This window comes from Carboxydocella sp. ULO1, from assembly GCF_002049255.1.
Taxonomy (GTDB): domain Bacteria; phylum Bacillota.
Genome location: NZ_BDLQ01000058.1, coordinates 57,672 through 144,366, shown reverse-complemented (window position 1 = coordinate 144,366; position 86,695 = coordinate 57,672). Strand labels below are relative to the sequence as shown.

Sequence of the window (86,695 nt, the reverse complement as noted above, 5' to 3'; positions counted from 1 at the left end):
ACTGTTTGGTGTCCCGGCTGTGGTCAAGTCTGAATACCGGCTAGGGGTAATTAAAGAAGATATGGTTAATATTTCCGTAAACGGCCATATACCCATGCTTTCTGAAAAAATAGTGGAATGGGCGGAAAAACTGGAAAATGAGGCCAGGGCGGTTGGAGCAAAAGGGATTAATATTTTCGGGGTCTGCTGTACAGGAAATGAAATATTGATGCGCCGGGGTGTGCCTGTGGCAACCAACTTCTCCAGTCAAGAAATGCCGATTGTTACAGGTGCGGTAGAAGCCATGGTGGTAGATATTCAGTGTATTATGCCCAGCTTACCCAGGGTGGCAAAATGTTATCATACAGAAATTATTACTACTTTACCCAGTGTTAAAATCCCGGGGGCTACTCATGTAGAATTTACCCCGGAAAATGCTGATGAGGCAGCACAAACGATTATTCGCAAAGCCATAGCTAACTTCACCAAACGGGACCCCGCGAAAATAAAAATACCTCAGGATAAAGTAGAGGCTTATGCCGGATTTTCGACGGAGCAGATTTTAGAGGCGCTGAAAAAGGTGAACCAGGAAGACCCTCTGCAACCTCTGGTGGAAAACATCAAATCTGGAAACATTCTGGGCGTAGTGGCCCTGGTAGGTTGTACCAATCCTCGAATCAAGCAGGACTGGGCCAATGTCGAAGTAGCCAAAGAGCTGTTGAAACATAATGTGCTGATTGTAGCAACAGGTTGTTCGGCCCACTCCCTGGCCAAATTTTCCTTGATGTCACCCCGGGGGCTGGAGTATTGCGGTGAAGGATTACAGCAGGTGTTAAAGGTTATTGGAAAGGCCAACGGCCTGGAAACTCTGCCGCCCGTTCTGCATATGGGTAGTTGTGTTGATAATTCCCGGGTAGATGACCTGGTAATGACGCTGGCCAACTATCTTGGAGTTGAAGCAAGGGATCTGCCTGTTGCCGGATCAAGCCCGGAAGTGCAAAGCCCCAAAGCTTTAGCCATTGGCTCCTATTTCCTGGCCCAGGGAATTGATGTGCATGTAGGGATTCAGCCTCCCATTGCCGGATCAGAGCTGGTCAGCAATATTTTGATGGGAGACAAAGACCGGCATGCTCTGACTATGGATGGTCTCTTCGGGGGAAAACTAATCTATGAAGAGGATCCGATCAAGGCCGCACACCTAATTTTAGAGAGAATCATACAAAAACGCAAAGCCTTAGGGTTACCCTGCCCGGATATAACTTAAATGTCAGGAGTTGATACCGGTGTCTGAAAAAGGGCTTAAAATTGCTATTTCCGGTAAGGGCGGGGTGGGGAAAACCACCCTGTCCGCCCTTCTCTGTCATATTTTTGCCCGCGAGGAGAAGCGGGTACTGGCTGTGGATGCGGACCCTGATGCTAATTTAGGCACAGCTTTAGGATTTCCGCCAGAGATTTTAAAAAATTTGACTGCAATCTCTGAGGATAAAGAGCTAATCAAGGAGCGTACCGGAGCCGAACCGGGCACATCGGGTCAGTTTTTTACCCTTAATCCCCGGGTTGAGGATATTCCTGAAAAATATATAGTAGAGTATGACGGCATACGGTTAATGCAAATGGGTAAAGTAGCTAAAGGGGGTTCAGGGTGTGCCTGTCCGGAGAGTGTTTTGCTTAAACATCTTCTACGTCATTTGGTATTAAAGGCTGAGGATACTGTAGTAGTTGATATGGAAGCCGGTTTGGAGCATTTAGGACGTGGTACGGCTGCGGGGGTAGATGCTTTTATTGTTGTAGTTGAACCTGGTAAACGAAGTTTCCAGACAGCACAAGCAATAGTAGCTCTGGCTCGGGACCTGGGAGTCACCAGGGTTTTTGCAGTGGCCAACAAGGTACGTCCGGAAGATGAGGCAATAATTCGGCGAGATTTGGATTTTATGCCGATTTTAGGATTTATACCTTATGACCAGGCAGTAATTGCTGCTGATTTGTCTGGTTTAAGTGTAGTGAAGCAAGCTCCCGAAATCGTGGCAAAAGCATATGAAATTAAAAATCGCTTGTTGGAAGAGCTGGGAAGAGTGTAACTTTACGCGGCCCTAAAGTGCTGATGTAATGGTCGTTAAAAGCCGACCATTCAGACGCCTTTAGAGCCTTTTTTTCTTTGTGTCATCTTAGCGACAGAAATAATGGGGTGACATTGATATACTGAAAGTGAAAAACCACACGATTTTAAGTAAAGGCTTTGGGAAGGAGGCAGAAGATGTGAATTTTGGTTCTCTATTCAGTGAGTCATCTGTGCTAGCTTTGTTTGGTGCAATCGTTATTCTGGCTGGCGAACTGATTGCGCTGAAGCAGATGAAAAACTTAATCCGATTACTGACTATCTCCAGTATTGCAGAAATCGGATATGTTCTGCTGGGACTTGGTCTTGGTACTTATGAAGGTACATCGGGAGCTCTGTTGCATCTGGAATATCAAATAGTAATGCGGGCATTGGTCTTTGTTGCTGCGGCAGCGCTAATTGCACGAGAACGATCTGACAGTATTGAAAAGCTCAAGGGTATAGGTAAGGCCATGCCGGTTACAGCAACCTTGTTCGGTTTTGGCCTGTTCTCGGTCATGGGCTTATCACCCTTTAAAGGTTCTATTAGTAAATTTTTAATAATTTATGCGGCCATTGCAAGCGGTCACTGGTTTTATGCCGCTATCGCCACATTAGGAAGTATCCTTGAGGCAATCTACTTCCTTCTCATCTTTCAGAAACTGTGTTTCGAGCAACCTGCACAGTCAGGGGCCAGTACAGAAAAAGTTAGAGAAGCTTCCCCGGTTTTGCTGGCAGCTATGCTGGTCCTGAGTGGGCTCACCGCTTTAATGGGCTTGTTACCGGAGCCTTTTATTCATAGTGTTGAGTATATGACTGCTGTATTATTAGGGAAATCAGCGCAACTACCTGCCTTTGAATCACCCTGGTCCATTTTGGTGCTCGTTCCCTATGTGGGCGGATTTATTGTTTATCTGGTCGGGCGTTTTTCAGCGGTTTTGCGCAATATCCTGGCGGTCGCCCTTACCGGTACAACGGTATACTTGACCTGGCAGGGTGGCGATTTTGACAGTCTATCCAGATTTTTCGCCCTGATTATGGCTTTTATTGGCTTCTTAGTTACGCTTTACTCTATCGGTTATTTTAAGGATAAGCCGCACACAAATCGCTACTTTTTCTTCTTATTTTTAATGATCGGCACTTTGCTTGGTTTGACAACCAGCAAGCACCTGGGGAATTTTTACGTTTACTGGGAATTAATGACCTGGACTTCTTACTTTTTGGTTATTCAGGAACAAACTGAAAAGGCGCTGCGGGCCGGTTTCAAATATTTTATCATGTGTACTTCCGGTGCTTATATTATGCATTTTGCAATTTTAACTTTGCATGTAAAGCTTGGAACCTTCGATATGGCGGCGATTTCCGCAAACTTACCTGAGTTAACTCCAAGCCTTATGCTTGCAGTTTTGGGAATGTTTATAATCGGTTTTGGTGTCAAAACAGGCCTGGTACCGCTGCATAGCTGGTTGCCTGATGCTCACCCTGTAGCACCTTCGTCTATTTCAGCACCGATGTCAGGGATTTTGACCAAAACCGGTATTTACGGACTGGTACGTATTCTCTTTGTTGTTTTTGGGGCAGGTTTGCTGACTGAGCTGGGCACTACCGGTCAATTTTCTACCATTGGATTTATAATCTCCATGCTTGGGGCCCTGACCCTTTTGTACGGTGAAATTATGGCCCTCCGGCAGACCGACATTAAAAAAATGCTGGCTTATTCCACTATGGCCCAGGTGGGCGAGATAGCAGTCACGCTGGGAATAGGCACTTATTTGAGCCTGGTTGGTGCTCTTTATCACGTTTTGAATCATGCTATTATGAAAAACCTCCTGTTCCTGGCGGTGGGTGCTTTAATTTATCGCTTGAAGAGTCAGGAAATCTCTAAGTTCAAGGGTATCGGCCGGGTAATGCCGGTAACGTCTTTGTGTTTTAGTATTGGCATTTTAGCTATCATGGGCTTGCCACCTTTCAACGGCTTTATCAGTAAATTTTTAATGCTTTACGCCAGTGTACAATCCGGCCATCTGGCAGTGGCGGGTTTAATCCTTCTGGGCAGTATTATTGGCGCTTTTTATTACCTGAAACTGGTTAGGGTTATTTTCTTTGAAAAGTACGAGGGTCCTGCTGTTAAGGAAGCTCCTATTACCATGTTGATTCCAGTTGGGATCCTAACGGGTTTGACTGTGTTTAATGGCTTGTATCCGCAAGCGGGCCTGGCTTTAGTTAAGCCGGTGGTCGATATGATTGCAGCCAAAGGACATATGGCTACAACTGCTATACCTGATGTTACCATCGCCTGGCCCCTGATGGCAGTAATTCCGATGGTAGGCGCTCTGGTTACTTACCTTTTAGGCAGACGTTCGGCCAGGGTCAGCGGCTGGTTAGCAGTTGCGACAATGGTGGCAACATTGATAACAGTTTTAACTGTCTCTTCTGGTCATGACATTTTTTCCCGGAGTTTTGCTTTACTTATCGCTTTTATTGGGGTTGTAAATTTATTCTACTCACTGGGTTATATGGATCACGGACACGCCCAGAATCGCTTTTATGCGTTCTTCCTTTTAATGATTGGCGGCCTTCTGGGTGTGGCGGTGAGCAAAGACCTCTTCAGTTTCTTTGCTTTCTGGGAAATCATGAGCAGCTGGACTCTGTACTTTGTGATTATTCATGAGGAAACCAGGGAGGCATTACAAGAAGGATTCAAATACTTTATTTTTAATTATGCTGGAGCCAGTTTGATGTTTTTGGGACTATTAGTATTAACAGCTAGCACAGGCACCTTTGAGATGAGTGAGCTGGCCGGGCGGTTAAGTGCCTTGCCGACAGGTCTGGTGGCTTTTGGTTTAATCTTGATGTTGATCGGCTTCGCCATGAAAGCTGCTATGTTACCTTTCCGCATCGATTATCAAATGCATCCACCAACAGCACCAACACCGGTCAGTGGCTATATTTCTTCTGTGCTGTTAAAAAGTGCGCCTTTTGGGATGGTTAAATTATTTTATGTATTTGGAGGCATTTCTCTTATAAGCAAGTTAGGCCTGGCAGGCGGGATGCCGAGCCTGATGTATATAGTTGCCTGGGTAAGCGGCTTAACAATCTTAATGGCTGCGGCACTGGCTCTGCTGCAAAGTGGTATGAAACGCCTGCTTATTTATCATACGGTAAGCCAAATGGGTTATATCATCTTAGGAGTCAGCCTGGGCTCTTCTTTAGGTATGGCTGGAGGATTATTGCATTTAGTTAACCATATGCTGTTTAAGAACCTGCTGTTCTTAGTTGCCGGTGCCATTATGGTGAAAACCGGTATTGAAAACCTGGACAAGTTAGGAGGAATTGGCAGGAAAATGCCGGTAACTCTGGGGGCCTTTGCGATTGGGGCATTTTCTATTGCTGGCATTCCGCCTTTTAATGGTTTTACCTCTAAATGGATAATCTATGAAGCTGCCATGGAGAAAGGATATGTGTTTTTAGCGATATTCTCCTTGTTAGCAAGTGTTTTAACCTTAGCTTCTTTTCTTAAATTTTTACATTCTGCCTTTTTCGGACAATTACCGAAGGAGTTAGAGAATGTAACTGAAGCACCGTGGACAATGCAAATTCCTATGGTAATTCTGGCTGTTTTGTGTGTAGTTTTTGGGGTTTTCCCTGGTATACCACTTACTACCATTGCGGCCATCGAAAGCTGGTTGGGTCTAACCCCGGTTTCAGCTTCGCTCTTTGGGATTGATTCCGGGCTGGGGGCGTGGAACGCCGGAGTTATCGCTGCAGTATTGGCAATAGCCTTCATTGCAGGTGTAAGTGTCTACTTTATTGGCAACGGGAAAATCAGATATACAAAAATCTATACTTGTGGAGTAACTGATTTAACAGCCGAAGAAGTGCATGTTAATTCCCATAATCTTTATGAATCGCCCAAAGGCCTGGTTAAACAGTGCATTAAAGTTTTATACCGGATTACCGGTCTGGGTAAGGGGGTGGAATTGTGACGGATGTTGTACAACTAATCTTTAATTTGTTGCTCTTTCCCGGGGGTTTGTTTGCTATAGTCGTTGGCTTGTTCCTTATGGGAATTGACCGTAAGATTGTTGCCCGAATACAGAGGCGGGTTGGCCCCCCTATTTTCCAGCCCTTTATTGACCTGGTCAAACTAACCGGGAAGGAGATAGTTGTGCCGGAGACTGCGCATCTGCAGGCATTCAGGTTAGCGCCATTGCTGGGGTTTGCCGGGATGATGGTGGCCGTTACCTTGATACCTATTGCTGGCGTATACAAGGGTCTTGAGTTTTCGGGAGATTTGCTGGTTGTGCTTTATTTGCTGGCATTACCTGCCATTGCTTTGATGGTCGGTGGCTCTGCTTCCAGCTCACCCTTTGGAGCTGTAGGTTTTTCCAGGGAAATGGTCATGATGATGTCCTATGAACTGCCGTTACTGGTAGTACTGGTAACCGTTGCGTTGAAAGTTGGATTGGCAACAGGTGGAATTGCTACCTTCTCTTTAAGTGAAATTGTAAGGTACCAGCTGGAAAACGGGGCATTACTTTTTGATTACACCATGTTACCGGCTTTACTGGCTTTTCTGGTTTTCATTCCAGGTAACATGGGGGTAGTTCCCTTTGATATCCCCGAAGCAGAAACTGAAATTGTCGAAGGTCCGCTTCTGGAATATTCCGGCACTTCTTTGGCTTTATTTAAACTAACAAGTTCCTTAAAAATGGTTGTGGTACTGGGTTTAGCCATAGCCCTCTTTTTTCCGACACCTCTGGGTGAAAACATGTTGCTTAACCTGTTGTGGTATATCTTAAAATGTTTAATTTTAATGGTAATATCCATTACCGTTGTGCGTGCCATTACAGGAAGGGTTCGAATCGACCAGGCCTTTAAATTTTATCTGAAGTATCCTACCGCACTGGCATTAATCAGCCTGGTATTAACATTGTTACAAAGATGACAGGGAGGTGGCAGGATGAAAGAACTAATGCGAAAAGTTGCCAGAAAATCACCGTGGTTGTACCGCATAAATGCAGGATCCTGTAATGGCTGTGATGTGGAACTGGCAACCACGGCATGCATTCCCCGTTATGATGTTGAGCGCCTGGGCTGTAAGTATTGTGGGAGCCCAAAGCATGCTGACATCGTGTTGATTACCGGACCTCTTACTGCCCGGGTTAAGGAAAAGGTTTTGCGTCTTTACGATGAAATTCCTGACCCTAAAGTGACGGTAGCTATCGGTGTGTGTCCGATATCTGGAGGAGTGTTTAGAGACAGTTATGCTATTGCCGGGCCGATTGACAACTTTATTCCGGTAGATGTAAATGTGCCTGGCTGTCCTCCCAGACCCCAGGCGATTATTGATGGGATAGTTGAAGCCATCAAAATTTGGGAAACCAGGCTGTAAAGGAGAGTCACCCATGGCTTCTTTTTTAAAAATAGCTATTCGCAATTTGTTCAAGAAACCGTCTACTGACCCTTATCCCTTTGGTGAAACTTTTGTTCCCAAGGGACTGAGAGGTAAAGCCCAGTATAATGCCAGGGCCTGTGTGGCCTGTAGAATGTGTGAGTACGTTTGCGCAGGGGGAGCAATCCAAATCAGGGAAGTGGCCGATAAAAGCGGCCTGGAGTTCATACTCTGGCATAATACATGTACCTTTTGCGGCCTTTGCGAACATTACTGCCCTACTAAAGCAATTCGCTTAACTGAAGATTATCATACAACTCACAGGCAAGAGGACAAATACAGATATGTGGAAAAAGGCTTCATTAAATATGTAAATTGTGCCCGGTGTGATACACCGATGGTGCCGATAGCCCCTGAGCTATTTAATGTAGCTTTTGAACAAGTTAACACGGATATTGAAAAATTAAGGCATTTATGCCCCAAATGCCGCCAGGAACGGGCCCTTCGCTGAGAAGAGGAGGAAACAGGATGAAGCGGGATATTCAGGAGGAATTTGCAGAAAAATTAGCCCGGGTAGTGGGTGATGGATTCTCCTTGCGCTGGGAAACAGATTCTAAGGGAGTGGTTACTGGTTGGTGCAGGCTCCGTGACCACCGCCATATTACAAACGTGGCTTTGATAGTGGCAAGCCTGGGCGGCCGGGTAATTACTATTACAGCTTATAAAACTAAAGATGCTCAACAGAGAGATGGGCATGAAATCGCCTACCATTTTGATCTGGATGGTTGTACTTGTACAGTTACGATTGAAATACCCCGTGATAGTGGTAAAGTCAATTCCATTACTCCGATATTAAAAAGTGCTGATTGGACGGAACGCGAATTGCAAGAATTATATGGTATTGAAGTGGTCGGCCATCCCAATCCCAGGAGATTGTTCCTCGATGAAACTATTGATGAAGGAATAATGGATAAATTGATTCCTTTATCAGTTGCTATGAATGGAGCAACCAGTAAAACTTTGTGGGAAAAGGTCCTTGCAGCTATTTCCCAGGAGGGGGATATTAAATGAGCACTTATACAATCCCCGTAGGCCCGCTGCATGTGGCGCTGGAAGAACCGATGTATTTCCGGGTACAGGTTGAAGGAGAGACTATCGTGGGCCTGGATATAACGGCAGGGCATGTGCATCGCGGTATGGAATATTTGGTAATGAAGCGAAATATTTACCAAAATCTAACTTTAATTGAACGTGTTTGTTCCCTCTGTTCCAACAACCATCCCTTTACCTACTGTATGGCCCTTGAAAAAATTGCCGGTATCAAAATTCCGGAAAGAGCTGAATATCTAAGGGTTATTGCTGATGAAATAAAGAGAATAGCTTCTAACTTGTTTAATGCTGCTATGCTGGCTCATATCATAGGCTTTGATTCATTATTTATGCATGTCATGGAGTTACGGGAGATAGTCCAGGATGCTAAAGAGACTGTTTATGGCAATCGGATGGATTTGGCCGCAAATTGCATTGGCGGCGTAAAATATGACCTCTCCGATGAAAAGATTAAATATCTGAAGCAGCAATTAGATAAGTTGAAAAAGCCACTGGAAGAAATTATTGACATCTATATGAACAATAAGTTTGTGCGCGCTCGGACTGAAGGAGTAGGGATTTTACCTAAAGAGGAAGCCATTCGCTATGGCGTGGTTGGTCCTGTAGCCAGAGGGTCCGGGATAGATTATGATGTGCGGGTCAAGAGTCCTTATGCTGCTTATGACAAGATTAAATTTAATGTTGCTGTCGAGAATGGTTGTGATGTTAGAGCAAGAGCCATAGTCAGGTTGAGGGAAATTCAGGAAGCTATCAATATCATGGAACAATGTCTAAAAGAATTGCCTGACGGTCCAACTTGTATAGATTATTTGCCGGAGATACCTGCCGGGGAAGCTGTAGCCAAGTCAGAAGCGCCGCGGGGAGAATTGATTTATTATCTCCGCACAAACGGCTCTGATATGCCGGAACGGATTAAATGGCGGGTGCCTACTTATATGAACTGGGAAGCGCTCAATGTGATGATGCCAGGAAATAAGGTCTCTGACATATCGCTTATTATTTGCAGTATTGATCCCTGTATCTCCTGTACCGAAAGATAATGAAAGGATGCGGCGCCATGCATGAGATGGCGATAGTGGATAGTCTTTTCCAGATTATCAATGTCAAGGTAAAAGAGCATCAAATTAGAAAAGTCTTAAAAGTGAAACTTAAGGTTGGCGAGATGACAGCGGTGGAAGATCTGACTTTAACTGCCTGTTTTGAGGCTTATGCTCAAAACACCGTTGTCGAGGGCGCGGAGCTGGTTATTGAGCGGGTGCCCCTGCAGGGAAAATGTCGGCAGTGTACCAGTGTGTTCCGGGTTTCCAATTACAATTTCCAGTGCCCGCAATGTGAGAGCAGATTTGTAGAGATCGTTGCCGGAAGGGAGTTGTACATTGAGGACCTGGAAGTAGAAAAATAGCTCAAACGGAAAGGAGGTGAACCTCGATGGCGAGAGCTAAAGAGAATTTCTTTATTTACGCCGATCCCCAAAAGTGTCTGGGTTGCAAGAATTGTGAGATTGCCTGTGCTGTGGCTCATGCAGGTTGTGATCTACAAACTGCCGTAACCCAGGGCTTGCAATTACAGCCAAGAAACTCGGTGGTTCAAGTTGAGGACATGGTTATGCCCATTCAATGCAGACAATGTGAAGACGCGCCTTGTGCCCACGCCTGCCCTACCGGAGCAATCTACGAAGAGGATAGGTTTGTTAAAATTAATGAAAGTAATTGTATTGGCTGTAAAGTGTGCACTATGGTTTGCCCCTTTGGAGCTATTATTGTAGCTAAAGACATAACAGATGAAGGTACTCACAGAACCCAAAAAGGTAAAGCCAGGAAATGTGATCTTTGTTTTAGCAGGACGCAGGATAGCGATGAATTTACCTGCGCCTGTGTAGAGGCCTGTCCTACCAAAGCAATCATGCTGGTAGATTACGAAAGTTATCGTAAGAAACTTATTGAAGACAGAGGAAAGGAACTGGTAAGGGCTCATGCTCATTCAAAGAACCATGGCCTAATGCGGAAATAAGCAGGGGGAGAGATTATGAGTAAGATGAAAAATACCATAGATCCTGCTGTCAACTATTTGCTACCTTTAGCAAAAAAGGCGGGAGTTGAAACTGTTTGGGATCGTTTTGCAGTTATGAAGCCCCAATGTGGTTTCGGAGAGCTGGGCGTCTGCTGCCGCATTTGCTGGAAGGGACCGTGTCGTATCGATCCTTTTGGCAATGGTCCCCAGAGAGGTGTTTGTGGGGCTGATGCCCACACCATAGTGGCACGCAACCTGGCTAGAATGATGGCTGCAGGTGCTGCTTCCCATTCCGATCACGGTCGCCACATCGCCTTAACTTTATTAGAAGTTGGCGAAGGCCATGCACCTGCGTACCGGATTAAAGACGAGCAAAAGTTAAGAAATATAGCGGAAAAATTAAACCTGGCACCGGCAGGCAAAGATATACGGCAAATAGCAAAAGAAGTGGCTCAGGCTTCCCTGGATGATTATTCGCGGCAAAAGCGCAGCATACCCTGTAACTGGGCCAAAGTGACCATGACAGCTGAACGGGTGGAAAAACTGGTAGATCTGGAGGTTATGCCCCATAACATTGATGCTGTTATCGCTGAGATTATGGCCCGAACTCATGTGGGTTGTGATGCCGATGCAGCCAACATTTTGCTCGGCGGATTAAAGGGAGCACTGGCTGATTATACCGGTATGTGTTTGTCAACTGAGCTGTCTGATGTCCTATTTGGTACCCCTGAACCGGTAGTTACTCAGGCCAACCTTGGCGTGCTGAAGGAAGATGCTGTTAACATTGCGGTTCACGGTCATAACCCGTTACTTAGTGAAATTATTTGTGATGTCGCGTTGAAAATGAATGAAGAAGCCAAGAAAGCCGGGGCCAAAGACGGTATTAACATAGTGGGTATTTGTTGTACGGGTAATGAGGTGATGATGCGACGGGGGATTCCGCTGGCTACTAACTATCTATCCCAGGAAATGGCCATAGTTACAGGCGCTGTAGATGCGATGGTCGTAGATGTGCAGTGCATTATGCCTGCTCTTACCAGTGTAGCGGAGTGTTTCCATACTGAAGTAATCACCACTATGCCTGTAAATAAAATCACTGGCGCCACTCACATAGAGTTTCGGGAAGAATCGGCTGTGGAAAGCGCCAGGAAAATCGTAGAAGTGGCAATTGAGGCCTTTAAAAGACGGGATAAGCGCAAGGTCAACATTCCTGACTACAAGCAAACAGCCATTGCCGGTTTCAGTGCCGAGGCAATTCTAGCGGCCTTAAGCAAGCTAGATGCCAAAGACCCGTTAAAGCCATTGATAGATAATATCGTTAACGGTAATATTCAAGGAATTGCGTTGTTTGCAGGATGTAACAATCCTAAGGCGATCCAGGACAATAACTTTATCACCATTGCGAAAGAGCTGGCGAAAAATAACGTCCTGATGCTGGCTACTGGTTGTGGAGCCGGTACCTTTGCTAAAACCGGTTTAATGACTCAGGAGGCAACCGAGGCTTATGCCGGTGAATCCTTGAAAGCTGTACTCACTGCTATTGGCAAGGCAGCCGGATTAAACGGACCTTTGCCTTTAGTACTGCATATGGGATCTTGTGTAGATAATTCCAGGGCCGTTAATGTAGCCGTAGCTATAGCTAACAAGCTGGGAGTGGATTTAGATAAACTGCCTCTTGTCGCCTCTGCTCCTGAGTTTATGTCGGAGAAGGCAGTAGCTATTGGGACCTGGGCAGTTACTCTGGGAATACCAACCCATATTGGAATAGTACCCCAGATTATGGGTTCCCCGGTAGTGGCTGAATTTTTAACTGAAAAAGCAAAAGAGTTGCTGGGTGGCTACTTTATAGTAGAAACCGATCCAGAACAAGCCGCTGCTAAACTAGTTGCCGCTATTAAGGAAAGACGTAAGGGTTTAGGGATTTAAATTTTGGTTAATGGGACAGGATTAGGGCTCTTTGGAGCTCTAATCCTGTTCTGATAGAGAGGAAGGTTAACTATGAAAATAGCAGTTACAGGTAAAGGCGGAGTAGGAAAAACTACAATTTCCGGGGTTTTAGCCAGGCTTTTTGCCGATGAAGGTTATCGGGTTTTAGCTGTAGATGCTGACCCGGACGCAAACCTTGCTTCAGCTCTGGGTATACCTGAGTCGCTTTACAAAACAATAACCCCCTTTTCTAAAATGAAAAAGTTAGCGGAAGAACGTACCGGAGCCAATGGGGGCTATGGTTCCTTTTTCATTTTAAACCCCAAAGTGGATGATTTGCCTGAGAAATATTGTCTGGAACATCAGGGTGTTAAATTACTGGTTATGGGCACTGTTGAACAGGGTGGCAGCGGTTGTGTTTGTCCGGAGCATACTTTACTTAAGCGATTAATGAAACATCTCCTGATTGAAAGAGACGAAGTGGTAATTATGGATATGGAAGCCGGAATTGAGCATCTTGGTCGGGGTACGGCTGAGTCGGTAGATGCTTTGTTAGTTGTAGTAGAACCAGGTCGGAGAAGTATTCAGACCGCTAACCAGATCAGGAAATTGGTTGAAGATCTTGGGATCAAAAAGGTCTTTGCTATAGGTAGTAAAATAGCTGATGAGGCGGATATTCGCTTTATTAAAGACAGTTTGGCTGATTTTGAGCTGCTGGGTTTTGTTTCTTTAAGTGAAGATATCAAACAGGCTGATTTGGAAGGAGTTTCTCCTTATGATATCGGTGGCACGATAGTTGAGGAAATCAGGTCAATCAAGGACCAGTTGCTGGCAAGATTGAACAGTTGAAGTCGGCCGTAATACCAGGTGAAAAATATGACCATCATGTCGAAACTTGCTGGAATTTTTGGCAAGGAATTGCTGTAATCGTGCCGAATAAACTTCCCTGTGAGAAAAAGAGAAAAATATCACAGGGGAGGCGGGAGGGTTGACCGGAAGACTGAAGCAACTGCTGGCAGGCTGGCTGGGGCTATTGCTGACCCTGAACAGTCTGCCTTTGCTTTGGGCGGCAGAAATGCCGCGAGATATCAAGGGCCACTGGTCAGAAGCCGTTCTGCTGCGGCAGTGGGAGCGGGGGATACTCACCGGCGAACGGCAAAAGGAAGGCTTTTATCTCCGGCCCAACCGGCCGGTCAGCCGGGCGGAGCTGGTGGTGGTGCTGCTGCGTAACGGCTATGTGCTGGCGCAGCCATTAGCAAAAGAGCCGGTGTTGCCCGGGGACAGCCGGGGCCACTGGGCAGCCCCTTATCTGGCACAGGCGCAGGCTCAGGGGCTGTTAAAAGGCTATCCCGACGGCAGCTTCAAGCCTGACAGACAGGTAACCAGAGCCGAACTGGCCGTCTTGTTGGCCCGGCTGCCGGGCCTGCCAGCAAAGGGGAGCGGTGACGATAAGAAGCTGCCACAGGATGTCCGGGGGCACTGGGCAGAGGAGGAAATCAAGCGTCTGGTGACAGCAGGCATAATCCAGGGCTATCCGGACGGCAGTTTTCAGCCGGAGCGGGCGGCCAGTCGGGCCGAAGTGGCGGTGTTGCTGGATCGCCTTTGGCCGGCCCATACACCTCCTGATCAGGATGGCGATGGCCTTAATGACGGGCTGGAGGCCCGGCTGAACACCAATGCTCAGCTTGTGGACAGTGATTTTGATGGGGTAAGGGATGGAGAAGAGGGGCAACTGGGGCTAGATCCGCTGCGACCAGATAGTGATGACGATGGCCTCAGTGACCAGGAGGAAATTCTGCTGCAGACTGATCCGCGGCGGCGGGATAGTAATGGCAATGGACGCAGTGATGGGGAGGAACTCTACCCGCAGACTTATTACAGGGCGGACAAGCCTCTGCAACCGGCTATTTCAGCCTTGCTGCCGGCGCCCGCGATTTACGCGCTGGCGGTCAGGGAGAAAGGGACCAAAGAGAGTTTGGCCCTGCAAAACAATCCTGCTCTGTTAGGATCGGCCCTGGAGGTTATTGCTGCCCCCAGGCGACAGGGAAGCATCACCTTGCAGGCAGATCTGGCACTGGCAGCAGCTGGAGGGGCGGCCAATTTGCTGGTAGCCCATTACCGGCCAGAACGGGGGCAGATGGAGTATTTTTCACCCCGGATACTGGAAGATGGGCGAATCCGGGTGGAAGCTGTGGAGCTGGCAGGCACCTGGTATCTGGTAGATAGGCGGCGTCTGGGACAGGCGGTTTCCCGGGAGGAACTGAAAGAGAGGGATGTGCTGTTACTGGTGGATGCTTCCGGCTCCATGGGTACAGTGGATAAAGAAGGCTACCGGCTGGAACTGGCTGCTGACCTGGTGCAGAGATTGGGGGCTGCTGATCGAGTGGCAATAATGGCCTTTACCGAAAAAACTGAATTATTAGTACCACTGACCGTGGATAAGGCCAGGATCCGGACTGCCCTGACCGGGATCGGCAGTGATGGGGATACTGATCTGCAGGGGGCAGTGGCAGCGGGGATAGATTACATGCTCAGGGAAGGCCGCCCGCAAGCGGAAAAATCCATTGTCCTTTTTACAGAGGGACACAATACCCGACCGGAGGTATTATGGGAACTGGGCGAGAAGGCAGGTAGCAGTGGGATCAGGATTCACACCCTGGGCCTGGGCGTTGGGGTGCATGGAGTGCTGCGGGACCTGGCGGAAGCCGGTGGTGGTCAGTATCAGGATGACTGGCATGGGGAGGAACTGCTGGCTTTGTATCCCCCCGCTCCGGCAGAGGACAGGGATGGAGATGGTTTGCCTGATGGGGAAGAAAGGCAGGGCCTGTTGACCCAATACGGCCAGGTTATTTTTACCGATCCGGAGCGAGCAGATACGGATGGGGATGGCTTAACTGATGGAGAGGAAATGGGTATCAGCCAGGCCAAACCTTTCGGGTTGACAGCACAGATGGCAGTTCCAGGGTATAATATTCAGTCCAATCCTTTATTCCCGGATACAGATGGAGATGGCTTGCCGGACAAGGAGGATCCCAGGCCCCAGGTACCGGACTGGCCGATTCTGGTATTATTGCATGGTTTATTTTCTGACCGCACTATCTGGGGAATGTATAAAGACAGGGAGCATATCGCTCCTGACAGTTTCCTGGGTTACTGGCGGGAAATGGGCTATAATCTGGAGCAGGTACTTGCCTATCAGTATCCTTCAACAGAACATGTCAGCAGGGTGGCGGCCAGTCTGGCCGCAGCCTTACCAGTTGAAGAAAAAAAGCGACATCCCTATGGCAAAAGCTATTGTTATCTGCTATTAGGCCATAGTAAAGGAGGGCTGGTGGCCCGTTATGTAGTGGAGCACAGTCTGTTCCGGGGGCGACCGGTGCTGGGGCTTTTCACACTGGGAACCCCGCACTGGGGCTGGTCACTGCTGAGCGGTTTTTACAATGACCTGGCCCCGGATAGTGAATTGTTTGTTGTCCAGGAAAGAGAGCCCCTGAAGCGCATTTGTCAGCCATTGACGGGCAAGCCGCTGGGAGTACCATATATTCCGCTGGCAACTGAGTACAATTCCTGGACGGAAAAACTGGTAATAGCTGACGAGGAGGTAGCAGCTTTGAAAAAAGCCGGAGACTGGGTGGTGGGCAATACCAATGCTCTGGCGCAGGGTATTCCGGCCCGCAAGCGTTACCTCCTGCGCACTCCGGAGAAATATTATCACTGGGAAAGTCACCACAATTCTCTGGTCTGGGCCACTGTCTGGCAGGAAACAGAAAAAATTCTGGGCAGCAATTAGCTTCATGCCTGTGCATGAGGCTTCTTTTTTTGCTCATACTAATGCCAGGAGGTGAAAGGCTGTGGAAAATCGCTATCGCATTGCCTTTTTTACACTGCTGGCGGTTGTAATCATCGGGCTCTTATTGACTATTAATTTTGCCTATGGGGACAGGCCCCGCTTTTGTTCCAATTGTCATCTGATGCAGGGGGAATATCGCACCTGGGCAAGTTCGGTCCATCAAGGAGTAGGGTGTAATGACTGTCATGCTCCCCATGAGTGGCCCCGGAAATGGTGGTTTAAAAGCAAGGCTGGCCTGGGGCATATTTATCGCAATACTACGGGACAGTTTCCGGCGGTGCTGCGGGCTACTCCTCAGAGCCAGGAAGTGATTCAGGCCAATTGTATTCGCTGTCATAAAGGGACATTGCAGAAAATCAATACGGAACAGAAATGCTGGAATTGTCACCGGGGAACCCCGCATGGACAAATGCTGGAAAGGGTGAAAGAAGGATGAATTTTTCAATGCGCACTAAAGGAATAATCTTGCTGGTTTTAGCTGGCCTGGTCCTCTGGGCTGCCGGTTGTGCCGGGCCGGAGGGGCCAAAGGGACCGGAAATCAAGAAAGGTGCTATCAAGGAAGAAACCTGTGATCCCTCCGAATGGGGCAAGGTCTATCCCCTGGAATATGAGACCTATCAAAAAAATAAACTGGCGGAGCGCACCAAATATGGCGGATCAGTTAAATACTCAAAATTTACTACAGAGCCGGAAATCAAGGAATTGTTCAAAGGCTATGGTTTCAGTATCGACTATAACGAGGAACGGGGACACGTATATTCACTGGAAGATATTCGTGCCACCAAACGGAAAAAACCCAGTGCCTCTTGCTGGACCTGCAAATCGGCGCAAGTACCCAAGTTAATCCGCGACATGGGGGATAAGTTTTTTACCAGTGATTTTGAGGAAGTAGGGAAGAAGATCAATGTCCCCATCAGCTGTGCTGACTGCCACGACCCGGAAACTATGAACCTGCGCATTACCCGGCCACCATTTGTGGAGGCTATGAAGGAACGGGGGATTGATGTTACCAAAGCCAACCGCCAGGCCATGCGCAATTATGTCTGTGGCCAGTGCCATGTGGAGTATTATTTCCGCAAGGATAACAAGAAAGTGGTATTTCCCTGGAAAAACGGGCTGGAACCGGAGCAAATCGAGAAATATTATGACCAGTATGAGGGGGGCCCTTTCTTCGACTGGGAGCACCCGGATTCCAAAGCCAAATTGCGAAAAGTCCAGCATCCCGAATTCGAAACTCATATGACAGGTATCCACGGTAAAGCGGGAGTGACCTGCGTGGATTGCCACATGCCCTATTTACGGGATAAGAATAAAGTCAAATATTCTTCTCACTGGTGGACCAGTCCCCTGAAAGATGTGGAGCGCTCCTGTGCCGTTTGCCACCGGGCTCAGAAACCGGAATGGTTCAAGGAAATGATTTACCGGATTCAGGACCGGACCTGGGCGTTGCAACAGCGGGCAGCTCAAACCCTGGTGGAGGCTCACCAGGCTGTAGCCGCGGCTGAAAAAGCCGGACGCCCGGCAGCTGACCTGGAAGCCGCCCGGCGCTTGATCGTGCAGGCTCAGTGGCGCTGGGACTGGGTGGCAGCGGAAAACTCCCGCGGTTTCCACAACCCTGACCAGGCGCTAACAGTCCTGGGACAGGCTATTGACCTGGCCAATCAGGCTATCAAAAAAGTTAAGTAAAAGAAGTAGCCCTGACCTGTACAAACATCGGTCAGGGCTTTATAATTTTGATAGCAAGCAAGAGAGAGGTGAAGGGATGTTTAAAGCAGCAATGCTGTTTATTCTGGCCGGTCTGGCGGAAATCGGGGGTGGCTATCTGGTCTGGCTGGCCTTGCGGGAGCAAAAGGGCTGGTTCTATGGAATCGCCGGGGCGACTATCCTCATTCTCTACGGTATTCTCCCCACCCTGCAGGAGTTTCCTTCCTTCGGGCGGGTTTACGCCGCTTACGGTGGTGTATTTATCGCCCTTTCGCTGCTCTGGGGCTGGGGGATTGATGGCAGACAGCCCGATTTCTGGGATGGGCTGGGTGCGGCCATAGCATTGCTAGGAGCTGGTATTATCCTCTATGCACCCCGGGGTTAATCCCCCTTGTCTTTAACTAATTAAAACACTAATATATTGCAGAAGCGATGAGAATGGCGTATAATGGCAGGTGAACAGGCAGTGAAGGAGGGGGACCATGAACTATCGGTCCAAACTGGAACATCCACTGGTTGACCGGCTGTTTGACGCCATTTTGTTATTGCAAAACCGGGAGGAGTGCTATCGGTTTTTTGAGGATATCTGTACGGTGGCGGAAATCCAGGCCCTGGCCCAGCGCCTGGAGGTGGCCAGATTGCTGGAAGCCAATGCCACTTACGGGGAAATTGCGGAACAGACCGGGGCCAGCAGTGCCACTATCAGCCGGGTCAAACGGGCCCTCTATTACGGTGCTGATGGTTATAAGCTGATTTTGCGCCGTCTGGCCGAGGAGAAAGGGGAATAGAGATGGAGAAAGAAAAATTCTGGCGCATACCGGCAGGAGTGCGAGACTGGTTGCCGGGGGAAAGAGCCAGCCGCAGGCAGCTGGAGGAGGTTATGACCCGGACTTTTGCCCTCTGGGGTTATCGGGAGGTGGCCACTCCCACCCTGGAATACTGGGATAGCATCAGCCTGGGCCTAAATGATGAGGGCAGGGAAGTCATCAAGTTAATTGACCGCAATGGCGATATTCTGGCCCTGCGGTCGGACTGGACCACTCCAATTGCCCGGCTGACGGCCAGTCGCCTGGCCCAGTGGCCCTTGCCCCTGCGCCTTTTTTACAGTGGCCAGGTTTTTACCCAGGTAGAACCGCAGGTAGGGCGCTGGCGGGAGTACGGCCAGGCCGGGGTGGAGCTGATCGGCTTGCCGGGAGGCTGGGCTGATGGGGAAGTAGTGGCCCTGGCTGCTGAAAGCCTGCTGGCCGCCGGCTTAAAGGAATTTCAACTGCATCTGGGACACATGGGACTACTGCAGGGTCTGATGGCTGAACAGGGCCTGACTCCTGAACAGGAGAGGGAAGTGAAAGCCGCTGTGTCCAGAAAAGACCTGGTGCGGGCGGAACAGCTGCTGGGTCGGGGAGCGGAACTGCTGACCCTGCGGGGAGGCCGGGAGATGCTGGTGCGGGCAGAGCAGCTGACCAGGGGACCGGAAGCGGCTCAGGCTCTGGCCGAGCTGGGGGAAACCATGGACTACCTGGAGGCTTATGGCCTGGCGGAACGGATTGTCCTGGACTTCAGCCTGCTCAGAGGGCTGGATTATTATACCGGTGTAATTTTTGAAGGCTTTGCCCCCGGCCTGGGCTTCTCCCTTTGCGGAGGCGGCCGTTATGATGGGCTGCTGGCCCGCTTCGGGCAGCCGTTACCTGCTACTGGCTTTGCCATAGGCTATGAACGGCTGCTCCTGGCTCTGGAACGGCAGGGAGTAAATAGACAGGGGATGGATACCGAGGTACGGTTACAGCGGAGGGAAAAGAACTGGACAGAAGTGCTGGCTGAGGCCAGAAGGCGCCGGGCAGCAGGGGAGATAGTGATAGTGGAGGGATAAGCTATGCTCAAGAAAATGGCAGCCTGGTTGGCCACCAGTCAGGGCCTATCGGCAGAGGACGAGGAAGTACTCCTTTACTCCTTGACCATCCTTACCACTACCCTCGGTAATATTCTGGGCCTGGCCCTGCTGGCCTGGCTGCTGGACACCGGGTGGGAAACCCTGGCTGTAACTCTGCCAGCAGTTACCCTGCGCATGTGGGCCGGAGGTGGCCATGCCACTGCCCCCTGGCGCTGCGTTATGGTAGGAACTACCGTAATGGCTCTGCTGGCCTGGCTAACCCGGACGGCCGCAGAGAGACTGGAGCCAGCAGTGCCTGTGCTGATCATGCTGGCTGCCCTTGCCATCTGGCGCTATGCACCGGCGCCGGCCCCCAGCAAGCCGCTGGGCAGCCGGCAACAGGCGGAGAAACTGCGGCGGCGGGCTTTAGTTACCCTGATCTTCTGGGTCAGCACAATTCTGTTATTCTGGCTGCTGGCAGTACCGGCCTGGTTGACTGCCGGGATGGCCTTAGGTATGTTCTGGCAGGGGTTGACGGTAGTGCCCCCTGTTTACCACTGGCTGGGCAAATATTTTTAGATACCAGCAGGATTTTTGCTATATTTTGTCGAAAATCCATTTAGAGAGTATAAATAGCGACAGCCCGGCCCCTGTTCCGAGGAGGCGATGGACCCATGTCGAAGCGGATCTTGAGCGGGTTGGTTAATGTGCTGTTGTTGCTGGCACAGGCTAATGTGGATATAACCAGTAGTCTGTTTGTCTATGAACCCGAAGTGCCGAAAAAATTGAGGAAATAGGGCGAGTTTCTTGGGCTGTCGCTATTTTAAAAATAAACAAGAAGAGGGAGAAAATGCAGTTACAGGTTTTGTTACTATCCTGGTGGCCGGCCATAGCAGCCTATTTGTTATTGTTTACTACCTTGCTGGGCAAGCGGGGAACATTGCTGCAGGTACTGGGCTTGGGCCTGGTGCTGGCCCTGGCAGATGGTGTTGTTGCTGCCCTGATTAAACGCGCGGGCCTTCCTTATGGTTTGCATATTCCTGTTTCTTTGGCCTTGATGGCTTTAGGGGGCAGCATTGTTTGGAGGCGTGTCTGGTTTAGCCTGGTTGTGGCAATATTAAGCTATCTAACCATGATAGTTATTGACATTTTTACCGGAATACTGGTTGTAAAAATCTTAAATCAACAAAATTTTTTACAAAAAGCTTTAAATGATTGGCGTTTAATGATTTTAGTTGGTCAGTTACAAATGATTCCTGTTTATCTGGCTGCCTGGTGGACCGGACGCCGACGGATAGTCTGGTTCGACCTGTACCAGCGCAGGATTCGTGGATAAAAGGATGGGGAGAAATGCCTTCCAGACAAATCAGCCGCAAAGTGGCTTTTTTAATCGCTAATATCCTCTTGCAAGGTTGGCTTTTCTTATTGCTGGTAACTTTACAGCTATTTTGGCGATACGAGACTCGCTGGAGTTCGGTGCTGAGAAGTGATAGCTTGCTCATCACCATCGGACTCCTGGGGGTCTTTTGCGCTATTTTGGGGGTATTCATGGTCAGGGAAATCATTCGTATGGCTGATGTGGAAGAAGAAGCTAGGCTGCAGGCTCTGCAACTGGAAGAGGCCAAAGAGTTTAATGCTACTTTAAGTGCTTATCGTCACGATTTCCTCAATCACCTCCAGGTCATCGGGGGCTTGATTCAACTGGGCAAGCCTCAGGATGCATACGAATACCTGGCGGAAATCACTGCCCAGCTAATCGGGGCCAACAAAAACCGGCTGGTCAGTCAACCGGAAGTGGAAGCTCTTTTATGGAAGAAGAAGGCCCTGGCCGAGGAAAAAGGGATACGTTTACAGTTCAATATCCGCTCCAATCTGGGTCAGGCGGAAATCAGCGGTCTGGATCTGGCCCGCATCCTGGGCAATCTGCTGGATAATGCCATTTATGCTGTCAAGGATTTGTTGCCCCGGGACCGGATAGTTACTGTAAGCATCGAGGAACTGGAAGAAGGCTTTCGCCTGGCGGTACATAACTGGGGGCCCCCTATCCCCGTCAAACTGCAAAGACTAATCTTTGAGCGGGGTTTCACTACCAAAGGGGCTGAAGGCAATGGTCTGGGACTGGATATAGTAGCCACTCTGGTTCAGAAGAATCGCGGAAAAATCAACCTGGTCAGCACCGAAGCGGAGGGAACCACTTTTACTGTCTGGTTGCCCCGCCGGGACGGGAATCTGGCGGTTACCATTTGGGCTGGACCGGGCTTATGGCTCTAGCGCCTGATGCAAATCCGGCGCTTATTTTTTTATTGACTTTTTCTCCATTACCATGATAGTATATTAGTAAATCATCACTTTAACTAACTAAAGAGGAGAAGGGCTATGTTCAGTAAAAATAACGATTTCTTAACCATTGCCCTGCCCAAGGGGGCTTTGTTTGCGGAGGCGGTGGAGTTGCTGGGCCGCTGTGGCTTAAATACAGACCAGTTGCTGGGGGACAGCCGCAAGCTCTTTTTTACTGATGCGGAACAGGAAGTTAATTACCTCATTTGCCGGCCCACGGATATTCCTACCTTTGTGGAATACGGAGCAGCGGATCTGGGGATAGTGGGGAAAGATACCATTGCCGAACAGGGCAAGGATGTTTATGAGTTGCTGGATTTGAAATTCGGTTTTTGCCGTTTTGTGGTAGCGGCTCCTAAGGCGCTCACTCCCATAACCGATTGGTCGCAATGGGCGGCAGCCCGGGTAGCCACCAAGTTTCCCCGGGTGGCGGAACAGTTTTTCCAGAGCAAAGGTTTGCAGATGGAAATTATCAAGCTGCATGGCAATATCGAGCTGGCTCCCCTGGTGGGGCTGGCGGACTTGATTGTGGATCTGGTTTCTACCGGTCGTACTTTGCGGGAAAACAATCTGGCGGAAGTGGAGGAGATTTTTCCGGTTACCGCTCGCCTGATTGCCAACCGGGTCAATCTGCGCATCAAGGATAGGCGGATCGGGCCGTTACTGGAAAAGCTGAAATTCCATACCAGCCAGCGGCACAGTGATTGTTGAGGAGGGACGAAGATGGTGTTCAGGATTTTGCAAGCCGGTTCGGTAGAGGCAGAACGGCTGTTAATGAAGGAATATGGCGATCTGGCCTGTTATGAACAGGCAGTCAGGGAGATACTGGCGGAAGTCAAATGTCGCGGAGATGAGGCGGTACTGGCCTACACGGCCCGCTTTGACGGGGTAGAGCTAACAGCAGCCACCATGCGCGTATCCGAGGCAGAGGTAGCTGAGGCTTATACCCGGGTGGATGAGGAGTTTCTGGCGGCCCTGCGCCTGGCCCGGGATAATATTAGTGCCTTTCACCAGAAACAGCTGCCCAAATCCTGGGCAGAACCAGACCAAAAGGGGAATGTGCTGGGCCAGCTGGTAAGGCCCCTGGAGCGGGTAGGAATTTATGTCCCGGGGGGGACTGCCGATTATCCCTCCTCAGTGCTAATGAATGCCATTCCTGCCCGGGTAGCAGGGGTAAAGGAGATTGTTATGGTGGCTCCACCCAGGCGGGATGGACGTTTGAGTCCCTATACCCTGGTGGCGGCCCGGGAGGCAGGAGTGACGGAAATCTATAAAATCGGGGGAGCGCAGGCTATCGCTGCCCTGGCCTTTGGCACCGAAACCATCCGGAAGGTGGACCTGATTACCGGTCCGGGCAATATCTATGTTACCCTGGCCAAGAAGGAAGTCTATGGCCGGGTCAATATCGACATGCTGGCCGGGCCCAGTGAAATCCTGATTATCGCTGATGAGACTGCCAATCCTCGTTATCTGGCAGCTGACCTTCTATCCCAGGCTGAACATGATGTGCTGGCTTCCTCAGTGTTGCTCACCCCCAGCCGGGAGCTGGCAGAAGCGGTAGCTGGGGAAGTGGAAAAACAGCTGCAGGCCCTGGAGAGACGGGAAATAGCGGCTAAAAGTCTGGTGTCTTACGGTGGGGCAATTATCACTGCTGATCTGGAGGAAGCGGTAGCACTGGCTAACCGCTATGCTCCTGAACACCTGGAATTGCAAGTGCAGGACCCCTGGCAATGGCTGGGCCTTATTCAGCATGCCGGTGCCATTTTTCTCGGACCCTATACACCGGAACCGGTAGGGGACTATCTGGCCGGGCCCAACCATGTGCTGCCGACTGGTGGTACCGCCCGTTTCTATTCCGCCCTTAATGTGGAGACATTTATGAAGAAAACCAGCCTCCTTTCCTATACCGCCCGGGGTTTGAAAGCAGAAGGAGAGGCCATTGTCAAACTGGCTAATACAGAAGGATTGACCGCCCATGCCAGGGCAGTAGCGGTACGCCTGGAAGACCTGACAGAGGAGGGAGAGCAGTGATTGAGGCGCGCGCCTGGCTACAGGCCCTTAAACCTTATGATCCCCACGAATTACCCTGGCGGGTGAAACTGGATGCCAATGAAAACCCCCATCCGTTTCCGGCACCGGTGCTGGCCGAAATGCTGGCGACTTTGTCGACCGGTCTGTTTCAGCGCTATCCTGACGCTACTGCCAGTCAGCTGCGGGTTGAGCTGGCGGCCTACTGTGGGGTAGAAGCTGACCAGATTCTGCTGGGCAATGGCTCGGATGAAATCCTGCATCTGGTCTGCCAGGCTTATGTTGGACCCGGGCGCCAGGCGGTTTATGGTGGACCCAGTTTTGCCATGTATGCCATCAATACTCTGGCTACTGGTGGTACCCCGGTTGAAGTGCCGCTGGATGAGGAATTCAACCTGGAACTGGCGCCTTTACTGGAACAGGCACAGCAGCCAGCTACCGGGGCAGTCTTTATCTGTACCCCTAATAACCCTACCGGCAACCTGGTGGAAAGAGATGAGATCATTCAGGTGCTGGAAAGGACCGAGGCCCTGGTGGTAGTGGATGAGGCCTACTACGAATTCTGCGGGCAAACGGTAGTGGATTTGCTGCCCCGTTACCCCCAGCTCCTGATTCTCCGTACCTTTTCCAAAGCCTTTGGCCTGGCGGGACTGAGGGTGGGCTATGCCCTGGGTAACCGGGAGCTAATCAGGGAACTGCATAAAGTGCGCCAGCCCTATAATCTCAATGCCTTTAGCCAGCTGGCAGCATTGACGGCATTACGCCACCGGGAGCTGTTTGTCCAGCAAATAGAGACTATCTTAAAGGATAAAGAGGAACTGAGCCGGGAGCTGGCAGAGATAGCGGGGGTGAAAAAAGTTTGGCCCAGTGCCGCCAATTTCCTGCTGGTGGAATTTGACCGGCCAGCGCAAGCAGTAGCTGCTGCTTTGGCTGAACGGGGGATACTGGTGCGTTTTCTGGGCCATCCCCGTTTGACTAATTGTCTGCGAATTACTGTGGGTACAATGGAGGAAAACCGCCTGCTGATGGCGAATGTAAAAGAGGTGCTGGCAAAATGAACCGAACCATAGCGGTGGAGAGGACAACCAGGGAAACCAGGGTGAAGGTGGTACTGGAACTGGACCAGATACGTCCGCCCCGGATCGAGACCGGGATCGGGTTTTTCGATCATCTTCTGACCCAGATCGGACAGCATGGGCTCTTCGGGCTGACAGTGGAAGCCAGTGGGGACTTGCAGATTGATGCCCATCATACTGTGGAAGATGTGGGCATCACCCTGGGACAGGCCCTGGTACGCGCACTGGGGGATAAAGCGGGAATTAACCGCTTTGGGGAGGCGACAGTGCCGCTGGATGATGCCCTGGTCCAGGTAGTAGTGGACTTGAGTGGCCGGCCTTACCTCAATTTCGACCTGACCTTTCCCCGGGCCCAGGTAGGCAATTTTGACCTGGAACTGGTGGAGGAATTCTGCCGGGCCCTGGTTAACCACGGGGGCTTGAACCTGCATGTGCGCGGTCTGGCGGGGCACAATTGCCACCACCTGGCCGAGGCCTGTTTCAAGGCTCTGGGGAGGGCTCTGGGTCAGGCGACTATGGTAAATCCCCGCATTCCGGGGGTTTTGTCCAGCAAGGGTGTATTATGATGGGGGTAGGAAAATGACCGTCGGTATAATCGATTACGGTGCCGGCAATTTGCGCAGTGTGGTGCGGGCTTGTCAGGCTGCCGGATTGGAAACGAAAATTCTGGCTGAACCGGGAGAGATGGTGGCCGTCAGGGCCCTGATTTTACCCGGGGTTGGCCACTTTGGCTATGGCATGGAACGGCTCAGCGGGGGTGGCTGGGTGGAGCCCTTAAAGGAACTGGTTGCCATGGGCAAGCCGCTTTTAGGGATCTGCCTGGGTATGCAGCTTCTGTTTGAAAGCAGTGAAGAAAGCCCCGAACAGCCGGGACTAGGTTTGTTGCCCGGACGGGTGGTGCGTTTTCGGGGAGAACTGAAGGTGCCCCATATGGGCTGGAATCAGCTGGAGTTTACCGCTAACCCCTGGGGGCAACTGCTGTTTCAGGGGCTGGCGACAGGGACCTATTGTTATTTTGTCCATTCCTATTATGTGGAAGCAGCACAGGCAGAAACGGTAGCTGCCTGGTCTGAGTATGGTCGTCCTTTTGCGGCGGCGGTGGCAGCTCCCGGATTATGGGGGGTACAATTCCATCCGGAAAAGAGCAGCCGGGATGGATTGCGGATACTAAAAAATTTCGGGGAGTTGATTTACGGTGCTGATTATTCCGGCCATTGATTTGCGGGAAGGCAAGTGTGTCAGGCTAGTGGAGGGAAAGGTGGAAAATGAGACCATCTATTCCCACGATCCCGTGGCAGTTGCTCTGGGCTGGCAGGAGCTGGGGGCTAGAATGCTGCATCTGGTCGATCTGGATGGAGCTTTTACCGGCAAACCCTATAACCGGACCTGTATTGAAGCCATTGTCAGGGAAGTGAAAATCCCTGTTCAGCTGGGTGGTGGTATTCGCAGCCTGGAGACCATCGAGGAGCTGCTGAACCTGGGAGTGAATCGGGTGATCCTGGGTACGGTGGCCATTAACCAGCCTGCCCTGGTGCGGGAAGCCATCCAGCGCTTTGGGGAGGAGGCCATTGTGGTGGGGATAGATGCCAAAGATGGCCTGGTCGCCATTGAAGGCTGGGAAGCAACGGTGGAAAAAACGGTCGGTCAACTGGCCCGGGAGATGGTGGAGATCGGGGTCAAACGGGTGGTCTTTACCGATGTGCGGCGGGACGGCACTCTGAAAGGTCCTAATCTGGACAGCATTGCTGCCCTGGCCCGGGAAAGTGGACTGAGGGTGATCGCTTCCGGTGGGGTGGCCACTCTGGCAGACCTGCAGGCTCTGAAGGAACTGGAAAGTCTGGGGGTTGAAGCGGTTATCGTGGGTAAAGCCCTTTATGCGGGAACGGTCAACCTCAGTGAAGCATTGGAGGTTTGTGGCTGATGTTAGCCAAACGCATTATTCCCTGCCTGGATGTGGATGGGGGACGGGTGGTCAAGGGCACCAATTTTATCAATTTGCGGGATGCCGGTGACCCGGTGGAACTGGCCCGCTTTTATGACCAGGCCGGGGCCGATGAACTGGTTTTTCTGGACATATCTGCCTCCCATGAGGGGCGGCAAACCATGCTGGAGGTAGTGCGGCGAACGGCGGAAGAGGTGTTTATTCCCTTTACTGTCGGGGGAGGTATCCGCACCGTTGATGATATGCGCCAGATGCTGCTGGCCGGAGCGGACAAGGTTTCGGTCAATACGGCTGCCATCAAAAATCCGGCGCTGGTAGCAGAAGGAGCGCGGCAGTTTGGCAGCCAGTGCATTGTAGTGGCCATTGACGCCCGGCGTCGTCAGCATGGGGATGGCTGGGAAGTTTTTATTCATGGTGGTCGCACTCCCACCGGGCTGGATGCAGTGGCCTGGGCCCAGGAGGTAGAGCGTCTGGGGGCAGGCGAAATTTTGCTCACCAGTATGGACCGCGATGGCACCAAGGATGGCTATGACCTGGAGCTGACCCGGGCCATTGCCCGGACAGTGCGCATACCGGTGATTGCCTCCGGGGGGGCCGGGACGTTAGCACACCTTCTGGATGGGGTGACAAAAGGTGAAGCTGACGCTGTACTGGCTGCTTCCATTTTCCACTTTGGCACTTATACTATCAGGGAAGTCAAGGAATATCTGCGGCAGCAAGGGGTGAAGGTGAGGATATGAAACAAAAGGGAATCCAGGACTTGCAGTTTGGCCCCGATGGCCTGCTGCCGGCTATTGTTCAGGATGTGCATACCAGGGAAGTGCTGATGCTGGCTTATATGAACCGGCAGGCTCTGGAACGGACCCTGGCCACAGGGCGTACCTGGTTCTGGAGTCGCAGTCGCCAGCAGTTATGGAATAAAGGGGAAACCTCAGGCCACTACCAGCTGGTACGGGAAATCGCTTATGACTGTGATGCCGATGCCCTTCTTATCAAGGTGGAACAGGTGGGGGTAGCCTGTCATACCGGGGAATATTCCTGTTTTCACAATCGCCTCAGTTTTGGGGAGAGAGAAGAGCAAGAAAGCCTGGCGGGCAGTGAAATTCTGGTGGAACTCTGGCGAGTAATCAAGGAGCGGCAAGAGACCAGGCCGGAGGGCTCTTATACCGCCAAACTTTTCAATCAGGGGCTGGATAAGATCCTGAAAAAAGTGGGAGAAGAGGCGGCCGAGGTAATTATCGCTGCCAAAAACCGTCAGCCCGAGGAAGTGGCCTGGGAAGCTGCTGACCTGATTTATCACCTCTGGGTACTGCTGGCGGAACAGGGCATGGAACCGGCCCGGGTCTACCGGGAGCTGGCCAAACGGAGATGAATTTATCAGGGTGTCTATCAATAGTGTATAAATGATAGACACCCTTTTCGATTTGTCTATAATATACTGACTTAAATCTGATGGCAGGAAATAGACAAAAATTGACGAATATTTGTAATCAAAAATTTAATTGCTTATAAGCGGAGGCGAGAAGATGAAGGCCAGGTTCTGGAATTTTCGTGCTAAATTATTGTTTATGTTTGCGGCTCTGATTATCATTCCGCTGGTAGTGGCCGGGGTACATGCCCGGCAAAATGCCCAGGCGGGTATTGAAAACCAGACGCGCAAGGGGATTAACGCTCTGGTGGATTCCCTGGCCCGGGAGACCGATAACCATATCCGGGCTTCGGAGAAAATCGTGGAAACCCTGGCTGTTCTGCCGGCTTTGGAGAGCAAGGATTTTGCCGCCCAGCGAGCGATTTTTTCCCAGGTGATTAAAAATAATCCCCAGTTTATGTTTATTTATGCCGGATACCTGGATCAGCCTGGTTTGCCCAGTATCACTCCGACTACAAATCTGCCGGCAGACTATGATGCCCGGCAACGCCCCTGGTTTCAGCAAGCCATCAAGAGTGATAAAATCGAAATCACCGACGTTTACAATGATGCTTCTACAGGGTTGCCGATTGTAACTGTAGCGAAAGCCATCAAAGATAAAAACGGTAAAGCTATCGGGGTACTGGCTGCTGACATCGATCTGGGCAGCCTCAGTGACATGGTTTCCAAGATGAAACTGGGCAAGAGCGGTTATGGCTATATTGTGGACAGAAAGGGGATTGTAATTGCCCACCCGGACCGGGAACTGGTCAGAAAACAAACCAATTTGGGAGAGCAATTGCCTTTCATTAAAAAGGCTCTGGCCGGGGAAGAGGGCTTTACCACTTATACCTTCCAGGGGGTAGAAAAAGTCGCCGGTTACAAGCCCCTGCAGCGCCTGGGTTGGGGTATATTTGTACAGGAGCCGACAGCAGAGGCTTTTGTTGAGCTGGAACACCTCAATACAGCTATTCTCTGGACGACTGTTATCGCAATTCTGGTTGCGATGCTGGTGGGCACCATCTTTGCCCATGGGGTAGCCAAACAGGTGCGCCATCTGGCGGCTGTGGCTGATCAGGTCGCCAGAGGAGATCTGACGGCTGCAGTACAGGGCAAAGGATCCGATGAGCTGGGGTTACTGGCCCAGGGCTTTAACGCCATGTTGGAAAATATGCGCCAGGTTATTACTGAGGTCTTCAATACTTCCAACGCTGTGAATGGCGCCAGTCAGGAATTGACTGCCAGTGCTCAGCAGGCTGCGGTGACTACTGAGGAAATCATGAATGCCATTAATGAAACCATCCGGGTGGTGGAAGAAGGCGCCAGACTGCAGAGCAGTTCTGTACAGACCGCGGAAACAGCCATGCGGGAGTTGAGTCAGGCAATTGCCCAAATCGCCGCCGGGGCCCAGGAGCAAGCAGTGAACGTAACCAGAGGTGCAGAAATGGTTAACCGTATGGCCACAGGAATTGCTGAAATCGGAGAGCGCATGCAACTGGTGGAGGAGGCGGCTCGTCTTAACCGGGAAAAGGCGGAAGCCGGTGGCCAGGTAGTAGCGGAAACCGTTCAAGGTATGGAAGAAATTCGCCGGGTAGTATTTGCAGCAGCGGAAGATATTAAGCAGCTGGGGGCGCACTCCAAACAGATTGGGGAAATTGTCCAGGTTATCGATGATATTGCTGAACAGACTAACTTGCTGGCTCTTAATGCGGCTATTGAGGCTGCACGGGCCGGGGAACATGGCAAAGGCTTTGCGGTAGTAGCCGATGAAGTGCGCAAACTGGCAGAACGGTCCAGCCGTTCCACCCAGGAAATCCGGCAATTGATCCAGACTATCCAGAAAGCCACCGAACAGGCGGTTGCGGCGATGGCAACGGGTACCACTCAGGTAGAACAGGGAGTTAGCAAAGCCCATGCGGCCGGTTCCGCTTTACAGGAAATCGTGGAAATCGCCCGCAAGGCAGGGGACGAGCTCCAGGCCATTGCTGCTGCCATTCAAAATGTGCAGCAGCAAAGCCGGGATGTGGTGCAGGCAATTGACAATATCGCTGCTATCACTGAGGAAAATACTGCCGCTACGGAGGAAATGGCTGCTGGCAGTGACAACGTCCTGCTCACTATTGAAAATATCGCCCGGGCTACTGATGATAGCGCCAATGCGGTCAAGAATGTCAGTCACAGTACTCACGAGCTCAAGGCCATTGCCCAGCAGGTAGCAGCTGCGGCCCAAAATCTCTCCGGACTGGCGCAAAACCTGCAGCAGATGGTTAATCGTTTCAGGGTATAAAAACGAAAGGGGGTTAGCCCCTTTTTCTTTTTGTTTAAGATTGTACCCGGCGTTAGGGTTTAATTACTCCTGTGGAAATCGGCCGTAAAGCCAGGTGGAGAAAGCTCTAATTTTAAGCAGAAAACTTATAGCAGGAAACAAACAGATGTTGTAGAATATATATCAGTCTTAGTACAAGCAAAGAAAGGAAGAACAAAATGGCTGATTTGCTGGCCAACCTCAATCCTGTGCAGCGGGAAGCTGTTACCCATATCAATGGCCCCTTGCTGATTCTGGCCGGGGCCGGCAGTGGCAAAACCCGGGTCTTAACCCATCGTATCGCTTATCTGATCAGGCAGGGAGTCAAGCCCTGGCAGATTTTAGCCATCACTTTTACCAACAAAGCGGCCGGTGAGATGAAGGAAAGAGTGGAACAGCTGGTAGGGGAAGTTATCAGCAGAGACATGTGGGTTTCCACTTTCCATTCCGCCTGTCTGCGCATCCTGCGGCGGGAAATCAGCTATCTGGGCTATGATCCCAATTTTGTTATCTACGATACGGCAGACCAGCAGACAGTGCTGAAGGAATGTCTGCGGGAACTGAATCTGGACGAGAAAAAATACTCCCCTCGCCTGATGGCTGCCCTGATCAGTGATGCCAAAAACCGCCTGGAAACCCCGGCCCAAATGCGGCGCCGGGTTTATGGTGACTGGCTGGCGGAAACGGCGTCCCGGGTCTATGAGAGCTATCAGCAAAAACTGATTCGTAACCAGGCCCTGGATTTTGATGACCTGATCATGCTGACTGTGCAGCTGTTTGAGGAGTTTCCGGAAATCCTGGCCTATTATCAGCAGAAATTCCTCTATATCCTGGTGGATGAGTACCAGGATACCAACCATGCCCAGTACCGACTGGTCAATTTGCTGGCTTCGGCCCATCGCAATTTGTGTGTGGTGGGGGATGATGATCAGAGTATTTACCGTTTTCGGGGAGCGGATATTGGCAATATTCTGGATTTTGAACGGGACTATCCTGAGGCTAAAGTAATCAAACTGGAGCAGAATTATCGTTCCACCAGAACTATTCTGGCTGCGGCCAATGCGGTGGTAGCCAATAATGTGGGTCGCAAGGATAAGTCCCTCTGGACGGAAAACCCGGCAGGTGAACCAATCGTCTGTGTGCAGCTGGGGGATGAAAAGGAGGAAGCCCGCTTTATCGTGGGAGAAATCCTGCGTTTAAATAAGAATGGCCGCCCTTACAGCGATTTTGCGGTTTTATACCGCACTAACGCCCAGTCCCGGGCCATTGAAGATGAGCTGATCGGCAATGCCATCCCGTACACAATGGTCGGAGGCCTCAAGTTCTATGAACGCAAGGAAATCAAAGATGTGCTGGCCTACCTGCGGGTACTGGTCAATCCGGCTGATAGTGTCAGTCTGGAGCGCATTATCAATGTGCCCAAACGCAATATCGGGGAAGCTACGGTGAACAAAATCCGCCAGGAAGCGGCCCGGCGCAATCTCAGCCTTTACCAGGTCTTAATGGTAGTGGAGGAAATTCCAGGACTTTCTGCCCGGTCCCAGAAGGCAGTGCGGGACTTCATTAATCTAATGGAGGATTTGCGTCGGCAGGTGGAGATCGCTTCGGTTACGGAAATGCTGGATGCAGTGCTGGAGCGCACCGGCTACCAGGCAGAACTGGAAGCGGAAAAAACGGTGGAGGCCCAGACCCGCCTGGAAAACCTGCGGGAATTCCGGACGGTAACCATGGAATTTGATGCCCGCCAGGAAGAAGAAGGCCTGGAAGGTTTTCTGGCCGGGATTTCCCTCATGAGTGACCTTGATACTTTGGAAAGTGGGGAGCAGGTGACTCTGATGACTCTCCATTCCGCTAAAGGTCTGGAGTTTCCCGTGGTCTTCCTGGCCGGAATGGAAGAGGGGATTTTTCCCCACTCCCGGGCCCTGCTCAGCCTGGAAGAAGCGGAACTGGAAGAAGAGCGTCGCCTTTGCTATGTGGGCATCACCCGGGCCAAAGAGAAGCTCTATCTGACCCATTGCTGGAGCCGCAACCTCTTTGGCCGTATCAGCACTAACCCCCCTTCCCGCTTCCTGAGTGAGATTCCCGCCCATTTGCTGGAACGGGGGACAGGGGCCAGCAGAAGCGGGGTAGACCGCCTGGAGGCGGGAGCTGCCTCCACATCAGCTCAAGGGTCGACAGCAGCTGAACAGGAATGGCAGCTGGGGGACCGGGTAGTGCATAAAAAATATGGACCGGGGGCTATTGTCGGCATTAAGGGCCAGGGAGAAGATACCGAGCTTTCTATTGCTTTTCCGAACCTGGGAATCAAGGTTTTTATAGCAAAATACGCACCAATCAGAAAGGAGCAGTTGTAGAAAAATGTCCAAACCAGTGTATGTAATCGGCCACAAAAACCCTGATACTGATTCCATCTGTTCTGCCATTGCCTATGCCTATCTCAAAAACGCCCTGGGGGGCGGGGAATATCAGGCGGCACGGGCGGGTAAACTCCATCTGGAAACCCAGTTTGTGCTGGACTACTTCGGAGTGGAAGCTCCGCCTCTGCTGACTGATGTCAAAGCCCGGGTGGAGGATATGTTAAACGGGGATACACCGGTAGCAGTGCTGCCGGGCACGCCCCTGCGGGAAGTGGGCATTCTCACCCGCACCCACAACATTAAAACCATTCCCATTGTGGATGAGCAAAACCATTTTCTTGGTCTGGTCACCCTGGGGGATATTGCCCACAAATACATGCAGGAACTGGGGCTGGAAAACCTGGGTAAAATGCATGTTACTCTGGGAAATATTATCCGCACTCTCAATGGTCAACTGCTGAGCGGTCCGGCGGAAAGTACCGAACTGACCGGGAATGTGATTATCGGGGCGATGGCGGCCCAGACCATGGCAGATTACATAAGCCCGGGAGATGTGGTCATCCTGGGCAACCGGGAAGAAGCTCAACTGACGGCGCTGGCCCGGGAAGCGGCCTGCCTGATTATCACCTGTGGCTATACGGTCAGTGACCGGGTCAGGGCGGAGGCGGAAAAGCGGGGAGCAGCCCTGGTTTCCGTACCCCATGATACTTTTGCTGCTGCCCGTTTGATCAATATGAGTGCCCCGGTCAGCAGCTTGATGCGGCCTGCCAGTGACTGCATTGTATTTCAGGCTGATGACCTGGCAGATGAAGCCAAAAAGGTAATGCTGGAAACCCGTTACCGCAATTACCCGGTAGTGGATGAAAATAACCGCTTCCTCGGGGTAGTCTCCCGTTATCATTTGCTGGCCCTGTCCCGCAAGAAAGTGATTTTAGTGGACCATAATGAAAAGAGTCAGGCTGTTGATGGCCTGGAACAGGCGGAAATCCTGGAAGTCGTTGACCACCACCGGGTGGGGGATATCCAGACCGGTCAACCCATCTTTTTCCGCAATGAACCGGTGGGCTGTACTGCGACCATTGTCGCTGGCATGTACCGGGAATCAGGAGTGGAAATCCCCCGGACCATGGCGGGGTTGATGCTGGGAGCTATCCTCTCAGATACTGTGCTGTTCAAATCCCCCACCTGCACCAAACGGGATGAGGAAACCGCCCGCTGGCTGGCGGAGATTGCCGGGGTAGATATAGACCAGTTTGGCTTGGAGATGTATAAAGCCGGTACCAGCCTGGTGGGGCGAACCAATGAGGAAATCATTTATCAGGATTTCAAGGAATTCAAGATGGGTCCCCTTACCCTGGGTATCGGCCAGGTGGAAACCATGGACCTCTCTCAGCTGGCTCAGCTGAAAGCAGGACTGCTGGCGGATATGGAGGCCATTCGCAAGGAGAAAGGCCTGGATTTGGTCTTGCTGATGATTACCGATATCCTGCAAGAAGGGACCGAATTGCTGGTCACCGGCCCGGAAAGCCGGGTGGTGGAGGAAACTTTTGGCCAGCCTCTTGTCGACCAGGCCATGTATCTGCCTGGAGTTATGTCCCGCAAGAAACAGGTTGTGCCGCCATTAACGGCTCATTTGAGTAAATAAACCCTTTAAGGAGGCCAGGCCCATGGAAAGCCGCTTATGGGTGGTGATGATTTTTACCGCCCTCTTGCATCTGATTAGCACCTTAGCCTATTCCGTCCGTCTGGCGGGAGTGAAGACCAAACGGCTGGCCATCGCTTTTTCCCTCTGGAATGTGATTTTCTTGCTGGCCTCAACGGCCAATACCATCCAGGGCCCGCTCTTTGCCAGTCTGGTGGATGATGCCATTCATACCATCACTGCTGGAGTGGGCAAACTGGAACAAACCCAGCTGGAACACCTGGCCATCTATCAATCCACCCTGGCCGGACTGACAGTAAAAGTCAGGCTGGTGCTGCTGGCGGCTTTTGCAGGCACAGTGCTGGGAACCTTACTGGTTCCCAGCTTTGTCCGCATCTTCAGCCGTTTGATACTGCTTTTTGAAAAAGTGGGTTCAGTGCCCAAAATGGTAGTGTTGCTTTTACATCCAGGCAAATTACGTCAGGGTTTGAAGGAAATCAAGCCGCCTTCTTTAAGCCATATTAACAAAGTGCGCCAGGGGGAAAAATTGCCTTTGCCCGGCCAGGTCTTTTTACTGAATGTCCTGGCTACCGGCCTGGCAACTACCGGGGTACTGTCGGCCATGTTTGCCGGAGCCATGAATCCCCGCTTCAGCACGACTGCAGTGACTTTATCTGCCATTGTCAACGGTTTCGCTACCGTGTTCCTGGCCACAGCCGTTGACCCCCAGGTGGCTTCCCTCACTGACCAGGCCTTACGCGGGGTAAGGGAAGAGGAGGAAGTGGCGGTAATGGTAAAATATCTGTCATTCAGCCGTATTGCCGGTACCCTGTTTGCCCAGCTGATTACTGTACCGGCGGCCCAGGTAATTGCCTGGGCGGCCACCTTGCTGAAGGGATAAGAGGTGAGAGTATGGATATGGAACACGCCCGCCGGCGCATTGAGGAATTGCGGCGGGAGATACGCCGCCATAATTATCTCTATTATGTGCTGGACCAGCCCGTATTGACTGACGCTGAATATGACGCCCTCTACCGGGAATTGCTGGAGCTGGAAGAGCAATATCCGGAGCTGATTACGGCTGATTCGCCTACCCGCCGGGTAGGAGGAGAACCTTTAAAAGCCTTTGGCCAGGTCAGGCATCGCATTCCCCTTTTGAGCCTGGATAATGCCTTTAATGCCGAGGAGCTGCGGGCTTTTGACCGCCGGGTTAAACAAAATCTGGGCGGAGAGGACCCGGAATACATGGTGGAAGCCAAAATCGACGGCCTGGCGGTGGCTCTGACCTATGAGCAGGGCCGGTTTGTGCAGGGAGCAACCCGGGGGGATGGGGAAGTAGGGGAGGATATTACCGAAAACCTCAAAACCATTCAAACTCTGCCCCTGGAACTACCCAAGGCTCCCCCCTTGCTGGAGGTGCGGGGAGAGGCTTTCATGCCGAAAAAAGCGTTTGTCCGGTTAAATGCTGAGCGGGAAGCCAATGGTGAACCGGTTTTTGCCAATCCCCGCAATGCTGCGGCCGGTTCTCTGCGCCAGCTGGATCCCAAAGTGACAGCCAAACGCTCTCTGGCGGTTTTCATTTATGCTCTGGCCCAGACGGAAGGGCTGGAAATTTCCACCCATGCCGCTGCCCTAGACTGGCTGGAACAGCTGGGCCTACCGGTCAATCCCCAGCGCCGCCTTTGTCGCGATATAGAAGAGGTAATCGCTCTGGCAGAGGAATGGGCGGTATTACGCCACCAGCTGCCCTATGATATTGATGGCCTGGTGATCAAGGTCAATAAGCTGAGCCAGCAGCAGCGCCTGGGCTTTACCGCCAAAAGTCCCCGCTGGGCTATTGCCTACAAGTTCCCGGCCGAGCAGGCGGAAACAGTGGTAGAAGATATTGAAATCACAGTGGGGCGTACCGGGGTGCTGACACCGACGGCGGTTTTGCGGCCGGTGTTTGTGGCTGGCAGTACTGTCAGCCGGGCCAGTTTGCATAATCAGGACATCATCCGGGAAAAGGATGTACGCATCGGGGACCATGTGCTGATTCATAAAGCCGGGGATATCATTCCTGAAGTAGTCAGAGTGTTGAAGGAAAAGCGCAGCGGTCTGGAACGGGAATTTGTCATGCCCGAACACTGTCCGGCCTGTGGTAGCAAAGTAGTAAGGCCGGAAGGGGAAGTGGCTGTGCGCTGTCCCAATCGTTTCTGCCCGGCACAGAACCGGGAGGCCATCAATCACTTCGTCTCCCGGGATGCCATGAATATCGAGGGCTTAGGTCCGGCGGTGGTCAACCAGTTGCTGGAAGCGGGCCTGATCCGGGATGCTGCCGACCTCTATAATTTGCGAGAAGAGGATTTATTGCCACTGGAGCGCATGGGCAAAAAATCCGCCCAAAACCTGCTGCAAGCTATTGCAGCCAGCAAGGAACGGGGCCTGGGGCCATTGCTCTTTGCCCTGGGCATTCGCCATGTGGGGGCCAAAGCGGCTAAAACCCTGGCCCGCCATTTTGGCTCCATGGAGAAGCTGGCAGCGGCTACACAGGAGGAATTGCAGCAGATCCCGGAAGTTGGGCCGAAAATGGCGGAAGCCATTGTCCAGTTTTTTGCCGATGAACATAACCGCAATTTGCTGAATAAGTTAAAAGCAGCCGGGGTGAAGATGGAAGAAGATGCGGATCCGGTTACTGTGGACAATTTGCCTCTGGCCGGCCAGACGGTGGTCATTACCGGTACCTTAAGCCGGATGGGGAGAAAGGAAGCGGAAGCCCTGGTAGAACAGCTGGGCGGCAAGGCCAGCAGCAGTGTCAGCAAAAAAACCTCTTTTGTGGTAGCAGGGGAAAAACCGGGCAGCAAGCTGGAAAAGGCCCGGGCACTGGGTATACCGGTTTTATCAGAGGAAGAGTTCTGGCAGAAAATTTCGAACTAACCTCTTGTCATTTTGCCCGGGTTGTTGTATAATAATTTTGCAAGATACCATGGAGGTATCACTGGACAGAGTTATTTTCAACAAGCATAATATTGACGGAACGATGACCACGGAGGTCTGTCTCTCCAGCAAGGAGAGGGGCTTTGCCGTGGTTTTTATTTTAAAAGAAAGGGTGAGGGAAATGCATATTCCAGATGGTTTTTTAAGCCCTGGCGTTTGGGTGCCGGCGGCGGCCATTAGTACCGGAGCTTTAGGGTATAGCATCAAGCAGGCTCAGGCTAGTCTCAAGGAGCGGCAAATCCCGGTGCTGGGCATCATGTCAGCCTTTATTTTTGCCGGTCAGATGGTCAATTTCCCGGTGGCCGGCGGAACTTCGGGACACTTGCTGGGGGCGGCTCTGGCTACCTCCTTGCTGGGGCCCTGGAGTGCCAGCTTAATTCTGGCAACAGTCTTAATCATCCAGAGTCTGTTTTTCCAGGATGGTGGCATCACAGCTCTGGGGGCTAATATCCTTAACATGGCGGTGATTGGCGTCGGAGCTGCCTGGTTGATGGAATACAGCTTGAAAAAATTGCGCTTGCCTGCCGGGGTAAGCAATTTCCTGGCCGGCTGGGTTTCGGTTATGGCAGCAGCGGTGGCGGCTTCTCTGGAGCTGGCTATCTCTGGCACCATTCCTCTGGCCAAGGTTTTACCGGCGATGGCCTTCTGGCATGCCTTGATCGGTATCGGTGAAGGAATGCTCACGGCTGTGGCTGTAAACTTCGTCTTTAAAAATCGTCTGGTCTATGAGGTTGAACAGGAGAAAGCGGGGTGGGAAGCATGAAAGGCAAAATTCTGAGCGGACTGGGCCTGGCCCTGGCGATTGCGGCTTTTCTTTCGCCTTTCGCCTCCTCCAGCCCGGATGGCCTGGAACGGGTAGCCGAAGATCATGGCTTTCTGGAAAAGGGAACCTCATTGCTCTCTTCTCCTATCCCTGACTATCTTTTTCCCGGTATTCAAAATGAAAAAATAGCTACGGCTGTGGCAGGAATTGTGGGGACTTGTCTGGTATTTATATTTATGTACGCAGTGGGCAAACTCTTAATCGGTGGCAAGGAAAGGAGGAGCTAGGCTATGTGTGAGGCCAATGCCTATCTACGCCAGGGGGAAAAAGAGGAATTGCTGCTGGAACGGGTAGACAAAATCATCCCCCAGGGTAATGAGTTATATCTGGAGAATATTTTCGGTCAGCGCAAAACCATAAAAGGCCGGATTGTGGAAATGGCCCTGGTGGATCATAAGATCGTTCTGGAAAGGAATGAATAGCTATGTGCCAGGCAGGTTTTCACGGGGACTTCCCAACTGTTGCCGCAGGGCGTTCCCCTCTGCTGCAGCTGGAAACTCGCTTGAAAATTCTCTCCCTCATTTCGATGATTATCATTTTCTCCACCATTAAAAATATTTTACTGCTGGCAGTTGCCGCTCTGGTCTTACTGGGAATAGCGCTGCTGGCGCGAATTAGCCCTGTTGCCTTGCTGAAAAGACTAATCTGGTTCTTGCCTTTTGCCGGAGTGATGGTTTTGCTGGTTCCCTTTATCACTCCAGGGCAGCCGCTCTGGACGGGTAATATACTGGCCTTTAAATTGACCGCAACTGTGGAAGGCGGGCAAAAAGCCCTGTTTCTGGCTTTGCGTGTCTTGAATGCTGTCTTGGCTTTGACCATATTGACGGAAACTACTACCCAATCTCAGTTATTACAGGGCTTACGTCAGCTGGGATTGCCTGATTTGCTGGTCAGTTTGATCGCCTTTACCCTCCGCTATTTCAGTCTGCTGGGCAGTGAACTGGAGAGAATGCAAACTGCCCGCCAGGCCCGGGGTTTTCAAAGAGGCAAAGGGCTTTATCACTGGCGCACCATGAAAACCCTGGGGCAGATGGTGGGGATGCTGTTTTTGCGGGCAACTGAACGGGGAGACCGGATTTATATTGCTATGCTGGCCCGGGGTTACCAGGGAGAAGTAGCCTGCAGTACCCAGATGGCACTGCGCTGGCAGGACTGGGTGACCGGCGCTGCCATCGTGTCGATGGGGATTTTGCTTAAAATCGCTGAAATAAGCGGGGTGGAGAAGTGGCTCTAATTGAAGTTCAGGACCTATTTTACCGTTACAAGGATGGGACAGTGGCCCTGCGCGGTCTTTCCCTGACCATTCCCCGGGGCAAAAAGGTAGCCATTTTAGGCCCGAATGGAGCCGGGAAATCCACTTTGATCCTGCATTTGAATGGGATCCATCTGCCTCAACTCGGGCAGGTATTGTTTGATGGCGAACCGGTTACCGCCCGGAATGCGCGGCTTTTGCGCAGCAAGGTAGGACTGGTCTTTCAGGATCCGGATGATCAGGTTTTTTCCGCCACAGTCTGGGAAGATGTAGCCTTTGGGCCGCTGAACATGGGACTAGAACCGGATGAAATCAGCCGGCGGGTAGCGGCTGCCCTGGCGGCTGTGGGGATGACGGCCTATCAGGATAAAGCTCCCTACCATTTGAGCTACGGGCAGAAAAAACGGGTGGCCATTGCCGGCATTCTGGCCATGGATCCGGAAGTGATTATCCTGGATGAACCCGTAGCCTTTCTGGATCCTCGGGGAAAAGATACTCTGTTTCACATTCTGGATGAATTAAATGCCAGAGGCACTACCATCGTGATTGCTACCCATGATGTGGACCTGGCGGCAGAATGGGCAGATCAGTTAATTGTGATTAAGGATGGAACCTGTCTGGCCCAGGGAGGGCCGGAACTGTTAACTGATAAACAGTTAGTAGAGGCTGCTGCCCTGCGTTTTCCCATCATCACCAGGCTCTTTCAGCAGCTGCCGGAATTGCAGCTGGAACAAATGCCGAAAACTATAGCTGAAGGGGCGGCCATTATCAGGAAGCTTTTACAGACAAAATAACGATGAGAATGAAAAGGTCATGGAGACCTGGTCCTCTGATAAGAGAGGGGTTTCCATGGCCTTTTTCATATATATTCCTCCTTCCAAACCTTCCTTTATGGGCGCAAAGGTTTCGCTCGCCTTTGCGCCTGCTTTTAAAATATGTTATAATCGCCATAGCAAAAATATGAGGAGCGATGGCGATGTGTACAGAACTGACCCCCTGGGAACGAGTGGTACAATTTCATGGTCATGTCTGTCCGGGCATTGCGGCTGGTTATCGGGTGGCCATGCGTATGCTGCAGGAATTAGGACGACAATATCCACCGGGGGATGAGTGCATTATCAGGGCGGGTAAACGTTTTTGCGGTTTGGATGCTCTGCAGCTGTTGCTGGGGGCAACCTATGGCAAAGGAAATTTGCAGGTTGAGGCTGAGGACAGATACCATTTTGAACTATCATTGCCAGGACAGAGTTTAAGGATTGAGCTGGAGCTAACCCCCCGGTTAGCTGTTTATGAGGAACAATGGCAACAATTGTTTCAGGAAAAACTGAGCCCAGTAAAAAATGGAAGAAAGTCAGAAATTATTGCTGAAATGGTGGAACTGGCCCAGCAAGTCATGGATCTGGAGGATGAGGAGTTTTTCCTCAAAGTGGAAACCAGGCAGGAATAACTGCCTGGCTTATTTTTTGTCCGTGAACAGAAGACATGTAAAGAATAGGCACAAAATGAATATCCATTCAATAATTAATATAGACCGTTCAGGGGGAAAATCCGGCCTTTAGGCAAAAGTTGGTGAGAAAATTGGTGGAATTGTTTAGATTTATTGACAGGAGGACAAAGATAGGGGGAGGTTTTAAAATGGGAGAGAAAAAAGTCTATTATGCTCCACTAACTCCACTTAGTTTTTTAAAACGCAGTCTCTATGTATTTCCGGAAAAAACGGCGGTAGTATACAATGACCGGCGCTATACTTACCGGGAATTTGCCGCCAGGGTCAATCGCCTGGCCAGTGCCTTGAAAAGCCTGGGAATTGAGAAAGGGGACCGGGTGGCCTTTCTTTGCCCTAATATTCCGCCCATGCTGGAAGCCCATTATGGTGTACCGCTGGCGGGAGGGGCGTTGCTCAGCCTCAATATCCGTCTGGTTGCCCATGAAATTAAATATATCCTCAATCACTCGGAAGCGAAAGTGCTGTTCTTTGATGCCGGTTTGGCCCATGTGGTTGAGCCGATTATGAAGGAACTGCCGGCAGTACAGCATTTTATCAAAATCTATGATGGCGAAGAAACTGCACAGATTGATGTCATAGAATACGAGGAATTCCTGGCCCGGGGCAGTGAGGAAGAAATCCCCATTCCCGTCGAAGATGAATTGGAAATGATCGCTCTTAATTACACCAGCGGTACTACCGGTTTGCCTAAAGGGGTAATGTATTCCCATCGGGGCGCTTACTTGAATGCCCTGGGAGAAGCGCTGGAGGCCGGGATGAATTCCCGTTCCGTCTATCTCTGGACCCTGCCCATGTTCCACTGCAATGGCTGGTGCTTTACCTGGGCGGTAACAGCGGTAGGTGGTACCCATGTCTGCTTGCGCAAGGTGGAACCGGATCGTATCTTTGAATTGCTGGTCCAGGAGAGGGTAACCCATCTCTGTGCTGCACCTACCGTGCTGGTGATGATGACCAACCATCCCAGAGCACAGGAGCTAAAGCTTGAGCAACATCTGCGCATCCTGACTGCGGGAGCACCACCTTCTCCTACGGTGATCAAGAATGCTGAGGCTATGGGAGCGGAAGTCATCCATGTTTATGGCATGACCGAGACTTATGGTCCTCATACCCTGTGTGAATGGAAAGCGGAATGGGATGAACTGCCGGCAGAGGAAAGGGCCAGATTGAAAGCACGGCAGGGAGTGCCTTATATCACCTCTGTGGAAATGATGGTAGTCAACAAGGATATGCAGCCTGTGCCCAGAGATGGCCAGACCATGGGAGAAATCGTCTTCCGGGGCAATAATGTCAACTGTGGATATTTTAAAGACCCGCAAGCCACCGCTCTGTCTTCCCTGGGCGGCTGGTTCCACAGCGGCGACCTGGCTGTAGTCCATCCCGATGGTTATATCGAGATCAAGGACCGGGGCAAGGATATTATCATTTCCGGTGGGGAAAACATTTCTACAGTGGAAGTAGAAAATGTCATCTACCAGCATCCGGCGGTGATGGAAGTGGCAGTAGTGGCCATTCCGGATGAGAAATGGGGTGAAGTCCCCAAGGCCTTTGTCACCCTGAAGCCCGGGATGACAGCAACAGAGGAAGAGATTATCGTGTTCTGCCGGGAACGGATGGCCCGCTTCAAGTGTCCGAAAAAGGTGGAGTTTGGCGAATTGCCCAAAACCGGTACCGGCAAGATCCTGAAATACATCCTGCGGGAAAAAGAGTGGGCTGGCCGGGAACGCCGGGTAAATTAATCTTTTTAGACAGGCACCGGACAAAAAGCATCTCCATATCCTAGTATTACCCTTGTTGTGGTAAGCGGGATAGGAGGTGCTTTCTATGTCTGGCTGGCTGGTGCTTTCGGTCTTATCCCTGATTAATGGTATTCTCCTGCTGGTATCCTATATTACCAGTAACACTTTTCCTCAGCCTTTAACTCCGGAAGAAGAGGCTTATTATCTGGAGCGGCTGGAAAAAGGGGACCGGGAAGCCCGGAATATTTTAGCGGAGAGAAACTTGCGGCTGGTAGCCCATATTGTGAAAAAGTTTGAGGGTACTGGAGAAGATAATGATGACCTGATTTCCATTGGCACCATTGGTCTGATCAAGGCGATCAATACCTACAGCCGGGATAAGGGGACCAAACTGGCTACTTACGCTGCCCGCTGCATAGAAAATGAAATTTTAATGCATTTACGGGCCACCAAAAACCGGCGCCAGGAAGTTTTTCTGGATGACCCCATTGGCCAGGATAAAGAAGGCAATGAAATTACCCTCAATGATATCCTGGGTACCGATCCGGATGAAATCAGCCTGATGGTGGAAAGGGAATTTGATAATAAACAGCTGCTTCAGAAGGTGAAAGGCCTGTCCAAGCGGGAACTGGCGGTGCTGGATATGCGTTTTGGCCTCTTCGGCGGGGAGGAACGGACCCAGAAATATATTGCCCGTTTGCTGGGAATCAGCCGCTCCTATGTCTCCCGAATAGAAAAGAGAGCCATCAACAAGCTGCTAAAGGAATATCAGCAGGAGCGCAAGTTGAAACATTGACTCTGGAATTTGTGCCTCCGTTATTTTTTTGTTATCATAAAAAGAAAAAACAACGGAGGCGGAGTATGGGACACTGGTTAGTTCCGGATGCGGTTTTTGGCAAGTTGACGGAGATCAGTCCGGAATTTTTTTACGAAAAAGGGATTAAAGCAGTTTTGCTGGATTTGGATAATACCCTGCTGCCCTGGGCAGAGGGGATTTTTCCGGAGGAGAGCTTGCGCTGGATTGAGGAAATGAAGGCGGCGGGGCTTTTGCTCTGCCTGGTTTCCAATAACAAACCGGAACGGGTAGCTCAGCTGGCCGGGGAGCTGGGGATCCCGGGGATTTCTCAGGCGGTTAAACCGCGGCGTAAGGGGTTCCGGCAGGCCCTGCGGCTGCTGGCAGTGAAGCCAGAGGAGACGGCTGTGGTGGGGGACCAGATCATGACTGATGTGCTGGGGGGGAATCGGGCCGGTCTCTTTACGGTGCTGGTCAATCCCCTCAGCCCTGTAGAACATAAGGGGACCTACTTTTTGCGCTGGCTGGAAAGGGTTTTGACTGGCCGGCGGGTTTAAACCTGAATTGAAGCGGGCATAATGGCAAAAGGGAGGTTATGGCAATGGAAACCTTTAGCTGTTATGTCCCTTACCAGGAAATTGATAATGGCTGGGCCCTGCTGGCCCGCATCCGCGCTGAGGTGTCGGAAATACGTCAGCAACACCCGGAACTGGAAGCTTACCAGCTGGTGGACATGGGCATTGTTGACAGGAATACGGGAATTGAAGTAAAATTATATTTTTCTCCGGAAAAGCAGGAATTTTTTATCTAAAGAGCGAAAAAAGGAAGGAGTACCTTCCTTTTTTCTTTTCTGGCCAAAGGGGAGAAGATTATGTGGATTGATGGCAAGACCCGTCTGGTAGGTATAATTGGACAACCGGTGGAACACTCCAGATCGCCCTTGATGCATAATACTGCTTTTCAAGCTTTGGGCCTGAACTGGTGTTATGTTCCACTACCAGTGGCTTCGGACCAGGTGGCAGCGGCGGTAAGGGGATTAGTGGCCCTGGGCTTTGCCGGAGCCAATGTCACTATTCCCCATAAGGAAGCAGTTCTGACTCTGGTGGACGAGCTGGACCAGGCGGCGGCTACAATTGGAGCAGTGAATACACTGGTGATCAAAGAAGGACGAATTTGGGGTTATAACACCGACTGGCTGGGGGTAAAGGCCACTCTGGACCATATCAAGGCTATACCCGCTGGTAGGCGGGTGCTGGTTTTAGGAGCAGGGGGCTCGGCCCGGGCGGTGGTTTATGCCCTTGCACAGGAGGGGGCCGGGGAAATCCTGGTGGCAGCCCGACGGCCGGAGGCAGTAGGGAGTTTACAGACCATCGCGGCAGTAACTTACATACCGTGGCAGGAGCGGGCTTTAGCCCGGGTTGCGGCAGAGGTGGAGATTATTATTAACACCACGCCTTTAGGTATGAGTCCGGAACCCCATTTATGCCCACCTTTGCCGCCAGAGGTTTTTGGCAGACAGCACAAGGTTTTCGACCTGATTTATAATCCGCAGGAGACCCGCTTACTGGCCAGGGCCAGGAGTCGGGGGGCTACTACAGTAAATGGTATCTTGATGCTGGTGGAACAGGGACGGGAGGCTTTCCGGCTCTGGACGGGAATGGAGCCTCCGCTGGAGGTGATGTTGACAGCTCTGGGTATCAGTGAACAAAATTAACAAATTTGTCACATTTGCCATTACAATTATGTGATATAATCTATTTGTATCGGTTTACCTGGAATGGGAGGGGTGTTCCGGTGGCGAAAAGAAACGGCCAATCCCGTTTTGCCTTTCAGCTTTGTCCCCAGTGTGGCAGTAAAAACATTGGCCGCATTGCCAAACAAACCTATTTTTGCCGGGATTGTTTTACGGAAATCGTGGAAAAGAAACAGGGCCAGTTGTCAGAACGGCTGACCCTGCTGGAAATACTGGAAGATGGTTCGGTGCAGGCCATTGGTGAGATTTAAGAGGGCGGGAGCTCTCTTTTTTGTTTATGGCGAAAAATGCTGAATCGAGACGGAAAGTTTTCTGGCACAGGCGCAAGAAATGGCAAATTTTACTGGGCTTAATCTGTTAAAATATTGCAGTAAATAAAGGGTCGGAGGTGAAAATCGGTGGAGGCAGAACTGGAGAAAGAATGGGATGATGCGGAATTATTAGCGGGAGAGGGACAGGCCCTGGAAGCTGAAGGAGAACAGCTATTGACTTTAAAGCAGGTAGCCACCATTTTGCAAGTGGAGTGCAGTACGGTCAGGCACTGGGAAAAGGAATTTGCCGAGTATATGGGGAAGGCGGTGCTGATTAACCAGAAAAAGCATTATACTACCAGACAGCTGGAGGTTCTGACCAAAATCAAGGAGTTGTTGCAAACAGAACAGTATACCATCAAGGGAGCTAAACGCCGACTGGAACTGGATAATGTACTGGCAGCTTCTCTGGGGGTGGAGCATAATTTTAAGACAACGGTATTTATTATGTTCAGTGCCATCATGCAGGAATTGCAGGCTGCCCGCCAGGAGAGCCGGGAACTGGCCCGGGAGGTGGCCCGCTTGCGGGAGGAAAAGAACAGGGTAGAAGAACAGCTGGCCGCAGCGGAAAATCGCGGTCTCCTGGATTATCTCTGGCGACGCTGGCCAAAGGCAAGGACAGCGGAAGAACAGGGACGGGCATAATGCCCTATTTTTTTACGCTATTTCCAGAAAATAATCTGAAATAAAGCAGGATTTTGCCGAAGGTATGTCTAATATAGCATTTAATTGTGACAAATTGTGCAGTTCAGGGAAGTAGGGGTGAAAAATGTATTTTCCTACCCGCAAACGTCTGGGCGATATTTTAAAAGATGCCCATCTTATAAATGAACAACAATTGCAGCTGGCTTTGCAGAAACAAAAGGAAAGCGGAGAAAGGCTGGGGACCCTGCTGGTCAAGATGGGGATGGTCAAGGAGGAGGAATTGATTCAGGCCCTGGAGCAGCAGCTGGGGATTCCTGCGATTCGACTCAGCCGCATGCCACTGGAAGCAGAAGTGGTAAGACTGATTCCGGAAGCCCTGGCCCAGCGCTACAAAGCCATTCCTATCCGCAAGCAAAACAACCGGCTGACCGTTGCCATGGCTGACCCCTTGAATGTTTTTGCCATTGATGATATTCGGCTTTCCACCGGTCTGGAAGTAGAACCGGTGATCGCCCGGGAAAGTGAGATCAATGCGGCGATTAACCAGTATTATGGTTTGACCGATTCCCTGGAAAAAATTATCGAAAACCTGGATGAAGAGGAATTTGCCGAAGAGGAACTGGGCCTGGACCAGCTCAAGGAACTGGTGGAGGATGCACCGGTAGTCAGGCTGGTCAATACCGTCATCCAGCAGGCAGTGCGCAACCGGGCCAGTGATATTCACATAGAGCCCCAGGAGAAACAGCTGCGCATCCGCCAGCGGGTGGATGGAGTTTTGCAGGAAATGATGACCTTACCCAGAAAAATGCAGGCTCCTGTCATCTCCCGGGTCAAGATCATGGCCAACCTGGATATTGCCGAACGGCGCATACCCCAGGATGGTCGGATTCAGCTGACGGTAGAACATAAAGAGATTGACCTTCGCGTTTCCACTTTGCCCACAATTTACGGGGAAAAAGTGGTGCTGCGGATTCTGGACAAATCCCGGGGACTGCTTGGCCTGTCCGATCTGGGTTTGGCCCCGGAAAACCTGCAGCGATTCGAACAAATCCTCAAACATCCCAATGGCATTTTTCTGGTTACAGGGCCTACGGGCAGCGGCAAGACTACGACCCTTTATTCTCTGTTAAAACAAATCAACAGTCCGGAGCGCAATATCGTGACCCTGGAGGACCCGGTGGAATACACCCTGGAAGGGATAAACCAGGTCCAGGTCAATCCTAAAACTGGCTTAACTTTTGCCGGTGGGTTGCGTTCTATTTTGCGTCAGGACCCGGATGTGGTGCTGGTGGGGGAGATTCGGGATACGGAAACCGCCCAGATCGCCATACAGGCAGCCATGACCGGGCATCTGGTTTTCTCTACCTTGCACACCAACAGTGCGGCGGCCACCATCAGCCGCTTGCTGGATATGGGAATCGAGCCCTTTCTGGTAGCCACTGCCTTAACAGGAGTGGCGGCCCAGCGCTTGGTGCGTTCCCTTTGCCCGGAATGCCGCCAGAAACACTGGTTGCCGGTGAAATGGCTGGAAAATCTGGGCCTGTCGGAGGATGTCTGGCAATATGCCCGGCGGGAAGGAGATCGGGTACTGGTCTATAAACCGGGACGCTGTACCCTATGCAACAATACCGGTTACATTGGCCGGATCGGTATCCATGAGGTGCTAATTATGTCTGATAAACTGCGGGAACTGGTGGTGCAGAAAGCGGCCGCCAGCAAGATTGAGCAGCAGGCTGTAGCGGAAGGAATGATCACCCTGCGCCATGATGGGGTAAGAAAGGTCTTAAGTGGCCTTACCAGTCTGGAAGAAGTGATGCGGACAGTATTTGTGGACTAGTCAGGGGGGCAGAAGATGGAGCGAATCGAAGGCAGAGACTGGCAGACAGCCAGCGAACTTTTGCAATTGGCGGTGGAGCTGGGAGCATCGGATGTCCATATCTCCGTTGATGTCCCGCCGGTTTTCCGCATCAATGGCAAACTGGCCGCTATAGGGGAAAGACGCCTGAGCAGGGAGGATACCCTGCGCCTGGTCAAGGAAGTGATGACCGAAGAACAGTTTACCCGCTTCAAGGAGAGCGGTGAACTGGACTTTTCCTATAGTGTTCCCGGCTTTGGCCGCTTTCGGGTCAATACCTATTTCCAGCGGGGTTCGGCCGGGATGGCGGTGCGCGCTATTCCCTTTCAGATCCCCAGCCTGGAACAACTGGGCCTACCCTCAGTGGTAAAGGAACTGGCCATGCGGGAACGGGGACTGGTGATTGTAACTGGTCCTACGGGCAGCGGCAAATCCACTACCCTGGCTTCCATGATTGATTTAATCAATAACACCCGGGACTGCCATATCATGACACTGGAAGACCCCATTGAATATCTGCATCGCCATAAAAAGAGTATTGTCAACCAGCGGGAAGTTGGTTTTGATACCAAATCCTTTGCCAATGGCCTGCGGGCAGCCCTGCGCCAGGACCCGGATGTGATCCTGGTAGGGGAGATGCGGGATCTGGAGACCATATCCACGGCGGTTACAGCGGCTGAAACCGGGCATCTGGTGCTGGCTACCCTGCATACCTCTGATGCTCCTGGCACCATTGACCGGATCATCGATGTCTTTCCGCCTTACCAGCAACAGCAGATTCGCATTCAGCTGGCAGCCACCCTGCAGGGAGTAATTGCCCAGCAACTGGTACCTACCGCTGATGGCCGGAGCCGGGTGGCGGCAGTGGAAGTGCTGATTGTAAACAGCGCCGTGCGCAACCTGATCCGGGAACAGAAAACCCATCAAATTTATTCCATTATGCAGACTAATGCCCGTTTGGGAATGCAAACCATGGACTTTTCCCTGCGGGAGTTGTATTATCAGGGTAAGATCACTCTGGAGGAAGCCATAAAACGGGCCCTGGATCCCGATAACTTCCTTCGGCTGGTGAACGGGATGTGAGGCTAGATGAATTTGCAGTTTGAATACCAGGTACGGGACCGGCAGGGCCGGGTATTAACAGGAGTGGTAGAAGCCGATAGCCGGGAGACGGTGATTCAGCGCCTGCGCCGGGAAGGATATATCGTTACCTCTGTGAAACAAAAAGAGGTTGCTCCTTCGGTGGGGGAACTGCTGGCCAGTTTGCGCCCGTTGCCCATTAAAGAGCTGGCCCTGTTTAGCCGCCAGTTTGCCACCATGATGGCTGCCGGTTTGAGTTTGCTCAAGTGCCTCAGCATCCTGCAGCAGCAAACCAGCAATAAACGGCTGGCGGAAGCGGTGGCCGAAATTCGGCGGGATGTGGAGGGAGGTTCCACCCTCTATGGGGCCATGCAGCGCCATCCCCGGGTTTTTCCCGAGCTTTATGTCACCATGCTGCGGGCCGGGGAGATCGGCGGGGTGCTGGACAAGGTGCTGGAGCGCCTGGCTGATCATTATGAAAAGGAATATGAACTGCGGGAAAAAATCAAGACCGCTACCCGCTATCCCCTGGTGATCATGCTCTTTGCCATTGGAGTAGTCATCCTCTTGCTCACTACAGTGGTACCCACTTTTGTGGCCATGTTCAACAGCTTCAAGGCAGAACTGCCTCTGGCTACCCGGATTTTGCTGGGCATAAGTTCAGCCCTGACCGGTTACTGGTATCTCTGGCTGTTATTACTGGCCGGGGGAGGTCTTCTCATCAGCCGTTTTCTGGCTACGGAAGAGGGCAAAAACTGGCGGGATGCCCTTGTTCTCCGCTTGCCCGTATTCGGGGAACTGAGCAAAAAGGTGGCTTTGGCCCGGGTTTGCCGTACTCTGGGGACGCTGCTGGCTACCGGGGTGCCCATCCTGCAGGCGGTGGAGGTGGTGGCTGAAGTAGCCGGTAACCGGGTAATTGGCCGGGCCCTGCTCAGCACCAGGGACAATATCCGGGAAGGGGAAGGAATTGCCGCTCCCCTGGAGCAAACCGGGGTGTTCCCGCCCCTGGTAACCCAGATGGTGGCGGTAGGCGAGGAAACTGGGAACCTGGATGGCATGCTGAGCAAAGTGGCGGATTTCTATGACCGGGAGGTCAAGAACACCACCGAGAGCCTGGCTTCCCTGCTGGAGCCTTTCCTGATCGGCTTTCTGGCCATTGTGGTGGGGGCCATTATCGTTAGCACCATACTGCCCATCTTTGATTTATATGGACATATCGGGGGGCAGTAGGGATAGAGAGAAAGCTTTGAAAGGGGGTGAAAGGGATGTTGATTAAAATCGGCGAAAGAATGAAGCGCATCCGCGAAAGAGAACAGGGCTTTACCCTGATAGAGCTGCTGGTGGTTATTGCTATTCTGGGGGTAATTGCTGCTCTGGTGGTTCCGAAAGTAGTAGGTAATGTTGATGATGCAAAGATGAAGGCTGATGAATTAACAGCCAAACAACTAACAAATGCTGTTAACCAATACAAAGCAGTTAATGGCAATTATCCAAATTCATTATCGGATCTAGTTCCTAAGTATATCGATGGAGTTCCCAAACAACAATCGAACAATAAAGATTTTACCTATGATAAAACTAATGGTGTAGTTACTGTAACTCCATAGAATTCCCGCCCCACCTGGGGCGGGCCTACCTTTACAAAGGAGTTGACTCCATGTCCGTACTAACCTTGCTTCTCGGCCTCATTATCGGCAGTTTTCTCAATGTCGTCATCTACCGTCTCCCCCGGGACCAATCCCTGCTCTGGCCGGGTTCGAGCTGCCCCCATTGTGAACAACCTCTCAAATGGTGGCACCTGGTGCCCGTCTTCAGTTTCCTCTGGCAGCGGGGTAAATGTGCCTATTGCGGTCAACCCATCAGCTGGCAATATCCCATGGTGGAAGTGATTAATGGCCTCCTCTGGTGGCAGGCGTACAACTTTTACGGTCTAAGCAGTCAGGCTCTGTTTTCGGCTCTACTGGGCAGCTGGCTGCTGGTGCATACCGTTATTGACTGGCAGCAGCGCTTACTGTTGAATAAAGTCAATCTGGCCGGTGCGGTTCTGGCAGTAGCCCATATTTTCCTGAATGGAGAACCGTCCTGGACATCGGCATTAATTGGAGCATTCCTGGGAGGAGGAGTCCTCTTCCTTATTGCATTCCTCTACCCGGCAGGGATGGGTCTGGGGGATGGGAAAATGGCCCTGGTCATGGGGCTGTGGCTGGGCTGGCCCCAGGTTTTCCTGGCCCTTTTCCTGGCGTCCCTGCTGGGAGCCACAGCTGGCATTATCCTGGGGCTGAAAAAAGGCCAGATCCGGGGGATGTCCCTGCCCTTTGGGCCTTTTCTGGCTATGGGGACTTATGTAGTCTGGTACTGGAGTGATCGGCTCCTGAACTGGTACTGGCAGGTGATGTTATGATTAAAAAGCAGGCGCAGGAAGGATTTACCCTGGTGGAAGTGCTGGCCGGGCTGGCCATAATAGCTATTTTGCTGGTGGCTGCTTTGCCGCTCTTTACCTCCAATTTGCGCCAGACTGTGCAGGATAAACAGCGGGAACAGGCACTAAGGCTAGCCCAGGAGCGGTTGGAGTATTATATTCATCAGGATGTCAGAGAAAATGAGCAGCAATCGGGGCGAATAACTATAGATGGTACTGATTTTAACTGGAGCCTGCAGGTTAAGAGACCGGCGAGCAGCTCTCCTGCAAACCTTAAGCTCTTGAACCTGACCGTTACAGTCACTTATCTGGAACGCGGGTCTAATGCCAGCAGGGATTTAAGCCTGTCCGTGCTCAAAACCGAATGAATGGGGCGGTGCTTATGAACGGAAGGCGACAAGCAGGCTATACTCTGGTAGAATTGCTGGTGGTGCTGGTGCTTATGGGTATAGTCCTGATGGCTATAAACAGTTTCTTTTTAACAACTTACAGGAGCTATACGGAAACAAGCAGTGAGTTACGGCTTCAGGATGCACTGGCTGTGCTCAATGAACAGATTGCCGCAGATATTCGTAGAGCTGAACTGGTAGAAATCAACGGACAGGAAATGCGGGTGATCCTTTCCGCCAACGAAGTGGTCCGTTATGTATATGATAGCAGCGGTCAGGCTCTTTTCCGGGAAGCCGGTAGTATAAATAAAAAAATTTCCGGGGATGAAATAAAAATCGAAAATTTAGACTGGCTAAGTCAAGGGGGAGGCCAGGGGTATGTAATCTCCTGGCGGATTACGGCAAGGCTTAAAAACAGCGTTATGACAGTAACGATGGCAGAAAGTCCCCGGCGGGTCAAGATTTAGGGGGGATGGACTATGCTCAAGAACAAGGATGGGCAAAAAGGTTCTACACTGGTAACGGCTCTGGTGGTTTTCATGGTGTTCACGGTTCTGGCCTCAATCATCCTCTATCTTACTTATGGTCGCACATACACCCTGACCGGAAATATCGCTCAAACCAAAGCCCGCTATGCGGCCCAGTCCGGGGTAGCGGCCGGGCTGGCGGCCTTGAAAAAGGATAAAGATAAAGTGCAAAGTCAGGTACAGGTTACCCTTGGCAATGAAACGATTGTTGCTAATATTATTAAACCCGGCTCAAATGATGTTGCCTATAAAATCAGCAGTACCGCTACCGGTCGGGAAGGGAGCCGGGAGTTTCAGGCTACTGCAACGGCCAGGGTGAAACTGGGATTTGACTGGAGCAACTGGCCCTATGCTCTGGTGGTAGGCGGTGATTTTACTGGAGGTACTGGCACTGAACCGGCTAAGATCAAGGTACACAAAGGCAAGGTACAGGTGAATGGTGACTGGAATTTTGCCGGGGAAATAAAAGAAAGCTTCACGTCCCACTGGAAAAATCGGGGTCCTCAAAAAGGAACGCCGATTTACTTGCCGGAAATTATTGTTGAGGATCTCGATAAATATTTACAGAGGCCGGAAATAAGGGAAATCAAGTTAACTAACTGGAACCCTGAGTCAGGTAACCCGATTGCCTACTTTAAGAATGCAGACACCCAGCCATTAATTATATATAATGGTAATCCCAAATCCCCGTGTATTATTGTAGCGGATAAAGATATTGAAATTTACGCTCCCGCCAAAAAGGGGGATGATAAGCGTAAAAAAGAGGATACCAATCCAGTGGTGATTATCTCCCTTTCCGGTTCGGTAACTATTAAGGAAGCAGTGAACTTTGATGGCTTTATCTATGCAGCCAGGGATATCAATATTGAAGCAGTGAAAAATGATGGCAAACATGATAATGACAAGAAATGGGGCAAGGTCAATATCAATGGCGGAATCATGGCCAGGGGTAATTTTAACTTGAATAAAGGGGACGTCAAAATCCGTCTCTGGGAAAAAGGGCACACCAAATGGTGGAAGGATGAAGAAGATGATAACGAAGAAGATGATGATGATAGATTCAAGTCTATATTAAACAAAATCAATAGTTCATTAGGCCAGTACATGTCTTCATTTCAGATCGTTGACTGGCAGGAGTCTTATCGGTGAGAGAAAGGCAGGATAGGGCATGAATTGGTTTGCGAAAAAACAGAGTACAGAAGTAGTGGGGATAGATATCGGGGAGCATTCCCTCAAATTGCTGCAGGTGCGCCGCCAGGGGACCAAAAAGGAAATCGTCCGCTTTAAGCGTTTACCCACTCCTCAGGGGGCCATGGAAGGGGAATGGATAAGGGATTTTCCCCTGCTGGCTGATGCCCTGCGCCAGCTGGCCGAAGGGGTACCGCCCCAGCTACCGGTAGCAACGGCGGTAGCAGGTCAGAGTGTATTTATCCGTCATTTTACCCTGCCGGTCATGAAGGAACGGGAACTGGCCATGGCGGTGCCCCTGGAAGCGGAAGCCCATCTGCCCATTCCGGTGCGGGAGGTTATGCTGGACTATCTGCCTCTGGGGAAAGTGGTGGAAGATGGGGTGCAAAAACAGGAAATCATGGTGGTGGCTGCCCGGACTGCAGTAGTGGAACAGCTGCAACAATTGTTCCGGGAAGCAGGCCTGAACTTAAAAGTAATGGATGTGGAATCCCTGGCCCTGGCCCGCACTGCCGCTCTCTTTGATTCCAGCTGGCAGGCGCCGGAACGGGCAGTGGCCCTGGCTGATATCGGGGCTACCACTACCACCTTTTCCGTCCATGCCGGAGGAGTACTGCGCTTTACCCGTACTCTGCCCATAGGCGGGGAGAGATTGACCCGGGCCCTGGTGGATTTCTTCCAGATGCCCTGGGAGGAAGCGGAAAATACCAAAACCATTCTCAACCTGACCGGTGACCTGGGGACTACCGGGTTGACGGTTTTGCTGCACCGCAAGACGGAAGTGGTGCAACAGGTAATCGATCAGCTGGTGATGGAACTGAGACGCTCTCTGGAGTTTTATCAGACTCGTTATCGTCAGCTAAAAGTGGACAAACTCTATCTTTCCGGGGGTACAGCCCAGATGCAAGGCCTGGCTGCCTATCTGGCCGAGGGCCTGGAACTGCCAGTGGAAACCCTGAACCCGCTGTTGAAGCTGGATATCAGTCAGGAGGCCCGCAGTAAACAGAAGGAAATGGAAGCAACGGGAGCGGCCCTGGCAGTTGTAGCTGGATTGGCCCTAAGTGAGGTGGAATAAATGCAGGTTAACCTTTTAGCACCGCGAACCCATCTGGCCCAGCAGCCGGAGCGCAAAGGCCTTGCCCTGCAGGAACGCTGGTTAATAACGGGGGCGGGCATCCTGTTGCTGGGCTGGCTGGGGATAGTTGGCTGGCAGGTATATAGCCTGGGCCAGGCTGTGGAACAGGAAAAAGCGGCATTACAGCAGTTGAAGAGCCAGGTAGAGAAGCAGAACCAGGTGCTGCGCCTGGCCAAAAGGATTGAGGTGCAGCAGCGGGTCTGGCGGGAACTGGAGGGAAACCCTACCAACTGGCAGGGCGCCATTGCTAAAGTGGAGGGCTATGCCGGAACGGAACTGACACTAAGCCGGATCAAATTTGGACCGGCACCGGCAGACTGGCTTTTTCAGGGGGAGAGCCGGAATACAGCGGCAATAGAGGCTTTCCAGGCCAAACTGGAACAGGATAAATACTGGCAGGCTGCTGTAGTCAGGGAACTGGTGCGTCAGGCTGAACAGGGTAGCTATGCCTTTACCATCAGTCAGGGAGGGGAAGGACAATGAAACTGCCGGGATTGAGTTTTACCCTGACTGAGCGGGAAAAAAAGTTGATTAAACTGGCAGCAGTATTGCTTGTTTTTACCCTGGCCTATTACTATGGGATTGAGCCCTTGCAGGTAAAAAAGGCTCTGCGGGAACAGGAACTGCTGCTTCTGCAGCAACAAAAACAGCAGCTACAGGCGCAAGCAGCCGTGGTCCAGAAAAGCCTGGCCTTAGAACAACAGGGCCGGGAACTGGAAAAGCGCTTGCCTTCCAGCCTGGCTCAGGCTGATCTGCTGGGGCAATTGCGCCAGCTGGCCCAGGAGCATCAGGTCACTCTGGAACTGGTGCGCCTCAATTCCCAGCAGGAGGAACAAACTGTTGCCGGGGTGAAGGTCAAGAGTGTGCAGATGGCGCTGGCTTTAAGCGGCAGCCGTCAGGCTTTGCGGGATTTTCTTGCCGACCTGGAAAAACTGCCCCGGGCTGTCCGGGTACAGGCCGGGGAGCTCAGTACCAGTGAACAGGGGCAGCGACTGGACTTGAATCTGGTAATTTATTTTTTGCCCCCGGAGGTGTAAATTGACAACATACTGGTTTTGGCGGCATAATAGTAGATAACATCCAGGATGATGTTATCTGCTATTTTTTTGAGTTGAGGAGGAGCAGGGATGAGGAGATTGCGCTTTTTAACTGCCGGGGAATCCCACGGGCCGGCGTTAACAGTGATCATTGAAGGAATGCCGGCAGGGGTGCCTCTGACCAAAGCAGAGATTGATGAGCAGCTATGGCGCCGCCAGCAGGGTTATGGCCGCGGTGGGCGCATGGCCATAGAAAAGGATGAAGTGGAAATTTTGAGCGGAATCAGGCACGGTCTGACTCTGGGCAGTCCCATCAGTTTGTTAATTCGCAACCGGGACTGGGAAAACTGGCAGGAAATAATGTCTCCCCATCCCCGGACGGAAGGGACCGGGACAGAAAAAAAAGTGACCCGGGCCCGGCCTGGTCACGCGGATTTGAGTGGTGGCATAAAATACAAACACGGGGACCTGCGGAATATACTGGAACGGGCTTCGGCCCGGGAAACAGCTGCCCGGGTGGCAGCCGGTGCTGTGGCCAGGGCTTTGTTGAGGGCAGCCGGAATAGAATTAGTTGGGCAGGTGACAGCAATAGGTGGTGTAACCGCAGATACTTCCGACCTAACCTGGGAGGAGATTGCTTGCCGGATACCCCGGTCTCCTGTTTTTTGTGCCGATGAAAAGGCCAGCCGGAAGATGATGGCCGCTATTGATGAAGCCCGGGCAGCAGGAGATTCCCTGGGCGGGGTAGTGGAGGTAGCTGCCCTGGGAGTACCGGTGGGGCTGGGCAGCCATGTCCACTGGGACCGGCGGCTGGACGGGCGGCTGGCGCAGGCTGTAATGAGTATCCAGGCCATCAAAGGGGTGGAAATCGGGATGGGGTTTCTCGCCGCAGCCCGTCCTGGTTCGGAAGTGCATGATGAAATTTTCTGGGAAGAGGGACGGGGGTATTACCGGGAGACTAACCGGGCGGGAGGGATTGAAGGCGGTATCAGTAACGGTGAGCCCATTATTGTGCGGGCAGCAATGAAGCCCATTCCCACCCTCTATCGTCCTTTGCGCAGTGTGGATATCGAAACCAACCAGCCGTATCTGGCTTCGATTGAACGCAGTGATATCTGCGCTGTACCGGCAGCCCTGGTAGTGGTAGAAGCGATGGTGGCCCTGGTGCTGGCTGATGCAATTCTGGAGAGATATGGTGGAGATAACTGGCAGGATCTGAAAGTGGCTTTAGGTAGGTGAGGGTAGTGCTGGTATTTTTAACAGGTTTTATGGGTACCGGTAAAACCGCTGTTGCCCGACGGCTGGCGGCCATACTGGGATGGCCCTGGGTGGATACTGATCAGGAAATTGAAAAGGTAACAGGCCTCTCTATTGAGGATATTTTCCGCAAACACGGGGAAATTCGCTTTCGTTCGGAAGAAACCCTGGCTCTGAAGCGGATTGTGCGGGACTGGGCAGGACAGCCGGGAATAGTTTCCACCGGGGGCGGTATGGTTTTGAAGGCGGAAAATGTGGAACTGATGAGGGCCCACGGGGTAATCATTGGCTTAACAGCCACCCCGGAGGTGATTTTCCAGCGGGTAAAAATGCGGCAGTTGCGGAAACGGCCACTGCTCAGGACCAAAGGGGATGTGCGGGCCCGCATTGAGGAGCTGATGAGCCTGCGGGAACCGGTTTATCGGTCAGTAGCAGAAGTGATTATCGATACCTCCAGCAAAGAACCGGAGCAGATTGCCCGGGAGCTGGTCGAATGGATAAAAGGCAGGATGGCAGGTGAAAAGAGTGGAAAAAGTTAAAGTGGAACTGGGGCGGCGCAGCTATGAGATTCTGGTGGGACGTCAGCTGCTAGTTCAGATAGGAGAAAGCCTGGCCACCCTGGGTAAAGGGCGGCGGGCACTGGTAGTGACCAACCCCCTGGTCTGGGATTTATACGGGTCAGAAGTGGAAAAAGGCTTGCGGGAAGCCGGTTTTTCCTGGCGGGTAGCGATTTTGCCGGATGGGGAAGAGTATAAGACTTTGGAATCGGTCCAGACCTTGTATGATCAGGCACTGGTTGCCGGTTTGGATCGCCAGAGCTGGATAGTGGCCGTCGGTGGCGGTGTGGTGGGCGATATGGCTGGTTTTGCTGCTGCCACCTTTATGCGCGGTATCAATTTTGTGCAGGTTCCCACTACCTTGCTGGCTCAAGTGGATAGCAGTGTGGGGGGTAAAACCGGAGTCAACCACCCCAAAGGCAAAAACCTGATCGGGGCTTTTTATCAGCCCCGGCTGGTGGTCAGTGACATCGATAGCTTAAACTCCCTGCCAGAACGGGAATGGGCAGCCGGTCTGGCGGAAGTGGTAAAATATGGTATGATCTGGAATGAGTTTTTCTTTGAGTTTCTGGAGCAAAATAAAGAAGGAATCTGGCAGAGACAGGCTCAGCCGGTACAGGAAATGGTCAAGGCCTCCTGCAGCATCAAAGCCCAGGTGGTCAGCCAGGATGAGCAGGAACAGGGGCTAAGGGCTATCCTCAATTTTGGGCATACTTTTGGTCATGGCCTGGAGGCGCTGGGCCAGTATCGGGAATGGAAGCATGGTGAGGCAGTGGCTGTCGGCATGGTCATGGCCAGCCGGCTGGCTGTCCGGGCTGGCTGGCTGAAAGAGGCAGCACTGGAACGGCTGGAACGGCTGCTTACGGCCTTTAATTTACCAGTACGGGCCCCGGGGGTAGATCCGGAAGCTCTCTGGCAGGCCATGCTCTATGACAAAAAAGGCGAGGAAGGGCGTTTAACTTTTATCCTGCCGGATCGCATCGGAGGAGTGAAAATCGTCAAGGAGCTGGATCGCCAGCTGATTTTAGCTGCAATTGCGGAGGTGGTATGATGCTGAAACGCGCCGATTGGGTGGCGGTTTTGCAAAAGGCCCTGGCCCGGGGTGGCGATTTTGCCGATATCTTTTTTGAGGAAAAGGAAACCACCATTATTACCTGTGAGGATAATCGGATTGAACGGATTAATACCGGGATTGACTGTGGTGCCGGGATTCGAGTAATCAGTGGAGAAACTACCGCCTATGCCTATACCAATGACCTGTCCCAGTCCGGTCTGGAACAGGCGGCTCAGGTGGCGGCCAAAGGGGTGGTGGGGGCCCAGCCTGGTACATATGTGTTTGACCTGACTACACCTAGTGCCAGGGTTCCGGCGCCGGTAATCAAGGAACTGCCGGAACAGATTCCGGTAGAAAACAAAGTAGAGGCGGTGCTAGCCGCCAATACGGCAGCCCGTCAGGCCGATGAGCGGATTCGCCAGGTTTCTGTCACCTATGGGGATGTAAAACAAAAAGTAGTGATTGCCAGCAGTGAGGGCCAGCTGGTGGAAGATGAACGCCGGCGCCTCAGGTTTGTGGTCAATGCTATCGCAGCAGCAGATGGAGTCATCCAGACCGGTTATAATGCTGTAGGCGGCGTGGTTGGCTGGGAGTTTTTACAGGAGGAACAGCCAGCGGCTGTGGCTCAGGATGCGGCCAGGCGAGCCGTACTGATGCTGGGGGCTAAACCGGCTCCGGCAGGCCGAATGCCGGTGGTGATGGCCGGAGAAGCCGGGGGGACCATGGTCCATGAAGCCTGTGGCCATGGCCTGGAGGCTGACCTGGTACAAAAACAGCTATCGGTTTATCAGGGCAAACTGGGCCAGGAGGTGGCCAGTCCCCTGGTAACGGTGGCCGATGATGCTACCTTAGCAGGCAAGTATGGTTTTTACCGCTATGATGATGAAGGCACTCCGGCTCAGCCGGTAACCTTGATCGAAAACGGGGTACTGGTGGATTATCTCTATGACCGGCATACCGCCGGCAAGGAAGGGCGGGAGTCCAATGGCCATGGGCGGCGGGAGAGCTATCATTACAAGCCCATTCCCCGCATGGCCAATACCTATATCGCTCCTGGTAAGGAGGACCCGGAGGATATTATCCGGGATGTGAAATATGGCTTGCTGGTTAAAAAGATGGGTGGCGGACAGGTAAATACAACCAACGGGGATTTTGTTTTCGACGTAGCTGAGGGCTATCTGATTGAGGACGGGGAAATCAGGTATCCGGTCCGAGGGGCGACCCTCACCGGCAATGGGCCCCGGGCCCTGCAACAGGTACAGCGGGTGGGTAAAGACTGGGGCTTTGCCATCGGTACCTGCGGCAAAGACGGACAAGGGGTTCCGGTGAGTGATGCTCAGCCTACCATCTTGCTGGAAGAGTTGGTGGTCGGGGGAACAGCTACGGGCGAGAAAAAAATTCGCCGGCTGTAAATAGTTCCTCCCTCTTCCGACTCATACTAACAGCGGAAACTGTCAGAAGAGGGAGGTTTTTTATGCTTCTGGAACGGAATTTAAAGATTTTGCTGGTCTCCGCAGAAGTCGCTCCTTTTGCCAAGACAGGGGGGCTGGCGGATGTGGCGGGCTCCCTGCCCAAAGCCCTGGCGGTTATGGGTAATGATGTGCGGATCGTTTTACCCCGCTACCGGGAAGTGGGAAAACAGAGCACTGTCACCGATTTTCCTGTGGAATTTGGACCGCGGCGGGAGACAGCGATTGTCCGGCAAAACTATATCGAGGCTCATTTAGGGGAGATTCATCGACAAATTCCGGTTTACTTTATCGATAACTATCACTATTTTGACCGGGACGGCTTTTACTGTCATCATGATGATGGGGAAAGATTTGCTTTCTTCTGTAAGGCGGTGCTGGAAATGCTGCCCCAGCTGGATTTTCAGCCGGATATTATTCATTTAAATGACTGGCAAGCGGGGCCCATTGCCCTTTTGCTGGAGGAAAAATATCGCTCCCAGCCGTTTTATGAGAAAATCTCCACCATTTTTACCATCCACAATCTGCAGTACCAGGGCCACCATGATCCCTATCTGCTGGATTGGCTGGGAGTAGATCGGCAACGGGTATTCCATCCTGAGGGAGTGGAGTTTTACGGCAGTTTCAATTTCCTGAAGGCCGGTCTGGTTTATGCCGATAAAATCAATACCGTCAGCCGCACCTATGCCAGGGAAATTCAGACTCCGGAATACGGGGAAAGGCTAGATGGGTTATTGAGAAAGAGGGGGGCTGACCTGTCCGGAATCGTCAATGGCATTAACTTCCACGAGTTCGATCCCAGGACCGACCCGCGCATTTATCGCAACTATGATGCCGACTCACCGGAAATGAAGCGGGAAAACAAATACGCTTTGCAACAGGAACTGGGTCTGCCGGTGCAGGATGTGCCGGTAATGGGGCTGGTCAGTCGGCTGGTGGAGCAGAAGGGGCTGGATTTGCTGGTAGAAAGCGCAGACCAGTTGCTGGCACGGGATGTCCAGCTGGTAGTGCTGGGATTGGGAGAGGCGCGCTATGAACAGTTTTTCCGTCAGCTGAAACAGCGTTATCCGGAAAAGGTGGGAGTGTTTATCGGCTTTAATGGGGTGCTGGCCCAGCGTATCTATGCCGGAGCCGATATCTTTCTGATGCCTTCCCGGTTTGAACCCTGTGGTTTAGGCCAGCTGATTGCCCTGCGCTATGGCACCATCCCGGTGGTGCGGGCTACCGGTGGCCTGGCGGATACTGTCCAGGATTTTGATATCCGCACCCAGACCGGCAATGGTTTTGTTTTTGCTGAATATGACGCCCGGGCCTTTTTGCGGGCGGTAGAACGGGCCCTGGAGATTTATCAGCATCACCCTTATCTCTGGCGTAAACTGGTGCTGGGGGCGCTCCGGGAAGATAATTCCTGGAACAAAGCGGCCGCTGAATACATGGAATTATATGAAGCAGCCCTGGCCAGACGCCTGCATCTGGAAAGAATAGCTTAAAGGAAACGCCCCGCTTTAGGGGCTATTTTTTTGCAGCAAGTCAGGCAAGCTGCAGGCATAAAAAATATTTATGGGCATTACCGCTTGATTAAAAATCATTATACTTTACCTAACAGCTCTCCCAATCTGCTATAATTTGCAACAGAAAAAACTTCAGGGGAGAGATCAGATGATTAAAGCGTTAACTGTAAAGGAGGAGAGCCCAAATGGCCAATAAGGTAATGGTGATTACCAGTGAGGTTTTAGGTAATGGCCCGGAGGAACTGGGGAAATTGCTGATGAAGAATTTCTTTTATACTTTGACCAGTGCTGAGGCACTGCCTGGCGCCATTTTATTTCTGAACAGTGGAGTGAAATTGCTGGTAGAGGGTTCGGTGGCAGCGGAATCCCTGCAAGTGCTGGCGGAACGGGGCGTAGATCTGCTGGCCTGTGGCACCTGTCTGGATTATTATCAGCTCAAGGATAAACTGGTAGTGGGCCAGGTTTCCAATATGGCAACCATCCAGGAAAAAATGTTGCAGGCTGAAACGGTAATAAATTTTTAGCAAGAGCAGGAATTTGCCAGAAAAAGTAGAATTAGAGTATATAAACCGGGAGAAGCTGTCAGTAAAGGAGGAGAAGCATTGGACAAGGTGGAAACCTACCCCCTGAGTCAGTATCCTGCCCTGGTACCGGTATTAAAAGAGGTGCGGCAGGGGGCCCAGGGGCTGAAAGTGCCGGAGCTTGGTACTCCTTTTGATGGATGTGCCATTCGCCGCTGCCCGCAAACTATTGATAAAGGCATTTATCTGGTGGTTCTGGAGGAAGACGGACAGATGTTTTTTGTAGAAGATGATTTGCAGGCATTACCTCCCCTGGCATAAGGCCAGGGTTTTTTGCACATCCTTGATAAAAGTAATGGCACAAGCCATTAAATAAAGCAAAGGAGTGGTGAGCATGAGCGAGAAAAAAACTGTTGCCAACCTTTTAGCTGCTTTTGCCGGGGAAAGCCAGGCGCGCAACAAGTACACCTTTTTTGCCAGCATTGCCCGCAAGGAAGGCTGGCTGGAGATTGCCGAAATTTTTGAGGAGACTGCCAAAAACGAAAAAGAGCATGCCGAGGTTATTATTAAACTGCTGAAAAAACTGGGTGACAGCAAAATGAATCTGAAAGCGGCCATCGAAGGGGAAACCTATGAATGGCAGGATATGTATCCGGAATTTGAACGGGTGGCCCGGGAAGAAGGAGAAGAGGAAGCGGCCCGTTTCTTTGCGGAAGTGCAGAAAGTGGAAAAATTTCATGCCCAACGCTTCCAGCAGTTATTGAAACAGCTGGAAGAAGGCACTCTGCTGAAAAAACCGGAAACCATCCACTGGCAGTGCCGGGAATGCGGTTATATCTGGGAAGGCAACGAACCGCCAGCAGTTTGCCCGCTCTGTGGCCATGAGCGCAGCTATTACAAACCTATGCCCAGGGAATGCTAAGTTTTCGAGAGGAGGCAAGAGAGATGATGTGGAAATGCGGTGTTTGCGGATATATCTATGATGGAGAACAGGCTCCCGATAATTGCCCCAAGTGCGGTGCCCCGAAAGAGAAATTCAGTCAGGTTCCCCAGGAGACGGTGGATCTGATTTTAAAGGCCCGGCGGACCAATGACATACATATGGAACTGGCAGGTCTTCTGGACCATGTTCTGGCTCTGGCCGAGGAAGGGATTGAACTTAACCTTGATCCCCCCTGTGTGGGCATTTTCACCAGAGCCAAAACCTGTGCCTGGGAACTGAGACAGGCTATTAAAGCGGAAATAGTGGGGCATATCAGTAAAGGCAAATGGGGTTAAAAGATTGGCCGCAGCGAGCGGCCATTTTTTTTCGGGAACTATTAGGCTCAAAGACTGGAAGAATTATTGCCTGGCTTTCGTTTGTAAGGAATAGCGATTAAACTGGAACAGCAACAGCAAGGCAAGCAGGGCAGGTGCCAGTAGCCAGGTTAGAGCCGGGATAAGACCAGAGCTTTCGGCCTGGTGCCCGGTCAAAAAAAGGCCGAGACTGCCCAGGCCAAAGCCCAGGCCCTGCATCATGCCGGAAGCCATACCGGCAAAGTCTGGTAACAGCTCCTGGGCCATAACGATAGTCAGAGGGAAAGAGGCGGAAAGGGCAGCACCCAGCAGGCCCAGATTCAGCCATAATAGCCAGCCGTTGCTGACTAAAGTAAGGCCCAGGAAAACCACGGCCGCACTCATGCTGAACCAGAACACCCGCCGGGCCCCCCAGCGGTCAGCCCAGCGGCCGGCCATCAAGGTGCCGATGGTACCGGCAAAGAGAAACCAGGTGAGAGCGAGACCGGCGATTTCGCCCCGATAGCCTTTTTCTACCATCAGCTGAACGGCAAAACTGTTAAAAGCCATCTGAATCCAGGAGCGCAAACTGACAATCAGGTTTAACAAAATTAAAGGCATTAAAGGCAGCTGCCGCCACTGCTGGCGCAGAAGCGAAGCCGCACTGGTGGTAGACTGCGGGTTAATGCGCACACTGGCAACAGAGGAAATTGCCAGCAACAGGGAGGTAATCACGCCCGGGATGGCCAGCCAGGCCGTACTGACCAGACCATAATGCAAGGCTATGGGTACAGCGATAACAGGGGTAAAAGCGTAGCCCAGACTGCCAGCTGTTATGTAAGCGGATAGAACAGAGCCTTTATTGTATGCTGCTACCTGGGTGGTTACTACCGAACCCAGAGGGTGGTAGAGGGCGTTGGCCATACCGGCCAGAGAAACGGCCAGCAGCATAAAGGGTAATCCCGGCACCCAGGCTACTGCTGTCATGGCCAGGGAAATAATAGCACCTGTTACGGCCAGGTGCCAGCCTTTGCCCCGGCTGTCTGCCCACAGGCCCAGCAAAGGTTGCAGGGTGGCGGAAAACATGGAAAGGACCAGCATCAGGGTACTCTGCTGGCCCAGAGTTAATCCTCTCTCCTTTCCCAGTAGATAAAGGAGAGGGGGTACAAAATTCATATAAAAATCGATCCAGAAGTGGTTCAAAGCTAGAACGGCCAACTGGAAAGTACGTTGCTGCATAGATATTCACCTGCCAGAAAAACTCGATAGTATTCATTATAGACCCGTATTAATAGAAAAACAACCTTATTTTTTCTTTTCATTTTTTCTTTTCTTTCGACAGGAATTGCTCGGAAAATGTCGAATTGTGAACATTAGGATTTTTAAACGGGGGGAGCGGAATGACTATTAAGCGGCAGATTTGGTATAGTGTCATTGCCTTCTGGTTAATGGGAGTGGTACAAGCGGTAGCGGCCTTTACCGGTCTGGCAACTCCTGCTTTTGTGCTTGTTTTCGGATTGCTGATGATTATCGGGGCCTTTCTGGCAGGCTGGCTTTTGCTGGGCCGTATCCTGCCCCGGCTGGAAAGAGTGCAGAAAGTAGCAGCACGGGTACGGGTGGGCGATATGACGGTACAGGCGGACATAGACGGAAAGGACGAGATTGCGGATTTAGCCAGAGACATCAATGGGATTGGGACCCATTTGCAGGGTATTATCCATTCCCTGAAAGAGAACAGTTATGAAATAGGAGATCGGTCCAAATTGCTGGCCCAGGCAGCTCAGACTGCAGCGGCAGCCACCAGCCAGCTGGCAACAGCGGTTAATGAGGTAGCAGCTGGTACCAATGAGCAATCAGCCAAGTTGCAGGAAGTAACTGATTTGGCCCGGCAGCTGGCGGAAGCCATCGACCAGATCGCCAGAGGAGCGGAGGAACAGGCCAGCCATGTCAGTGAAACAGCCCGTCTGACGGAGATGATGGCAGGTCGGCTGGCCCAGCTGGAAATGGCTTTGCAGCAGTTACAGCTGGCTGCCCAGACCACCCTGAATTCCGGCCAAAGCGGGCGACAGGCAGTGGAAGAAACTATTGCTGGTATGCAGCGCATCCAGACTGAGGTAGAAAAAGTAGGGGTGGTGGTGGCCAGATTAGGGGAACATTCCACCCAGATCGGCAATATTATTCAGGTAATTGATGAAATCGCGGAGCAGACCAACTTGCTGGCTCTAAATGCAGCGATAGAAGCAGCCAGAGCCGGTGAGCATGGTAAAGGCTTTGCGGTAGTCGCCGATGAGGTACGAAAACTGGCAGAACGGTCAGGCCGGGCGACAAAGGAAATCGCCCAGCTGATCAACAATATCCAGTCCGGTATCGAAGAAGCCGTTCATGCCATGGGACGCAGTCAGAAAGAGGTAACCAGCGGAGTAGAACTGGCGGCTGGAGCCGGGCAGGCTTTAGCGGATATTCTGGCCAACCTGGAACAGACTGGGATTGTGATGCAGGAAATGGTCCAATCTCTGGCGGCAATGGCAGAAGCCAATGAGTCAGTGGTGAAAGCCGTCAGCAATGTGGCAGCTATAACCGAGGAAAATACGGCCTCTACTGAAGAAATGGCTGCCAATTCCGCTCAGGTTCTCAACGCCCTGGCCGAAGTGGCCATGGCAGTAGAGGCCCAGGCAGCAGCCAGTGAAGAAATGGCTGCAACCGCCCAGGAAATGAATCGTACGACCGGGGAAGTAGCGAAAATGGCTACCGACTTACAGACTATTTCCGAGAAATTACGGGAATGTCTGGGAGAGTTTCAGCTTTATCCCATTGAACGCCCCTGCTGGGAAATCAAAAACTGTCCCACTGAGCGCAAGGAAATGTGTCCAGCCTACCAAAACGAAGAGCTGCGCTGCTGGTTGATTAGTGGCACCTGGTGTGGAGGTGTCAAACAGGGAGATAAGGATGCCAAGCGCCATAACTGCATGAACTGCACTGCTTTCAAGGAAATGATGCGTTTGAAATAGGGAGCTGCGGCTCCCTTCAATTTTTTTGAGAGGCCAGGGTTTTTTGTGGTAAAATATTAAAGATGGAGGTGGAGGTTGATGGAAAAAACCAACAAGATAGTAATTGTCGGAGCAGGCAATGTAGGAGCCACCACCGCGTATGCTTTGCTAATCAGTGGCATTGCCTCTGAACTGGTTTTGTATGATATAAACAGGCAGAAAGCAGAAGGGGAAATTATGGACTTGGCCCATGGGGCTTCCTTTGTTCCTCCTGCCAGACTGAGGGCCGGGTACCTGGCTGATTGCCGGGAAGCGGATATTATCATTTTCACTGCCGGGGCAGCCCAGCAACCCGGGGAAACCCGGCTGGATCTGGTAGATAAAAACACCAGGATTGTGGAAAAGGCTCTGCTGCCCATTCTGGAGCAGGCACCGGAGGCGCTGGTTTTAATGGTAACCAACCCGGTAGATGTTCTCACATACCAGGCATGGAAGCTTTCTGGCCTCAGTCCTGAACGGGTGCTGGGTTCGGGTACGGTACTGGATAGTGCCCGTTTTCGGCACGTGCTGGGCCAGCATTGCGGAGTAGATGTCCGCAATGTTCATGGTTATATTCTGGGTGAACACGGGGATAGTGAGCTGGCTGCCTGGAGCTCAGTACATATTGGCGGTATCCGGCTGGATGATTACTGTCTGGCCTGTGGCCAGGGCTGTGGTCAGGAAAAGCGGGAAGAAATGTTCCGCCAGGTTCGGGATGCTGCTTATCAGATTATCCAGGCCAAAGGAGCAACCTATTATGCAGTTGGGCTGGCGGTCCGGCGTATCTGTGAGGCCATCCTGCGGGATGAACACTCTATTCTGACGGTATCCAGCCTCATGCAGGGGGAATATGGCTTGCGGGATGTTTGTCTCAGCGTTCCCTGTGTGATTGGCCGGCAGGGAAGAATCAAGGTGCTGGAGCTCAATCTGACTGCGGAGGAAAAGGAGAAACTGCAGCATTCTGCGGCCGTTATTGCCAGTTATCTGCCCGCGACAGACCGGAAGTAAGGAGGTTTCAGGGAACATGGGAGAGGAACCGAGATTTTATCGGGAGATTCCGGCTCCAAAAGGGCGGGATCTGATTGACTATATTAAAAATCTGGGGCAATCAGCATCTCAGCCGGCTACGGAGAAAGCCAGACCGGTTACACCGCCGGCTAACCAGGATACTGGGGTGAGTCCGGGTGCGGGGCGACGCAGTCCGGCTCAGGGATTGTCGGTATCCAAGTTTGAGGAATTGTTTAGCTACCGGCGTCCCGTGTTGCTGGAAGAACTGGAGCGAAAAAAACAAAAGGAAGCGGAAAAAAGGCAAGGGGAAATACTGGCGGCACAGGCAACGGCCATGGAAATGGCCCCGGTTGTGGCGGAGACTATCACAGAATCTTTTCAGGAAGACATGTCCCCTACCCGGCTCTTGACTGACGATGAGTTACTGGCTCTGACCAGTGCCTGGGAAGAACTGGAGGGATGGGATGCTGAAACAGCAGCTGGGGAAGAGTCTGAAGAAACAGTAGTGCAGACTGAATCAGAAGAGAAACCGCTTCAGCCGCTAGAGATCAGCAAGGAGGCGGGAGCCAGCTGGCAGGAACCGCAGTCAGTACTGCCTCCTCTGGAGTTTCTTACCTTGCCACCGACAGAACAGACTGCCAACGATGATGATGAGGAAATCCTTCAAAACGCTGCCTTGCTGGAGCAGACTCTGTCTCATTTTGGCATCAAGGCTCAGGTTACCGATTTCAGCCGTGGACCGACCATTACCCGCTATGAATTGCAACCGGCACCGGGGGTTAAGGTCAGCCGGATTGTTGGTCTGGCCGACGATCTGGCCCTCAGTCTGGCGGCAGCCGATATTCGGATTGAAGCTCCCATCCCTGGCAAATCGGCGGTGGGCATTGAAGTACCTAATCGCCAGGCCCGGCCCGTCTATTTTCGCCAGGTGCTGGAGGATCCCCAGGTAAGCAAGCATCCTTCGCCGCTGGCGGTGGCCCTGGGCCAGGATATTGCCGGGGAAACGGTGGTAGCTGACCTGGCCCGCATGCCTCACCTGCTGATTGCTGGTTCTACTGGTTCGGGAAAATCGGTTTGTATGAACACCCTGATTGCCTCCGTCCTCTTCAGAGCCCAGCCCTGGCAGGTCAAGTTCCTGATGATTGACCCCAAGATGGTGGAGCTATCAGTTTACAATGGCATCCCTCACTTGCTGGCTCCGGTGGTAACTGATCCCAAACAGGCTACTGCTGCGCTAAAATGGGTAGTAACTGAAATGGAAAACCGCTATAGCCTGTTTGCTGCCAGTGGTGTGCGCAATCTGGAAAGCTATAATCAACTGCTGGTATCCCGCCAGGAACAGCCTTTGCCCCTGATTGTGGTGCTGATTGATGAGCTGGCAGACCTGATGCTGGTGGCCTCCAAGGAAGTGGAAGAATACATTTGCCGGCTGGCCCAGATGGCCAGGGCGGCAGGGATACATCTAGTCATCGCTACCCAGCGGCCATCGGTAGATGTAATTACCGGTATTATCAAAGCCAATATCCCTAGCCGTATAGCCTTTGCCGTATCTTCCCAGGTAGATTCCCGCACCATTTTAGATATGGCTGGAGCAGAAAAACTGCTGGGCCGGGGAGATATGCTCTTCTTCCCCCTGGGACAACCCAAACCGCGCCGGGTACAGGGCGCCTTTGTCAGTGACCGGGAGATTGAAAGACTGGTTAACTTCTGGCGCCAGCAAGGCGTGCCTGATTATCTGGTGGGTTTTGGTAGCGAAGACAACAATAATGAAGGCAAAAACCTGGAGGAAGAGGATGAATTGCTGCCGGAAGCTATCCGTCTGGTTATTCAATATGGTCAGGCTTCTGCTTCCCTTTTGCAACGCCGCTTCCGCATCGGGTATACGCGGGCTGCACGGCTCATCGATATCATGGAGCAAATGGGAGTAGTGGGCAGTTATGGAGGCAGTAAACCCCGAGAAGTTTTGATGACAATGGAGGAATTTGAACAGTGGCTCGGGAACGCTTAGACAGGATTCTGGCCCATCTGGGTCTGGGCAGCAGAAAAGAAGTCAAAGGCTTAATTAAGGCTGGCAAGATTACGGTAGACGGGCGGCTAGCCAATGACCCAGGTGAACCCATCGACCCGGAGAGCTGTTGTCTGGCCGTAGATGGCCAGTGCCTTACTTATCGGCGGCATTTTCATTATTTGCTGAACAAGCCGTCTGGTGTGATTACGGCCACTACCGACCGGCGAGAAAGGACGGTGCTGGATCTATTGCCGGCTGAGTGGCGGCGACCGAATCTTTTCCCGGTGGGAAGATTAGATAAAGATACTGAAGGGCTCCTTCTCCTGACTACTGATGGTCAGCTGGCGCATCGCCTGCTAGCTCCCAAACATCATGTGGATAAAACCTATCTGGTGCGGGTGGATGGTCCGCTGGGGGAAAGGGAGCAAAAGGCTATTGAGCAGGGGGTAGAGCTGGAAGATGGCTACCTGACCCAACCTGGCCGGCTGGAGATTCTACGGGCAGAAACTCCGGGAGAAGGGCTGATTACCATCCATGAGGGAAAATATCATCAAATTAAGCGCATGTTCGCAGCTCTGGGACTAAAGGTAATCTATTTAAAGCGAATGAGTATGGGCCCTTTGCAGCTGGATCCGGCACTGGCTCCAGGGGAGGCCCGGCCGCTGACAGCAGCTGAGGAGGCGAGTTTGTATGCTTTCATCCAAACTTGAAGTGAAGGGGCTGACCATTCCGCCCCTTTTTTATAATCTTTCTTTTCAACTTAATGCCGGGGAATGGAAGCTGATAAGTGGTCCTTCTGGTACGGGAAAAAGTACCTTGTTACATTATCTTATCAACTACTGGCAGCCACCAGCAGGAACGATCTGGTTTAATGGCAGGGACATAACTACTATTGATCCGATAAGTTTGAGGCATCAGATGGTTCTGGTGCCGCAGCGGTTTTTTTTATTTCGAGGTACTGTGGCGGAGAATTTGCAAAAACCCCTGCTCTGGCGGGGAAAAAGTTTTAGCTGGTCGACTGCCCGGGACTTGCTGGCTGAATTGGGCTTACCGGAAATTGCGGCGGAGCAACGGGCTGAACTGTTATCGGGTGGGCAACAGCAGAGACTGGCGTTGGCCCGTGCCCTTTTGCTGGAACCAGAAGTGTTGCTCCTGGACGAACCTACTTCAGCCCAGGATGAGGACAATAGTCTCAGAGTGGAAAAAATAATTCGCCGCTATTGTGCCCGGGGAGGAGCCTGCCTCTGGATAAGTCACGATCCCAGGCAACTGGAGCGAATGGGGAATGTTCTCCACTTGAAGCAAGGGGGGGTTTTTCATGAATAACCTGGCCCTGGTATTGGCTTCCAGTCTGGTAATACTGGCTTTGTTCTTATCCAGAGCTTTTCGCCTGGGGCTGGAAAAGGAAATGCTGGCGGGTGTGGGACGAGCAGTAATCCAGCTTCTGGTCATCGGAATGTTACTTAACTGGGTTTTTGCCCGAAACCGCTGGTATTTTACTCTTGCCATGATCGGAATCATGGTTATTGTCGCTGGAGGAAATGCGGCTCGAAGAGGAGAGGGGATACCGCGGGTAAAACGGATAACCATACTGTCCATTGCTACCGGGGTGGCCGTACCGTTGCTGGTATTAGTGCTTACAGGAGCTATTAAAGCTACTCCTAAAGAAATGATTCCTGTGGCCGGAATGCTGGCCGGCAATGCTATGGTAGCCAGCGGATTGGTTTTGAAAAACATGAAAGAGAGCATGGGGCAACAAAGGGAAGAGATAATGAACGCCCTCTATCTGGGTGCTACCATTGCCCAGAGTGTAGCAGAGATTCGCCCCCGGATCATCAAGACGGGGATGCTCCCTACCATTGATGGTTTGCGCACTCTGGGCCTGGTACAGCTGCCAGGCATGATGACCGGGCTGATTCTGGGCGGAGTCTCTCCTCTGGTAGCAGTAAAGTATCAGATTATGGTGGCCTTTATGCTTTTAGGGGCCGTAAGTATTACCAGTATAATGGTGATTTTGCTGGCTTTACCTTCTTTTTTTACTGCGAATGCCAGTTTAAATGAAAATTTACTGAAGGAATTCGGTTCGTAAACGTCGAAATAGTTATCACCGGAAAGTGAAGGTGATAACCGTGAATTTTCAGCAGACTTTACAGCAACTGATAGAGGGCACCAGTAAAGCTGATTTTGCTGCAGCAGAAAAATTGCTGGAACTGACTGCTATTTTAGGGGAGTTTAAATGCCGTTCCTGGCAGATTCATCAGGCCCTGGACCAGTTTGCTGAAGACCCGGATTTGGCCCGGGAATTCAGTCGTCGCCTGATTCTGGCGGGAAGTATACCCAAGACCCGCTGGTGGGCCAAGCGCATAAAACATCTGCGGCGGCAGGGAGATCAGCTGGTGGCCCAGGTTGTGGCGGAAGAAGCGGCCAGCTGGTTGGGACATCCTGAATGGCCGGTTAGGCAGGGAGCAGTAGAGCTTCTGGCGGTAGGCTGCTCTATCCGTGGAGAATGGTTACAGCAGGCTTTGCGGGATTTTCGTGTCTATGTTCGGGGCATGGTTTACCGAATAATTTGTTTTGCTCTGGCCAACCCGGATGTTCAGAAAGTGGAAGGGCTGAGCCGTACTCAGCTTATCGAAATGGTGGAACAGGGGCTGGCGGACCCATCTCCCTATGTGCGGGAAAAGGCTGCCTATTGTCTCAGTTACCTGCCGGAAGTGGATAGTATTGAGCTATTGCAGCCTTTATTATATCAGACTGAGCAGCCATCCCGGGTACGTCTGGCTATTCTCAATGCCCTGATGGAAAATCTGGGGGAAGAGGAACAACGGCATTTGCTCTGGTCTTTGCGGCGGGACCAGCGGCTGGTAATGCGGCTGGCTATCCGGGAAATGGATTGTCAGTTAAGTCGACTGGACCTGGAAGAAGATGAACCCCTGCTGGCCTGGGGACAGTATTATTCTCCCTGGGATTCAGGGAACAAAGAGGCACTGGATCGCTGGTTAGCTATGCTGTTACAATCTGAACCGGCAGGACAGAAAGAAATCATAGGCCTGCTCAAAAGAGCCTGGCAGTTCCACTGGTTAACTGACTGGTTGGATTTTTTGAAGGAAGCCAGTGATAAACAGCTGCAAATACCGGTAGACCTCTGGGAGCTGGTTGGGGAGGAAGCTGTACCGGCATTGCTGGAAATCCTGCGTAAGGAAAAGGATGTGCAGCTGCGCCAGATAGCCATGGCTATCCTGGGACGACTGGGCTGTTATGACGAGCTGGAAAGACATTTGCTGGAGACCAGGAATCCCCCTGACTGGGAGGGGGTACTGGAACAGCTGGCCCGGGAAGGAAATCCCATCAGGTTGAACAACATCAGACCACTCTTAACCAGTTTTGCGCCCAGGGTGATTCTGGCTGCAACCCGTTATTTGCTGGCGATAGACGGTCAACAGCTGAGCCAGTGGCTTAAGGCAGAGCTGTTGCAGCAATTGCTGCAAAATGTAGCAGAAGGTAAAATTTACGGAAAAAACTGGGGAGACCTGGCCCGCTTACTGGCGGCTCTTGCCTGTAAATGGCAGGTGGATTTGCGGCTATTGTTACCCGGTAGTGAGCAGGATAACATTTTATTACAACAGTTCATCCTGGAGGTTTATACCCACCGCAGCTAGGGTGGGTATAACTTTTTCCTGTAATTATGGACAAGAGTTAACTAATATGTTATGGTAAAGCTATTGAAGAGGGTGATAGATTGTTACTACATCTCAGTATGAGTTTAGCGGCGGGTTTAACTATTACTCTGGGTGCGATCCTGGCTTATCAGATTAGCAAGCCGGACCAGAAATTGATGGCAGCTTTTCTGGGTTTTGCCGCCGGGGTAATGGCAGCATTGATTGGTACAGATCTGTTGCCAGAAGCTATGGAAACAGCAGGCTGGCCGCGGACTATCATCGGTGTTTGCCTTGGCTTTCTTTTCCTGGCCGGTATGGACAGGATTGCCCACCATACCCATGGTTTTGATCCGGAGGTGGAAAAGGAGATAGCCAGCAGCAAAGAACCGGATTGTGGCTGCTGTATCCACCTGGATCATACCAATCTTAACCCGGTCCATTTATGGAAACTGGGGTTCCTGGTGGCTTTAGGAACGGCCTTGCATAACCTGGTTGAGGGATTGACAGTGGGGGTTGGCTTCACGGTTGGGGAACACCTGGGAGAGGCTATTTTGCTGGCTGTAGTCCTGCATAATATTCCTATCGGCATGGCTATTGCCGTGCCCTGGCGTCTGGCCCGGCAGAGCCTGGTGAAAACGATAGCCATGACTTCATTGGTTGGGCTTTTTACCCCCCTGGGAACCTTATTGGGCCTGCTGGCTGATAGCCTGATTGCTCGTTTCGATGGGTTTATTATGGCAGTAGTGGCCGGGACCATGATCTATATCGCCTCCCTGGAGTTGATTCCCAAGTCCTACCGCAATCATCCCTGGTATGGGGCCATTGGGCTGGTAGTAGGGATGTTCACAATTTTTATTGTGCATCAACATTAGGAGAGATGGATATGGGGCAAAATATCCTTTTGTTAATTTTACTGGCTTTAGGGATACTGGGCCGGAATAATACGGTTGCTCTGGCAGCCTGTTTATTACTGGCCTTGCGTTTACTTAAATTGGACAAGCTGTTTCCCCTCATAGAAAAACACGGGCTGGAACTAGGGGTAATAGTTCTGACTATCGGGGTACTGGCTCCCCTGGCCAGTGGGGCGATTTCTCTAGAAACCATCTGGCAAACAGTGCGCAGTTCTTCCGGTTTGCTGGGGATTGCAGTTGGGGTACTGGTTGCCTATCTTGGGGGGCGTGGAGTCCATTTATTATCCGACCTGCCTCAGGCGGCAACAGGGATTATCATCGGTACAGTCATGGGTGTGGCCCTGTTACGGGGGGTACCGGTAGGACCATTGATTGGAGCTGGGATTTTAGCATTATTGCTTCAACATAAGTAGGGGAGGTTGTCATGGTGATTGAATACTTTTATCTACAAGCGGGAGAAAAAGAGATGATAGGGAATGTGGTGATTGACGAGAGGTTTCCCTTGCCTGTGGTGCAGGAAGACCTTGCTTATATGTTCAATAACGATAAGGGTATTCCCTGGGCTTACTTCATTAAAGGAATGGTATATGTGCTGGCTGAGGAAATCGACCCGGAAAACCACCAGAAATACTGGGAGTTTCTTCAGAATTATGACCCCAACCTGGCGGAAAAACTGGTGGCAGAAGGAGCAAAAGCTGCTGAAAAAGGTGCAAAAGACTGGGCGTTACGCTACTGGCAGGTAGCTGCTCGTCTAGATGGCAATCAGCCGGAGTTGCTCTATAATTATGGCATGTATTTTCTTGAAGAAGCGGCCAGGGCTAATGAAAACAGCAAAAGGGAAGAAATGCTGGAAAAAGCGGAAGAATATTTGGAAAAAGCGATTTGTATTAAAGGGGACTGGGCTCTGCCCTGGTACCGTCTAGGGTTTGTTTATCGTCATCTAGGCGACTGGGCTGAGGCTAAAGAAGCCTGGCAAAAAGCCCGGGAGCTGGGAGTGCCGGCAGAAGTAGAGGCGGAGATTGAGCAATTAATCAATGATATCGATAGAATAGAACTGGTAGAATCCCAGTTTAAAAGCGGGCGAGCTTCACTGGCTCAGGGCAAACTGAAGCAGGCAGCTTTGCTGCTTCAACCCCTGGTAAAAAAATATCCCGACTGGTGGGAAGCAAAATACTACCTGGGGCTGACGTATCGTTATCTAGAGGAATATGATAAAGCGATTGCTGTTTTAAGCGAAACAGTAAAACAGGCTCCCTGGTTTATTTCCGCTTACAATGAGCTGGCTATGTGTCTTTTTGTCCAGGGAGAACTGGAAAAAGCAGCAGATTATCTCTGGTTGGCTATTGCTAAACAACCTAAGGATGCTGGTTTATGGACAAACCTGGGCCTGGTGTATCAGAAGCGGGGTCAGTTGGAGGATGCTGCTAAATGTTTCTATAAGGCACTGGAATTTAATCCTAAAGATGCCTTTGCTTTAAATTATCTTGCCGAATTGCCGGAAGAGTATCGCCGACCCTGCTAGGAGGGGAATTATGGCTATACTGCGATTTCGCATTGTCTACCAGGATCGGGTAGGGATTTTGTCTGATATAGCCAGGGAGCTTTCCCTGCAACAAGTTAACATCATTACTCTTGAACTTTCCCCCAATGTTATGTTTATGGAAGCGGAACTGCCGACGGGCCTGGATTTCAGCCGGATTAACCTGCTATTGCATAAGGTGGAAGGAGTCAAGGACGTCGAACTGATTGAGCGCATGCCCCACCAGGAACGGGAATGGCACTTACAGGCCTTGCTGGATTCCATCAGTGATGGTATTCTGGCTATCGATCAGGAGGGCAAAATCGTAACCATTAATCCGGTAGCGGAAACTATTTTCCGCATTAAGCGGCAGGAAGCTCTGGGCCGACCGGTAGCGGAAATTTTAAGCCCGGATATTCCCATGCTCAAATGCTTGCAGGATGGGCAGCCCTATTCCCATAAAGAAATGATTCTCAATACCAGGCGGGGGAGATTGCACTTCCTGACTACCGGACGTCCGATTAAAGATGAAAAGGGCCGGGTTATCGGGGTGGTAGCCAGTATCAAGGATATGAGTGAGGTCAGACAGCTGGTTTACTCGGTAACCCAGCCGCCAATGACCACTTTTGCAGATATTCTCAAGACCAGTCCCTCCTTGCGCCCCCTAATCGATTTGGCGCAGACCGTAGCCAGAGGCAATTCCACTATCTTAATCAGGGGGGAGAGCGGTACGGGGAAGGAACTGCTGGCCCGGGCCATCCACATGGCTAGCCGGCGGCGGGGCAAGCCCTTTGTCCCTATTAACTGCGCTGCCCTGCCTGACTCCCTGCTGGAGGCGGAATTGTTTGGCTATGGCGAAGGAGCTTTTACCGGGGCCAAAAAAGGCGGTAAACAGGGGCTATTCGAATTTGCACACCAGGGTACCCTTTTTCTTGATGAAATCGGAGAACTATCTCCCCATCTGCAGGCCAAGCTTTTGCGAGTATTGCAGGAAGGGAGAGTGAGAAGAATTGGGGAGCAAGAGGAAATTCCGGTAGATGTCCGCATCATCTGTGCTACCCATCGCAACCTGGAGGAAATGATTGGAAATGGGCGTTTTCGGGAAGACCTTTACTACCGTTTAAATGTTGTCCCTCTATATTTGCCCCCCTTGCGCGAGAGAAAAGAAGATATCCCCGGTCTGGTGAAAAGTTTTATTGAAAAGTTTAACCAGCGCCTGGACAAAAATGTCCAGGTCATTGAACCTCAGGCTCTGAAGCGGCTGGAGAGTTATGACTGGCCAGGCAATATCCGCGAGCTGGAAAATGTAATTGAAAGGGCTATGAATCTGGCAGCGGGTCCGCGTCTGCAGGAACAGCATATACTCCTGGAAAGAAATCAGGAAGTGCGCTCAACCCTTCCCAGAAACAATTTTGGGGAAATGCGCACTTTGGCTGAAATTGTTGCTGAAGTGGAGAAAGAAGTTATACGTCAGGCCCTCAGTCGGTATAAAAGTGGGCGCCAGGCGGCTAAAGCGCTAGGGCTATCTCACACTGCCTTGCAAAATAAAATCAAGAAATATCAGCTGGCCGATGGCAACTAATCTTGCCATCGGCAATTTTCGTTGCCATAATTGGAAACTAATATTGCCAAAATAAAAGAATGGGAACCGGGAACCTTATTAATAAGCTATTCGACAAATCGGCACAATTTTTGCAATAGTAGATGGTGCAGAAATTCAAGGGAGGTATGTTTTTTATGATTATTGGTGTACCCAAAGAGATTAAAAATAATGAAAACCGGGTTGCTATTACTCCGGCAGGTGTCCAGGCAATGGTAGCTGCCGGGCATAAGGTAGTAATTGAAAACAATGCCGGTGCAGGCAGCGGTATTAGCAACGAAGAATACATTGCTGCTGGGGCGGAAATTCTGGCCACTCCTCAGGAAGTATTTGCTGCTGCCGATATGATTATGAAGGTAAAAGAGCCCCTGCCGCAGGAATATGACCTTTTCAAAGAAGGCCAGGTCTTGTTCACCTATCTGCATCTGGCTCCCGAACCGGAACTGACCCGGGCCCTGCTGGCCAGGAAGGTAGTGGGCATTGCTTACGAAACCGTTGAGCTGGACAACCACACCCTGCCCCTCCTGACTCCCATGTCTGAAGTGGCCGGCCGGATGGCAGTGCAAATCGGTGCCCGTTTCCTTGAAAAACCCCAGGGTGGCAAGGGTATCCTGCTGGGCGGTGTGCCCGGGGTACCTGCTGCTGATGTAGTGATTATCGGTGGCGGTGTGGTAGGTACCAATGCTGCCAAGATGGCTATGGGTATGGGTGCTCAGGTAACCATTATTGACAAGAGCGCTGACCGTCTCCGTTACCTGGATGATATTTTCGGTGGCCGCATTAAAACCCTGATGTCTAACTCCTACAACATCGAACGGGCTGTGCGTTTTGCTGACCTGCTCATCGGGGCGGTTCTGATTCCGGGAGCAAGGGCGCCCAAACTGGTTACCGAAGAAATGGTCAAGCAAATGAAACCCGGTTCCGTAATCGTCGACGTAGCCATTGACCAGGGTGGTTCAGTAGAAACTATTGACCGGGTAACCACTCACAGTGATCCGGTTTACGAAAAACACGGTGTGGTTCACTATGCTGTAGCTAACATGCCTGGTGCTGTGGCCCGAACTTCTACTTTTGCCCTGACCAATGTTACCTTGCCGTATGCTCTGGAACTGGCCAACAAAGGCTGGGAAAAAGCTGTACGGGAAAGCAAGCCTCTGGCCCGTGGAGTTAATACTGTCGATGGTAAGCTGACCTATCAGGCAGTAGCTGAGGCTCTGGATCTGCCCTATACTCCTTTGACCGAAGTCTTACCTGGCGTACAACTCTAATAAAAAATAACAGCCCCCATCCCTGCGGATGGGGGCTTTAGGATTCGCATTAAAAAGGTTCGAACCTCCAACTTCGAACCTCGAACTTCGTATATGGGGTGACCGATGGGAGTCGAACCCACGCATGCAGGGGCCACAACCCTGTGCCTTAACCACTTGGCGACGGTCACCATAAATAAATGGCGCGCCCGGCAGGACTCGAACCTGCGACACTCTGCTTAGAAGGCAGATGCTCTATCCAGCTGAGCTACGGGCGCAGTCTATATGCAAATAAAATAAATGGCAGGGGAGACAGGACTCGAACCCGCAACCTACGGTTTTGGAGACCGCCGCTCTACCAATTGAGCTACTCCCCTACATAAATGGCGCGCCCGGCAGGATTCGAACCTGCGACCACCAGATTCGTAGTCTGTTACTCTATCCAGCTGAGCTACGGGCGCATGTTGTATGGAGCGGAAGACGGGATTCGAACCCGCGACCCTCGCCTTGGCAAGGCGATGCTCTACCACTGAGCCACTTCCGCATTTTTCGGCTTTTTATAAGCTTCGTCTGGCTGCGTTGCCGCCTGCCTCGTGGTCCTCGACGTACCTCCAGTACGCCTCCGGTGCCTCGCTTCAGCTTCCTTGTACTGCTCGTTTCTAATCAAGCTCAATGAGCAAGCTGACGATTTCGAACCTCGCACCTCGAACTTTGAACTTCGAATAGTGGTGAGCCATGCTGGACTCGAACCAGCGACACCCTGATTAAAAGTCAGGTGCTCTACCTACTGAGCTAATGGCTCACATTGGAAATGGCTGGGGTGGCTGGATTCGAACCAACGCATGGCGGAGTCAAAGTCCGCTGCCTTACCGCTTGGCTACACCCCAGCGGAGATGGCGGAGCAGACGGGATTCGAACCCGCGACCTCCTGCGTGACAGGCAGGCATCCTAGACCAGGCTAGACCACTGCTCCGCGTATGGTGGGCGATGACAGGATCGAACTGCCGACCCCCTGCTTGTAAGGCAGGTGCTCTCCCAGCTGAGCTAATCGCCCATGATGGTGACCCCTACGGGATTCGAACCCGTGTTACCGCCGTGAAAGGGCGGTGTCTTAGACCACTTGACCAAGGGGCCGTTACCGAACTCGTCAGCGACATTTGATAGTTTATCGCATTCCGGCCCACTCTGCAATGGCAAGTAGATTCGATTTTAATAGTTTATTCCCGACATTCTTATATTTTCTCCGAAATACAATGGAATATTCCTCGGCACAAAAAATTTTGCAGAAACTTTTATTGACAAATCCGATGGGAAAACTTAAAATTAAGAAGACGACCTTATCAAGAGTGGTGGAGGGACTGGCCCGATGAAACCCGGCAACCGGCTGGTAAACCAGCGTCCTGGTGCCAATTCCTGTAGATAAGGCGGTTTTGTGCAAACAAGACCTGCCTTGGGCAGGTTTTTTTCTTATCCAAAAGGATAAAGTAAATGGAGGAGGTAGAAGGAAATGCAGCTGGAAACTATTCTGGCTCAGCTAGGGGTTCGCAAGGATCAGGGGACAGGCAGTATTACCATGCCTATCTATCAAACGGCCACTTTTGCTCATCCTGCCCCAGGGCAATCTACCGGTTTTGACTATTCCCGCTCCGGCAACCCTACCCGGCAGGTACTGGAAGAAGCTATTGCCGCTTTAGAGGGCGGGTGTAGAGGTTTTGCCTTTAGTTCCGGCATGGCGGCTTTGACAGCAGTCTTTCAAATATTTAAGCCAGGAGATAGAATCCTGGTTTGTGATGATTTATATGGCGGTACCTATCGTCTGTTTGAACAAATCCTGCGTCCTCTCGGACTGGCCTTTACCTATCTGGATTTCAGTAATACCAGCGAGGCGGACTGGGAAAACTATGCAGGTCAGGATGTAAAGGCGGTATTTATTGAAACCCCTACTAATCCGTTGATGAAAATCTATCCTTTATCCCGCCTGGCCCAATTCTGTCAGCGGCATCAATTATTATTGCTAGTAGATAATACTTTTATGACTCCCCTGCGCCAGCGACCCCTATTGCTGGGGGCGGATATCGTTATTCATAGTGCCAGCAAATATCTGGGTGGGCACAATGATTTGATTGCAGGCCTGGTCGCAGTCAAGGACCCTGAGCTGGCGGAACGGGTGTATTTTTATCAGAATGCCTGCGGAGCTATACTGGGACCACAGGATAGCTGGTTGTTGCTGCGCGGCCTGAAGACTCTGGCGGTGCGGCTGGAACGGCAGGAGCAAAATGCAGCCGGAATAGCTTCTTATTTAAATAAACACCCGAGGGTAAGAAAAGTCTGGTATCCTGGCCTGGCAGAGCATCCGGGAAGAGAGTGGCATTTTGCTCAGGCCAGCGGGCCAGGAGCTATGGTGTCTTTTGAAGTGGAATCAAAGGAGCTGGCATTAGAGGTCTTAAGCAAAATCAGACTTATTTCGTTTGCGGAAAGCTTAGGCGGAGTAGAATCGCTGTTGACTTATCCTGAAACCCAGACCCATGCGGATATCCCGGAAACGGAGAGAAGGAATAGGGGTATTACTGATTGTTTGTTGCGCTTATCAGTTGGCCTGGAGCATCTGGAAGATTTGCTGGCAGATCTGGAACAAGCTCTAGGCGGGGAGGTATAGAAAATGGAACGCGATTTAAAGGAAAAAAGTCTTTACGTTCATGCGGGTCCGCGGGGTGATAAATATACAGGTGCCGTAAATGTCCCTGTTTATCTCACCAGTACCTTTGACCAGGAGGAATTGCCTGCTCGCAAACCCTATGAATACAGCCGGGGCCAGAACCCTACCCGGGAAGCTCTGGAACAGGCTATTGCCAGACTGGAAGGGGGTAAATACGGTTTTGCTTTCAGCTCCGGGATGGCGGCTATCTCTACAGCTCTCTGTTTATTCGCGACCGGGGAGCATGTACTGGTGACGGAAGATTGTTATGGTGGTACTTACAGGATTTTGACCAAATTCTTTGCCCGCTATGGGGTGGAATTTGATTTTGTGGATACTACCGATCTGGAACAGGTAAAAAAGGCGATAAAACCCAATACCAGAGGGATTTTTGTGGAATCGCCCAGCAATCCCCTGATGCGGATTACCGACCTGGCGGCTTTGAGCCAGCTGGCCCGGGAAAAGGGGCTGATTACCCTGATTGATAATACCTTTGCTACCCCTTATTTGCAAAAACCCCTGGCGTTAGGCATTGATGTGGTGATCCACAGTGCGACCAAATACATCGGGGGACATAGTGACCTGCTGGCGGGTCTGATTGTGGTCAATGATGAACAGCTGGCCCGGCAAATCAAGCTGGTTCAGATGGCCTTTGGGGCAGTTCTCAGTCCTTTTGACTCCTATCTGACCTTGCGGGGGCTAAAAACCCTGGCTATTCGCATGGAACAGCAGCAAAGCAACGCCCGGGAACTGGCCCTCTGGCTGCGGGATAGAAAAAAGGTGAAAAGGGTGTATTATCCCGGCTTCAGCGACCATCCCGGTGCGGAAATTCACCAGCGCCAGGCCCGGGGACCAGGAGCAGTGATCACCATTGACCTGGGCAGTGAAGAAGAAGCCATTGCCTTTATTAATTCTACCAGCATTCCGGTCATCGGGCCTAGTTTGGGCGGAGTAGAAACCATTATCACCCATCCTTTTTCCATGTCCCATGCCGGTATTCCGGCGGAAATCAAGAACCGGCTGGGAATTACGCCGGGACTGGTGCGAATTTCGGTAGGGATAGAAGAAGTTGAGGATTTGAAACAGGATTTTTCAGCTCTGGACCGATAATTGCAATTATTTTTAGTCACGTGTCTGCCAGAAAAAACTCCCCTGAACTTTCTGTTCAGGGGAGCCTTGTTAGCTCTCAAATAACACATTGGCATTATAACCGGAACCGCCCGTTTGCCGCATCAGGTCTTTGAAAGTCTTGGGCTGAACGGTACGGATGGGAATTTGTTTGCCGCAGACCGAGCAAATAATGCGCCGTTTCCCCGAAATCGGCTCTCTCTTGGTGATGAGTGTGTCCATTGAGACATGAAGAAATCCACATTTGCATTCCAGTTCCATATATTACACCCCCAAATGAAAAAGCCTTTCCAGGAAGCCTCCAATGGAAAGGCGGAGCAGTCTGTGGCTCTCTATCTCTTTCCAGCTTCGGCAACCTGGCAATCATAGCCTCCGGAGCGAGGCCTTAGACCCATGGCTTTGCGCCCCCACCTTTCGATGGGTTTGCCTTTATCGACTGTGTGTAGTATTTCACTTATTAATTTAGCACTATTTGTAACAAGTGTCAACTCTTAATTGGTGAAAAATGACGAAAAAACTCAAATGGCTTGCCAAGGCAGGGTTTAACTGTTAAAATTATTTAGGGAAAATCAATAATGTGAGGAGGATATTCTAATGGCTAAGCATATTAAAACTCTGGCTGTAAAAAATCTGCAAAATACCGTTAAAACCGGGGGTTGTGGCGAATGCCAGACCAGCTGTCAATCAGCTTGCAAAACTTCCTGCACAGTTGGTAACCAGGTTTGTGTAAGATAAAGAAAGGGCCTGACCTCACCTGCGGGGTCGGGTTTTTTACTGTCTAATGCTGTTTAATGAGGTGGTAGACATTGTTGCATAAATTTACCCTCTTTGGCAGTAGGATTGTCTATGATGTGGCTTCCGGCTCCGTCCATGTAGTGGACGAGCTGACCTGGCGGATTCTGGAGTACTGGCCGGTTGCAAGTCGGGAGGAGATTGGAGCCAAATTAGGGCAGGAATATAGCCGGGAAGAAATCGAGGAAGCGGTCCGGGAGCTGGAGGAATTAAAAAAGGAGGGTCTATTGCTGGCAGAGGACCAGGCTCCGGCTGCTTTGCATTTGCGCCAGCAATCGGTAGTAAAGGCCCTTTGTCTCCATGTGGCCCATGACTGCAATTTGCGCTGCCGTTATTGTTTTGCCGGCACCGGGCCTTTTGGCGGGGACCGTACTCTGATGAAGGAGGAAACAGGGCGTCAGGCCATTGACTTCTTGCTTAAAGCCAGCGGAAAGCGGCAGCAGGTGGAAATTGACTTCTTTGGCGGGGAGCCGCTGCTGAATTTTCCGGTAGTCAAAAACCTGGTGGCATACGGCAAAGAGGCGGCCGCGGCAGCCGGGAAGAAAATCAAATTTACTTTGACTACCAATGCCCTGTTGCTAACTGAAGAAATTGAACGGTGGTTGAATGAAGAGGAAATGGCAGTGGTTCTAAGTCTGGATGGGCGTCCGGAGGTCCATGATCGCATGCGCCCCCGGCTGGATGGCAGTGGTTCTTACCAGCGTACTGTTGACCATATCTTGCGTTTTGTTAACAGCCGTAACCAGGAAAATTATTATGTGCGGGGAACTTTTACCAGCTTACAACCGGATTTTGCGGCAGATGTCATTTACATGGCTGACCTGGGGATTAAACACCTGTCGGTAGAACCGGTAGTAGGGGCGCCGGAAGAGGATTATGCCCTGAAGGAAGAGCATCTACCACAATTGCTGGCAGAATATGAACGGCTGACAGAGGAGTTTTTGCGGCGCCAGGAAACAGGGCAGCCCTTTACCTTTTTCCATTTCAACCTGGATCTAACGGGTGGCCCTTGTCTGGCCAAGCGGCTATCCGGTTGTGGTGCGGGCCATGAATATCTGGCCTGCGACCCGGAGGGCAACCTCTACCCCTGTCATCAATTTGTCGGCAATAAAGATTTCTGGCTGGGAACAGTAGATACAGGAGTAGAAAAACCGGAGCTGGTCCAGCGTTTTCAGGAGGCCCATGTCTTCAACAAGCAGAAATGTCAGAATTGCTGGGCCCGCTATTTATGCAGCGGTGGTTGCCATGCCAGCAACTACCACAGCCATGGCCATTTGCTGGAACCATATGAAATGGGATGTGCCCTGGAAAAGAAGAGACTGGAATGCGCTATTTATATTCAGCTAAAAACTGCAGGTCTTGTTTAAATTTTAAAGAAAAGGTTGGCTGGATAGTTAAACTATGATATAATAGAAAAGCCATGTTTATCTTTTGCGGACTGCAGTGGATGAGCAGGGAAAGGAGGGGCCATGCAGAAAGAGCTTGCAACCAAACAGCAAAATGGCAACTGGCTGGGGGTTGTGCTGGGCCTGGCACTGGTAGCCAATGTCCTGGCAGCCTGGCAAACTGATGATAGAATTAAAGCTTTTGCAGTAGAAATCGATGGGAAGCAAGTAGCAGTGGTAGAAGAACGCCAGCAGGCAGACCGCTTGATCAAGCAGTTGATCAAAGAACGCCAATTAAGGGGAGAGGCTTCTCATCAGCCGGTGATTGTCTATGAACCGGTAAAGGCAAGAAAAGAGGAATTGACTGCAGCTGACCGGCTGCAACGAATTTTACAGGAACAGTTGTTGCCGATCCGGGCCGCATATGGAATCGAAATCAACGGCCGGGTTGAAGTGGTTCTGCCCACCCGGGAAGAGGCGGAAAAAGTACTGACTCTATTGCAGCAACAGGCCAATGGCGGTATGAAAGGCACAGTAGTGTCCAGTCAAATTAAAGAAAAGATTGCGGTTGTTAAAACAGTAGCAGCCAGTGGTGAGCTGGTCACGGCTCCGGAAGCGGCTCGAATCCTGCTGCAAGGGCGGACAGAAATCAAGGAATATACCGTTAAGGAAGGGGATAGTCTCTGGCTGATTGCCCGGCGCTATGACTTAAGGGTGAAAGACATCCGGGCGTTGAATCCGGAGATTACCGGTGAATTCGTCGATGTGGGCCAGGTCATCAAACTGGCCAAAGTGGAACCCCTGGTACATATTGAAACCAGGCTACGGACTCAGATTGTCGAGAACATTCCGGCTCCTGTTAAGGTGGAAATGAAACGGACCTTGCGCCGGGGGGTAGAAAAGGTAGTTCAGGAAGGTAAACCGGGTAAACAGGTTAAACAGGTGGAAACGGTATTTATTAATGGGGTACCGGTAGGACAAAAACTGGTAGCCAGCCGGATTGTGGAAAATCCTCGCCCCAGAGTTATTTACAAAGGCGGACGGGGAGGGAGTTATATGATTGCCTCCCGGGGTAACGTGGGCAGTGACTTGCTCTGGCCTACTCGTGGTCCGATCTCTTCTCCCTATGGTGAACGCTGGGGTCGGATGCATACCGGAATAGATATTGATGGCAGTACCGGCAACCCTGTTTATGCTGCTGAAGATGGAGTGGTTATTCAGGCTGGCTGGTATGCTGAATACGGTAAGTTCATAGCGATTCGCCATGACAATGGACTGGTTACCCGTTATGGCCACCTATCTTCCATAGATGTAACCGAAGGCCAGCGGGTCAGCCGGGGTGAATATATAGGTGCTGTAGGTTCAACTGGCCGCAGTACTGGTTCTCATCTCCATTTTGAGGTACTGAAAAACGGTGATTTCCAGAATCCTCTTGCATATTTGCGCTAAACTACAAAACCAGGGACTGCCCTGGTTTTGTTCTTTTTCGGGGTTTACCTGAACAAAAATTTTAATATACTATACGGGGGTATACTTGACAAAAGGGATTTTTCGTAAGAAAATAAAGGTAGCGAAAACACAGGAAAGTGAAAGAGGGATGAAAAATGGCCAATACT

The 86,695-nt window shown here is 51.4% G+C and carries 87 protein-coding genes, 10 tRNA genes, 1 pseudogene and 2 riboswitches (1 of these 100 running past the window's edge); of the genes and pseudogenes, 86 read left to right on the top strand and 12 right to left on the bottom strand.

Features of this window, described 5'->3' with window-relative positions; translation table 11 throughout:
* The 68 genes and pseudogenes from ULO1_RS08930 to ULO1_RS08595 form a co-directional block, all read left to right on the top strand.
* Positions 1–1,243: pseudogene (locus tag ULO1_RS08930) on the top strand (carbon monoxide dehydrogenase); the annotation flags it as partial.
* A 19-nt stretch (positions 1,244–1,262) separates the two neighbouring features.
* Positions 1,263–2,057, top strand: coding sequence for an AAA family ATPase (locus ULO1_RS08925; RefSeq protein WP_078665962.1), 795 nt, complete (start codon positions 1,263–1,265; stop codon positions 2,055–2,057).
* Positions 2,058–2,235: 178 nt separating this feature from the next.
* Complete coding sequence (locus ULO1_RS08920; protein ID WP_079907331.1) at positions 2,236–6,060, top strand: proton-conducting transporter membrane subunit; 3,825 nt, start codon at positions 2,236–2,238, stop codon at positions 6,058–6,060.
* The gene (locus ULO1_RS08915; RefSeq protein WP_079933410.1) at positions 6,057–7,022 is read left to right on the top strand and encodes a respiratory chain complex I subunit 1 family protein; all 966 of its coding nucleotides are present in this window, start codon (positions 6,057–6,059) and stop codon (positions 7,020–7,022) included. Before ULO1_RS08920 ends, ULO1_RS08915 begins: the two co-directional genes overlap by 4 nt.
* A 15-nt stretch (positions 7,023–7,037) precedes the next feature.
* The gene (locus ULO1_RS08910; RefSeq protein WP_078665965.1) at positions 7,038–7,469 is read left to right on the top strand and encodes an NADH-quinone oxidoreductase subunit B family protein; all 432 of its coding nucleotides are present in this window, start codon (positions 7,038–7,040) and stop codon (positions 7,467–7,469) included.
* 13 nt (positions 7,470–7,482) lie between these two features.
* Positions 7,483–7,980, top strand: a complete 498-nt coding sequence (locus tag ULO1_RS08905; RefSeq protein WP_078665966.1) for a 4Fe-4S dicluster domain-containing protein — start codon at positions 7,483–7,485, stop codon at positions 7,978–7,980.
* 17 nt (positions 7,981–7,997) lie between these two features.
* Positions 7,998–8,540, top strand: coding sequence for an NADH-quinone oxidoreductase subunit C (locus ULO1_RS08900; RefSeq protein ID WP_078665967.1), 543 nt, complete (start codon positions 7,998–8,000; stop codon positions 8,538–8,540).
* Complete coding sequence (locus tag ULO1_RS08895; RefSeq protein ID WP_078665968.1) at positions 8,537–9,619, top strand: nickel-dependent hydrogenase large subunit; 1,083 nt, start codon at positions 8,537–8,539, stop codon at positions 9,617–9,619. Before ULO1_RS08900 ends, ULO1_RS08895 begins: the two co-directional genes overlap by 4 nt.
* 17 nt (positions 9,620–9,636) lie before the next feature.
* Positions 9,637–9,981, top strand: coding sequence for a hydrogenase maturation nickel metallochaperone HypA (gene hypA / locus ULO1_RS08890; RefSeq protein WP_078665969.1), 345 nt, complete (start codon positions 9,637–9,639; stop codon positions 9,979–9,981).
* 26 nt (positions 9,982–10,007) lie between these two features.
* A complete protein-coding gene (locus ULO1_RS08885) occupies positions 10,008–10,589 on the top strand; it encodes a 4Fe-4S dicluster domain-containing protein (RefSeq protein ID WP_079907324.1) in 582 nt (193 codons plus the stop codon).
* 15 nt (positions 10,590–10,604) lie between these two features.
* Complete coding sequence (cooS, locus tag ULO1_RS08880; protein ID WP_078665971.1) at positions 10,605–12,515, top strand: anaerobic carbon-monoxide dehydrogenase catalytic subunit; 1,911 nt, start codon at positions 10,605–10,607, stop codon at positions 12,513–12,515.
* Positions 12,516–12,587: 72 nt separating this feature from the next.
* Complete coding sequence (locus ULO1_RS08875) at positions 12,588–13,364, top strand: AAA family ATPase (RefSeq protein ID WP_078665972.1); 777 nt, start codon at positions 12,588–12,590, stop codon at positions 13,362–13,364.
* 139 nt (positions 13,365–13,503) lie between these two features.
* Entirely contained in the window at positions 13,504–16,305 is a 2,802-nt protein-coding gene (locus tag ULO1_RS08870) for an S-layer homology domain-containing protein (RefSeq protein WP_079933409.1), read from the top strand.
* A gap of 61 nt (positions 16,306–16,366) precedes the next feature.
* On the top strand, positions 16,367–16,801 hold the full coding sequence (locus ULO1_RS08865; RefSeq protein WP_078665974.1) for a NapC/NirT family cytochrome c: 435 nt from the start codon (positions 16,367–16,369) through the stop codon (positions 16,799–16,801).
* Between the two features lie 8 nt (positions 16,802–16,809).
* A complete protein-coding gene (locus ULO1_RS08860) occupies positions 16,810–18,051 on the top strand; it encodes an ammonia-forming cytochrome c nitrite reductase subunit c552 (RefSeq protein ID WP_242947922.1) in 1,242 nt (413 codons plus the stop codon).
* A 76-nt stretch (positions 18,052–18,127) separates the two neighbouring features.
* Positions 18,128–18,454, top strand: a complete 327-nt coding sequence (locus ULO1_RS08855; RefSeq protein ID WP_078665976.1) for a YnfA family protein — start codon at positions 18,128–18,130, stop codon at positions 18,452–18,454.
* Positions 18,455–18,551: 97 nt separating this feature from the next.
* Positions 18,552–18,857 (top strand): YerC/YecD family TrpR-related protein, encoded by a 306-nt coding sequence (locus ULO1_RS08850; RefSeq protein WP_078665977.1) that lies wholly within the window; start codon positions 18,552–18,554, stop codon positions 18,855–18,857.
* 2 nt (positions 18,858–18,859) lie between these two features.
* On the top strand, positions 18,860–19,936 hold the full coding sequence (gene hisZ, locus ULO1_RS08845; protein WP_079907321.1) for an ATP phosphoribosyltransferase regulatory subunit: 1,077 nt from the start codon (positions 18,860–18,862) through the stop codon (positions 19,934–19,936).
* Positions 19,937–19,939: 3 nt separating this feature from the next.
* The gene (locus ULO1_RS08840) at positions 19,940–20,515 is read left to right on the top strand and encodes an accessory gene regulator ArgB-like protein (RefSeq protein ID WP_079907320.1); all 576 of its coding nucleotides are present in this window, start codon (positions 19,940–19,942) and stop codon (positions 20,513–20,515) included.
* A 95-nt stretch (positions 20,516–20,610) separates the two neighbouring features.
* Positions 20,611–20,733: a cyclic lactone autoinducer peptide gene (locus ULO1_RS08835; protein WP_079907319.1), complete on the top strand. Its 123-nt coding sequence runs from the start codon at positions 20,611–20,613 to the stop codon at positions 20,731–20,733.
* A 53-nt stretch (positions 20,734–20,786) separates the two neighbouring features.
* Positions 20,787–21,272 carry a hypothetical protein gene (locus ULO1_RS08830; RefSeq protein WP_079907317.1) on the top strand — a complete coding sequence of 162 codons (486 nt, stop codon included), beginning with the start codon at positions 20,787–20,789 and terminating at the stop codon, positions 21,270–21,272.
* 14 nt (positions 21,273–21,286) lie between these two features.
* A complete protein-coding gene (locus ULO1_RS08825) occupies positions 21,287–22,207 on the top strand; it encodes a sensor histidine kinase (RefSeq protein WP_078665982.1) in 921 nt (306 codons plus the stop codon).
* A 105-nt stretch (positions 22,208–22,312) separates the two neighbouring features.
* Positions 22,313–22,984, top strand: a complete 672-nt coding sequence (hisG, locus tag ULO1_RS08820; protein WP_079907316.1) for an ATP phosphoribosyltransferase — start codon at positions 22,313–22,315, stop codon at positions 22,982–22,984.
* Between the two features lie 12 nt (positions 22,985–22,996).
* Positions 22,997–24,304: a histidinol dehydrogenase gene (gene hisD, locus ULO1_RS08815; protein ID WP_078665984.1), complete on the top strand. Its 1,308-nt coding sequence runs from the start codon at positions 22,997–22,999 to the stop codon at positions 24,302–24,304.
* Positions 24,301–25,359, top strand: a complete 1,059-nt coding sequence (hisC, locus tag ULO1_RS08810) for a histidinol-phosphate transaminase (RefSeq protein ID WP_159446600.1) — start codon at positions 24,301–24,303, stop codon at positions 25,357–25,359. Before hisD ends, hisC begins: the two co-directional genes overlap by 4 nt.
* Positions 25,356–25,943 (top strand): imidazoleglycerol-phosphate dehydratase HisB, encoded by a 588-nt coding sequence (gene hisB / locus ULO1_RS08805; RefSeq protein WP_079907313.1) that lies wholly within the window; start codon positions 25,356–25,358, stop codon positions 25,941–25,943. Before hisC ends, hisB begins: the two co-directional genes overlap by 4 nt.
* A 13-nt stretch (positions 25,944–25,956) precedes the next feature.
* Positions 25,957–26,595 (top strand): imidazole glycerol phosphate synthase subunit HisH, encoded by a 639-nt coding sequence (gene hisH, locus ULO1_RS08800; RefSeq protein WP_079907311.1) that lies wholly within the window; start codon positions 25,957–25,959, stop codon positions 26,593–26,595.
* Positions 26,573–27,298: a 1-(5-phosphoribosyl)-5-[(5-phosphoribosylamino)methylideneamino]imidazole-4-carboxamide isomerase gene (gene hisA, locus ULO1_RS08795; RefSeq protein WP_078665987.1), complete on the top strand. Its 726-nt coding sequence runs from the start codon at positions 26,573–26,575 to the stop codon at positions 27,296–27,298. The genes hisH and hisA overlap by 23 nt, the downstream gene beginning before the upstream one ends.
* On the top strand, positions 27,298–28,059 hold the full coding sequence (gene hisF, locus ULO1_RS08790) for an imidazole glycerol phosphate synthase subunit HisF (RefSeq protein ID WP_079907310.1): 762 nt from the start codon (positions 27,298–27,300) through the stop codon (positions 28,057–28,059). Before hisA ends, hisF begins: the two co-directional genes overlap by 1 nt.
* Entirely contained in the window at positions 28,056–28,691 is a 636-nt protein-coding gene (hisIE, locus tag ULO1_RS08785; protein ID WP_078665989.1) for a bifunctional phosphoribosyl-AMP cyclohydrolase/phosphoribosyl-ATP diphosphatase HisIE, read from the top strand. Before hisF ends, hisIE begins: the two co-directional genes overlap by 4 nt.
* A gap of 154 nt (positions 28,692–28,845) precedes the next feature.
* Entirely contained in the window at positions 28,846–31,014 is a 2,169-nt protein-coding gene (locus tag ULO1_RS08780) for a methyl-accepting chemotaxis protein (protein WP_078665990.1), read from the top strand.
* Between the two features lie 197 nt (positions 31,015–31,211).
* Positions 31,212–33,386: a DNA helicase PcrA gene (gene pcrA, locus ULO1_RS08775; protein WP_079933407.1), complete on the top strand. Its 2,175-nt coding sequence runs from the start codon at positions 31,212–31,214 to the stop codon at positions 33,384–33,386.
* Between the two features lie 4 nt (positions 33,387–33,390).
* Positions 33,391–35,034, top strand: a complete 1,644-nt coding sequence (locus ULO1_RS08770) for a putative manganese-dependent inorganic diphosphatase (RefSeq protein WP_079907305.1) — start codon at positions 33,391–33,393, stop codon at positions 35,032–35,034.
* 22 nt (positions 35,035–35,056) lie between these two features.
* Positions 35,057–35,932 carry a lipid II flippase Amj family protein gene (locus ULO1_RS08765; RefSeq protein ID WP_079933406.1) on the top strand — a complete coding sequence of 292 codons (876 nt, stop codon included), beginning with the start codon at positions 35,057–35,059 and terminating at the stop codon, positions 35,930–35,932.
* A 17-nt stretch (positions 35,933–35,949) separates the two neighbouring features.
* A complete protein-coding gene (gene ligA, locus ULO1_RS08760) occupies positions 35,950–37,947 on the top strand; it encodes an NAD-dependent DNA ligase LigA (RefSeq protein WP_200806953.1) in 1,998 nt (665 codons plus the stop codon).
* A gap of 181 nt (positions 37,948–38,128) precedes the next feature.
* Entirely contained in the window at positions 38,129–38,770 is a 642-nt protein-coding gene (locus tag ULO1_RS08755) for an energy-coupling factor ABC transporter permease (protein ID WP_079933423.1), read from the top strand.
* Entirely contained in the window at positions 38,767–39,057 is a 291-nt protein-coding gene (locus ULO1_RS08750) for a PDGLE domain-containing protein (RefSeq protein WP_079933422.1), read from the top strand. The genes ULO1_RS08755 and ULO1_RS08750 overlap by 4 nt, the downstream gene beginning before the upstream one ends.
* Before the next feature lie 3 nt (positions 39,058–39,060).
* Positions 39,061–39,252, top strand: a complete 192-nt coding sequence (locus ULO1_RS08745) for a CooT family nickel-binding protein (protein WP_078666050.1) — start codon at positions 39,061–39,063, stop codon at positions 39,250–39,252.
* A 2-nt stretch (positions 39,253–39,254) separates the two neighbouring features.
* On the top strand, positions 39,255–40,064 hold the full coding sequence (gene cbiQ / locus ULO1_RS08740; protein WP_079933404.1) for a cobalt ECF transporter T component CbiQ: 810 nt from the start codon (positions 39,255–39,257) through the stop codon (positions 40,062–40,064).
* Positions 40,055–40,876, top strand: a complete 822-nt coding sequence (locus ULO1_RS08735) for an ATP-binding cassette domain-containing protein (protein ID WP_079933403.1) — start codon at positions 40,055–40,057, stop codon at positions 40,874–40,876. Before cbiQ ends, ULO1_RS08735 begins: the two co-directional genes overlap by 10 nt.
* Before the next feature lie 182 nt (positions 40,877–41,058).
* Positions 41,059–41,529, top strand: coding sequence for a formylmethanofuran dehydrogenase subunit E family protein (locus ULO1_RS08730; RefSeq protein WP_159071770.1), 471 nt, complete (start codon positions 41,059–41,061; stop codon positions 41,527–41,529).
* Between the two features lie 188 nt (positions 41,530–41,717).
* On the top strand, positions 41,718–43,325 hold the full coding sequence (locus tag ULO1_RS08725; RefSeq protein ID WP_079906545.1) for an acyl--CoA ligase family protein: 1,608 nt from the start codon (positions 41,718–41,720) through the stop codon (positions 43,323–43,325).
* A gap of 85 nt (positions 43,326–43,410) precedes the next feature.
* A complete protein-coding gene (gene sigK, locus ULO1_RS08720) occupies positions 43,411–44,121 on the top strand; it encodes an RNA polymerase sporulation sigma factor SigK (RefSeq protein ID WP_078666045.1) in 711 nt (236 codons plus the stop codon).
* A gap of 65 nt (positions 44,122–44,186) precedes the next feature.
* Complete coding sequence (locus ULO1_RS08715; RefSeq protein ID WP_078666044.1) at positions 44,187–44,675, top strand: YqeG family HAD IIIA-type phosphatase; 489 nt, start codon at positions 44,187–44,189, stop codon at positions 44,673–44,675.
* Positions 44,676–44,713: 38 nt separating this feature from the next.
* The gene (locus ULO1_RS08710; RefSeq protein WP_143325437.1) at positions 44,714–44,929 is read left to right on the top strand and encodes a hypothetical protein; all 216 of its coding nucleotides are present in this window, start codon (positions 44,714–44,716) and stop codon (positions 44,927–44,929) included.
* A 60-nt stretch (positions 44,930–44,989) separates the two neighbouring features.
* Entirely contained in the window at positions 44,990–45,832 is an 843-nt protein-coding gene (locus ULO1_RS08705; protein WP_079906544.1) for a shikimate dehydrogenase, read from the top strand.
* Between the two features lie 80 nt (positions 45,833–45,912).
* On the top strand, positions 45,913–46,122 hold the full coding sequence (locus tag ULO1_RS08700) for a hypothetical protein (RefSeq protein ID WP_078666041.1): 210 nt from the start codon (positions 45,913–45,915) through the stop codon (positions 46,120–46,122).
* A 147-nt stretch (positions 46,123–46,269) separates the two neighbouring features.
* On the top strand, positions 46,270–46,827 hold the full coding sequence (locus ULO1_RS08695; protein WP_078666040.1) for a MerR family transcriptional regulator: 558 nt from the start codon (positions 46,270–46,272) through the stop codon (positions 46,825–46,827).
* Between the two features lie 124 nt (positions 46,828–46,951).
* A complete protein-coding gene (gspE, locus tag ULO1_RS08690) occupies positions 46,952–48,664 on the top strand; it encodes a type II secretion system ATPase GspE (RefSeq protein ID WP_079933401.1) in 1,713 nt (570 codons plus the stop codon).
* A gap of 15 nt (positions 48,665–48,679) precedes the next feature.
* On the top strand, positions 48,680–49,765 hold the full coding sequence (locus ULO1_RS08685; RefSeq protein ID WP_079933400.1) for a type IV pilus twitching motility protein PilT: 1,086 nt from the start codon (positions 48,680–48,682) through the stop codon (positions 49,763–49,765).
* A gap of 6 nt (positions 49,766–49,771) precedes the next feature.
* A complete protein-coding gene (locus ULO1_RS08680) occupies positions 49,772–50,992 on the top strand; it encodes a type II secretion system F family protein (protein ID WP_079933399.1) in 1,221 nt (406 codons plus the stop codon).
* A gap of 35 nt (positions 50,993–51,027) precedes the next feature.
* Positions 51,028–51,369: a type II secretion system protein gene (locus ULO1_RS08675; RefSeq protein ID WP_200806952.1), complete on the top strand. Its 342-nt coding sequence runs from the start codon at positions 51,028–51,030 to the stop codon at positions 51,367–51,369.
* Between the two features lie 50 nt (positions 51,370–51,419).
* Complete coding sequence (locus tag ULO1_RS08670) at positions 51,420–52,163, top strand: A24 family peptidase (RefSeq protein WP_079933398.1); 744 nt, start codon at positions 51,420–51,422, stop codon at positions 52,161–52,163.
* Entirely contained in the window at positions 52,160–52,549 is a 390-nt protein-coding gene (locus ULO1_RS08665; RefSeq protein ID WP_078666035.1) for a type II secretion system protein, read from the top strand. The genes ULO1_RS08670 and ULO1_RS08665 overlap by 4 nt, the downstream gene beginning before the upstream one ends.
* Before the next feature lie 14 nt (positions 52,550–52,563).
* Entirely contained in the window at positions 52,564–53,037 is a 474-nt protein-coding gene (locus ULO1_RS08660; RefSeq protein WP_159446867.1) for a prepilin-type N-terminal cleavage/methylation domain-containing protein, read from the top strand.
* A 12-nt stretch (positions 53,038–53,049) separates the two neighbouring features.
* Positions 53,050–54,246: a hypothetical protein gene (locus tag ULO1_RS08655; RefSeq protein ID WP_079933396.1), complete on the top strand. Its 1,197-nt coding sequence runs from the start codon at positions 53,050–53,052 to the stop codon at positions 54,244–54,246.
* Positions 54,247–54,265: 19 nt separating this feature from the next.
* Positions 54,266–55,360 (top strand): type IV pilus assembly protein PilM, encoded by a 1,095-nt coding sequence (gene pilM, locus ULO1_RS08650; RefSeq protein ID WP_078666032.1) that lies wholly within the window; start codon positions 54,266–54,268, stop codon positions 55,358–55,360.
* Positions 55,361–55,903, top strand: a complete 543-nt coding sequence (locus tag ULO1_RS08645; RefSeq protein ID WP_079933395.1) for a hypothetical protein — start codon at positions 55,361–55,363, stop codon at positions 55,901–55,903.
* On the top strand, positions 55,900–56,457 hold the full coding sequence (gspM, locus tag ULO1_RS08640; protein WP_079906939.1) for a type II secretion system protein GspM: 558 nt from the start codon (positions 55,900–55,902) through the stop codon (positions 56,455–56,457). Before ULO1_RS08645 ends, gspM begins: the two co-directional genes overlap by 4 nt.
* Before the next feature lie 90 nt (positions 56,458–56,547).
* Positions 56,548–57,696: a chorismate synthase gene (gene aroC / locus ULO1_RS08635; RefSeq protein ID WP_078666029.1), complete on the top strand. Its 1,149-nt coding sequence runs from the start codon at positions 56,548–56,550 to the stop codon at positions 57,694–57,696.
* A 5-nt stretch (positions 57,697–57,701) separates the two neighbouring features.
* Complete coding sequence (locus ULO1_RS08630; protein ID WP_143311965.1) at positions 57,702–58,253, top strand: shikimate kinase; 552 nt, start codon at positions 57,702–57,704, stop codon at positions 58,251–58,253.
* The gene (aroB, locus tag ULO1_RS08625; protein WP_242946630.1) at positions 58,231–59,322 is read left to right on the top strand and encodes a 3-dehydroquinate synthase; all 1,092 of its coding nucleotides are present in this window, start codon (positions 58,231–58,233) and stop codon (positions 59,320–59,322) included. Before ULO1_RS08630 ends, aroB begins: the two co-directional genes overlap by 23 nt.
* Complete coding sequence (locus tag ULO1_RS08620; RefSeq protein WP_079933394.1) at positions 59,322–60,737, top strand: TldD/PmbA family protein; 1,416 nt, start codon at positions 59,322–59,324, stop codon at positions 60,735–60,737. The genes aroB and ULO1_RS08620 overlap by 1 nt, the downstream gene beginning before the upstream one ends.
* Positions 60,738–60,799: 62 nt before the next feature.
* Positions 60,800–62,284 carry a glycogen synthase GlgA gene (gene glgA, locus ULO1_RS08615; protein ID WP_079906944.1) on the top strand — a complete coding sequence of 495 codons (1,485 nt, stop codon included), beginning with the start codon at positions 60,800–60,802 and terminating at the stop codon, positions 62,282–62,284.
* 206 nt (positions 62,285–62,490) lie between these two features.
* Positions 62,491–62,829, top strand: a complete 339-nt coding sequence (gene yedF, locus ULO1_RS08610) for a sulfurtransferase-like selenium metabolism protein YedF (protein ID WP_078666025.1) — start codon at positions 62,491–62,493, stop codon at positions 62,827–62,829.
* A gap of 78 nt (positions 62,830–62,907) precedes the next feature.
* Positions 62,908–63,147 carry a hypothetical protein gene (locus ULO1_RS08605; protein ID WP_079906946.1) on the top strand — a complete coding sequence of 80 codons (240 nt, stop codon included), beginning with the start codon at positions 62,908–62,910 and terminating at the stop codon, positions 63,145–63,147.
* 73 nt (positions 63,148–63,220) lie between these two features.
* Positions 63,221–63,748, top strand: coding sequence for a rubrerythrin (rbr, locus tag ULO1_RS08600; RefSeq protein WP_079906948.1), 528 nt, complete (start codon positions 63,221–63,223; stop codon positions 63,746–63,748).
* A gap of 23 nt (positions 63,749–63,771) precedes the next feature.
* Positions 63,772–64,104 (top strand): rubredoxin-like domain-containing protein, encoded by a 333-nt coding sequence (locus ULO1_RS08595; RefSeq protein WP_078666664.1) that lies wholly within the window; start codon positions 63,772–63,774, stop codon positions 64,102–64,104.
* Positions 64,105–64,167: 63 nt separating this feature from the next.
* Here the strand turns inward: ULO1_RS08595 and ULO1_RS08590 are convergent, their stop codons facing one another.
* The gene (locus ULO1_RS08590; protein WP_079933393.1) at positions 64,168–65,340 is read right to left on the bottom strand and encodes an MFS transporter; all 1,173 of its coding nucleotides are present in this window, start codon (positions 65,338–65,340) and stop codon (positions 64,168–64,170) included.
* 161 nt (positions 65,341–65,501) lie between these two features.
* Between ULO1_RS08590 and ULO1_RS08585 the strand changes: the two genes are divergently transcribed.
* The 12 genes from ULO1_RS08585 to ald all read left to right on the top strand — a co-directional run bounded on the left by ULO1_RS08585 (position 65,502) and on the right by ald (position 79,100).
* Positions 65,502–67,109: a methyl-accepting chemotaxis protein gene (locus tag ULO1_RS08585; RefSeq protein ID WP_079933392.1), complete on the top strand. Its 1,608-nt coding sequence runs from the start codon at positions 65,502–65,504 to the stop codon at positions 67,107–67,109.
* A 78-nt stretch (positions 67,110–67,187) separates the two neighbouring features.
* Positions 67,188–68,135 carry an L-lactate dehydrogenase gene (locus ULO1_RS08580; RefSeq protein WP_079906955.1) on the top strand — a complete coding sequence of 316 codons (948 nt, stop codon included), beginning with the start codon at positions 67,188–67,190 and terminating at the stop codon, positions 68,133–68,135.
* A 16-nt stretch (positions 68,136–68,151) separates the two neighbouring features.
* The gene (locus tag ULO1_RS08575; RefSeq protein WP_079933391.1) at positions 68,152–70,143 is read left to right on the top strand and encodes a DNA translocase FtsK; all 1,992 of its coding nucleotides are present in this window, start codon (positions 68,152–68,154) and stop codon (positions 70,141–70,143) included.
* Positions 70,125–70,853, top strand: a complete 729-nt coding sequence (locus ULO1_RS08570) for a pseudouridine synthase (RefSeq protein ID WP_078666609.1) — start codon at positions 70,125–70,127, stop codon at positions 70,851–70,853. Before ULO1_RS08575 ends, ULO1_RS08570 begins: the two co-directional genes overlap by 19 nt.
* Positions 70,834–71,469, top strand: coding sequence for an ATP-binding cassette domain-containing protein (locus ULO1_RS08565; protein WP_078666610.1), 636 nt, complete (start codon positions 70,834–70,836; stop codon positions 71,467–71,469). The genes ULO1_RS08570 and ULO1_RS08565 overlap by 20 nt, the downstream gene beginning before the upstream one ends.
* On the top strand, positions 71,462–72,232 hold the full coding sequence (locus ULO1_RS08560) for an ABC transporter permease (protein ID WP_079933390.1): 771 nt from the start codon (positions 71,462–71,464) through the stop codon (positions 72,230–72,232). Before ULO1_RS08565 ends, ULO1_RS08560 begins: the two co-directional genes overlap by 8 nt.
* A 40-nt stretch (positions 72,233–72,272) precedes the next feature.
* The gene (locus ULO1_RS08555) at positions 72,273–73,802 is read left to right on the top strand and encodes a HEAT repeat domain-containing protein (RefSeq protein ID WP_079933389.1); all 1,530 of its coding nucleotides are present in this window, start codon (positions 72,273–72,275) and stop codon (positions 73,800–73,802) included.
* Between the two features lie 80 nt (positions 73,803–73,882).
* Positions 73,883–74,674 (top strand): ZIP family metal transporter, encoded by a 792-nt coding sequence (locus ULO1_RS08550; protein ID WP_143325435.1) that lies wholly within the window; start codon positions 73,883–73,885, stop codon positions 74,672–74,674.
* A gap of 11 nt (positions 74,675–74,685) precedes the next feature.
* A complete protein-coding gene (locus tag ULO1_RS08545; RefSeq protein WP_242947921.1) occupies positions 74,686–75,126 on the top strand; it encodes a DUF441 domain-containing protein in 441 nt (146 codons plus the stop codon).
* A gap of 14 nt (positions 75,127–75,140) precedes the next feature.
* The gene (locus tag ULO1_RS08540) at positions 75,141–76,235 is read left to right on the top strand and encodes a tetratricopeptide repeat protein (RefSeq protein WP_159446866.1); all 1,095 of its coding nucleotides are present in this window, start codon (positions 75,141–75,143) and stop codon (positions 76,233–76,235) included.
* A gap of 10 nt (positions 76,236–76,245) precedes the next feature.
* A complete protein-coding gene (locus ULO1_RS08535; protein ID WP_079933385.1) occupies positions 76,246–77,814 on the top strand; it encodes a sigma-54-dependent Fis family transcriptional regulator in 1,569 nt (522 codons plus the stop codon).
* 155 nt (positions 77,815–77,969) lie between these two features.
* A complete protein-coding gene (gene ald, locus ULO1_RS08530; RefSeq protein ID WP_078666617.1) occupies positions 77,970–79,100 on the top strand; it encodes an alanine dehydrogenase in 1,131 nt (376 codons plus the stop codon).
* Between the two features lie 94 nt (positions 79,101–79,194).
* Here ald and ULO1_RS08525 read toward each other — a convergent pair.
* From ULO1_RS08525 to ULO1_RS08480, 10 genes are all read right to left on the bottom strand, one after another.
* Positions 79,195–79,270, bottom strand: a tRNA-His gene (locus ULO1_RS08525).
* 10 nt (positions 79,271–79,280) lie between these two features.
* A tRNA-Arg gene (locus tag ULO1_RS08520) sits at positions 79,281–79,357 on the bottom strand.
* A gap of 23 nt (positions 79,358–79,380) precedes the next feature.
* Positions 79,381–79,456, bottom strand: a tRNA-Trp gene (locus ULO1_RS08515).
* A 7-nt stretch (positions 79,457–79,463) separates the two neighbouring features.
* Positions 79,464–79,540, bottom strand: a tRNA-Arg gene (locus tag ULO1_RS08510).
* An 8-nt stretch (positions 79,541–79,548) separates the two neighbouring features.
* Positions 79,549–79,623: transfer RNA gene (locus ULO1_RS08505), tRNA-Gly, on the bottom strand.
* 182 nt (positions 79,624–79,805) lie between these two features.
* Positions 79,806–79,881 (bottom strand) — tRNA-Lys (locus tag ULO1_RS08500).
* A 10-nt stretch (positions 79,882–79,891) separates the two neighbouring features.
* Positions 79,892–79,966, bottom strand: a tRNA-Gln gene (locus tag ULO1_RS08495).
* Between the two features lie 7 nt (positions 79,967–79,973).
* Positions 79,974–80,052 (bottom strand) — tRNA-Asp (locus ULO1_RS08490).
* Between the two features lie 5 nt (positions 80,053–80,057).
* Positions 80,058–80,133, bottom strand: a tRNA-Val gene (locus ULO1_RS08485).
* Between the two features lie 4 nt (positions 80,134–80,137).
* Positions 80,138–80,213, bottom strand: a tRNA-Glu gene (locus ULO1_RS08480).
* Positions 80,214–80,413: 200 nt separating this feature from the next.
* Positions 80,414–80,505: riboswitch (SAM riboswitch) on the top strand.
* 81 nt (positions 80,506–80,586) lie between these two features.
* Here ULO1_RS08480 and ULO1_RS08475 point away from each other — a divergent pair.
* Complete coding sequence (locus tag ULO1_RS08475; protein WP_079906969.1) at positions 80,587–81,735, top strand: PLP-dependent aspartate aminotransferase family protein; 1,149 nt, start codon at positions 80,587–80,589, stop codon at positions 81,733–81,735.
* Positions 81,736–81,738: 3 nt separating this feature from the next.
* Positions 81,739–82,884 (top strand): PLP-dependent aspartate aminotransferase family protein, encoded by a 1,146-nt coding sequence (locus tag ULO1_RS08470; protein ID WP_079933384.1) that lies wholly within the window; start codon positions 81,739–81,741, stop codon positions 82,882–82,884.
* A gap of 69 nt (positions 82,885–82,953) precedes the next feature.
* Here ULO1_RS08470 and ULO1_RS08465 read toward each other — a convergent pair whose 3' ends face one another.
* Positions 82,954–83,163: a hypothetical protein gene (locus ULO1_RS08465; protein ID WP_078666659.1), complete on the bottom strand. Its 210-nt coding sequence runs from the start codon at positions 83,161–83,163 to the stop codon at positions 82,954–82,956.
* Positions 83,164–83,249: 86 nt separating this feature from the next.
* Positions 83,250–83,340, bottom strand: a riboswitch (cyclic di-GMP riboswitch).
* Between the two features lie 156 nt (positions 83,341–83,496).
* Between ULO1_RS08465 and scfA the strand changes: the two genes are divergently transcribed.
* The 4 genes from scfA to trxB all read left to right on the top strand — a co-directional run.
* On the top strand, positions 83,497–83,637 hold the full coding sequence (gene scfA / locus ULO1_RS08460; RefSeq protein WP_078666660.1) for a six-cysteine ranthipeptide SCIFF: 141 nt from the start codon (positions 83,497–83,499) through the stop codon (positions 83,635–83,637).
* Positions 83,638–83,708: 71 nt separating this feature from the next.
* On the top strand, positions 83,709–85,061 hold the full coding sequence (scfB, locus tag ULO1_RS08455; protein WP_079933383.1) for a thioether cross-link-forming SCIFF peptide maturase: 1,353 nt from the start codon (positions 83,709–83,711) through the stop codon (positions 85,059–85,061).
* 102 nt (positions 85,062–85,163) lie between these two features.
* Positions 85,164–86,528, top strand: coding sequence for a peptidoglycan DD-metalloendopeptidase family protein (locus tag ULO1_RS08450; protein ID WP_078665427.1), 1,365 nt, complete (start codon positions 85,164–85,166; stop codon positions 86,526–86,528).
* A gap of 155 nt (positions 86,529–86,683) precedes the next feature.
* Positions 86,684–86,695, top strand: partial view of a thioredoxin-disulfide reductase gene (gene trxB, locus ULO1_RS08445; protein WP_078665426.1) — the beginning only. 915 nt of this gene lie beyond the right edge of the window; 12 of the gene's 927 nt are visible here — the first part of the coding sequence; it begins with the start codon at positions 86,684–86,686; its stop codon lies off the right edge, out of view.

Coding starts and splice junctions, on each gene's coding strand:
- ULO1_RS08910 (WP_078665965.1), top strand. CDS start 7,038: ATGAAAGAACTAATGCGAAAAGTTGCCAGAAAATCACCGTGGTTGTAC.
- ULO1_RS08905 (WP_078665966.1), top strand. CDS start 7,483: ATGGCTTCTTTTTTAAAAATAGCTATTCGCAATTTGTTCAAGAAACCG.
- ULO1_RS08900 (WP_078665967.1), top strand. CDS start 7,998: ATGAAGCGGGATATTCAGGAGGAATTTGCAGAAAAATTAGCCCGGGTA.
- ULO1_RS08895 (WP_078665968.1), top strand. CDS start 8,537: ATGAGCACTTATACAATCCCCGTAGGCCCGCTGCATGTGGCGCTGGAA.
- hypA (WP_078665969.1), top strand. CDS start 9,637: ATGCATGAGATGGCGATAGTGGATAGTCTTTTCCAGATTATCAATGTC.
- ULO1_RS08885 (WP_079907324.1), top strand. CDS start 10,008: ATGGCGAGAGCTAAAGAGAATTTCTTTATTTACGCCGATCCCCAAAAG.
- cooS (WP_078665971.1), top strand. CDS start 10,605: ATGAGTAAGATGAAAAATACCATAGATCCTGCTGTCAACTATTTGCTA.
- ULO1_RS08875 (WP_078665972.1), top strand. CDS start 12,588: ATGAAAATAGCAGTTACAGGTAAAGGCGGAGTAGGAAAAACTACAATT.
- ULO1_RS08860 (WP_242947922.1), top strand. CDS start 16,810: ATGCGCACTAAAGGAATAATCTTGCTGGTTTTAGCTGGCCTGGTCCTC.
- ULO1_RS08855 (WP_078665976.1), top strand. CDS start 18,128: ATGTTTAAAGCAGCAATGCTGTTTATTCTGGCCGGTCTGGCGGAAATC.
- ULO1_RS08850 (WP_078665977.1), top strand. CDS start 18,552: ATGAACTATCGGTCCAAACTGGAACATCCACTGGTTGACCGGCTGTTT.
- hisZ (WP_079907321.1), top strand. CDS start 18,860: ATGGAGAAAGAAAAATTCTGGCGCATACCGGCAGGAGTGCGAGACTGG.
- ULO1_RS08840 (WP_079907320.1), top strand. CDS start 19,940: ATGCTCAAGAAAATGGCAGCCTGGTTGGCCACCAGTCAGGGCCTATCG.
- ULO1_RS08835 (WP_079907319.1), top strand. CDS start 20,611: ATGTCGAAGCGGATCTTGAGCGGGTTGGTTAATGTGCTGTTGTTGCTG.
- ULO1_RS08830 (WP_079907317.1), top strand. CDS start 20,787: ATGCAGTTACAGGTTTTGTTACTATCCTGGTGGCCGGCCATAGCAGCC.
- ULO1_RS08825 (WP_078665982.1), top strand. CDS start 21,287: ATGCCTTCCAGACAAATCAGCCGCAAAGTGGCTTTTTTAATCGCTAAT.
- hisG (WP_079907316.1), top strand. CDS start 22,313: ATGTTCAGTAAAAATAACGATTTCTTAACCATTGCCCTGCCCAAGGGG.
- hisD (WP_078665984.1), top strand. CDS start 22,997: ATGGTGTTCAGGATTTTGCAAGCCGGTTCGGTAGAGGCAGAACGGCTG.
- hisB (WP_079907313.1), top strand. CDS start 25,356: ATGAACCGAACCATAGCGGTGGAGAGGACAACCAGGGAAACCAGGGTG.
- hisH (WP_079907311.1), top strand. CDS start 25,957: ATGACCGTCGGTATAATCGATTACGGTGCCGGCAATTTGCGCAGTGTG.
- hisF (WP_079907310.1), top strand. CDS start 27,298: ATGTTAGCCAAACGCATTATTCCCTGCCTGGATGTGGATGGGGGACGG.
- hisIE (WP_078665989.1), top strand. CDS start 28,056: ATGAAACAAAAGGGAATCCAGGACTTGCAGTTTGGCCCCGATGGCCTG.
- ULO1_RS08780 (WP_078665990.1), top strand. CDS start 28,846: ATGAAGGCCAGGTTCTGGAATTTTCGTGCTAAATTATTGTTTATGTTT.
- pcrA (WP_079933407.1), top strand. CDS start 31,212: ATGGCTGATTTGCTGGCCAACCTCAATCCTGTGCAGCGGGAAGCTGTT.
- ULO1_RS08770 (WP_079907305.1), top strand. CDS start 33,391: ATGTCCAAACCAGTGTATGTAATCGGCCACAAAAACCCTGATACTGAT.
- ULO1_RS08765 (WP_079933406.1), top strand. CDS start 35,057: ATGGAAAGCCGCTTATGGGTGGTGATGATTTTTACCGCCCTCTTGCAT.
- ligA (WP_200806953.1), top strand. CDS start 35,950: ATGGAACACGCCCGCCGGCGCATTGAGGAATTGCGGCGGGAGATACGC.
- ULO1_RS08755 (WP_079933423.1), top strand. CDS start 38,129: ATGCATATTCCAGATGGTTTTTTAAGCCCTGGCGTTTGGGTGCCGGCG.
- ULO1_RS08750 (WP_079933422.1), top strand. CDS start 38,767: ATGAAAGGCAAAATTCTGAGCGGACTGGGCCTGGCCCTGGCGATTGCG.
- ULO1_RS08745 (WP_078666050.1), top strand. CDS start 39,061: ATGTGTGAGGCCAATGCCTATCTACGCCAGGGGGAAAAAGAGGAATTG.
- cbiQ (WP_079933404.1), top strand. CDS start 39,255: ATGTGCCAGGCAGGTTTTCACGGGGACTTCCCAACTGTTGCCGCAGGG.
- ULO1_RS08730 (WP_159071770.1), top strand. CDS start 41,059: ATGTGTACAGAACTGACCCCCTGGGAACGAGTGGTACAATTTCATGGT.
- ULO1_RS08725 (WP_079906545.1), top strand. CDS start 41,718: ATGGGAGAGAAAAAAGTCTATTATGCTCCACTAACTCCACTTAGTTTT.
- sigK (WP_078666045.1), top strand. CDS start 43,411: ATGTCTGGCTGGCTGGTGCTTTCGGTCTTATCCCTGATTAATGGTATT.
- ULO1_RS08715 (WP_078666044.1), top strand. CDS start 44,187: ATGGGACACTGGTTAGTTCCGGATGCGGTTTTTGGCAAGTTGACGGAG.
- ULO1_RS08710 (WP_143325437.1), top strand. CDS start 44,714: ATGGCAATGGAAACCTTTAGCTGTTATGTCCCTTACCAGGAAATTGAT.
- ULO1_RS08705 (WP_079906544.1), top strand. CDS start 44,990: ATGTGGATTGATGGCAAGACCCGTCTGGTAGGTATAATTGGACAACCG.
- gspE (WP_079933401.1), top strand. CDS start 46,952: ATGTATTTTCCTACCCGCAAACGTCTGGGCGATATTTTAAAAGATGCC.
- ULO1_RS08685 (WP_079933400.1), top strand. CDS start 48,680: ATGGAGCGAATCGAAGGCAGAGACTGGCAGACAGCCAGCGAACTTTTG.
- ULO1_RS08680 (WP_079933399.1), top strand. CDS start 49,772: ATGAATTTGCAGTTTGAATACCAGGTACGGGACCGGCAGGGCCGGGTA.
- ULO1_RS08675 (WP_200806952.1), top strand. CDS start 51,028: ATGTTGATTAAAATCGGCGAAAGAATGAAGCGCATCCGCGAAAGAGAA.
- ULO1_RS08670 (WP_079933398.1), top strand. CDS start 51,420: ATGTCCGTACTAACCTTGCTTCTCGGCCTCATTATCGGCAGTTTTCTC.
- ULO1_RS08665 (WP_078666035.1), top strand. CDS start 52,160: ATGATTAAAAAGCAGGCGCAGGAAGGATTTACCCTGGTGGAAGTGCTG.
- ULO1_RS08660 (WP_159446867.1), top strand. CDS start 52,564: ATGAACGGAAGGCGACAAGCAGGCTATACTCTGGTAGAATTGCTGGTG.
- ULO1_RS08655 (WP_079933396.1), top strand. CDS start 53,050: ATGCTCAAGAACAAGGATGGGCAAAAAGGTTCTACACTGGTAACGGCT.
- pilM (WP_078666032.1), top strand. CDS start 54,266: ATGAATTGGTTTGCGAAAAAACAGAGTACAGAAGTAGTGGGGATAGAT.
- ULO1_RS08645 (WP_079933395.1), top strand. CDS start 55,361: ATGCAGGTTAACCTTTTAGCACCGCGAACCCATCTGGCCCAGCAGCCG.
- gspM (WP_079906939.1), top strand. CDS start 55,900: ATGAAACTGCCGGGATTGAGTTTTACCCTGACTGAGCGGGAAAAAAAG.
- aroC (WP_078666029.1), top strand. CDS start 56,548: ATGAGGAGATTGCGCTTTTTAACTGCCGGGGAATCCCACGGGCCGGCG.
- ULO1_RS08620 (WP_079933394.1), top strand. CDS start 59,322: ATGCTGAAACGCGCCGATTGGGTGGCGGTTTTGCAAAAGGCCCTGGCC.
- glgA (WP_079906944.1), top strand. CDS start 60,800: ATGCTTCTGGAACGGAATTTAAAGATTTTGCTGGTCTCCGCAGAAGTC.
- yedF (WP_078666025.1), top strand. CDS start 62,491: ATGGCCAATAAGGTAATGGTGATTACCAGTGAGGTTTTAGGTAATGGC.
- rbr (WP_079906948.1), top strand. CDS start 63,221: ATGAGCGAGAAAAAAACTGTTGCCAACCTTTTAGCTGCTTTTGCCGGG.
- ULO1_RS08595 (WP_078666664.1), top strand. CDS start 63,772: ATGATGTGGAAATGCGGTGTTTGCGGATATATCTATGATGGAGAACAG.
- ULO1_RS08590 (WP_079933393.1), bottom strand. CDS start 65,340: ATGCAGCAACGTACTTTCCAGTTGGCCGTTCTAGCTTTGAACCACTTC.
- ULO1_RS08585 (WP_079933392.1), top strand. CDS start 65,502: ATGACTATTAAGCGGCAGATTTGGTATAGTGTCATTGCCTTCTGGTTA.
- ULO1_RS08580 (WP_079906955.1), top strand. CDS start 67,188: ATGGAAAAAACCAACAAGATAGTAATTGTCGGAGCAGGCAATGTAGGA.
- ULO1_RS08575 (WP_079933391.1), top strand. CDS start 68,152: ATGGGAGAGGAACCGAGATTTTATCGGGAGATTCCGGCTCCAAAAGGG.
- ULO1_RS08565 (WP_078666610.1), top strand. CDS start 70,834: ATGCTTTCATCCAAACTTGAAGTGAAGGGGCTGACCATTCCGCCCCTT.
- ULO1_RS08560 (WP_079933390.1), top strand. CDS start 71,462: ATGAATAACCTGGCCCTGGTATTGGCTTCCAGTCTGGTAATACTGGCT.
- ULO1_RS08545 (WP_242947921.1), top strand. CDS start 74,686: ATGGGGCAAAATATCCTTTTGTTAATTTTACTGGCTTTAGGGATACTG.
- ULO1_RS08535 (WP_079933385.1), top strand. CDS start 76,246: ATGGCTATACTGCGATTTCGCATTGTCTACCAGGATCGGGTAGGGATT.
- ald (WP_078666617.1), top strand. CDS start 77,970: ATGATTATTGGTGTACCCAAAGAGATTAAAAATAATGAAAACCGGGTT.
- ULO1_RS08475 (WP_079906969.1), top strand. CDS start 80,587: ATGCAGCTGGAAACTATTCTGGCTCAGCTAGGGGTTCGCAAGGATCAG.
- ULO1_RS08470 (WP_079933384.1), top strand. CDS start 81,739: ATGGAACGCGATTTAAAGGAAAAAAGTCTTTACGTTCATGCGGGTCCG.
- ULO1_RS08465 (WP_078666659.1), bottom strand. CDS start 83,163: ATGGAACTGGAATGCAAATGTGGATTTCTTCATGTCTCAATGGACACA.
- scfA (WP_078666660.1), top strand. CDS start 83,497: ATGGCTAAGCATATTAAAACTCTGGCTGTAAAAAATCTGCAAAATACC.
- ULO1_RS08450 (WP_078665427.1), top strand. CDS start 85,164: ATGCAGAAAGAGCTTGCAACCAAACAGCAAAATGGCAACTGGCTGGGG.